The following is a 106,020-nucleotide window of genomic DNA, read 5'->3' on the forward strand; positions in this document are numbered from 1 at the left end:
GACCGGGAACTCTGCCTGGCCAGCGATGAAATTGACGAGTTTCGACGAGCGTATATCAAGGCTTTAAAGCCAGTCTTCGAACAAACTTTGAGCGAGTTGGTTGAGCTTGAAGGTTTGACCCTTAGTTACTACCGCGGGTGGGATAAAGAAAAAGAGCTGAGCGCAGTGCTCGCTTCTTCTCTTTATCGCGACCAGCAGATGGGCCACACGCAGGCGGGCCCTCAACGAGCTGATCTACGACTCAGGCTTGGCGGTCATAACGCTGCAGATATCCTTTCACGCGGGCAACAGAAGCTAGTCGTCTGCGCACTGCGTATCGCCCAAGGGCATCTCGTCAGTCAGGCTCGGCGGGGACAGTGTATCTACCTCGTCGACGATCTTCCGTCGGAGCTGGACGCAGATCATCGCAATGCGCTGTGCCGCTTATTGGAAGACCTAAACTGCCAGGTTTTTATCACCTGTGTAGATCAAGAATTTTTGAGGGATGGCTGGCAAGCGGAAACGCCGGTCGCTTTGTTCCACGTGGAACAAGGCTGTATCACCCAGACCCACGATCATCGGGAGTGAATGCATGAGCGAAAATCAAACGTACGACTCCTCCAGCATCAAAGTGCTGAAAGGGCTAGACGCCGTACGAAAACGTCCCGGTATGTACATCGGCGATACCGATGATGGCAGCGGTCTACACCACATGGTGTTCGAGGTGGTCGACAACTCGATTGACGAAGCACTGGCAGGCCACTGCGACGACATCAGCATTATCATCCATCCAGACGAATCCATTACCGTGCGCGACAACGGCCGCGGCATTCCGGTTGACGTACACAAAGAAGAAGGCGTTTCGGCAGCAGAGGTCATCATGACCGTGCTGCACGCCGGCGGTAAGTTCGACGACAACTCCTACAAAGTATCTGGCGGCCTGCATGGTGTCGGTGTTTCTGTTGTGAATGCCTTGTCCGAACTGCTGCTGCTGACTGTGCGCCGTAGCGGCAAAATCTGGGAACAGACATACGTCCATGGCGTTCCCCAGGAGCCCATGCGCATTGTTGGCGAAAGCGATTCCACCGGCACAGAGATTCATTTCAAGCCTTCCGCCGATACCTTCAAGAACATCCACTTCAGCTGGGACATCCTGGCCAAGCGTATTCGTGAACTCTCGTTCCTCAACTCCGGCGTGGGCATCGTCCTGCGTGATGAGCGCAGCGGTAAGGAAGAGTTGTTCAAATACGAAGGCGGCCTGCGTGCGTTCGTTGAATACCTGAACACGAACAAAACGCCTGTCAATGAAGTCTTCCACTTCAATGTACAGCGTGACGACGGTATCGGCGTCGAGATTGCTTTGCAGTGGAACGACAGCTTTAACGAAAACCTGTTGTGCTTCACCAACAACATTCCACAGCGCGACGGCGGCACCCACCTGGTGGGCTTCCGTTCCGCGTTGACGCGCAACCTCAATAACTACATTGAGCAGGAAGGCCTGGCCAAGAAGCACAAGGTCGCTACCACTGGCGACGATGCGCGGGAAGGTTTGACAGCGATCATCTCTGTGAAAGTGCCTGATCCTAAATTCAGCTCGCAGACCAAGGACAAGCTGGTTTCTTCTGAAGTGAAGACCGCGGTCGAACAGGAAATGGGCAAATACTTCTCGGACTTCCTGCTGGAAAACCCGAATGAAGCCAAGGCCGTTGTCGGCAAAATGATTGATGCTGCCCGCGCCCGTGAAGCCGCGCGCAAAGCCCGGGAAATGACGCGTCGCAAAGGTGCGTTAGATATTGCTGGTTTGCCGGGCAAGCTTGCCGACTGCCAAGAGAAAGACCCTGCCCTTTCCGAACTGTACCTAGTGGAAGGTGACTCTGCTGGCGGATCCGCCAAGCAGGGGCGTAACCGTAAGACCCAGGCGATTCTGCCGCTCAAAGGCAAAATCCTGAACGTTGAAAAAGCGCGTTTCGACAAGATGATCTCTTCCCAGGAAGTAGGCACCTTGATCACCGCGTTGGGCTGCGGTATCGGCCGTGATGAGTACAACATTGAAAAGTTGCGCTACCACAACATCATCATCATGACGGACGCCGACGTTGACGGTTCACACATCCGTACGTTGCTGCTGACCTTCTTCTTCCGGCAGCTGCCAGAACTGGTTGAACGCGGTTACATCTACATCGCCCAGCCGCCTCTTTACAAAGTGAAGAAAGGTAAGCAAGAGCAATACATCAAAGACGATGACGCCATGGAAGAGTACATGACGCAATCGGCTCTGGAAGACGCCAGCTTGCACCTGAACGAATCGGCACCTGGTATCTCGGGCGCAGCGCTTGAGAAGCTGGTTAACGATTTCCGGATGGTCATGAAGACGCTGAAGCGACTGTCGCGTCTTTATCCACAGGAATTGACCGAGCACTTCGTTTACCTGCCGCCTGTGACGCTGGAAGACTTGGCGGATCACGCAGGTATGCAAGCGTGGCTGGCCAAGTTCGACGAACGCCTGCGTGTCGGAGAGAAATCAGGCCTGGTGTACAAAGCCAGCCTGCGCGAAGACCGTGAGCGTGGCGTGTGGTTGCCAGAGGTGGAACTGATCTCCCATGGTCTCTCGAACTACGTCACGTTCAACCGTGACTTCTTCGGCAGCAACGACTACAAGACCGTGACTGCCCTTGGACTGCAAATCAGCACGCTGTTGGAAGAAGGTGCTTACGTCCAGCGTGGTGAGCGTAAGAAGCAAGTCACCGAGTTCAAGGAAGCCTTGGCGTGGTTGATGGCCGAAAGCACCAAGCGCCATACCATCCAACGCTACAAAGGTCTGGGCGAAATGAACCCTGATCAGTTGTGGGAAACCACGATGGATCCAGCAGTACGCCGGATGTTGAAAGTGACGATCGAAGACGCCATCGGCGCAGATCAGATCTTCAACACCCTGATGGGCGATGCGGTAGAACCACGCCGCGAGTTCATTGAAAGCAACGCTTTGGCGGTGTCGAACCTGGATTTCTAAGGTTCATTTCTGCTAACTAAAAACCCCGGGCGATCTTGAATCGTCCGGGGTTTTTTTGTGAACATCGAAACCCGGTCACTCGCAAAACCCCTCCCCTTCGTTATGACGCCGCCCTACACTGCGGAACGTCCTCATGACCGTGCCTGTAGCAGGAGCTATCGCTGGGGCGAAGATTGATTGGCGGGTTTCTCTGACCGATTACAGCACTGGTGCTTGGGACTTGGGATGTGGAACGAGCACGATGCGATTTTGAAGAGCGCCTCTTCGGTCTGAACAATGCCGAGGGCAATCACGGCGAGGACGTGAAGGAGCTGTACCTTCATGTGGACGGCGTTCCCGGCCACGCCTCTTGGGTTGATTCCGCTGTTCGCCGTGCGGGTACTCGAACAGCGAGAACATGAAGGCCTCAACGGACTTGGCGAGCGATTACTGGCGTATTTGCACCACCGGCCGACCTTGCTGCTGGTGTCTCGCTGGACCGAACCTGGCAAAGGCAACCGTTTGCTCTTGGCCTTGTTACGTGCTCAGCGGACCAAAGGTTTATTGAGGCGAATGCTCGATGAAAACTAATTTTTGTCGGACTATGGAGTTCGCTCCCTGTCCAAGTCCTACGCGGCCCAAACCTTCAGCATGCGCATTGATGGCAATACCCTTTGCGCCGATTACGAGCCGGCAGAGTCCGATTACTGACTCTTTGGCGGTAACTCCAATTGGCGTGGGTTCACATGGATGCCGCTCAATTACATGCTGATCGAATCGCTGCTGCAGCCAAAGTAATAAACGGCCGCTAGGGTCAGGAGCATTTTTCACTACAAGGAGTAGCGCCAGGATGTCGCTGTACAAGTACCGCAAAGTGCTGGAACTGCCGAGAGTATTACCAGCAATTCTGTTCATGTTCGTCGCGGGGTTGCCGCTGACGATCATGAGCCTGACGCTGACGTTGCATGTGTTGACGGACCTTGGACGTGGTTATTTCGAGGCCGGCGTGGTCGGCACTGCCACCGCCCTGGGGTTCGCCGTAGGCTCGCCCGTGTCAGGCCGCATGATCGATAAACATGGGCTGCGTCTGGTGGTGATGGTCAGCGGAGTGCTGTCGACGATTGCGTGGGGACTTCTGCCCTTTGTCCCCTTCTACGCCTTCATCGGCCTGGCTTTTGTCGCTGCGCTGTTTACGGTGCCTACCGGATCGCTGGCCAGACAGTTCGTGGCCAGCCTGGTGCATGAAGACCATCGACGCCCCGCTTACTCGCTCAACATGATGCTGATGGAGCTGTCGTTCGTGATCGGTCCGACAGTGGGGATTCTGTTGATCACCTGGTATTCGCCCATGGCGACCTTGGCAGGTATCGGGATCTGGCGGGGTCTTTCCTACGTGGTGCTTTACCGCTTGAACTGGCCCACGCGTACGCCCGAAGAACTCGCGGTCAAAGTCAGACCTGTCCGACCGCCTTTAAGGAGCTGGATGTCAGGTCGCTTGCTGTCCGCGTTATTCGTCAGCGCTGCCGCCTTGTTCGTGCTCTCGGGGACTGAACTGGCATTGATTGCAGTGCTGCGTGAAAACGGCCAACTGGGCTTCGCCGGATTCGTCATCGCCGCCATGTCCGTCGCATCGATTGCGGGCGGATTCGTACACGGGATTGTGCATCGGTCATTGTCCCAGGCATCACTGGCTCTGGGGATGAGCCTGCTGTTATTGCCCGTGGCCCTGTTCGACCAGACATGGTGGATTCTTATGATCGCGCTGCTACCCACCAATTTGCTGTGCACACCGACATTGGCGGCGGGGTCCGAAACGATGGCAGAACTTGCCCCGTCAGCCGTACGAGGTGAAGCAATGGGACTACAGGATTCCGCTTACAGAATCGGCCAGACCATGGCCACTCCCCTTGTAGGGCTGGCAATCGATGGCGTATCCCCGGGGTCCGGTTTCGTGGCAGCTGCAACGGGAGGATTGGTATTGGTCGGGATGGCGGCGCTTTGCAATCTGTGGATATCAAACACTGCCAATGCTTCAGACAAACGCACTCAGGTTTGAAACAGCAAGGCTCAAGCACAGTGTTTTACGACGGATATCAGGCCGAAAACGGCATGAGTATTAAAACTTATGCACGTTTTCGGTCTGCTAATCGTGTTGGGAAATAAGTAGGAAAATTAGCGTATTACAGCGGTTAATTTAAAAACCGACAAAAACAGTGCACAGGATATCCACAGAACTACACCGGAGTTTTCTCGGGGACAGCAACAGGCAATACGGGTGACCCCAGTGCCTTCTGTGTCGCTTCATTCCAGGCGGCCACGCGGTCATTCAATGCGGCGATGGCGCGCGGTCCCGTGCCCTCCGCGTACATGGGTTCGCCAATCACGACCTGGATCGTTCCCGGGATCTTGCCCCAGCCTTCCTTGGGCCAGAAACGTCCGGCGTTGTGGGCGACCGGCAGGACAGGTAACTCGGCGTTGACCGCCAACGCCGATCCGCTACGTGAGAACTTTCCGATCTGACCGTAGGGAACGCGGGTGCCTTCAGGAAAGATAAGTACCCAGACGCCATCCTTCAGAAGCTCGTGACCCTTCTTCGCCACTTCTTTGAGTGCAGCTTTGGGATTGTCGCGATTGATCGCAATCGGGCGCAGCATCGCCATCGCCCAGCCAAAGAACGGAACGTAAAGCAGCTCACGCTTGAGCACCTGGCTCAGCGGCTGAAAATGCGCAGACAGAAAGAACGTCTCCCATGTGCTCTGGTGATTGGACACAATCACGCAAGGGGTGCTCGGCACGTTTTCCTGACCGATGACTTCAACCTTGATATTGAGCATGACGCGCGTCAGCCACAGCGCACACCGGCACCAATAGACATTGATGAACCGATACCGAACGCGAAAGGACATGAACGGCGCGACGAAAAAACTCAGCGAGCACCACAGCAAGGCGGTACTGCCCAGCAGCAGGTAAAAGAAAAAGAGCCTGATTGCCCGCATCATCGACATAGCAGCGTTTACCGTACGGGCGTTGCCCGAGTGTTGCGCACCGTTGAGCGACCGGCTAGCCGTTCAGCGGTGCGTGAGTGTGGATAAGTTCTGCAGCAACCGCCGCCAGATCATCAAATATCAACGTGCCCGCAGGCACTGAAGCGCTCCGCGTCTTGTGGCCTTTGCCCGTCATTACCAACACGGGCTGACAGTCGACGGCCAGCGCTGCGTCCAGGTCACCCTTGCTGTCTCCCACAAACCACACGCCGGGTAATGCCACGGCGTAATGCCTGGCGATGGTGTGCAGCATGCCGGGCCTGGGTTTGCGACAGTCGCAGCCTTCGTCAGGGCCGTGAGGGCAGTAAACGATCAACCCGACGTCGCCGCCCTGCTTCGCCACCAAGGTGCGCAGCCGTGCATGCATTGCGTCCAGGGTCGCTTGATCGTAGTAACCGCGAGCAATGCCGGACTGGTTAGTGGCAACCGCCACGGTCCAGCCGGCTTTACTCAACTGCGCAATCGCCTCGATCGAACCGGGAATCGGAATCCATTCCGCGACCGACTTGATGTAGGCATCGGAGTCCTGGTTGATCACCCCGTCCCGATCGAGAATCAGCAGTTTCACTTGTCGCGGTCCCCCATCAGCTCAACAAGGAAATGTCAGCAACGCCCAGGAACAGCCCTCGCAAACGCGCCAGCAACGCATAACGGTTGGCGCGCACGCTCGCGTCTTCGGCATTGACCATCACCGCTTCAAAGAAGGCATCGACAGGTTCACGCAGCGCCGCCAGACGTGCCAGCGATTCGCTGTACTGACGTTGCGCGGCCATCGGCTGTACCGCTTGATCGGCTTGCTGGATAGCTGAGTACAGTGAGAACTCGTTGGCGTTGTCGAAGTACTTGGGCTCTACCGTGCTGGCGATGCTGCCTTCGGCTTTGCCCAACAGGTTCGATACCCGTTTGTTCACCGCTGCCAGCGCCGCCGCTTCCGGCAATTTCCGGAAGGCCTGAACCGCCTGCACCCGCTGATCGAAATCCAGTGCGGAAGCCGGTTGCAGCGCACGCACCGAGAGGTACACCGACACGTCCACACCTTCGTCTTCGTAACGCGCCCGCAAGCGGTCGAACACGAACTCAAGCACCTGCTCCGGCAAACCTGCGGGTTTGATTTTGGTGCCGAACTGAGCAACCGCGAATTGCACCGTCTTGATCAGGTCGAGGTCCAGTTTCTTCTCGATCAGGATGCGCAGGATACCCAGCGCAGCACGGCGCAGGGCGTACGGGTCTTTGCTGCCGGTGGGCAACATGCCGATGCCGAAGATGCCGACCAAAGTGTCCAGCTTGTCGGCGATCGCCACCGCAGCACCAGTCAGCGTGGTTGGCAGTTCAGCGCCGGCACCGCGTGGCATGTACTGCTCGTTGAGTGCCAGGGCGACATCTTCGGGCTCGCCGTCGGCCAAAGCGTAGTAGTAACCGGCAACACCCTGCATTTCTGGAAATTCGCCGACCATCTCGGTGGCCAGGTCGCACTTTGACAACAGACCTGCACGTGCGGCGCGTTGGGCGTCGCCGCCAATACGTGGGGCGATGAATGCGGCCAGCTTGGAAACGCGCTCGGCCTTGTCGAACACAGTGCCCAGTTGCGCCTGGAACACTACGTTCTGCAGACGCTGGTTGAATGTCTCCAGCTTCTGCTTCTTGTCCTGCTTATAGAAGAACTCGGCATCGGTCAGGCGCGGGCGAACGACTTTCTCGTTGCCCAGCACGATCTGCGATGGGTCCTTGCTCTCGATGTTGGCCACGGTGATAAAACGCGGGAGCAACTTGCCTTCGGCATCCAGCAGGCAGAAATACTTCTGGTTGTCCTGCATCGTGATGATCAGTGCTTCCTGCGGCACGTCGAGGAAACGCTCTTCGAACGAGCAGACCAACGGAACCGGCCACTCAACCAGCGCGGTCACCTCGTCCAGCAGCGCGGGCGGCACGATGGCAGTCCCTTCGTACTCAGTGGCGAGTTCTTCGATACGCTTGCCGATCAGCTGACGACGCTCGTTGAAATCTGCCAGCACATACGCCGCACGCAGGTCAGTGAGGTAGCTGGCGGGTGATGTGATGCGCACTGTTTCCGGATGATGGAAACGGTGGCCGCGCGATTCCCTGCCGGCGGTTTGCGCCAGGATCGTACAGTCGACAACGTGCTCGCCGAATAGCATCACCAGCCACTGGGTTGGACGCACGAACTCTTCCTTGCGAGCACCCCAGCGCATTCGCTTGGGGATAGGCAAGTCGTTCAATGAGTCTTCAATGATGGTCGGCAACAGGCTGGTTGTGGTTTTGCCGGCAATGCTTTGGCTGTAGCGCAGTTTCGGGCCGCTTTGATCGATCTCGCTGAGGTCGACACCGCACTTCTTGGCAAAGCCCAGAGCCGCCTGGGTCGGATTGCCTTCAGCGTCGAAGGCCGCCTGACGTGGCGGGCCATCAAGGGTCACGCTGCGGTCGGGTTGCTGGGTCGCCAGCTCGGTGATCAACACCGCCAGACGCCGTGGCGCGGCGAACACCTGCTTGGCGCTGTAGGTCAGCCCTGCCGCCAGCAAGCCTTTTTCGACACCGGCCAGGAAGGCATCGCCCAGCACGCTCAGCGCTTTGGGTGGCAGTTCTTCGGTGCCCAATTCAACCAGGAAATCTTGAGCACTCATTGCGCAGCCTCCAGCTTAGCCAACACTTCGTCACGTAGATCAGGGGGTGCCATCGGGAAGCCGAGCCGTGCCCGCGCCATCAGGTACGCCTGGGCCACGGAGCGCGCCAAAGTACGCACGCGCAGGATGTACTGCTGACGCGCCGTCACGGAGATCGCACGACGGGCATCCAGCAAGTTGAAGGTGTGCGAGGCCTTGAGGACCATTTCATAGCTCGGCAGCGGCAGCGGTTGATCGAGTTCGATCAGGCGCTTGGCTTCGCTTTCATAGAAGTCGAACAGCTCAAACAGTTTGTCGACGTTCGCCTGCTCGAAGTTGTAGGTCGATTGCTCCACTTCGTTCTGGTGGAACACGTCGCCGTACGTCACGCGCCCGAAAGGGCCGTCGGCCCAGACCAGGTCGTAGACCGAGTCCACGTTTTGCAGGTACATCGCCAGGCGTTCGAGGCCGTAGGTGATCTCACCGGTAACCGGGTAGCACTCGATGCCGCCTGCCTGCTGGAAATAGGTGAACTGCGAGACTTCCATGCCGTTGAGCCAGATTTCCCAGCCCATGCCCCAGGCGCCCAGCGTCGGCGATTCCCAGTTGTCTTCGACAAAGCGCACGTCGTGGACCAGCGGGTCCAGACCGACATGCTTCAACGAGCCGAGGTACAGCTCCTGGAAGTTGTCCGGGTTGGGCTTGAGAACGACTTGGAACTGATAGTAGTGCTGCAGGCGGTTCGGGTTTTCGCCATAACGGCCATCGGTAGGACGACGGCTCGGTTGTACGTAGGCTGCGTTCCAGGTTTCCGGGCCGATGGCGCGCAGAAACGTGGCAGTGTGGAAAGTGCCGGCGCCCACTTCCATATCGTAGGGCTGAAGTACCACGCAACCTTGCTCAGCCCAGTATTGCTGGAGGGCGAGGATCAAGTCTTGGAAGGTACGCACGGCTGGCGTAGGCTGGCTCACGAAATTCACCTGTACTGGGGCTGCGATTTAAAGTGCGGGAGTATACCCGATTCGGTCGCGCCTCCACCCTTGGAGCCCTATGCCACGCTGCTTTTGGTGCAACGAAGACCCTCTTTATATGGCCTATCACGATCAGGAGTGGGGCGTGCCGTTGCGCGACGCGCAGATGCTCTTCGAGTTCCTCTTGCTCGAAGGGTTCCAGGCCGGGTTGTCATGGATCACGATTTTGAAGAAACGCGCCCGCTACCGTGAAGTCCTGTTCGGCTTCGACGTCCAGCGCGTGGCGCAAATGACCGACGCGCACATCGAAGCCTTGATGTCCGAACCCGGCATCGTGCGCAACCGCCTCAAACTCAATGCCGCGCGGCGCAACGCCCAGGCATGGTTGAAGCTGGAAGACCCGGTGTCGTTCGTGTGGTCATTTGTCGGGGGTGTACCGAAGATCAATCATTTCAGGGACCGCAGTGAAGTCCCGGCCATCACCCCTGAAGCCGAGGCGATGAGCAAGGCCCTGAAAAAGGCCGGCTTTACCTTTGTCGGTCCGACCATTTGCTACGCGTACATGCAAGCTACCGGCATGGTCATGGACCACACCGTCGATTGCGATCAGTACGCAGCCCTGGCGCTGTGATGGTTACAATGCCCGCCTCATGTGTTCAGGAGTGATCTGTGGATAAGTTCAAAGGCGCCGTGATGGTCGGCGCGTTGCGTCTGTTTGCGCTGTTGCCGTGGCGCGCCGTGCAAGCGGTCGGCACCGCCATCGGCTGGCTGATGTGGAAACTGCCCAATCGGTCTCGTGAAGTGGCGCGGATCAACCTGTCCAAATGCTTCCCCGAGCTCAACGCTCAGGAGCTTGAGGCGCTGGTCGGCCGCAGCCTTATGGACATCGGCAAGACGCTGACCGAAAGCGCCTGCGCCTGGATCTGGCCGGCGCAGAAATCCATCAATCTGGTGCGCGAAGTCGAAGGCCTTGAAGTGCTGACCGCAGCGTTGGCGTCCGGCAAGGGTGTGGTCGGCATCACCAGTCACCTGGGCAACTGGGAAGTGCTCAACCACTTCTACTGCAGCCAGTGCAAACCGATCATCTTTTATCGCCCGCCCAAGCTAAAGGCGGTGGACGATCTGCTGCGCAAACAGCGCGTGCAACTGGGCAACCGCGTGGCCGCCTCCACCAAGGAAGGTATTCTCAGCGTGATCAAGGAAGTGCGCAAAGGCGGTTCGGTCGGCATTCCTGCGGACCCGGAGCCCTCGGAGTCGGCAGGCATTTTCGTACCGTTTTGTGGGACGGTGGCGCTGACCAGCAAGTTCGTCCCCAACATGCTCGCGGGCGGCAAGGCGGTGGGGGTATTCCTGCATGCCATGCGACTCGACGACGGTTCGGGCTACAAAGTGGTGCTAGAAGCGGCGCCAGAGGCCATGTACAGCACTGACGCCGAAACCTCGGCGGCGGCCATGAGCAAAGTCGTCGAAAAATACGTGCGGGCTTACCCAAGCCAATACATGTGGACGATGAAGCGCTTCAAGAAGCGCCCGGCCGGCGAGGCGCGGTGGTATTGATTCGAGCCGCCTTTCTCATCTGGATGGGACGGCGTGTTCTGTTGGAGCCGAGCTTGCTCGCGAAGCTGCGCCATCGGTTGCCTGGCACTCCGCGTCGCTAGCTTCGCGGGCAAGCCTCGCTCCAACACTCGCCAGGACGTTAGAAAAAGCTCAACCCCACCTGAAACAGCCGTTCAACATCCCGAATGTACTTTTTATCCACAAGGAACATGACCACGTGATCGCCGGACTCGATCACCGTCGCGTCGTGGGCGATGAGTACATCTTCCCCCCGGGTAATCGCGCCGATGGTGGTGCCTGACGGCAGTTCGATGTCCCTGATGGCGCGGCCGATCACCTTGCTCGACCTGGAGTCGCCATGGGCCACGATTTCAATCGCTTCCGCCGCCCCGCGGCGCAATGAATGCACGCTGACGATATCGCCCCGCCGTACGTGGGCGAGCAACGTGCCGATGGTGGCCAGCTGCGGGCTCACGGCAATGTCGATTTCCCCGCCCTGGACAAGGTCCACGTAGGCCGGGTTATTGATGATCGTCATCACCTTCTTTGCGCCGAGCCGCTTGGCCAGCAACGACGACATGATGTTGGCTTCATCGTCGTTGGTCAGCGCGAGAAACAGGTCGGCGTTGTCGATGTTTTCTTCCATCAACAGATCGCGGTCCGACGCGCTGCCCTGCAGGATCACGGTGTTGTTCAAGGTGTCCGACAAATAGCGGCAGCGCGCTGGATTCATCTCGATGATCTTGACCTGGTAGCGGTTTTCGATCGCTTCGGCCAGTCGCTCACCGATGTGCCCGCCGCCCGCAATGATGATCCGTTTGTAGCTCACGTCCAGTCGGCGCATTTCCCCCATCACGGAGCGGATGTGCGCTTTGGCGGCGATGAAAAAGACTTCGTCATCGGCTTCGATAACGGTATCGCCCTGAGGAATGATCGGACGATCACGCCGGAAAATGGCCGCAACCCGTGTGTCGACGTTGGGCATGTGCTCGCGCAGCTGGCGCAGTTGCTGACCCACCAATGGCCCGCCGTAGTAGGCCTTGACCGCCACCAGTTGCACCTTGCCGCCCGCGAAGTCGATCACCTGCAAGGCGCTGGGGTACTCGATCAGGCGCTTGATGTAATTGGTCACCACCTGTTCCGGACTGATCAGCACATCCACTGGAATGGCCGCGTTCTCGAACATTCCGGCGCGCGTCAGATAGGCGGCTTCGCGGATGCGGGCGATCTTGGTCGGGGTGTGGAACAACGTGAACGCCACCTGGCAGGCAATCATGTTGGTTTCGTCGCTGCTGGTCACGGCCACCAACATGTCTGCATCGTCGGCGCCGGCCTGACGCAGCACGTTGGGAAACGAGCCACGGCCCTGCACCGTGCGAATGTCCAGGCGATCTCCCAGGTCGCGCAGGCGGTCGCCGTCAGTGTCGACCACCGTGATGTCATTCGCTTCGCTGGCCAGGTGCTCGGCCAGCGTTCCGCCAACCTGCCCTGCGCCGAGAATGATGATTTTCAATCAGTCTCTCTCCATGAAATTGTGTTTGGATCTGCCGGACATTTTTGTAGGAGCGCGCTTGCCCGCGATGGCGTCGGATCAGTTGGCATGTGCGCAGCGGATAAGCCCCCATCGCGGGCAAGCGCGCTCCTACAGGGCTCGTATCAGCCAGCCGCGATCTTGATCAGCTTGGCGTAATAAAAGCCATCATGCCCGCCCTGCTGAGCGAGTAACTGACGCCCATGGGGCTGTTTGAGGCCGGGCGGCGGGTTACCGTTCTGCCCGGCGATGTCCAGTTCTCGTGCGCCCGAGGTGCGAGCAAGAAACGCTGCGATGACTTCCGAGTTTTCGGCCGGCAACGTAGAGCAGGTGGCGTACAGCAAGATGCCCCCCACCTGCAGCGTCGGCCACAGCGCATCGAGCAATTCACCTTGAAGTGTAGCGAGGGCCGGGATGTCATCTGCCTGACGCGTCAGCTTGATATCCGGATGGCGTCGGATAACGCCCGTTGCCGAACACGGCGCGTCCAGCAAAATGCGGTCGAACGGCTTGCCGTCCCACCAATGATCGGTGGCTCGGGCATCGGCCGCGATCAGCTCTGCGCTCAGGCCCAGACGGTTGAGGTTCTCCTGCACCCGCACCATGCGCTTGGCTTCAAGGTCCACGGCGACGACGCCAGCCAGGTTCTTCTGCACTTCCAGCAAGTGGCAGGTTTTGCCCCCCGGCGCACAGCACGCATCCAGCACCCGTTGCCCCGGCGCCAGCTCCATCAAGTCGGCGGCCAATTGGGCCGCTTCGTCCTGAACGCTGATCCAGCCTTCGTTGAATCCCGGCAGCCCGCGCACATCACCCGGCTCGGTCAACACGATGCCGTCCTGACTGAAGGCTGTGGCGGTAGCCTGAACGCCTGCGTCCAGCAGCAGTTGCAAGTACTGCTCACGAGTCTTGTGCCGGCGATTGACCCGCAAAATCATCGGCGGGTGCGCATTGTTTGCGGCGCAAATGTCTTCCCACTGTTTGGGCCAGGCGGCTTTCAATGCTTTTTGCAGCCAGCGAGGGTGCGCCGTGCGGACCACAGGGTCGTGTTCCAGCTCCGTCAGCAGCGCTTCGCCTTCACGCTGAGCCCGGCGCAACACCGCATTGAGCAGCGCCTTGGCCCAGGGCTTTTTCAGTTTGTCCGCGCAACCAACCGTCTCGCCAATGGCGGCGTGAGCCGGAATGCGCGAATAAAACAGCTGATACAAGCCGACCAGCAGCAGTGCCTGGACATCGTTGTCGGCGGCTTTGAAAGGCTTTTGCAACAGTTTGGCAGCCAGCGCAGAAAGCCTGGGCTCCCAACGAGCCGTTCCAAATGCCAAGTCCTGAGTCAGGCCGCGATCTCGATCATCGACGTTATCCAGTTGCTTGGGCAGGGAGCTGTTGAGCGAAGCCTTGCCGCTGAGAACGGTGGCGAGCGCTTTGGCGGCGGCAAGGCGCGGGTTCATTGGGCATCTACCGATTGACCGAGCACGGTGCCGAGGGCGAATTTCTCGCGGCGGCTGTTGTACAGGTCAGCGAAATTCAGGGGTTTGCCGCCCGGCAGTTGCAGGCGCGTCAGGCGCAAAGCCTGTTGCCCACAGGCGATGACGAGGCCGTCTTTGCTGGCGTTGAGGATCGTGCCGGGTTCGCCCGCGCCTTCACTGAGGTCGGCCGCCAGCACTTTGAGTGCTTCGCCGTTCAGCGTGCTGTGACAGATGGGCCAGGGGTTGAACGCGCGGACCAGACGCTCAAGCTCTTCGGCGGGCCGGGTCCAGTCAATGCGTGCTTCGTCTTTATTGAGCTTGTGAGCGTAGGTGGCAAGGGTGTCGTCCTGCACTTCATCGACCAGTGCACCGGCCGCCAACCCGGCGATGGCTCGCACCACGGCCGGTGGACCGAGTTCAGCCAGACGATCATGCAGCGTGCCACCGGTGTCTTGCGCGGTGATCGGGGTTGTAACCTTGAGCAACATCGGGCCGGTATCAAGACCCGCCTCCATGCGCATGACGGTCACGCCGCTTTCTGCATCACCGGCTTGCACCGCGCGCTGGATCGGCGCCGCCCCGCGCCAGCGTGGCAGCAGCGAAGCATGGCTGTTGATACAACCCAGACGCGGGATGTCCAGTACTGCTTGCGGCAGGATCAGGCCGTAGGCAACCACGACCAGCAGGTCAGGCTTAAGCGCTGCAAGTTCATTCTGGGCTGCTGTGTCACGCAGGGTCGGCGGTTGCAGGACGGGGATGTTGTGTTGCAGGGCGAGTTGCTTGACCGGACTGGGCATCAGCTTTTGGCCTCGGCCCGCCGGGCGATCGGGCTGGGTGTACACCGCGATCACTTCGTAGGGACTGTCGAGCAGGGCTTTCAAGTGTTCGGCGGCAAATTCGGGGGTGCCGGCAAAGACAATGCGCAAGGGCTCGGTCATGGGCTTCTCGTAGGAATGTTTACGGTAGGAGCGCGCTTGCCCGCGATTTGGCTGGTCTGACATGGGAAGGTGACTGTCACACTGCAATCGCGGGCAAGCGCGCTCCTACATGAGGGAGGTGGCGCGTTGGATCAAGCGTTCTGCTTGTGCAGCTTTTCGAGCTTTTTCTTGATCCGGTCACGCTTGAGGTTGGACAGGTAGTCGACGAACAGCTTGCCGTTCAGGTGATCGCATTCGTGCTGGATGCACACCGCGAGCAGACCTTCGGCAATGAGCTCATAGGGCTGGCCATTGCGATCGAGCGCCTTGACTTTTACCTTCTGCGGCCGATCTACGTTCTCATAGAAGCCCGGCACGGAAAGGCAGCCTTCCTGATATTGTTCCATCTCGTCGGTCAGGGTTTCGAACTCGGGGTTGATTAAGACGCGCGGGTCGCTGCGGTCCTCGCTCAGGTCCATGACCACGATGCGTTTGTGAACATTGACCTGGGTCGCCGCCAGACCGATGCCAGGGGCTTCGTACATGGTTTCAAACATGTCGTCGACCAACTGGCGAACGCTGTCGTCGACCACAGTCACCGGCTTGGCAAGGGTACGCAGGCGCGGGTCGGGAAATTCGAGGATGTTTAAAATGGCCATATACGTGAGCGCTGCACTTGTAGGGTAAAGTCAAAATCGGCTGCTAGGCTTGGGACGTCACAAGCGGGCAGTCCTTGTAAAAAAGAAGTCTCGCAAGACTCCATGATTCACGCGAAGCCAACATGATAAAGGGATTCACCGCATGAGGAAATCACTACTCGCCCTGCTGCTGTTGGCCGCGACTGGCCTTGTTCAGGCGCAAGTACAATTGAAGGAAGGCCATCCCGAGCGTTATACCGTTGTCGCTGGCGACACGCTCTGGGGCATTTCGGGCAAATTTCTCAGTCAGCCATGGAAGTGGCCGGAGATCTGGCGGGCCAATCCGCAGGTCCACGACCCGGACCTGATTTACCCCGGTGACGTACTGACCCTCACGTACGTTGACGGCCAGCCGCGCATTACCCTGAACCGGGGCGAGTCCCGGGGGACCATCAAGCTGTCGCCACGCGTGCGCAGCAGCCCGGTGGCCGACGCGATTCCCAGCATCCCGTTGGGCGCGATCAATGCGTTCCTGCTGAAAAACCGGATCATCGACACGCCGCAGCAGTTCGACCGGGCGCCTTACATCGTTGCGGGTAACGCCGAGCGCGTACTCAGCGGCATGGGTGATCGGATCTACGCCCGAGGCGTCTTCGATCAGGAGCACACCGGCTACGGTATTTTCCGCCAGGGCAAAACCTACATCGACCCGGACACCCGTGAGGTTCTCGGGATCAACGCAGACGACATCGGCGGCGGTGAAATCGTCTCCAGTGAAGGCGATATCGCCACCTTGCAATTGCAGCGTTCGACCCAGGAAGTGCGCCTTGGCGACAGATTGTTTGTCAGCGAAGAGCACGCCATCAATTCGACCTTCATGCCCAGCGCCCCGTCCATGCCGATTGAAGGCCTGATCCTTGACGTGCCACGCGGGGTCACGCAGATCGGTGAATATGACGTTGTGACGATTGACCGGGGCAAGCGTGACGGTCTGATGGACGGCAACGTGCTGGCGATCTACAAGACCGGAGAGCATGTCCGGGATCGCGTCAGCGGCGACGAAGTCAAAATCCCTGACGAACGTGCGGGCGAGCTGATGATATTCCGCACGTACGAAAAGTTGAGTTATGGGCTGGTGTTGCACGCGACCAGATCTTTGGCGGTACTGGACAAGGTGCGCAATCCGTAACGCTATGTATCAGGTTCGGCAGGCTTTTTTCCACCGCAGTGCTTCACTTGTTTAATTGTTGTCAACAGAGTTATCCACAGGTTGCTCCTCCCTTTCGGAGGGCCGAAGATCAAGGAAGATCTTATGCCGTTGTTTGAAAACGCTGCCCCCTCGCCTGCCGAACTGGAAGCCCGCCTGCGCCTGCACAGGCTTCCGGAAATCGGTCCGAAACGCTTTCATAAACTGATCGATGCCTTCGGTGGTGCGTCCGCCGCCCTCAGTGCGCCTGCCTCGGCATGGCGTGCGTTGGGGGTACCGACGGCCTCCGCAGAGGCCCGTCGCAATCCGGATGTAAGGGACGGCGCCAGCGCCGCAATGGCCTGGTTAGAGCGTCCGGACCAGCATTTGTTGATGTGGGACGACCCGTCCTATCCCGCGCTGCTCGCCGAAATACCCGATCCGCCACCCCTTCTGTTCATCGCTGGCAACCCTGGTCTGCTGGACCGCCCACAGCTGGGCATGGTCGGCAGCCGCCGTGCGTCCAAACCTGGAATGGACACCGCAGCGGCGTTTGCGCGCAGTCTGGCAGGGGCCGGATTTGTCATCACCAGTGGCTTGGCGCTGGGCATTGACGGCGCGGCGCACCAAGGCGCATTGGACGTGGGCGGCGCCACGATCGGGGTCTTGGGAACAGGCATCGAAAAACTTTATCCACAGCGCCACACAGCTCTGGCGGCGGCGATGGTTGCCCAAGGTAGCGCCGTCGTTTCAGAGCTGCCGCTGGACGCTGGCCCCCATGCCAGCAACTTTCCTCGGCGCAATCGAATCATCAGCGGCTTGTCCTTGGGTGTACTGGTGGTTGAGGCCAGCGTCGCCAGCGGATCGTTGATCACCGCGCGTCTGGCCGCCGAGCAGGGGCGGGAGGTGTACGCCATTCCAGGATCGATTCATCACCCCGGCGCACGCGGCTGTCACCAATTGATTCGCGACGGAGCCACGCTGGTGGAGACGGTCGACCACATCATGGAAGGCCTGCGGGGATGGCAGGTGCTGCCGCCGTCCAACGACAGCGCTGCGCCGGCACCCAAGCCGGCCGCCCATCCGTTGCTCGCCTTGCTGCACGCGGCGCCCCACACCAGTGAAGCGTTGGCCCTGTCCAGCGGCTGGCCGTTGCCCAAAGTGCTGGCGGCACTGACCGAGCTTGAGCTGGACGGAAGCATTGCCTGCGAGGCGGGACGATGGTTTGGCCGGGCGCCGTGAGGTTAAACTGGCCGCCAGCTTTGTATGGAGAGAGCACGATGGTCAGCAGTTGGCGTGTGCAGCAAGCCGCACGAGAAATCCGGGCCGGTGCCGTGATTGCCTATCCAACCGAAGCGGTGTGGGGATTGGGCTGTGATCCATGGGACCCGGAGGCGGTGTATCGGCTGCTGGCCATCAAGGCCCGGCCGGTGGAGAAAGGGCTGATTCTGATCGCAGACAACATCCGCCAGTTTGATTTCCTGTTCGATGATTTCCCCGAGCTTTGGCTTGATCGCATGGCCAGTACCTGGCCTGGCCCGAACACGTGGCTGGTCCCGCATCAGAATTTGTTGCCCGACTGGATCACGGGCGGGCATGAAACCGTGGCGCTGCGGGTCAGCGATCACCCACAGGTGCGTGAGTTATGTGCGTTGACCGGGCCGCTGGTGTCCACCTCGGCGAACCCCACCGGACGGCCCGCTGCCCGCAGTCGGCTGCGAGTGGAGCAGTATTTCCACGAGCAACTGGACATGGTGCTGGGCGGGAGCCTGGGCGGGCGACGTAACCCCAGCGTTATCCGGGACCTGGTGACGGCGAATGTAGTGCGGCAGGGCTGACACGGGCTTGCCTCTGTAGGAGCGAACTTGTTCGCGAAGCGTCATCGCTGAGACTCTGCGTACGCCGCTTCGCCAAGTTGGCTCCTACAGAATATCTGCGTTACGGAATCAAAATCATCGACCCCGTCGTGCGCCGCGCTGACAACTCGGTCTGCGCCTTGCCGGCATCCTTGAGCGCGTACTGCTGGATATCGTCGACCTTCACCTTGCCGCTCGATACCATGCCGAACACCTCGTCCGCCATGGCCTGCAGCGTTTCCTGGCTGTTGGCGTACGAGCCCAGTGTCGGACGTGTCACGTAGAGCGACCCCTTCTGCGCGAGAATCTGCAGGTTCACGCCTGAGACCGGCCCGGACGCATTGCCGAAGCTGACTAACAAGCCGCGCAATTCCAGGCAATTAAGCGACGTTTCCCACGTGTCCTTGCCGACGCCGTCGTACACCACCGACACTTTTTTCCCGTCAGTCAGTTCAAGCACGCGCTTGGCTACGTCTTCCTTGCTGTAGTCGATGATCTCCCATGCACCCAACGCTTTGGCATGGGCAGCCTTTTCGGCCGAGCTGACCGTGCCGATGAGTTTGACCCCCAACGCGCTGGCCCACTGGCAGGCAATGGAACCCACACCACCGGCGGCCGCGTGGAACAGAATGATTTCTTCGGGGCGGATTTCGTAGGTCTGGCGAAACAGGTACTGCACGGTCAGGCCCTTGAGCATCACGGCAGCGGCTTGCTCGAAACTGATGTCGTCCGGCAGTTTCGCCAGATTGGCTTCGGGTATCAGATGGACCTCGCCGTAGCTGCCCAGCGGGCCGGTGCCATAGGCCACCCGGTCGCCGACTTTCACGTGGGTCACTTCCCCGCCAACCGCCTCGACCACCCCTGCCCCTTCGTTGCCCAGGCCTGAAGGCATCGACGGCGGTGGATAAAGTCCGGTGCGGAAATAGGTTTCGATGAAGTTGACGCCAATCGCTTTGTTGCGCACGAGCACCTGATTGGGCCCGGGTGCCGCCGGCTCGAAGTCGACGTACTCAAGGACTTCAGGGCCGCCGTGGGTGCGGAACTGGATACGCTTTGCCATGTGCTTTCTCCGTCGTGGTCCGAACAAGTGCGAAAGGGTTCTATCGGACTCCTTCGTTTGATCTGCGTCAACAGCGGCGGCCGGCGGGCGGGTGTTATGCTACGCGCCAATTTTGCCGCTGCGCTTGGTTTACTAGGGCTGCGGGCTGGAAGGCTGCGTTGGTTCAGGCGGCCCATTTTCCAACGCGCTGCCCGGCCATTCAGTTTCAGGCGCTCGATACGAAGGTACTGCCATGTCCACACGCACCCACGCCGTCAAAGCCTACCTGCTCGACCTGCAAGACCGGATCTGCGCTGCCCTGGAGCAGGAAGACGGTCGCGCGCTGTTCGTCGAAGATGCCTGGACACGGCCGGCGGGCGGCGGCGGACGCACCCGTGTGCTGGAGAACGGCCAACTGATCGAAAAAGGCGGGGTCAATTTCTCCCACGTCTTCGGCGCCGGTCTCCCACCATCGGCCAGCGCACATCGGCCTGAACTGGCCGGGCGTGGCTTCGAAGCGCTGGGCGTCTCGCTGGTCATGCATCCTCACAACCCTCATGTTCCGACCGCTCATGCCAACGTGCGTTTCTTCATCGCCGAAAAAGAAGGTGAAGAACCGGTCTGGTGGTTTGGTGGCGGCTTCGACCTGACGCCTTACTACGGCGTTGAGGAGGACTGCGTTCACTGGCACCGCGTGGCCGAACAGGCTTGCGCGCCGTTCGGTGCCGATGTTTACCCGCGTTACAAGGCGTGGTGCGACACCTACTTCCACATCAAACACCGCGATGAGCCCCGGGGCGTGGGCGGACTGTTTTTCGATGACCTGAACGAGTGGGACTTCGACACCAGCTTCGCGTTTCTGCGGGCCATCGGCGATGCATTCATCGACGCGTACCTGCCCATCGTCCAGCGTCGCAAGGCGGCGACATATACGGCTCAACAACGGGAGTTTCAGGAATTCCGTCGGGGGCGCTACGTCGAGTTCAACCTGGTGTACGACCGCGGCACGCTGTTTGGCCTGCAATCGGGCGGGCGTACCGAATCGATCCTGATGTCGCTGCCCCCGCAAGTGCGTTGGGGTTATGACTGGAAAGCCGCGCCGGGCAGCGAAGAAGCTCGTCTGACCGACTACTTTTTGCAGGATCGGGACTGGCTGGGTGAGGCGCAAGGCAAATGACTGACCAGTACGTCGTCTTCGGTAACCCCATCGGGCACAGCAAGTCGCCGCTGATTCATCGCCTGTTCGCCGAGCAAACCGGCCAGGTCCTTGAATACACTACCTCTCTGGCGCCGCTGGATGATTTCACTGCGTTCGCCACCGCCTTTTTCCAGCACGGCCTTGGCGCCAACGTAACGGTGCCGTTCAAGGAGCAGGCATTTCGACTGGCCGACAGCCTGACTGAACGCGCTCAGCGCGCCGGCGCGGTCAATACCCTGATCAAACTGCCCGACGGCAGCCTCCGTGGTGACAACACCGATGGCGCAGGGCTGGTGCGCGATCTGACGGTCAATCACGGCGTCACCCTGAAGGGCAAACGCGTCCTGGTGCTGGGTGCAGGCGGTGCGGTGCGTGGCGCGCTGGAGCCTCTGCTGGCCGAGCAGCCAGAGGTGATCGTCATCGCCAACCGCACGGTGGAGAAAGCAGAACAGCTGGCGAAAGAATTTTCCGATCTTGGACCGGTGTTCCCGAGTGGTTTCGATTGGCTGGAAGAACCGGTAGACATCATCATCAACGCCACATCGGCCAGCCTCTCAGGCGAGTTGCCGGCCATTGCGTCAGGTCTCATTCATCCCGGCGAAACTTTCTGCTACGACATGATGTACGGCAACGAGCCGACAGCGTTCTGCCGCTGGGCAGCCGAGCACAATGCCGGTCAAGCCGTGGATGGTCTGGGCATGCTGGTGGAGCAGGCGGCCGAAGCCTTTCTGCAGTGGCGTGGTGTACGCCCGAAGTCGGCGCCTGTATTGGCTGAGTTGCGACGGTTATTGGCAGCTGCGTAAGGCACCCTGTAGGAGCGCGCTTGCCCGCGAATGCGATCTGTCGGCGACGTTTTTGTCGACTGACGAAACGCTATCGCGGGCAAGCGCGCTCCTACAGGCCTCTTGTTACAACTTGGCTTTCACCGCCGCCAACGCATCCTTGTCGTCCAGCGTCTTCACGCCATCCAGCCACTTCTCCAAGGTCGCCGGGTTGGCCTTGATCCAGGTTTTGGCGGCTTCGGTGTTGCTGACTTTGGTGTCCACCACGGTTTTCATGATGGAGTTTTCCATGTCCTGGGTGAACGTCAGGTTGGACAGCAGCTTGCCCACATTCGGGCAGGCGTCGGCATAGCCTTTGCGGGTCACGGTGTAGACGCTGCCGGTGTCGCCGAAGTATTTCTCGCCGCCCTTCAAGTAGTGCATGCCTTTGATCTGCACGTTCATCGGGTGCGGTGTCCAGCCGAGGAAGACCACGAATTCCTTCTTCTTCACGTTGCGCTGCACTTCAGCCAGCATCGCCTGTTCACTGGACTCCACCAGCTTCCATTCACCCAGGCTGAACTCGTTTTTCTTGATGATTTCCTGCAACGACAGGTTGGCCGGAGCGCCCGAGCCGATGCCGTAGATCTTCTTGTGGAATTTGTCGGCGAACTTGTTCAGGTCGGCAAAATCATGCACGCCTGCGTCATAGACGTAATCCGGAACGGCCAGGGTGAACTCGGTGCCTTCCAGGTTCTTCTGGTATTGCGTCACATCGCCGGTCGCGATGAATTTGTCGTAAAAGCCCTGCTGCGCCGGCATCCAGTTGCCCAGAAACACGTCCATTTGCCCGTCCTTGAGGCCACCATAGGCAATCGGGACCGCCAGGGTATCGACCTTCGCCTTGTAACCCATGCCGCTGAGTAAAAACCCGGTGATGGCGTTGGTTGCAGCGATGTCGCTCCAGCCCGGATCCGCCATTTTTACTGTGCTGCAGCTGGCCGAGTCAGCGGCATGTGCGACAACGCTGCTCAGACTCATGACCCCAACTGCCAGCGCGGTGGATAACTTTTTCATGGTGTGCCCCTTTTTGGTTTTCTAGGTGTTGGCAGGGTTCAAGGTTGTGGATAACGGGCCTTGCGCTCCAGATCGTCTAGATCGATATGGTTGCGCATGTATTGCTGACTGGCGTCTACCAGCGGCTGGTGATCCCAACTCTTCAGCTTGCCGAGTGCCAGCGATTGGGCGACAAAACGCCTGCGCCGCTGGCTGGCGAGCACCTGTTGGTGTATCGCCGGAATGTCCCATTTGGCCCGTGCTTCGGCCAGAAATGCAGCGAACAGGTCGCGATGAGCCTCGGACTGGCTCAGCTCTTCCTGTTCTTTCGGATCGTTAGCCACGTCGTACAACAGACACGGGTCCTGTTCCGAATAGATGAATTTGTAATCGCCGCGACGAATCATCATCAGCGGGCCGATCGTGCCTTCAGCCATGTACTCGCCAAAGACTTCGTCGTGCCCGTCCTGGCCCTGCAAATGCGGCAGGAGCGAGCGGCCGTCCAGTGGCAGCGATGGGTCCAGTGTGCCTTGCGCCATTTCGACGAAGGTCGGCAGCAAATCGGCAGTGGACACAGCCGCTGTGACGCGGCCCGCCTGGAATTGCCCCGGAGCGTACACCAGCAACGGCACCCGCGCCGACATCTCGAACCAGTGCATTTTGTACCAGAGCCCGCGCTCGCCGAGCATGTCGCCGTGATCGCCGGAGAACACGATGATGGTGTCGTCGGCCAGGCCCGTTTCTTCAAGGGTCTTGAGCAGTTTGCCGACGTTGTCATCGATGTAGCTGCAAGCGCCGAAGTAGGCGCGACGCGCGTCACGGATCTTGTGTTCCGGCAAAGGTTTGTCCCACAGGTCGTAAACCTTCAACAGGCGCTGCGAGTGCGGGTCCAGATCTTCCTGCGCTGGCGCCTGAGCCGGCATCGGGATGTCATCGTCGCTGTACAGGTCCCAGTAGTGTTTCGGGATCGTGTACGGGTCGTGGGGGTGAGTCATCGACACGGTCAGGCAGAACGGCTGGTCGCCATCCTGACGAACGTGATCGAACAGATACTGTTGAGCCCTGAACACCACTTCCTCGTCGAAATCCAGCTGGTTGGTGCGCACCGAAGGCCCGGCTTGCAGCACCGAGGCCATGTTGTGAAACCAGGTTGGGCGCACGTCGGGCTCGTCCCAGTTCACCGACCAGCCGTAGTCGGCAGGATAGATGTCGCTGGTCAGGCGCTGCTCGTAGCCGTGCAACTGATCCGGGCCGCAGAAGTGCATCTTGCCCGACAGGGCGGTGTGATAACCGAGGCGACGCAGATAGTGGGCATACGTCGGGACGTCCGCCGGAAAGTCGGCCGCGTTGTCGTAGGCGCCGATTTTGCTCGGGAGCTGACCGCTGACCAGGGTAAAGCGGGAGGGCGCGCACAGCGGGCTGTTGCAGTACGCGGCGTCGAAGACCACGCCCTCAGCAGCCAGGCGGCTCAGAGTCGGCATTTTGACGGGAGATGAGGCGTAAAACGGCAACATCGGCGCGGCCATCTGATCGGCCATAATAAAAAGTATATTTTTGCGCTTCATGTATTCGCTGCATCCATAGTGAATATTTATGCGAAATTGCTCTGATTCAGAATGGGACCCTATAGCCCCACTGTAAAACCCATAGACGGCAATGCCTAGGATAAGCCCAGCTTATGTTTAATGCGCTTGGTGACATGTCGCTTGATCTGTTACGTGGATTCGAAGCCGCAGCGCGCCTGCGCAGCTTTACAGCGGCTGCCGTGGAACTGGGCACCACACAGCCGGCGATTAGCCAGCAAATCAAAAGATTAGAAGAACAACTGGCAACGCGTCTGTTTGATCGCATTTATCGGGGCATCGAACTGACCGAAGCCGGTGAGGTGCTGTTCAGCCACGTGCAGACCGGCTTGCAATCCATGGACACGGGCCTGATCGCCATCACCGAACAGCATCAGCACGAGGTGCTGCAGGTTGCCACCGATTTTGCCTTCGCCGCGTATTGGTTGATGCCCCGGCTGCATCGCTTCCATAAAAGCAATCCGGACGTCGACGTGAGCCTGGTTACCAGCGAGCGCACCCACAACATGCTGCGTGCCGATATCGACGTTGCCGTGCTGTTTGGCGATGGCCGCTTCAAGCAGGGCGAGAGCCATTGGTTGTTCAACGAGGAAGTGTTTCCGGTGTGCAGCCCGCAGCTGATCGCGGGCCGGGCCCTGCCGTTGTCGGTTGATGCGCTCAAAGCGTTTCCCTTGCTGCACCTGCGCGGTGAAGGCAGTAACAACTGGTTCGACTGGGGTGGCGTGTTCCGGGCGCTGAACATCCCCCAGGCGCCCGCCCCCGGACAGCTGCGGTTCGACAATTACACGCTGCTGATTCAGGCCGCGATTGGCGGACAAGGCATCGCCATCGGGTGGCGGCATCTGGTGGATGCGCTGCTGGATCAGGGCCTGTTATGCCGACCGATTGAAGCCACGGCGATTTCGGCCCAAGGCTATTACGTCGTGCTGCCACAGCGCAAAAGACGGGTACAGATCGTTCAGCAGTTTGTCGACTGGTTGAAAAGTGAACAGGCGCTGAGCGGAGATTCACTGGTGGGTCGGCCGTTGCCATCGATTGCGGTGTGAAGGGCATCGAGTGCGTTCAGATCACGAAATTTACGTACTGATGGACATGCAGATTCAACGTCATTTCATCCGCGATACCGGCCGCCACCCGGCCTAGTACCTCCAACGGGGCTTCAAGCCCCGGTTCGACCGTCCCGCCGTTCTGGCTGAAATGCTCAATGCCAAGGCCCGCCACGCCCTGCGGCGCTTTGACCAATGTCCAGGCCAGCTCGCTTTTGCGCAGCGAATCCACAATCAGCGCTGAGGCCTGGAATTGATCGAGATGGGCGTCCTGGTAGTCAGCAAGAGATGCCTCATGGCGCAGTTCAACGTCGCACACCAGCATCAGCCGCTTCACGCCCATATGCGCCATGCAGGCGAGCAGGTTCTGGGTCACGATCAGTTGATTGACCGGGGTCAGGTCTTGAGGGGGGTGAGGTTCATCAGTGCCGACGGGCAGGACTTTCGCGTCCAGCAAAGCAATCACCACCGAGCTGCCGGCGATGCTTTCGCCAATGCGTTCACGATTGAACAGGTTGCCCTGCTTGGTGCGCAGCCCTGGTCGAGGCGCGAGCGCATTAAGGTCATCGAGCACGGCAATCACCTCATGCTGGCGTCGCAACAGCTCGGCCATCAGGGCACTGCCAAAGCTGCTGATCGCGCCGAACAGCGCGACTTTCAACACAGGGGTTTCGGCGTTTTTCATGGTGATCAACCCGCGGCGGTGGATAACTTGCCTTGTGTTGAGGGTAGCAGCGCGAGTGGGTATTGATGGGTCTCTGTAGGAGCGAACTTGTTCGCGAAGCGGCATGGACACCAAACCGAGCCGGCCGCTTCGCCAACAGGTTGGCTCCTACAGGGTTTCGTCAAAGCGCTTAGTTCAAAACGCCTTCCAGGATTTCATACACGATGCCGCTGCCGACGGCGATCAGCACCACGTCTGTGCCCAGGCGGCGCCATTCGTAGCCGTCGTAACGTGGCAGGTATTGCAGCGAGCGGCTGTCCAGGCGCTTGCCGTAGCCGCGTGGCAACGGGTGCCCACGTTCTACGCGAATATTGGAGGGCAGCGGCTGGCCACGGCCAATCGTCTCGCGATGCTCATAGACCTGACGACGCACGTCGTCGAAGTTCGCCGGAGGTCGACCACCGCCGCCGTTGCCGTTGCCGTTGTTGTTGGCTCTGCCTGGCTGGTTGTTGCCCGATGGCCCGTGGCCCTGTTGATTGTTGCCAGGCTGATTGCCACCCTGATTGTTGCCGTGGCCTTGATTCTGATCCTGGTGATTATCCGGTCCACGATTATCCGGCCCGCCTCGCTCATCTGGCCCGGCCGCATGTACCAGCGTGGTGGCACTGATCACCAAAATGCCTACCCCAGCAATCAAACGGTTTGACACTTTCATCGACGAGCTCCTGAACCAATACGGATCAGCAAAAAGGGGTTCAGGACCTGATCCTGAACCCCTTTGCTGTACTCCATTAGTCTCGATACCGAGGCTCTAATTCCTCTGTATCAGAAACTTTACCTTCAGTTCATTCGAGCGTTGCGCACGCCCTCGGACAATGCCGAGCACAGCGTCAGTACGCGGGTGACGGCTTCGTCGGAAGACTTCGCGTTGGCGATGTGATCGATCAACGCAGAGCCGACGACAACGCCATCCGCCAGGCGGGCAATCGCTGCAGCCTGCTCCGGTGTACGAATACCGAAACCGACGCTGATCGGCAGATCAGTGTGGCGACGCAACCGCTCGATGGCCTCTTTGACGTGCTCGGTGGTCGCGGCGCCTGCGCCGGTGACGCCGGCAACGGAGACGTAATAGACAAAGCCCGAGCTGCCGTTGAGGACAGTGGGTAACCGCGCATCGTCGGTGGTCGGCGTGGTCAGGCGGATGAAGTCCAGGCCCGCAGCCTGAGCCGGGTCACACAGCTCTTCGTTATGCTCGGCCGGCAGGTCGACCACGATCAGGCCATCGACGCCTGCTTCACTGGCATCCGCGATGAAGCGATCAATCCCATAGGCGTGAATCGGGTTGTAGTAACCCATCAGCACCAGCGGTGTGGTTCTGTCTTCGGCACGGAATTCGCTGACCATCTGCAGGGTTTTGGCAAGGTTCTGCTTGGCACCCAGTGCCCGGATGTTGGCCAGCTGGATGGCCGGACCGTCCGCCATCGGATCGGTGAACGGCATGCCGAGCTCGATCACGTCAGCGCCGTGCTTGGGCAACCCCTTGAGAATCGCCAGGGAGGTGGCGTAGTCAGGGTCGCCGCCGGTGATGAAGGTCACCAGCGCGGCACGATTCTGTTCCTTGAGTTCGGCAAAACGCGTTTGCAGGCGGCTCATCAGTGTTTCTCCTGCTTGGACAGATCCAGGTGGTGCATCACGGTTTGCATGTCTTTGTCGCCACGGCCCGAGAGGTTGATCACCATCAAGTGGTCTTTAGGCAGCTTCGGCGCGCGCTTGAAGACTTCAGCCAAAGCGTGGGCTGTTTCCAGCGCGGGAATGATGCCTTCCAGCAGGCAGCACTGATGGAAGGCAGCCAAGGCCTCGTTATCGGTGACCGAGGTGTATTGAACGCGACCGATATCATGCAACCAGGCGTGTTCAGGGCCGATGCCCGGGTAATCCAGACCAGCAGAAATCGAGTGCGCGTCATTGATCTGACCGTCGTCGTTCTGCAGCAGGAAGGTGCGGTTACCGTGCAGTACGCCGGGAACGCCCCCGTTCAGGCTGGCAGCGTGCATGCCGCTCTCGATGCCGTGACCGGCCGCTTCGACGCCAATGATGTCGACGGAGGTATCATCCAGGAACGGGTGGAACAGGCCCATGGCGTTGGAGCCGCCACCGATGCAGGCCACCAGAGAATCGGGCAGACGGCCTTCCTGGGCGAGCATCTGGTCGCGGGTTTCCTTGCCGATCACCGACTGGAAGTCACGCACCATCGCCGGGTAAGGGTGTGGGCCGGCCACGGTGCCGATCAGGTAGAACGTGCTGTCAACGTTAGTCACCCAGTCACGCAGCGCCTCGTTCATCGCATCCTTCAGGGTGCCGGTGCCCGACACCACAGGGATGATTTCGGCGCCCAGCAGCTTCATGCGGAACACGTTCGCCTGCTGACGCTCGATGTCAGTGGTGCCCATGTAGATCACGCATTGCAGGCCAAAACGCGCAGCCACGGTGGCCGTTGCCACGCCGTGCATGCCTGCGCCGGTTTCGGCGATGATGCGTTTTTTGCCCATGCGCCGCGCCAGCAGGATCTGGCCGATGCAGTTGTTGATCTTGTGCGCGCCGGTGTGATTAAGCTCTTCGCGCTTGAGGTAAATCTTGGCGCCGCCGCAGTGCTCGGTCAGACGCTCGGCGTAATACAACGGGCTTGGACGACCGACATAATCGCGCTGAAAGTAGGCCAGGTCCTTTTGAAACGAAGGATCGATCTTCGCCGCTTCGTACTCACGGTTCAGGTCCAGGATCAGCGGCATCAGCGTTTCAGCGACGTAGCGACCGCCAAACGAACCGAACATGCCCTTGGCGTCAGGGCCGTTACGAAATTGGGATTGGGTCTGGCTCATGGAACCTCCGGGGTAACGAATGAGTGTTGCCGTCAGGCAGTGATCACACTTTAACCAGCGCCACGGCCAATGAAAACCGATAAGATTGCCGCAACCTGTCAGGAAAACTCACAGATACCATGAGCCGCGACCTTCCACCGCTTAACGCCTTGCGTGCCTTCGAAGCCACTGCCCGCCTGAACAGCGTCAGTCAGGCTGCGGAACAACTGCACGTCACACACGGGGCTGTCAGTCGTCAGCTGAAAATACTCGAAGAACACCTTGGCCTGAGCCTCTTCAGCAAGGACGGGCGCGGCTTGAAACTCACAGATGCAGGCGTTCGACTGCGTGATGCCAGTGGCGAGGCGTTCGACCGATTGCGCAGTGTGTGCGCCGAGTTGAGCAAAGGCAGCGCCGATGCGCCGTTTGTCCTGGGCTGTTCCGGGAGCCTGCTGGCGCGGTGGTTTATTCCGCGACTGGGGCGGCTGAATGCCGATTTGCCTGACTTGCGTCTGCACCTTTCCGCCGGAGAAGGTGATCTCGATCCCCGTCGCCCTGGCCTTGATGCGTTGCTGATCTTCGCCGAGCCACCCTGGCCTGCCGATATGCAGGTGTTTGAACTGGCCAGCGAGCGTATAGGCCCTGTGATCAGCCCACGCTTCGAACGGTTTGAGGCCTTGAAGATCGCCCCGGCGGATTCGCTCATCGACGAGTTGCTGTTGCAGACAACGTCACGTCCTCAAGCCTGGCCCAGCTGGGCGCAGCACAATGGAATCGATCCCGAGCGCCTGAAGTACGGGCAGGACTTCGAACATTTGTACTATTTGCTGGAAGCAGCGTCGGCGGGATTGGGCATTGCCATCGCCCCTGAACCGCTGGTAGCCGATGACTTGAAGGCGGGACGCCTGGCTGCGCCATGGGGTTTTACGCAAACCCCGGCGCAACTGGCGTTGTGGGTACCCAAACGTGCCGCAGACGGGCGAGCTCAACAGTTGGCGCAGTGGCTCAAAAGCGAACTGGAACGTTCAGATCGGGTGTAATCAGTTGCCGCGCTTGCACAGCAGGTACGCTGCGAGCAGGCCAACTGCACCGACAGCCACACCGGCTGTAGTCCATGGGTGTTCTTGTGCGTAGTCACGAGTGGCGACGCTGGTTTCGCGGGTTTTAACTTTGACGTCTTCGTAGACATCGCTCAGCAGGCTGCGTGAATGGCTCAGCGCGCTTTCAGCGTTGGCTTTCAGTGTTTTCAGGGTTTTGCGCGACTCGTCCGAGGCGTCAGACTTCAAGCTCTCCAGAGACTTGAGCAGACTTTCGATCTCGGCTTCCATGCTTTGCAGTGACGCTTTACGGGATGACGTGAATGCCATGATATGACTCTCCTGCTGTGATGAGTGGCGTGTGTTGTTTGGGACTACAGGGTTTTCAGAAAGTGCAGTGCGAGTTCAAAGTACCGTTTCTTCTGAACTTTTCGCCCGGTTTTCGCCACAGACATAGGTAAGCGATTTCGCTGCCAGATTCCATCGATACCCCTTCAGGAGAACTGCCATGTCTGAACACACCTACAAGATGCTCGAACTGGTTGGCTCGTCGACCTCCACCGTCGAAGACGCCATCAACAATGCACTCGCCGAAGCCGGCAAAAGCGTTCGGTTTATGGAGTGGTTCGAAGTGCTGGAAACCCGTGGCCATATTGAGGACAACAAAGTGGCTCACTTTCAGGTCACGATCAAAGTCGGCTTTCGCATCGACAAGAGCTGATCGGCTGAACTTTTGAGCTGGCCGATTGCCACAACCTTCGCTACCGAGCTCACTGATCGTTAAATCGAGGCGTGTGCAACGTATTGGGGCCGCTTCTTCTCAGGCGGCCTTTTTCGCCTGACATAGAGCCTGACGAGGAGTGTGACCGATGAAGAAGTTACTGTTGGCGGTTGGTTTGTTGACTATTGCTGGCACCACCATGGCGGCCGGCAAGTCCTGCGACGACGTGAAAGCCGAGATCGACGCAAAGATCAAAGCAAACGGCGCCACCTCGTACACCTTGGAAGCCGTCGACAAAGGCGCGGCAGCTGACGGCAAAGTCGTCGGCACCTGCGAAGGCGGCTCCAAGGAAATCGTGTACAAGCGCGGCTGATTGCTGGCCAGGGCAATAAAAAACCGACGCATTTGCGTCGGTTTTTTTATGAGCGCGTTATTCGGTAGGCGCTGACGACCCTGAGGGAGGCTGCGAGTGCGGTGTGTCAGGCGTACCGCATCGCAGCCTCGCGTGGCTCGTCAACTCCTACACGGCCCGGTGATCAGCCCTTCGCCGCTTGCGCCAGGATCTCGTACGAACGCAGCCGGTCTTCATGCTCGTACATGTCACAGGTGAAGATCAGCTCATCGGCATCGGTCTGTTCCAGCAATACGTCGAGTTTGGCGCGAATTTTCTCCGGGCCGCCGACCATCGCCAGACCCAGGAAGTCCATCACCGCTTCACGCTCATGGGGCAGCCACAGCCCGTTCATGGACTCGACCGGTGGGCGCTGCATCAGCGTCTGGCCGCGCATCAACGCCAGAATTCGCTGGTACACCGAGGTCACCAGGTAATTGGCGCGATCGTCAGTGTCGGCGGCAGACAACGGCACACCGAGCATGACGTAAGGCTTGTCCAGCGTGGCGGACGGCTTGAAATGGCTGCGGTAGACGCGAATCGCCTCATGCATGAACCGTGGCGCAAAGTGCGACGCGAAGGCGTACGGCAAGCCCCGCTCGCCTGCCAATTGCGCACTGAACAGGCTTGAACCCAGCAGCCACACCGGCACATTGGTATTGGTGCCCGGCACCGCCACCACGCGCTGATGCGGTTGGCGCGGGCCGAGGTAAGCCATCAGCTCGGCCACGTCATCAGGAAAGTCGTCAGCACTGCCGGACCGTTCACGACGCAGTGCGCGGGCCGTCATTTGATCCGAGCCCGGCGCACGGCCCAGACCCAGGTCGATACGGCCGGGAAACAGACTGGCCAGCGTGCCGAACTGCTCGGCAATCACCAGCGGCGCGTGATTGGGCAGCATCACGCCGCCGGAGCCGACGCGGATGGTCGACGTGCCGCCCGCCAGGTACGCCAGCAATACCGACGTCGCCGAGCTGGCGATGCCGTCCATGTTGTGGTGTTCAGCAACCCAGAACCGGTTGTAGCCCCATTTTTCAACGTGCTGTGCCAAATCCAGGGATTTATGCAGCGAGTCCGCTGGCCCCTTGTCCTCGCGAACCGGCACCAGGTCGAGGGTGGAAATCTTCACATCGGCTAATCGTTTCATGGGTCGCTTGTATCCTCTTGGGCGGCTGGGCTCTGAATACGGGCAGGAGCGCAGACAACGCCGGCCTTAAGCCTAAATATTTGCGTTAAGGTAATAGAATAAGGGCAAGTGGCGAGGATTCAATGGGGAAATTGAAATTTCCTACTATTTTTGTCGGAATTGTTCGGCTGTAAAAAACGATTGTGCGTGTCCGTTGAACTTTGCCGGACGGTCTATCCTCAGATTCCTTGTTCCTGTGCGATCCATCGCACGCCCCTCATCAGGAGACATTATGAGCATCGTCAAGAAAGCATCCGCCCACTGGGAAGGTGACCTGAAAACCGGTATCGGCAGCATCTCTACTGAAACCGGCGTCCTGCGCGAAGCACCGTATGGCTTCAAGGCTCGCTTCGAAGGCGGCAAGGGAACCAACCCTGAAGAACTGATCGGCGCGGCCCATGCAGGCTGTTTCTCCATGGCATTGTCCATGATCCTCGGCGGCGAAAACCTCACCGCAGAGAGCATCGACACTACCGCCGACGTGACACTTGATCAGGTTGAAGGCGGCTTCGCCATCACCGCTGTGCACCTGACCCTGAAAGCCAAGGTCCCTGGCGCGACTCAAGAGCAGTTCGACAAGCTGACCGCCATGGCCAAAGAAGGCTGCCCGGTGTCCAAAGTGCTGAACGCAAAAATCACTCTGGACGCAACGTTGGTCAGCTAATCACTGATCGCGCTGCAGCAGCGACCCGCCCGGCCTCCACGCCGGGCGGGTCGTTGTCGTTTCAGGGCACCGAGAACTGGCCCGGACGCGGGTTGTCGTATGTTTGCCGCCGATCGCGCGGCGTCGAAGGAGTCGAGCATGAACCGCATTGCGCTAGCCGTTATCGCTACAGCCCTGTCCAGCAGTGCATTCGCTGCGCCCAAGCCCTGTGAAGAACTGAAGACTGAAATCGAAGCCAAGATTCAGGCACAGAACGTCAGCTCTTACACCCTGGAGATCGTACGAAATGACGAGGTGCAGGATCAGAACATGGTCGTCGGTACGTGCGAAAACGGCACAAAGAAGATCATTTATCAAAATAATGATCGCTGATTGAGCAAAACGCCCCCCTGTAGGAGCGAACTTGTTCGAGAGACATCTTCACTGACACACCGCGTTAGCCACTTCGCCAACTAGTTGGCTCCTACAGTTTCCCTGTGGGTTCAGGGCAAACAAAACACGTTACTTTCCTCTGCCAGCACTGTGCGCTGTTCATCCTTGAGCTGCGCGTCGATGCTGTTGGCGATGTCCCGCACTTCCAGACGATAGCGATGGCCGGCTTCGAATGTGTCGTAGCTGACGGTGACGTAGCAGGTGATCTCGTTGTACAGATCCATGGAGAGACCCAGCCCGCCTGCCGCGTATTCGTAGTCGTAACGCACTTCGAGCTCATGTTTGCCCGGCGTGACCTGATAATAGCGGCCGTCCTCCGTGCGTTTGCCATCGAGCTTGTCGGCCATGACCAGCTTGCCGGTGAAGGTGTGCATGTCGACCCACGCCATTTGCGGATCAACGGCAGGCAACGGGCCGGCGCAACCGGCAAGCACACTCAGGGCAGCAAGAAGCAGGGGCAGGCGCATGACAGGCTCCGGGGGAATGAAGACGCGCAGATGATAGTTGCGTTGAGGTCCGACCGTGCGGCATAACACTGCGCCTTGAGACCCTGACGCTTTCGACTTTAAGGCCGCTGCATGACTTTCTTCAATCTTTCCCTCCGGCGATGCTGCTTGTCGGTGGTGTTGTTGCTGCTCGGCGGTTGTTCCAGCGTTTCGTATTACCGCCAGTTAGCGACCGGCCAGCTGCAATTGCTCAAAGCGCGTGAACCTGTGGCCGATGTCATTGCCGACCCGAGTCGCGATCCGGAACTGCGCGAGCGGCTGGCGCATGCACAGCAAGCACGGGCGTTTGCCAGCGAACACCTGCATTTGCCTGACAACCATAGCTATCGGTTGTACGCCGACATCGGCCGGCCATATGTGGTCTGGAACGTGTTCGCCACCGCAGAGTTTTCCCTGGACCCGGTCACCCATTGTTTCCCCATCGCCGGGTGCGTGGCCTATCGCGGCTACTACGATCAGGGCGCGGCCCGGGGCGAAGCCGCGCTGCAGAAGCTCGATGGCCACGACGTCTACGTCAGCGGCGTCGAGGCGTATTCGACGCTGGGCTGGTTCGACGACCCGATCATGAGTTCGATGATGAAGTGGGGCACTGAGCGGCTGACGACGCTGATTTTTCACGAACTGGCCCATCAGCGGTTCTACGTGAAAGACGACAGCGAATTCAACGAGTCCTACGCCAGCTTCGTCGAGCAGGAAGGCACCCGCCAGTGGCGGGCGGCGAGAGGCTTGCCGCCGGAGGTGTCATCCGAAACCGGGCGCCGCGATCAATTCACGCAGCTGGTGCTCGATACGCGAGAGCGCTTGAGGCAGCTGTACGCACAACCGCTGTCGGACGACGCCATGCGCGAACGCAAAGCGGCAGAGTTCGAGCGCTTGCGGCTGGATTACCGGCAGATGCGTGACACCCAGTGGGCCGGCGACAAGCGTTATGACGCCTGGATCAACGCGCCGATGAACAACGCACGCTTGCTCCCCTTTGGTTTGTACGATCAATGGGTCCCGGCGTTTGCTGCGCTGTTCAAACGGGTGAATGGGGATTGGGTGGCCTTTTATCAGGCGGTCGAAAAGCTGGGTGGCCTGCCGAAGGATGAGCGCAAGGCGGCGTTGCAAGGGTTGATGAAAGAGGCATGAGGATTAACAGGGTGTGGCCGGCGAATGGCAACGGTAGATAACCTGTAGGAGCGAATTCATTCGCGAGAGGCCAGTACAACCAACATACCTGCGCTGCCTGGCTATTGCTTCGCGAATGAATTCGCTCCTACAGAGGAGAAGGGGCTTTTTTCATCTGGGCTGATCAAAGCCTTCGGCCAGATACTGATCCTTAAGCTTCACGTAATTGCCGGCGCTGTAGGGGAAAAAGGCGATTTCTTTCTCGGTCAGCGGCCGCACCTGTTTGACCGGACGTCCGACGTACAGAAACCCGCTTTCCAGGCGTTTACCCGGTGGCACCAGGCTGCCGGCGCCGATGATGACTTCGTCTTCGACCACTGCGCCGTCCATGATCGTGCTGCCCATGCCGATCAGGATGCGATTGCCAACGGTGCAGCCATGCAGCATCACTTTATGACCGATGGTCACTTCATCTCCGATCAGGCAGGGAAAGCCATCAGGGTTGAACGGGCCGGCGTGGGTGATGTGCAGCACGCTGCCATCCTGAACGCTGGTGCGCGCGCCGATACGGATGCGGTGCATGTCGCCGCGTATCACGGTCAGCGGCCAGACAGAGCTGTCAGCGCCGATCTCGACGTCACCGATGACGATTGCCGAAGGGTCGACGAACGCCTTCTCGCCCAGCGCCGGCGTGTGATTCTGGAACGTGCGGATGGCCACTTATAGATTCCTTCTGTGAGGCTGATAGTGCAGACATCGTAGCGAGATAGCTGCGGTCAGCGCCGATTGTAATTAAGATGCGTGGGTGTTTCTTTCTGCCAAGGTGCCAAACCGTGAGCGCGAACAACCCTCTTTTGCAATCCTACGACCTGCCACCTTTCTCTGCGATCCGCGCCGAGCACGTAAAACCCGCCATTGACCAGATCCTTGCCGACAACCGCGCAGCCATTGCCGAGATGCTCGTCAAGCAAGGCACGCAGCCTACCTGGGCCGGCCTGGTGCTGGCGATGGACGAACTCAACGACCGCCTCGGCGCCGCCTGGAGCCCGGTAAGCCATCTCAACGCCGTGTGCAACAGCGCCGAGCTGCGTGAAGCGTATGAATCGTGCCTGCCCGCATTGAGCGCCTATTCCACCGAGATGGGTCAGAACCGAGAGCTGTTCCAGGCCTTCGAAGCGCTGGCCAACAGCCCGGAAGCCGCGAACTTTGACGTCGCGCAGAAAACCATTCTTGAACACTCCCTGCGCGATTTCCGTTTGTCCGGCATCGACCTGCCACCTGAGCAGCAGAAGCGTTACGCCGAAGTGCAGAGCAAACTGTCGGAGCTGGGCAGCCAGTTCTCCAACCAACTGCTCGACGCGACCCAAGCCTGGACCAAGCACGTCACGGATGAAGCCGCCCTCGCCGGCCTGACTGATTCGGCCAAGGCGCAAATGGCGGCAGCGGCCAAGGCCCGAGACCTGGACGGTTACTTGATCACCCTGGAATTCCCGAGCTATTACGCAGTGATGACCTACGCCGAAGACCGGGCACTGCGCGAAGAAATCTACGCGGCCTACGCCACCCGGGCGTCGGACCAAGGCCCGAACGCAGGCAAAAATGACAACACCCCGGTGATGGAACAGATCCTCGACCTGCGTCAGGAACTCGCTCAGCTGTTGGGCTTTGCCAGTTTCTCCGAGCTGAGCCTGGCGACCAAAATGGCGGAATCCAGCGATCAGGTGCTCACGTTCCTGCGCGACCTGGCCCAGCGCAGCAAACCGTTTGCGGTTCAGGATCTGGAGCAACTAAAGGCGTACGCCGCCGAACAAGGCTGCCCGGACCTGCAAAGCTGGGACAGCGGGTTCTACGGCGAGAAGCTGCGCGAGCAACGCTACAGCGTCTCTCAGGAAACCCTGCGCGCCTACTTCCCCATCGACAAGGTTCTTGGCGGGCTGTTTGCCATTGTGCAAAAACTGTACGGCATCGAGATCGCCGAGCAGAAAGGCTTCGACACTTGGCATCCGGACGTTCGTCTGTTCGAAATCAAGGAAAACGGCCAGCACGTCGGTCGCTTCTTCTTTGACCTTTACGCCCGGGCAAACAAGCGCGGCGGCGCATGGATGGACGGCGCGCGTGATCGCCGTCGCACCCTGGGTGGCACGCTGCAAAGCCCGGTGGCGAACCTGGTGTGTAACTTCACACCAGCCGACAGCGGCAAACCGGCGCTGCTGACTCACGACGAAGTCACCACCCTGTTCCACGAGTTCGGTCACGGCCTGCACCACCTGTTGACCCGCGTCGAACACGCGGGTGCTTCAGGCATCAACGGCGTGGCGTGGGATGCCGTCGAGCTGCCAAGCCAGTTCATGGAAAACTGGTGCTGGGAGCCTGAAGGCCTGGCGCTGATTTCGGGTCACTACGAGAGCGGCGAGCCGCTGCCTCAGGATCTGCTGGAGAAAATGCTGGCGGCGAAGAACTTCCAGTCCGGCCTGATGATGATTCGTCAGATCGAATTTTCGCTGTTCGACTTCGAGCTGCACGCCACCCATGGCGACGGGCGCACCACGCTGGAAGTGCTTGAAGGCGTGCGCGACGAGGTGTCCGTCATGCGTCCGCCGGCGTACAACCGCTTCCCGAACAGCTTCGCGCACATCTTTGCCGGCGGATACGCGGCGGGTTACTACAGCTACAAGTGGGCTGAAGTGCTGTCGGCCGATGCGTTCTCGAAGTTCGAAGAAGACGGCGTGCTCAACGAGCAGACCGGTCGAGCGTTCCGCGAGGCGATCCTGGCCCGTGGCGGTTCGCAAGCGCCGATGGTGCTGTTTGTCGACTTCCGCGGACGTGAGCCATCGATTGACGCGCTGCTGCGTCACTCGGGTTTGAGCGAGGACGCCGCAGCATGACCGAGACGCCCCCGGTAATCACCAAACGGCGCTTCATCGCCGGGGCGGTCTGCCCGGCGTGCAGCGAGCCTGACAAGCTGATGATGTGGAACGAGAATGACGTCCCCCATCGCGAGTGTGTCCATTGCGGTTACTCGGACACGCTCAATGACCAAGGCCAGTCAGTGCCGAAAGAGTTGGGTACGCGGGTCAACAAAGTGACCGTCAAACCGGCTGATCCGAAGGTACAGGGTGTGCAGTTTTTCCCGAACCCGAAGCTGAAAAAGCCGGTTGATCCCAGCTGATCTGATGTGACCGTTGCACAAAAAGGGATACCGGCGGGTATCCCTTTTTTGGTCCGGCGTTTGGTTATTTGGCGCCGTTGATGTAGCCAAACGAAATCTTGCCGTTAACGCCCTTGGTGTAATTGGTGACACTTACATCAGCGTTGGAATAGCTGCTGTTAAAGCTCGGAATGATGATCGGCGAAGTAATGTCCCGCAGGATTTTCACGTTGGTCCGTCCTTCCTTGAAGTCCCCGCCTGGATGGCCTGTCAGGGTGAAAGAAGTGCCGGCTTTGGCCTTCACGATTTTCGCCGACTGGATTTCGTCGTTCGCGCAGCCGTAATTGTTATTTTGCATCTTGAGGGTATAGCCGCTGGAGAACGGGACGACACATTCCAGATTCTGACTGGCCTGGGTGCCCTCATAAAAGGCGATGGAGGCATCGGAAAAGTCGGTTGGCGTCTTGCCGAGGGTGATTCGCGACAGTTTGCCGTTCAGCCCGTTATTACGCAGATAGACCGCTTTAAAGTCGTTGTTGTTGTAATTGGCCTGGAAGTTCGGCAGCAGCACTCGCTCCCTGATGCCAATGTCGCGCTTCACGTCGATGATCAGATGGTCGTCCTGCGTGCTGCCGCTGGCGCTGTCGAACAACGTGATCCGCGTACCTTTCGATACGCCCGATAGGGTCAGTGATTTGGCTTCGTCGTTTTCACAGCCGTTGGCCTTAAGATTGACGTTGCCTTGTTTTGTCGGGATCACGCAGACGGCGTCCTGCGCCTTATTGGCATTCAGGTCTTCATAGAAATAAATCCCGCCGTTATTCAGGGCGTTGGTGTAGCGATCAACTTCGCCGCTGGCGTAGTTGTTAACACCGACGAAGTTGGGCGTAACCCCGCAGTTGCCAACGCGTCGGGTCAGGTACGTCAGGTTGTTGTCGTAAGCGGCGGAATCAAAGGTCGTCGAAGTGGCCGGATGGAACTGATTCATCAGAAAAAGCGGCGTCCACTGTTTACCGGTGCTGGAGGCAATCTTTGGCGAATTCAAAGGCCGGTTGCCCCAGCGCGTCGGGCATGACCAGCCATGTGCACGTTCAATATTGCTAGCGAAGTTGCCAAGCGTGTCCCAATGGTTTTGCACAATCCAATCCTGGTCAAACAGCACAGTGATAGCCTTACCGTTAACCCAGTAGTCACCCGCAATCTGACGTTTGTCCGTCATCATGATCAAGCGGTTATTCTTGGCCGCCATTTGACGCAATGTCGGCCATTGCGCACCGGTAAAGTTCGCCGGGTTGAACGAGACATCGGCCAGCTCGGGCAGCGTATTAAAGATCTCCTGCAGATGCTCGCGCTCTACGTAGGTTTCCAGGAACAGCGTTACAACTTCTGCTGGATTGGCTTTCAAGAAAGGTAAAAACTCATTTTTCAGTTGGGCGGAAAACGGACCGTAACAAGCAATCTGCTTGTGACAGACCCGGACCCGCTGCTCGGGACGCACGTCATCTTTATTGAGATAAAGGTCAAGCATGAAGCCTCGGACGCCTTCTCTCAGTTGTGCCGGCATCTCTTTTAGATTCTGGTTGATCTTCTCGTAAGAATTGTGGGTCGTGACCCATGAATATTCGTTGAAGGGCTTGTCTCGGGAGTCTATCGGGACGGCTGTAGCGGGTAGTGCAAGAAGCGCCAGCACGGAGGCTAGCGCAGCGGTAGTTGTGGCGCGGTTAATCATTTTCGAAATCCTTTTCGAAGCGTGTCCTGATCACTCATGTGATCAATGGTTTAAAGGCGGCTACTCATTAGCAACCTCGCAACCAGTAATAAACCGTGCCTTTATAACTGCAAGTTATCGCGCGGTTTTGTGTGTTGCAAATTGCGTGTGTCGATGATGGATGAGGGCTCAAATACCCACCGTCGATCAGCGCAAGGACCGTTTTACGTTGATCCAATAGAACAACCGCGCCTGCCCGTGTACTGTATGGATACACAGTTATCGGGACGCCCTCATGTCTGCCCCACTCCCCCCTCGCGGCCGAGGCACGGCCACCAACCCGCACAATCGCTTCGCCCCGAACCGCTCGGTGGCCGAGGATGATGGCTGGTATCAGGAAGTCCCCGTGACGCAAGGCACGCAGGTCACGCTTGAAACCGCGAAAAGCATCATCTCGCGCAACTCGTCCCCGGACATTCCGTTTGATCGGTCGATCAACCCTTATCGCGGTTGCGAGCATGGCTGCATTTATTGCTATGCACGCCCCAGTCATGCCTATTGGGACATGTCCCCCGGGCTGGATTTCGAGACCAAGCTGATCGCCAAGACCAACGCAGCAGCGCTGCTCGAACAGCAGTTGTCCAAGCCTGGGTACAGCGTCGCGCCGATCACGCTGGGCGCCAATACCGATCCGTACCAACCCATCGAGCGTGAATACAAGATCACCCGCGCGACGCTGGAAGTGTTGCTGCGCTATCGCCACCCGGTGACCATCATCACCAAGGGGTCGTTGATTCTGCGCGATCTGGATCTGCTGGCCGAACTGGCCAGGCATCGTCTGGTGTCGGTGTTCATCAGCCTGACGTCGATGGACGACGAGCTCAAACGCATTCTTGAGCCTCGTGCTGCCGCGCCGAAAGCCAGGTTGCGGGCGATCAGGGTCATGCGCGACGCGGGGATTCCAGTGGGCGTGCTGCTGGCGCCGATGATTCCGATGATCAACGACATGGAGCTGGAAACCCTGATGGCCGAGGCCAAGGCCGCCGGCGCCTTGGCTGCCAGCTACGTGATGCTGCGCCTACCGTTGGAGGTCGCGCCGCTTTTCGAGGAGTGGCTGCAGGCGCATTATCCGCAGAGGGCTGAGCATGTGATGAGCCTGGTACGACAGTCCCGTGGCGGCGAGGTGTATGACAGCCGTTTCGGGAGCCGCATGCGTGGCGAGGGCGTCTTCGCGGACCTGCTGGCGCAGCGCTTCAGCATCGCGGTGCGAAAGCTGGGCCTCAACGGACGGGAAAGCTTTGCGCTGGACTGCGAAGCGTTCTGCCCGCCCGGTGGTCAGATGTCGTTGTTGTAGGCGGATGGCTTGCTGCTTGTGTAGGAGCTGACGAGCTGCCGAAGGCTGCGATTGCGTTGTGTCAGGCATATTGCATCGCAGCCTTCGGCGGCTCGTCAGCTCCTACACAACGTGCAGGATATAGACGGCGGCGTAGGCCTGGGACGTTAGGTTTTCTTAACCAGGACCCCCGAGCTAGAGCGATGCATTCAGTTTCAATTAAGTTTGGGCCGTTAAGGTAACCCCGAGTAACCAATCGGCCGCGCTCGCAGTGATGCGTGCGCTGCGCCCTACAACATGGGTCATCCTTGCGTCATTACGGACCTTCTTCTTCAATCCGTCAGAGAGGACGAGACATGACAGACATGAATAACCAGCCGTCAGTTGCGCCGGCAGACGCCTTGCCCGCAGCGGAATCCGCCGACGTCGCGCTGCGCCAGATCGTTGAGGGCTTCAAGCATTTCCGCCATGAAGTCTTCCCTCAGCAGGAAGAACTCTTCAAAAAACTGGCGACGGCCCAGCAGCCACGGGCGATGTTCATCACCTGCGCCGACTCCCGGATCTCACCGGAACTCATTACCCAAAGCTCACCCGGCGACCTGTTCGTCACCCGCAACGTCGGCAACGTGGTGCCACCTTACGGTCCCATGAACGGCGGCGTTTCCACCGCCATCGAGTACGCAGTGCTCGCCCTGGGCGTGCATCACATCATCATCTGCGGGCACTCGGACTGCGGCGCCATGCGTGCCGTACTCAATCCCAAAAGTCTCGAAAAAATGCCGACGGTCACCGCCTGGCTGCGTCATGCCGAGGTTGCCCGCACCGTCGTTGAAGACAACTGCAACTGCACCGGTGAAAAAGAAACGATGCACGTGCTGACCGAAGAAAACGTCATCGCTCAGCTGCAGCACTTGCGCACACACCCTTCGGTGGCTTCGAAGATGGCCAGCGGACAGCTGTTCATCCATGGCTGGGTCTACGACATCGAGTCCAGCGAAATCAGGGCCTACGATGCCGAGCAGGACTGCTTCCTGTCCCTCGACGGCGATCACACACCGATGGCCACCCCGAGACGTCGCTACTGACACTCACCGCACCTCGTGTTGATCTGATTCGCCACTGACGGTTCGATCCTCATTCAGCCCTTTGCGGCCGCGTTTCTGACGCGCCGCAGGGCGTTGTCACGTCTGAAGAATTTACCGGAGAGCCGCCATGGCTACTGCAAATCTGAAATCGCTGTTATCCAAGGGAATACCCCGGGAGCTGATGGCTTCGGTCGTGGTTTTCCTCGTTGCGCTGCCATTGTGCATGGGGATCGCCATTGCATCCGGGCTGCCGCCGGCCAAAGGGCTGATCACCGGCATCATTGGCGGTCTGGTCGTCGGTTGGCTGGCGGGTTCGCCGCTGCAGGTGAGTGGACCGGCCGCCGGATTGGCGGTGCTGGTATTCGAAGTGGTGCGCGAGCACGGGATGGCAATGCTGGGGCCGATCCTGCTGCTGGCCGGCCTGCTGCAGATACTGGCCGGGCGCTTCAAGCTGGGCTGCTGGTTCCGCGTCACTGCGCCTGCGGTGGTGTACGGGATGCTGGCCGGGATTGGTGTGCTGATCGTGCTGTCGCAGGTCCATGTGATGTTCGACAGCGGGCCCAAACCCTCCGGGCTCGACAACCTGATCGGCTTCCCTGAAACCTTGTTCAACGCCGTGGGACCTGGCACCAGCATGCAGGCCGGTTTGCTGGGTGTGGGTACGATCGCAATCATGTGGCTGTGGGAAAAACGCCGCCCCCATGCGTTGCGTTTTATCCCCGGCGCGTTGCTGGGTGTCGGGATCGCGACCCTGGTGAGCCTGTTCATGGCGCTGCAGGTCAAGCGCGTCGAAGTACCGGCCAACCTGGCGGAAGCCATCGACTGGCTGCGCCCTGCTGACCTGATGAACCTGGCGGATCCGGCCATCCTGATCGCCGCCATTGCGGTGGCATTCATCGCCAGTGCCGAAACCTTGCTCTCGGCCGCCGCAGTGGACCGCATGCACGACGGACAGCGTTCGGACTTCGACAAGGAATTGAGCGCACAAGGCGTCGGCAACATGCTCTGCGGGTTGTTGGGCGCTCTGCCGATGACCGGCGTCATTGTGCGCAGCTCGGCCAACGTGCAGGCCGGCGCCAAGACCCGACTGTCGGCGATCTTTCACGGGTTGTGGTTGCTGGCGTTTGTGCTGCTGCTGTCGAGCGTGCTGCAAAGCATTCCGGTGGCGAGCCTGGCGGGCGTGCTGGTTTACACCGGTGTGAAGCTGGTAGACCTCAAGGCCTTGCGCGGGTTGGGTCGTTACGGTCGGATGCCGATGTTCATCTATGCCGCAACGGCAGGTGCCATCGTCTTCACAGACCTGCTGACCGGCGTGCTGGTGGGTTTTGCCCTGACACTGGTGAAGCTGGCGCTCAATGCATCGAGGCTCAAGATCAATCTGGTGGATTTGCCGGCTGAAGGTGAGATGGAGTTGCGTCTGAATGGCTCGGCGACTTTCCTCAAGGTGCCGGCGCTGACGCAAGCGTTGACCGCTGTTCCGCCGGGCACCACGTTGCATGTGCCACTGAGCAACGTGAGCTACATCGACCACTCCTGCCTGGAGCTGCTGGAAGAATGGGGCCGCGCCAATGCGACCCAGGGTTCGCGATTGATCGTCGAGCAGCGGCTGTTGAAGCGGCGGGTGGAAGGCCGCATCCGTACCACGGTCGGCGGCCCGGCGTTGCATTGAGTTTCCAGGGAAGAATTCGTCTGTAGGAGCGAACTTGTTCGCGAACGTGGTGGGTCTGACGCCGCTTCGCCAACACGTTGGCTCCTACAGGTGTTGCAGCCGTACTCAATCTTTCAGGCCTTCCATCTCAAGCCCCACGCCCAGTTCACCGGACAGGCTCGGCCAGCGCTTCCAGGCGGCTTCCGTGTCCGGGCTGCTCAGGCGCTCGCGGTATTGCTCCACCGACTCTAGCGAGAAACTGTCTTCATCGAGCAACTCGTCTACCGCGTGATGGACCGCTTCATCCAGTTGATTGGCAAACGCCTCACCGATCAGCTGATGGGCAATCACGCTGGCAACGGTGGTGTTGGCGGGGATCAGCGGTTGGCCGAAATGCATGATGTACAGATCATTCACTTCCTCGACCAGACGGTGAGCCAGATAGGCCTCATCCAACAGGCTGTCCAGCCCGACATGGCCGTCCATGATCGCGGGCGGCTGGATGAAAAAGTGCTCGGCGATCTTGAGCACGGGCTTGATCTGCGCCTCGATGCCGGCTTCCTGCGCCACCCCGTGAGCGGCGTCGAGCAAATCGGGCACCTGATCGATATAGGCCGTCACGAAACGGGTCAATACGCCGCGCGCATCCACCTCAGGCAAATGAATGGCGGGGTGCAGGTGCGGAAGCTGTAACTCAAGCTGGTGTAACAACTGCCCGGTGGCAGCCTCATGTTCGTGCGCTCGTTTGATTTGCTCGCGCAAAGCGGAGGTGTTCATTAAGGCTCCTGACGGCAATAAACCAAGCGTTAATGATAGGGGAAGTCATACGTTAGTTTGCTTATTAATCTCCCTAAGACGTAATTGTCATAACCGCTTAACGGTTATGTGCATTGGCTATTAAAACGCCGTTTTAGAGCCACCGCCGGCGTTTTTCTGCCTGAACCTCCCGTGCGTATAGCTCGCTTTGCCAGTTTCTCCACTGCGTTGCGCAGCGTTGGGCCGTGTCTATACTCGTTTCTGTAAGATTTTTTTGCCTGATGTATCGGATTCCTGGTGCAGGCATGGCCCCGGTCCTCAAGTAAGTGTCTTGACCACCGCTCCCTGGCCCGCAAGCGACTGCTGGCAATAAGAAGAACAAAAGGGGAACTCGCAATGATGCGGCATCCACACGTCTGGATGGGGCTGCTGTTGTGGTCGATAGTCGGTCAGGCGCACGCGGTCTGGACGACGAATATGGCCCCGGGTGCGACCGAGGTGAGTCGCGACGTCTTCGACCTGCACATGATCATTTTCTGGATCTGTGTGGTGATCGGGATTGTCGTGTTCGGCGCAATGTTCTGGTCGATGATCGTTCATCGGCGCTCCACCGGGCAGGTCGCCGCCAGGTTCCACGAGAGCACCAAAGTCGAGATCATGTGGACCGTGGTGCCGCTGTTGATACTCATCGTCATGGCCGTTCCTGCCACCCGCACCCTGATCAGAATGTACGACAACACGGAATCCGGGCTGGATATCCAGATCACGGGTTATCAGTGGAAGTGGCATTACAAATACCTGGGCCAGGACGTCGAATTCTTCAGCAACCTGGCGACACCCTCCGATCAGATCCACAACAAGGAAGCCAAGGGCGAACACTATTTGCTCGAGGTCGATCAGCCACTGGTGCTGCCGGTGGGGGTCAAGATCCGCTTTCTGGTGACTGCCGCTGACGTCATTCACTCCTGGTGGGTGCCCGCCTTTGCCGTCAAGCGCGACGCCATCCCCGGCTTCGTCAACGAGGCCTGGACCCGCATCGAGAAGCCCGGCATTTACCGTGGCCAGTGCACCGAACTGTGCGGCAAGGACCACGGCTTCATGCCGATCGTGGTCGAGGCCAAGTCGCCGGCCGACTACGACGCCTGGCTGGGCGAGCGCAAGGCAGAAGCGGCCAAACTCAAGGAGCTGACCAGCAAGGAATGGACGCTGGAGGAGTTGGCGGCGCGCGGTGACAAGATTTATCACACCACCTGCGTGGCCTGTCACCAGGCGGAGGGCCAGGGCCTGCCGCCCATGTTCCCGGCGCTCAAGGGCTCGAAGGTGGCCACCGGCCCGAAAGAAGAACACCTCAATGTTGTCTTCCACGGGCGTCCAGGCACTGCGATGGCGGCGTTCGGCAAGCAGCTGTCGGAAGTCGACATCGCCGCCGTCATCACCTACGAGCGCAATGCGTGGGGCAATAACAAGGGCGACATGGTCACGCCCCAGGACGTGCTGACCCTGAAGCAGGCGGATGCGAAATGAATGGGCTCAAATCACCGCAAATTGTAGGAGCGCGCTTGCCCGCGATGGCGGTGTGTCAAGCAGCGCTGCCTTGTCTGACTCGACGCCATCGCGGGCAAGCGCGCTCCTACAGATATGGGCCGCGGGAACAGGAAACCGCAGGAGACAGAACATGAGTGCAGTGATCGATGACCATGGCCACGCAGGCGCCGAGCAGGTGCACGGACCGGCCAAGGGTTTGACGCGTTGGCTGCTGACCACCAACCACAAGGACATCGGCACACTGTACCTGTGGTTCAGCTTCACCATGTTCCTGCTGGGCGGCTCGTTTGCCATGGTGATCCGCGCCGAGCTGTTTCAGCCGGGGCTGCAGATTGTCGAGCCGGCGTTCTTCAACCAGATGACCACCATGCACGGGCTGGTGATGGTGTTTGGCGCCGTGATGCCCGCGTTCGTGGGCCTGGCGAACTGGATGATCCCGCTGATGATCGGCGCCCCTGACATGGCGTTGCCGCGCATGAACAACTTCAGTTTCTGGCTGTTACCGGCCGCGTTTCTGTTGCTGGTGTCGACGCTGTTCTCACCGGGCGGCGGGCCGAACTTCGGCTGGACGTTCTACGCCCCGCTGTCCACGACCTACGCCCCGGAAAGCGTGACCTTCTTCATCTTCGCCATTCACCTGATGGGCATCAGCTCGATCATGGGTGCGATCAACGTCATCGCCACCATCCTCAACCTGCGCGCCCCCGGCATGACCCTGATGAAAATGCCGCTGTTCGTCTGGACCTGGCTGATCACCGCTTTTCTGCTGATCGCCGTAATGCCGGTGCTGGCCGGTTGCGTGACCATGATGCTCATGGACATCCATTTCGGCACCAGCTTTTTCAACGCAGCCGGCGGCGGAGACCCGGTGCTGTTCCAGCATGTGTTCTGGTTCTTCGGACACCCCGAGGTCTACATCATGATCCTGCCGGCGTTCGGGGCGGTCAGTTCGATCATCCCGGCGTTCTCGCGCAAGCCGTTGTTTGGCTACACCTCGATGGTCTACGCCACCGCCGCCATTGCGTTACTGTCGTTCATCGTGTGGGCCCACCACATGTTCGTGGTGGGCATCCCGCTGGTGGGCGAGCTGTTCTTCATGTACGCCACGATGCTGATCGCCGTGCCGACCGGGGTAAAGGTCTTCAACTGGGTCAGTACCATGTGGCAGGGCGAGCTGACGTTCGAGACGCCGATGCTGTTTGCCGTGGCGTTCGTGATTCTGTTCAGCATCGGGGGGTTCTCCGGGCTGATGCTGGCGATTGCACCGGCGGATTTCCAGTACCAGGACACCTATTTTGTGGTCGCTCATTTCCACTACGTGCTGGTGCCCGGCGCGATCTTCGGCATCTTTGCGTCGGCCTATTACTGGCTGCCGAAATGGACCGGCCACATGTACGACGAAACCCTGGGCAAGCTGCACTTCTGGTTGTCTTTCATCGGCATGAACATGGCGTTCTTTCCGATGCACTTCGTCGGGCTGGCCGGCATGCCGCGCCGGGTGCCGGACTACAACCTGCAGTTCGCCGATTTCAACATGGTCTCTTCGATTGGCGCGTTCACGTTCGGCGCGACGCAGATTTTCTTTCTGTTCATCGTGATCAAGACCATTCGCGGCGGTGCCCCTGCTCCCGCCAAACCCTGGGATGGCGCCGACGGGCTGGAGTGGACCGTGCCTTCGCCTGCGCCGTACCACACCTTCGTCACGCCACCGGAGGTGAAATGAACGCCGCACAACCGAACCGGCCGCTCATCTTTCGCCTGCTGATCCTGGTGGTGGCGATGTTTGCGTTTGGCTTCGCCCTGGTGCCGCTGTACGACGTGATGTGCAAGGCGCTGGGCATCAATGGCAAAACCGGCGATCAGTACCGCCAAAGCCAGGTTGTCGACCAGGGTCGTCAGGTGCGCGTGCAGTTTCTGTCCACCAATTCGGCGGACATGCCGTGGGGCTTTTATCCAAAGGCCGAGGAATTGAACGTCCACCCCGGCGCGGTCAACGAAATGCTCTTCGTCGCGCAGAACCCCACCGATAAACCCATGACCGCCCAGGCCGTGCCGAGCATTGCCCCCAGTACGGCGGCCGTGTACTTCCACAAGACCGAATGCTTTTGCTTCACGCAGCAAAGGCTGCAGCCGGGCGAGCGCATTGAAATGCCGGTGCGCTTCATCGTCGACCGCGATCTGCCCCAGGACGTGAAGCACCTGACCCTCGCCTACACGCTGTTCGACGTCACCGCGCGCATGCAGCCGGTTGTGCGTGTCGCATCCACCAACCCCGTTATCAAAACCGGTGGTTAGGCCGGCGCGCCTGAGAAGGAGAGCAAGACATGGCAACGCCGCATGAGCACTACTACGTTCCGGCGCAGAGCAAATGGCCGATCATCGCCACCTCCGGCATGTTGGTGACGATGTACGGGCTGGCCACCTGGTTCAACGACATGAAGGCCACGCGGCCGGACTCTCACGGTCCGTGGATTCTGTTGGTGGGCGGGTTGATGGTCGCGTACATGATGTTCGGCTGGTTCAGCACGGTGGTCAAAGAAGGCCGCGCCGGTCTCTACAGCGCGCAGATGGACCGCTCGTTCCGCTGGGGCATGGGCTGGTTCATCTTCTCGGAAGTGATGTTTTTCGTGGCGTTCTTCGGAACGCTGTTTTACGTGCGCATGTGGACTGGCCCTTGGCTCGGGGGTGAAGGATCAAAGGGCATCACGCACATGCTGTGGCCGAACTTTCAATACACCTGGCCGTTGCTGCACACACCGGACCCGAAGATGTTTCCGGCACCCAAGGACGTCATCGACCCCTGGCACCTGCCGCTGATCAACACGGTGTTGCTGGTCAGCTCCAGCGGGACCGTGACCATGGCTCACCATGCGCTGAAGAAGGGTCATCGCAGCGCATTGAAATTGTGGCTGGCGCTGACGATTTTGCTGGGCCTGAGCTTCCTGACCCTGCAAGTCGAGGAATATCACCACGCCTACACCGAGCTGGGCCTGACGCTGGGTTCAGGCATTTACGGCGCAACGTTCTTCATGCTCACCGGCTTTCACGGCGCCCACGTCACCATCGGCACGATCATTTTGTTCGTGATGCTGATGAGGGTGTTGCGCGGGCACTTCGATGCCGAGCACCAGTTCGGGTTCGAGGCGGCCAGTTGGTATTGGCACTTTGTGGACGTGGTGTGGGTGGGATTGTTTGTTTTTGTGTATGTGTTTTAAGCAAACGTGTAGGAGCGCGCTTGCCCACGATTGCGGTGTGTCAAACAACTCTGCACCGTCTGACTCGACGCCATCGCGGGCAAGCGCGCTCCTACAATTGTCCGTGTTCGGTCACCACGGCACATGCGTCACCAGTTTGCCGCTGTAGAACCCGTAGGTGATCAGCGCCAGGGTGATGGCGGCGCAGCACACGCGTACGGTCAGGGCCTTGAGCAGGCGGCTCGACGAGGCCTCGTCCTTGACCAGGAAGAACAGGCCGCTGAACAGACTGATCACCGTGGCGCCGAGCATGAAAACAATCGCCGCTTTGAGCATGGGGCAACTCCAGGAGCAAACGCTATGCAACGGAGTATAGGTGTGGCTCATCCGCTGAACCGGAGCGCCTGATGAAGCGCTTCCGGCCCGGTGTTGCGCCAACCCTGGTGATGTTGGTGATGCTGCCGTTGTTCGTGTCGCTGGGCTTCTGGCAGTTGGGCCGTGGGGAAGAAAAGCGCCTCATGCTCGTCACGTATGCAGAGCGCCGCGTTGCGCCCGCAGTGCCCGCTCAAGCGCTACCCACGATGGCCGACGCTGCTTTTCGCCGTGTGCAGCTGCGCGGGACGTTCGATGCCGATCACAGTCTGTTGCTCGACAACAGCACCCGCGACGGCAAAGTCGGCGTCGAGCTGATCCAGCCCTTCCACGATCAGGTCAGTGGCCTGTGGTTGATGGTCAACCGTGGCTGGCTGCCCTGGCCCGACCGTCGTACGCCGCCCTCTTTCGACACGCCGGTCGAACCCCTGAGCCTCGACACCTGGGTCTACATTTCCCCCGGCGCCACGTTCCAGCTGCACCCGGATGCTGCGGGTGGCGCGTGGCCCCGGCTGGTCACAGTGATTGATCCGGCCAGGGTCTGGAGCGAGACCGGACGCGAGGGTTTCGCCCACGAGTTGCGTCTTGAGTCGGGCCCGGCGGCCTATCGACTGGATTGGCCGGTGGTGTCGATGGGGCCGGAAAAGCATCTGGGCTACGCCGTGCAGTGGTTTGCCATGGCCACCGCACTGGTCGGGCTCTATCTGTACCTGGGTTGGACTCAGACAAAACGCCGCAAGAACAATAAAAACAAGGAGAACCCCCATGGGAACGGCTATGAGTCCAGCCAGCACGTCTGAAAACCGCGCGCCGAACAGTCGCCGCAAGGGGCGATTGCAGCTGATTCTTGTGCTGCTCGTGGCGATTGGGCCGATGATCCTTGCCACCAGCATGTACAAGCTCAAATTCTGGGTACCTGACAACCGCAGCTTTCATGGCGAACTGATCGGCACCGGCGAAACGCGGGCCGAGCTTGGCGTGCAGTCCGACGAGAAGCGCTGGCAACTGTTGGTGACCGCACCTGGGGAGTGCGCGGCCGACTGCCAGCAACTGGTGTACCTCGCGCGGCAGATCCAGATTGGCCTGGGCCGCGACGCCTCTCGCGCCAGCCATGCCATCACCACCAGCCAGCCCCTCAGTCCCGAATACGAAGCCCGGCTGACCCGTGAGTATCCGCAGTTGCAGCGCTACCCGCTGGACTTGAAGCGCTATAAGCGCACGGCCCCGGGCGTTGAGTTGCCGCAACTGTGGATCGTCGATCCCCACGGCAATCTGGTGCTGCGCTATGGCGCTGAAGTGAACGGCAAGGACGTGCTCAACGACCTGCGTCAGCTGCTCAAACTGTCGAATATCGGATAAAGGTATTTCGCCATGCCCAAACCCGGATTTCGTCTTGCGCTGTTGGCCACGGGATTGGCGCTGGTGGTCATTCTGCTCGGTGCCTACACGCGTCTCACCCACGCCGGCCTTGGCTGCCCGGACTGGCCCGGCTGCTACGGCTTCATCAGCGTGCCCAAAACCGACGTGCAACTGGTGTACGCCCAGGTGCGCTTTCCCCATGCGCCGGTTGAAGCGCACAAGGGGCGGAATGAGATGATTCATCGCTACTTCGCCGGCGGGCTGGCGTTGATGATCATGATGTTGGGCGTGCACGCCTGGCATCGGCGGCACATCGCGGGTCAGCCGGTGCGTCTGCCTCTGATGCTGCTGGGCGTGGTGTTCGGCCAGGCCGCGTTCGGCATGTGGACGGTGACGCTCAAGTTGTGGCCGCAGGTGGTGACCGCTCATTTGCTGGGCGGCGTCATGACCCTGAGTCTGCTGTTTTTGCTGACGCTGCGCCTGAGTGGCCGGTGTGACGCGCTGCCGCAGATCCCGAACCGATTACGCCGTCTGGCGGCGGTGGGGCTGGCGCTGGTGGTGCTGCAAATTGTGCTGGGCGGCTGGGTCAGCGCCAATTACGCGGCCTTGGCCTGCGTTGATCTGCCAACCTGTCACGGCCAATGGTGGCCTGACACCGATTTTGCCAACGGCTTTCATCTCACCCAACACATCGGCCCCAATTACCTGGGCGGGCAACTGGACAGCAACGCGCGAACCGCAATCCACCTGACCCATCGGATCGGCGCGGTAGGGGTGACGCTGTCGTTGCTTGTGCTGGCCTGGCAGCTCTATCGCGAGGGCCTCAACAACATGGCGCGGCTGTTGCTGCTGGCGCTCGGCGTGCAGATCGCGCTGGGCGTGAGCAATGTGGTGTTTCACCTGCCGCTGGGGGTTGCGGTTGCTCACAACGCAGGCGGCGCGGCGTTGATGCTGACAATGACGTTGATCAACTACCGGGTTCGCGCGGTCCAGGTGGCCGCACCCGCCCGCGTGGCCAGCCTCTGGCATTACGCCCATGTGATGCTGCATCTCGGCCAGCGTCGGTGATGCTCCGCCTTTCTGTATTGGGCCGGCGTGTTGTACCGTGGCGCTCGGCCGCATGCGGCGATCAACAGGTTCAAGTTCTCGATTGACGCCTTGTTCCTGCTGTTCATCGCGCTGCTCGTGGATCACTACTTAGTGTTGAATTTATGACCCGAACCCAGAAAACCGTCTTCATCCTTGTGGCCATCGTTGCGTTGATTCTTGGCCTGACCGTTAACCGCGTGCTGTCCGGCAAAGGCCAGGGCGATCAGACCGCGTTGATCGATGCCGGAGTGATTCTGCTGCCGCAAAGCCGCAACCTGCCTGACCTGAAAATGATCGACCAGGACGGCCAGCCCGTGGTCATGGACCAGTTGAAAGACGGCTGGACGCTGCTGTTTTTCGGCTACACCTTCTGCCCGGACATTTGCCCGACCACCCTCGCCCAACTGCGCCAGATCAAGAGCGAACTGCCCAGGGCGGCGGCGGACAAACTGAGGATTGTGCTGGTGAGCGTTGACCCGAACCGGGACACGCGGCAGCAGTTGAAGACCTACCTGGGGTATTTCGACAAGTCGTTCATCGGGCTGACTGCTTCATCGGTGGGCGATCTGCAGAAAATCGCCAGCGCGGTCAGCATTCCGTACATCCCGGCCGACACCAGCAAGCCCAACTACACGGTCGACCACAGCGGCAACCTCGCCCTCCTAGGCCCCGACGGCACGCAACGCGGGTTTATCCGCGCGCCGTTGAATGGCCAGAAGCTGGTGGCGCAGTTGCCGGGGTTGGTTGAGAGGCAGTAAGGATCTTGCTGAAAACACTGTAGGAGCGCGCTTGCCCGCGATGAATGGATCAGGCGCCGAGAATGTGTTGAATGTACCCAAGCCTTCGCGGGCAAGCGCGCTCCTACAATGGGCGTGCTTGCCGCGAGGTCCTGATCAAAACGCCGGAACCACCGCGCCTTTGTATTTCTCCAGAATGAACGCTTTGGTTTCCGGGCTGTGCAGCGCGGCGACCAGCTTCTGGATGGCGGGTGCGTCCTTGTTGTCCTGACGGGTCACCAGGATGTTGGCATACGGCGATTCAGCCCCCTCGATGATTAGCGCATCCTTGGTCGGGTCCAGCTTGGCGGTCAGCGCGTAGTTGGTGTTGATCAGCGCCAGATCCACCTGGGTCAGCACCCGCGGCAGGGTCGCCGCTTCGAGCTCACGGAATTTCAGGTTTTTCGGGTTCTGGTCCACATCGCGCGGCGTCGACAGGATATTGCTCGGGTCTTTCAACGTGATCAGCCCGGCCTTGGCCAGCAGCAGGAAGGCGCGGCCTTCGTTGGTCGCGTCGTTGGGCATCGCAACGGTGGCGCCGTCCGGCAGTTCGGCGAGGCTCTTGAGTTTGTCGGAGTACGCGCCGAAGGGCTCAACGTGAACCTTGCCCACGCTCACCAGCGTCGTGCCTTTGCCCTTGTTGAACTCATCCAGATACGGCTGGTGCTGGAAGAAGTTGGCGTCCATGCGCTTCTGATCGACCTGCACGTTGGGTTGCACGTAGTCGTTGAAGACCTTGACCTCCAGCGTGACGCCTTCTTTGGCAAGCATCGGTTTGACGAACTCGAGGATCTCGGCGTGGGGCACGGCGCTGGCCGCAACGGTCAGGGTTTCATCGGCGTGCGCCGACAGGGCAACAACAGCGGCAAAGGCCGCCAATAACTTTTTCATGCGTTACTCCTTGAATGCACGCTGCAGAAATACAGCGTGCATCTGCCGATCAGCAATCGGCTAATTCTCTTAACGGTGTGAGAAGTGGGCGACCAGTTTGTCGCCGACGGTTTGCAGGATCTGCACCAGCACCAGCAGCAATACGACCGTCACAAACATCACATCGTTCTGGAAGCGCTGATATCCGTAACGAATCGCCAGGTCACCCAGGCCGCCCGCACCTACGGCACCGGCCATCGCGGTGAACGACACCAGGGCGATGGCCGTGACCGTAATCGCGGCGAGAATGCCCGGCCGTGCTTCGGGCAGCAGCGCCTTGACGATGATCTGCCGCGTCGTGGCGCCCATGGCCTGGATGGCCTCGATGATCCCGCGATCCACTTCACGCAGCGCGGTTTCCACCAGCCGGGCGAAGAACGGCGTGGCACCGGCAATCAGCGGCGGCAAGGTGCCGAGGATGCCCAGCGAGGTGCCGGTGATGACTTCGGTCAGCGGCATCATCACGATCAGCAGGATGATGAAGGGCAGCGCACGGAGCATGTTGACGATCAAACCCACCGTGGCGTACAGCGGTTTGTTCTCCAGCAATTGGCGCGGTGAGGTCAGGAACATCAGCACGCCCAGGGGCAGGCCGAGCACAATGGTGAAGCCCAGGGACACGCCCAGCATGATCAGCGTGTCACCGGTGGCAACCCAGATTTCATACCAGTCGACGTTCGAGAACAGATTGATGAAAGCGTCCATCAGCGCAGCACCTCCATGTGTACGTCGGCCGCGGTGAAGCGCGCAAACGCCGCGTCCATGTCGCCACCGGTGATGGCCAGCGTCAGTTGCCCGTAGGGGGTGTCCTTGATGCGATCGATACGACCGGCGAGGATGCTGTAGTCCACGCCTGTTTCGCGGGCCACGGTGCCCAGCAGCGGCGCGTAGGTCGCCTGGCCCTGAAACGTCAGGCGCACGATGCGGCCTTCGACGTGAGCGAAGTCATTGCGTTGTTCATTCTCGTCAATCTGCTCGTCTTCCTGCACGAAGCGCTTGGTCGTCGGGTGCTTCGGATGCAGGAACACCTCTGCCACCGCGCCCTGCTCGACGATCACGCCGGCGTCCATCACGGCCACGTGATCGCAGACCCTGCGGATCACGTCCATCTCGTGAGTGATCAGCACGATGGTCAGATTCAGCTCGCGATTGATTTCGGCCAGCAGTTGCAGGACCGAGGCCGTGGTCTGCGGATCAAGGGCGCTCGTGGCCTCGTCGCACAACAGTATTTTCGGTTTGGTGGCCAGTGCGCGGGCGATGCCGACGCGCTGCTTCTGGCCGCCCGAGAGTTGCGAGGGGTATTTTTTCGCGTGATCCGACAGGCCGACCCGCGCCAGCAACTCGGTCACTCGCTGATTGATCTGATCGGTGGACATGTCCCCGGCCAGGGTCAGCGGCATGGCGACGTTGTCAGCGACAGTCTTGGAGGACAGCAGATTGAAGTGCTGGAAGATCATCCCGACCTGCCGGCGAAACCGACGCAGGCCCGTGGCATCAAGCGCAGTGACGTCTTCGTCGTCGACCAGAATCTTGCCGCCGCTGGGCGCTTCAAGGCGGTTGATCAAGCGCAGCAGGGTGCTTTTGCCGGCGCCGGAATGGCCGATCAGGCCGAACACCTGGCCGTTTTCAACGCGCAGGCTGGTCGGGTGCAAGGCGGGAATTTCCCTGCCGGCAACCCGATAGGTTTTATGGACGTTATGAAACTCGATCACGTGGCGAACCTTGTGGGGGCGCGGTAGAAAATCAGCCGACGGACAGGACGCGCGTCAACTGCTGGGGCGATGCATGCCTGGAGCTATCGCCTCGGCTGGATAAACCGGGCGCGCATTTTAGCCTGTACCGCCGGGGTTGAGCCCAGCGTTGTTAGCATTTATTTCGCAGATGACCTGCTCAAAGGTAATAACGCCCCCTTGTCTAGGCCCGCACGAAAGGTAGACCAAAGGTTGGAAAATAAAGGGAACGCCAAGTTTGGGTACCAGTCATTACCTAAGCACCGAAAACTTCCCTGCGCTGTACCGGGGAGTTTTGCCTATTGAGCCCACTCTCGTTTCCTACACGTGGGCCGTTCCGAACCGAGGAGTTTTTGTCTGATGGCTACCAATAAACCAAGCAGTACGCCCGATGGCACGACCAGCGAGTTGGCAGGCACCGACACGCTGGACAAGGGTAATACCAACACCAAACTCGACAGCCTGGATCAGTTCCGCTCCGACGCAACCGGTCAGGCACTGCGCACTAACCAGGGCGTGAAGGTCTCCGACAACCAGAACACACTCAAAGTCGGCGCGCGCGGCCCGTCGCTCCTTGAAGATTTCATCATGCGTGAAAAGATCACGCACTTTGACCATGAGCGCATTCCAGAGCGCATCGTTCACGCCCGCGGCGTGGGCGCGCATGGCTACTTTCAGACGTACGAAAACCACAGCGCCCTGAGCAAGGCTGAGTTCTTGCGCGATCCGGGCAAGAAAACCCCGGTGTTTGTGCGTTTCTCCACCGTGCAGGGCCCACGCGGTTCCGGCGATACCGTGCGTGACGTACGTGGCTTCGCGGTCAAGTTTTATACCGACGAAGGTATCTACGACCTGGTCGGCAACAACATGCCGGTGTTCTTCATTCAGGACGCCATCAAGTTTCCGGACTTCGTACACGCCGTGAAACCTGAGCCGCACAACGAAATCCCCACCGGTGGTTCGGCCCACGACACGTTCTGGGATTTCGTATCGCTGGTGCCTGAGTCCGCGCACATGGTGCTGTGGACCATGTCCGACCGGGCGATTCCGAAAAGCCTGCGCAGCATGCAGGGTTTCGGCATCCACACCTTCCGCCTGATTAACGCCGAAGGTAAGTCCACGTTCGCCAAGTTCCACTGGAAGCCAAAATACGGCACCTGCTCGCTGGTGTGGGACGAGGCGCAGAAGCTGGCCGGTAAAGACACTGACTTCCACCGCCGCGACCTGTCTGAATCCATCGAGATGGGCGACTACCCGGAATGGGAATTGGGCGTTCAGCTGGTCTCGGAAGAAGACGAGCACAATTTCGACTTCGACCTGCTTGACCCGACCAAGATCATCCCGGAAGAACTGGTTCCCGTGACGCCGCTGGGCAAGATGGTGCTCAACCGCAACGTGGACAACTACTTCGCCGAGACTGAGCAGGTTGCATTCTGCCCAGGCCACGTCGTGCCGGGTATCGACTTCTCCAACGACCCACTGTTGCAGGGCCGTCTGTTCTCATACACCGATACGCAGATCAGCCGTCTGGGTGGTCCGAACTTCCACGAGATCCCGATCAACCGTCCGGTGTCGCCGAACCACAACGGCCAGCGTGACGCTCAACACCGCATGACCATCGACAAGGGTCGCGCCTCGTACGAGCCGAACTCCATTGATGGCGGCTGGCCGAAAGAAACCCCCGCAGCGCCGATTGACGGTGGGTTTGAAACCTATCATGAGCGCGTCTCAGCCGAGAAGGTGCGTGAGCGCAGTGAGTCGTTTGGCGACCATTTCTCCCAGGCCACGTTGTTCTTCAACAGCATGAGCCACCACGAGAAAGAGCACATCATCGCGGCGTACAGCTTCGAGTTGGGCAAGGTCGAGCGCGAGTACATCCGCGCACGTCAGGTCAATGAGATCCTGGCCAACATCGATCTGGAACTGGCCAGCCGGGTCGCGGCGAACCTGGGTCTGCAGGCGCCTACTGCTGGCACCGTACCTGCCCGGACCGCCACCAAGAAGACGGTCGACAAGTCGCCGCTTCTCAGCCAGGCCAATTTGCTGCCTGCCGACATCTCGTCGCGCAAAGTCGCGATCCTGGTGGCTGACGGCGTGGACGACAAAGCGGTGGCAGCGATGAAGGCGGCTGTCGAAGCCCAAGGCGCTCACGCCAAGGTGCTCGGCCCTACCTCTGCACCTGTGACCACCGCTGGCGGACAAACGCTGGCAGTGGACGCCTCGCAGGAAGGCCTGCCATCGGTTGCGTTCGATGCGGTGTTCATTCCGGGCGGTGCGGCGTCGGTTAAAGCCCTGAGCGGCGATGGCGTAGCGTTGCATTACGTGCTGGAAGCGTACAAGCACCTCAAAGCCATCTCGTTCAGCGGTGAGGCCAAAGAGCTGATCACGCTGCTGCGCCTTGAGGAAGATGCCGGTCTGTTGGCGGTTTCGGACAGCAAGTCGTTCGATGCCTTCTTCGACGCCATGAAGCAACACCGCGTCTGGGCGCGTGAGCCGAAGGCCAAGGCTGTTCCGGCGTAAGGCGCTTGCTGTTTCTGTAGGAGCCAACTTGTTGGCGAGGCGGTTTTGCGGTGTGTCATGCAGGCCGCCTCGCGAATGAATTCGCTCCTACAGGACAACGATGAGGCAAAAAAAAGGCGCTGCCCGTGAGGGCAGCGCCTTTTTTGGTCTGGCGTCAGATCAAAGCTTGGCCGGCTTCAAAATCACCTGAGCCGGTTCGCCCTTCTCTACCTGGCGACGTAACTGAAGCTCGAAGTCCGGATTGATCTTCACTACGCGTTTGTGGAGCAAGGTCGCCAGCCACGGGTAATCGTCGATCCTGGGCACCTGCAGCACAACCTCGCAGTTGAACGCGATGACGTCTGCCGCGATGTCGCTCAGTTGACGACGCAGCTGCTTCATATCGCCGATCTTCAGTTCGAGGGTCGTGCTCTCGACCGAAGGATCGATCACCTTGGCAATGCGCTTGGCTTCAGCGGCCTTGAGTTCGGCTTCTGCCTTCTCCAGTTCGGCCTTGCGCGCATTGGCGATCGCGCCATTGACGCCGCTGGTCAGCGCCGGGGCTTTGGGCATCAAGGCACGGGCACGGCTCAGTGCGGTAGCGGCTGCATTGACATCGCCCTTCTGCAATACGATCTGGCTACGGCTCAAATAGGCCTCAGCCAGCTCACGCTGAACCTGCTCAAGACGCGGATCGTCCGGTGCCTTGGCTTGCAGCGCGGCCAATTGGTCTTCCGCCGTGGCCAGTTCGCTGCTGGCGATGTTTTTCTCCAGCTGTTGATATGCGTCGGGCGGCGCAACCGGTACGGGCGCCTCGACGGGCTGATTCTGGCAGGCTGCCAACAGAAGGGTAAATGCAGCAAGCAGCAGATGACGGGATGCGTACGGCTTCATTCCTGCGATTCTCTATTTGCGCAAAAAACGAGCAAGTCTACACATAAGTACCTTGCACCGAAAATAACTGATCTCTCTGTCGCGGCGTGACACTGTCATTGCATATTGCCGCCATCCATTATCGCCGAGTATGACTGTTCTTCCAGTACAAGGTTCTACCGCTTGGGTAAAACGAAACTCAGCAGGAACAATGCGGCAGCAGAAACCACAATAGACGGGCCTGCGGGCGTGTCTTTGAACCAGGACAATGCCAGTCCGCCGCAGACGGCCACGATGCCGATGATACTGGCGCCCACCGCCATTTGCTCAGGCGACCGGGCGTGACGCTGTGCCGCAGCGGCCGGGATGATCAGCAACGAGGTAATCAGCAGCACGCCGACGATTTTCATCGCCACGGCGATCACCACCGCAATCAGCAGCATGAGCGTCATGCGCAGTGCGGCGACGGGCAACCCTTCCACCATTGCCAGTTCTTCGTGCACGGTGATGGCCAGCAGCGGTCGCCACAGTGCAGCAATCAAGATCAGCACCGCAGCGCTGCCGCCTAATATCCAGGCCAGATCAGTCGGGCTGATCGCCAGCAGGTCGCCAAACAGGTAGCCCATCAGGTCGATTCGCACGTCGTGCATGAAGCTCAGCACCACCAGCCCGAGGGACAGTGTGCTCGGCGCGAGAATCCCCAGCAGCGTGTCCGACGCCAGCGGCTGGCGCTGTTGCAGGGTAACCAGCAGGATCGCCAGCAGCAGACAGCCTACCGTCACTGCAATCGCCGGGCTGACATCCAGCAGAAAACCCATCGCCACACCCAACAGCGCTGCGTGTGAAAGCGTGTCACCGAAATACGCCATGCGGCGCCACACCACGAAAGATCCCAGGGGACCGGCAACGACGGCCAGGGAGAGGCCTGCGAGCAAGGCATACAAAAGAAAGTCAGCCATGCTTGCAGCCATCTCCGTGACGGTGTTCGTGGGTGTGGTCCGGCGTTGTGCCAGGAGGCGAGGCGCACACGGCGCCATGCAGGTCGTGGGCGTGGTCGTGATGATGGTGGTAGATCGCAAGGCTGGGCGCGTGCTGGCCGAACAGCTCGATGAACGCCGGGTCACTGCTCACCTGCTCAGGATGGCCCGAGCAACACACGTGGCGATTGAGGCAGACGACTTGATCGGTGGTGCTCATGACCAGGTGCAGATCGTGAGACACCATCAGCACGCCGCATTGGTGTCGGTCGCGCAATTGGGTGATCAGCGCGTAAAGCTCCGCCTGCCCGGCGACGTCCACGCCCTGCACGGGCTCATCGAGCACCAGCAGCTCTGGTTGGCGCAACAGGGCGCGGGCCAGCAGCACGCGTTGCATCTCCCCACCAGAAATCCCCTGCAACGGGCTGTCGATGACCTTCTCCGCGCCCACTTCCGCCAGGGCCGACTGCGCGGTGGCACGGCTGACACCCGGCACCAGGCGCAGGAACCGCAGAACCGACAACGGCAGCGTGGCGTCGATGTGCAATTTTTGCGGCATGTAGCCGATGCGCAATCTGGGTTTGCGCCAGACGCTGCCTGAGTCCGGTTTGAGCAAGCCCAGCACCGCACGCACCAGCGTGGTCTTGCCGGCGCCGTTGGGGCCGATCAGGGTCACGATCTCCCCCGGACTGACGCTCAGCTGAATGTTTTCCAGCACGCTTTGCCCGGCGCGGGTGACCACGACATCGTTCAGACGAATCAGCGCATCGGTCATCAGGCAGCCTTGCAGCCGGTGCAAATGCCCACCACTTCGACGGTCTGGGTTTCGACGGCAAAGCCCACTTCCCTGGCGGCGCTGATGATCGCGTCACTGATTGCCGGATGCTGCAACTCAATGGCGGCGTGGCATTCGCGGCAAATCAGGAATTGGCCCTGGTGCGCGTGGGTCGGGTGATTGCAGCCCGCGAAGGCGTTCAGCGACGCAATGCGGTGAACCAGACCGTTTTCCAGCAGGAAATCCAGCGCGCGATACACGGTAGGCGGCGCCGCGCGGCGTCCGTCCTCTTCGCTGAGTACTGCCAGGATGTCGTAGGCGCCCAGTGGTTTATGGCTCTGCCAGACCAGCTCCAGCACCCGACGCCGTAGCGCGGTCAGGCGCAGCCCTTTACCGGCGCACAGCGTGTCGGCTTCGGCCAGAGCTGAATGCACGCAGTGAGAGTGATCATGGGGACGGCTGGCCAGCGGTGTTTTGGGCATGGGCGGAGACGACTTTTGTGAGAGACGTTATTATGTTACCTGTTCCTGTCCCCGTGAGTGGTCTCCGTGTCCCGACTTTTTTTGCTGTTCGTCGCCTCCTTCCTCGGATTGCTGACTATTTCTCCTGCCCAGGCCGAGGTCCGCGTGCTTACCAGCATCAAGCCGCTGCAGTTGATTGCAGCGGCTGTGCAGGATGGCGTCGCCGTTCCGGAGGTGCTGTTGCCGCCCGGTGCATCGCCCCATAACTACGCCCTGCGCCCTTCCGACGTACGGCGCGTAAATGAGGTCGACCTGCTGTACTGGATCGGCCCCGACATGGAAACCTTCCTGCCGCGCGTGCTGGCGAGTCGAACCCTGCCTTCAATTCCCGTGCAGTCATTGCCGGGCATGCACTTGCGGCATTTCACCGCAGGTGCCGCCCATGACGATGGCGATGAGGACGAACATGACCACGATCATCGCCCCGGAAGCCTGGATGCTCACTTGTGGCTGTCATCGGTCAATGCGCGGGTGATTGCGGCGAAGATGGCGGCGGACCTCAGCGTGGCGGATCCGGACAACGCCGCGCGTTACCAGAGTAATGCCAAGGCTTTCAGCGAGCGTCTGGATGCCACGGACGCGAAGATCAAGGCGCGGGTAGCGGGGATCACCGACAAGAAATACTTCGTTTTTCATGAGGCGTTCGATTATTTCGAGGAGACGTACGGGCTCTCCCATGCCGGCGTGTTCACCGTCAGCGGTGAAGTGCAGCCCGGCGCGCAGCACGTGGCCGAGATGCGCAAGCGACTGGCCGCCTTTGGCAAGACCTGTGTGTTCAGCGAACCGCCGCTGCGGCCGCGACTGGCGCAAACCCTGAGCGCGGGTTTGCCGGTGAAACTGGCGGAACTGGATGGCCTGGGCGGCTACACCCCCGCCACGGCTCAAGGATACGAGCAGTTGCTGCAAAAGCTGGGGGATGATCTGGCGAGGTGTCTGGAAAGTTTGTAACGCTCCAGCCTTCCGGTAGGAGCGCGCTTGCCCGCGATTGCGGTGGGTCAGAAAGGCGGATGTCCATTGACCCAATGCTTTCGCGGGCAAGCGCGCTCCTACAGCGGCTCGTCGTTACAACGCAAACGGCAACGGAATGTGCGTCTCCTGACGCTGTTCCAGCCGCTTTTGAAACTCCATCGGGTCGTGAATCAGCACGTCCTGCCCGGCAAACGATTCCGCTGCAATCAGGCGTGACAGCCAGAACCGCACGCAGGCCACGCGCAGCATCGTTGGCCATAGCTCGGCTTCGGCGGCAGTGAAAGGCCGCAGCCCGGCGTAGGCACCGAGCACCGCCCGGGCGCGAGGGGCGTCGACGGTGCCGTCCTGATGGGAAGCCCAGTCGTTCACCGCAATTGCCACGTCGTACAGCATCGGCCCGGAGCAGGCGTTGTAGAAGTCGATCACGCCGGTCAGGTGCGTGCCTTCAAACAGCGTGTTGTCGCGGAACAGGTCGGCGTGCAGGTTGGCGCGGGGCAAGGCCATGATCTGCGCGTGATGACGCTCGATCTCTTCAATGGCCGTTTTCAGCAACGCTCCTTGAGCATCGTCCAGGTGCGAGATGAAATTGCGGCCTTCTTCCAGCATCCAGTCGAGCCCGCGATCGGTTTTGCGTTCCAGTACATGCTCGCGGGTTGCCAGGTGCATGCGGCCCATCAGCTCGCCGATCTGCACACAGTGCTGGGTATTGGGGGTGGTGGGATGTTTACCGGGCAGACGCGGTTGCAGCAGCGCCGGTTTACCTTTGAGCTCACGCAGCGCCTGGCCGTCGGTGGTGCGCAGCGCGTAGGGAACCGGCAGGTTCACATCGTGCAGCACGTCCAGCAGTTCAATGAAGAACGGCATTTCCTGGACCGGACCGCGTTCGACCAGGGTCAGGACAAACTCGCCCTGCTCCAGGCTGATGAAGAAATTGGTGTTTTCACTTCCGGCGGCAATGCCCTGAAAGTCACGCAGATGGCCAAGCCCGTAGGGGGCCAGAAAAGCTTCCAGCTCGGGGCGAGCCAGGGGAGTAAAAACCGACATATAAGACTGCCAAATAGAGTGAATGTAGGGCGTTACCAGCTGAAAATTTCCCACTGGGGAATCAGCATGTCCGGCTGATCGGACCGGATGAACTGCGCGCTGGTACCGTCGGCGCGCACCAGAAAATACGGTTTGCCGTGCTTGGGCGTAATCTTGACCGCATACACAAAACCGTTCACGCGATATTCCTGAATCAAGGTATCGCCATCATGGCTGATCGTCACGTCAGGCTCAGCCGTCGGCGCTTGATCATCGGCAGCCAGTGCTATCAACGGACAAACAGACAAGACGCTTGCCAGCAACAGGCGATTTACCCCGCGCATGATAACCTTGCTCCTTTGTCGTCAACGGTCCACGCATTCTAGCGCCGGACCCGCCGAAAAGGTTGATTCTGCCCATGAGCCAAGCCCCCCTCGTCCTGGTGGACGGTTCTTCTTATCTGTACCGCGCCTTTCACGCGCTGCCGCCGCTGGCCACGTCCAAGGGCCTGCCCACCGGGGCGGTCAAGGGCGTGCTGAATATGCTCAAAAGCCTGCGTCGTCAGTACCCGCAAAGCCCGTTTGCCGTGGTGTTCGATGCCAAGGGCGGGACGTTTCGCGACGAAATGTTCGCCGAATACAAAGCCAATCGCCCAAGCATGCCCGATGACATGCGCGTGCAGGTCGACCTGCTCCACGCCTGCGTCAAGGGCCTGGGTTACCCGCTGCTGTGTGTGGAAGGCGTTGAAGCCGACGACGTGATCGGCACGTTGGCGCGCAGCAGTGCGGCGGCGGATCGGCCGGTGGTGATTTCCACCGGCGACAAGGACATGGCGCAGTTGGTCGACGGGCACATTACGTTGGTCAACACCATGACCGGCAGCGTGCTGGATGTGGCGGGCGTGAAGGAGAAGTTCGGTGTCGGTCCCGAGCACATCATCGATTATCTGGCGCTGATGGGCGACAAAGTCGACAACATCCCCGGCGTGCCTGGCGTCGGTGAAAAGACCGCAGCCGGTTTGCTCACCGGCATCAACGGCGGCTTGAAAGAGCTGTACGAGAATCTGGACAAGGTCGCGACGCTGACCCTGCGCGGGGCCAAATCGCTGGCGGCCAAGCTGGAAGAGCATCGCGATATGGCGTTCCTGTCCTACCAACTCGCGACGATCAAAATCGATGTCCCGCTGGACATCGAGCTGGACGCCCTGCATTGCGGCGAACCGGATCACGATGCACTGATGGCGCTCTACACCGAGCTTGAATTCAAGAGCTGGATCGAAGACCTGCAGCGCGATGCCAGACAGGCCGGGAAGGAAATCGTCGTTGAAGAGCAGGCGCCGATCATAGAAGCCAAGTACGAACTGATCCTTGAGCAGACGCAATTCGACGACTGGCTCAAGAAGCTTCAGGACGCCAAGCTGTTCGCCTTCGTGGTGCATAGCAACGGCACCGACGCGCAACGGGCGCAGATCGTCGGCATTTCCTTTGCCATCCAGACCCACGAAGCCGCTTACATTCCGCTGACCCACTCTTACATGGGCGTGCCGCAGCAATTGGACCGCGACGCGGTGCTCAAGGCAGTCAAGCCGATGCTGGAGGACCCGACCAAGATCAAGGTCGGCCAGCACGCCAAGTTCGCGATCAATCTGCTGGCCAATTGCGCCATCGATGGCGATCAGGCGCAGGGCATCAGCGTGCAGGGCGTCAAGTTCGACACCATGCTCGAATCCTATGTGCTCGACTCCACCGCCACCCGTCATGACCGCGACAGCCTCGTGGCCAAGTACCTGAATCACACGCCGGTGAATTTCCAGGAGATCGCGGGCAAAGGCGCCAAGCAGTTAAGCTTCGATCAGATCGCGCTGGAGCAGGCCGGGATCTACGCCGCCGAAGAAGTCGACCTGACCCTGCGCCTGCACGAAACCTTGCAAGCGCGGCTGGCCGCCATCCCGACACTGGCGCCGGTGCTCAACGATATCGAGATGCCGCTGATGCCGGTGCTGGCGCGTATCGAGCGACAGGGTGCGTACGTCGACGCCAAGCTGCTGGGCATCCAGAGCGTTGAGCTGGGCAACAAGATGACCGAGCTTGAGCGTGAGGCCTTCGCCATCGCGGGTGAGGAATTCAACCTCGGCTCACCCAAGCAACTGGGCGTGATCTTGTATGAAAAGCTCGGCATGCCGATCATCAGCAAGACTGCTACCGGCCAGGCGTCGACCGCCGAAGCGGTGTTGCAGGAGCTGGCCGAGCAGGATTTCCCGCTGCCCAAGGTGCTGATGCAGTACCGCTCGATGAGCAAGCTGAAAAGTACATACACCGATCGTTTGCCGGAGCAGATCAACCCGCGCACCGGGCGTATTCACACCTCTTACCATCAGGCGGTCGCGGTTACCGGGCGTTTGTCGTCCAGTGATCCGAACCTGCAGAACATCCCGATTCGCACCGCAGAAGGTCGTCGCATCCGTCAGGCGTTCGTGGCGCCGCAGGGCTACAAGCTGTTAGCGGCGGACTACTCGCAAATCGAACTGCGGATCATGGCGCATCTGGCCAAAGACGAAGGGCTGCTGCACGCTTTCCGCAACGACCTGGACGTGCACCGGGCCACGGCGTCGGAAGTGTTCGGCGTCGAGCTTGAGGGCGTCACCAATGACATGCGCCGCAGCGCCAAGGCCATCAACTTCGGCCTGATCTACGGCATGAGTGCGTTCGGGCTGGCCAAGCAAATCGGTGTCGATCGCAAGCAGTCGCAAGCCTACGTGGATCGTTATTTCGCCCGTTACCCCGGCGTGCTGGAGTACATGGAGCGCACCCGCACCCAGGCGGCAGAGCAAGGGTTTGTTGAAACGATTTTCGGCCGCCGGCTGTATCTGCCGGACATCAACGCGAAAAACCAGGCCCTGCGCAAAGGCGCCGAACGCATGGCGATCAACGCGCCAATGCAAGGCACGGCTGCGGACATCATCAAGCGCGCGATGGTGGCGGTGAACGGCTGGCTGGACACCTCCGGGCTGGACGCCCGCGTGATTCTGCAGGTCCACGATGAACTGGTGCTGGAAGTGCGCGAAGACCTGGTCGATCAGATCAACAAGGAGATTCGCGTACACATGAGCGGCGCCGCTGAGCTGGACGTGCCGTTGCTGGTGGAAGTGGGCGTGGGGAATAACTGGGACGAGGCGCATTGATCAACTCTGATCAGATAACGCCATCGAACATGACGTCATTGTAGGAGCGCGCTTGCCCGCGATTGCATTTCTTCAGGCCCTGAAGGGGTCGCTGAAACACCACAATCGCGGGCAAGCGCGCTCCTACGGGCTGCGCCCAGAATCAAAGACAGTTCCTGTTACCGAGTATGAAACTTCTAACAAATTTTGAACTTCACCGGCCAAAACCCGTCAGAACTAGCGGATGGCTGACGTAGTCATCCAGCTCCTATGTTGTGTTAAGTGTTGGCAGAAACTGGACCTTTCCCTAGTGGTCCGGAACTTGAACCCCGAACTTCCCCTCCCCACATGAAGTCCGGGGTTTTTTTTGCCTGCGATTACTCCGCAGGTGCCTTGTCTTCCAGCGCCATCCAGCCCGCCAGCACGGTGTAGGCCTCTTCCAGACCCAGACGCTTGGGCGCCGAGAACAGCTGGATGGTCACCGCATCGCCCCAACCCTTGCGGATGTCGGCCTGGACCTTGAGCAGCACGTTCTTGGCCGCGCCGAAGGTCAGCTTGTCGGCCTTGGTCAGCAGAATGTGCATCGGCATCTGGCTGGCAATCGCCCAGTCGAGCATCAGCAGGTCGAAATCCGTCATCGGGTGGCGGATGTCCATCATCAGGATCAAACCCTTCAGGCTTTCACGGCTGCCCAGATAGGCTTCCAGGTGACGCTGCCAGTGCAGCTTGAGCGGGATCGGGACTTTCGCATAACCGTAACCGGGCAGGTCGACCAGACGTCGATCGTCGTCCAGACTGAAGAAGTTAAGCAACTGGGTGCGCCCTGGGGTTTTCGAGGTGCGGGCCAGGCTGGCGTGGGTCAGTGTGTTGAGCGCGCTGGATTTGCCCGCGTTCGAGCGGCCGGCGAACGCGACCTCGAAACCTTCGTCGTCGGGGCACTGATCGACTTTGGCTGCGCTGAGCATGAACTTGGACTGTTGGCACAGGCCGAGGATGGGATTCTTCAGTTGCATGGGATTTCCGGTGGGGACGTTGCCTGCTGGAGGGCGGCAAGGTGGTTCATATCCGTTTCAGTGGGGCGAGTATACACTTCGGCGGGGTGACAACCCGCCCCGGCCGCCTAGACTTACGCACAGCAATGCTTCACTTGATGCCGCCGCGTGGATTGTGCAGGGACCGCAGTAGCGAGGACTACCGAACCATCATCCACCGGATGAGAGAGTGGGCCCGCTATTCACTTTTCACTTTCGCCGTTTTGGATTAGCCGATGAACACACTATTCGCGAGTCTGCTGTTGACGCTGGGGCTGGCGGGCGCTGCCGGGGCTGCTGATGGGGTGGTAGGCGATCCCGCAGCAGGCCGGGCGAAAACAGCGGTGTGTGGCGCCTGCCACGGACCGGACGGCAATAGTATGGCGCCCAACTTTCCAAAACTTGCGGGCCAGGGCCAGCGCTACCTGCTCAAGCAGTTGCATGAGATCAAGGACGGCAAGCGCGTCGTGCTGGAAATGACCGGGCTGCTGAACAATTCAAACGATCAGGATCTGGCGGACATGGCTGCGTACTTCGCCGGCCAGAAAGGCAGCGTCGGCGCGGCCGATCCCAATCTTGTGGCCCGGGGTGAAGCGTTGTTCCGTGGCGGCAAGCTGGATCAAGGCCTGCCCGCCTGCACCGGTTGCCATTCACCCAACGGCACTGGCAACTCCGCCGCAGGCTTTCCGCATCTGGGCGGCCAGCACGCCGATTACATCAAGAAACAGCTCACGGCCTTCCGCGAGGGCGAGCGAACCAACGACGGCGACACCATGGTCATGCGCAGCATCGCGGCGAAGCTGAGCAACAAGGATATCGACGCATTATCGGCGTACATCCAAGGCCTGCATTAAGGGCGGATTAAGGCTTGCAGCGTATTTGCGTGCTTTGACATATGGGTTCATGAATCCTGCGTCGGCGGGCCAAAAAGGGTAGCGAACGGCTGCCCTTTTTTGCGGCCGCAGGCGTTACACTGGCGAACTCATGCCTCCACGTCCGGTCCTACTGCGGTCGCGTCGAGGCGACTTTCATGCCCAGGAGTTAAGCATGCGTAATCTGATCCTCAGCGCCGCTCTGGTTGTTACCAGTTTGTTTGGTTTGTCCGCCCAAGCCGCAGAACCCATCGAAGCCGGTAAACAATACGTAGAGCTGAGCAGCGCCGTTCCTGTTTCCGAGCCAGGCAAAATCGAAGTCGTCGAAATGTTCTGGTACGGCTGTCCACACTGCTACGCCTTTGAACCCACCATCAACCCATGGGTTGAGAAACTCCCCGCCGACGTACACTTCGTCCGTGTGCCCGCCATGTTCGGTGGCCCTTGGGACGCCCACGGCCAGCTGTTCATTACTCTGGACACCATGGGTGTAGAGCACAAAATTCACGCCGCTGTGTTTGACGCGATCCAGAAAGGCGGCAAGCGTCTGACCGACCCGAACGACATGGCTGAATTCGTGGCCACCCAGGGCGTCGACAAGACCAAGTTCCTGGAAACCTACAATTCGTTTGCTGTGAAAGGCAAAGTGGCGCAGTACAAGGAATTGGCCAAGAAGTACGAAATCACGGGTGTACCGACCATGATCGTCAACGGCAAATACCGCTTCGACCTGGGCACCGCCGGTGGTCCGGAGCAAACCCTGCAGGTCGCCGATCAGCTCATCGCCAAAGAGCGTGCGGCGATGACTGCCAAGTAAGCCGGGCTCGCCATGGCGCGCTGGGGTACTACGCAACGCATCGTTGGCCGTCCATCAGCGAAGGTCAACGAGCGCCACTTGCAAGAGACGGGGCTGCCGGCTGACGGCCGGCTCCGTCTGCTCAGTTTCAACATCCAGGTCGGGATCAGCACTGAGCGCTACCGTCATTACCTGACCCGCGGCTGGCAGCACCTGCTGCCGCATAACGGGCGGGCAGGCAATCTGCAAAAGATTGGCGACCTGCTGGGCGACTACGACTTTGTTGCCCTTCAGGAAGCCGACGGCGGCAGTCTTCGATCCGGCTACATCAATCAGGTTGAACACCTGGCCCAGCTCGGTTCTTTCCCGTACTGGCATCAACAGCTCAACCGCAACCTCGGGCGCTTCGGCCAACACAGCAACGGCGTGCTCAGCCGTTTGAAACCGTGGGAAATAGAAGACCATCCACTGCCCGGCCCTTCCGGACGGGGTGCCATTCTGGTTCGCTTCGGCGAAGGCCCCGACGCATTGATCATCGTGGTCATGCACCTGGCCCTCGGTGCCCGTACGCGCACGCGGCAACTGGCCTACATCCGCGAACTCATCGGCGGTTATCGGCATCAGGTGCTGATGGGCGACATGAACACCCACGCGTCCGACCTGCTGGAGCTGTCGCCACTGCGCGACCTCGGCCTGCTGGCGCCGCAGATTGAAGCCACCTTCCCCAGCTGGCGACCACAGCGCTGTCTGGACCACATCCTCCTGAGCCCGACCCTGACGCTTGAAAAAGTACAGGTCCTGGCTCATCCCATCTCCGATCATCTGCCGGTCGCGGTGGAGATTCGCTTACCGGCCTCATTAATTGGGGATTCCCTGCCGATAACCTGCTGATCTCCTCTCGGACCTGTGGAATGACCGACGAAGCACAGCGCTGGAAAGAAAAGTACCTCAAGAGCATTGAACAGCAAGACAAGTTGGAGCGGCGGTGGAACGCGCGCCTCGACTTGTTGCGCCGTGGCCTGGTACGCAGCAGCCTGGCGGCCGAGGGCGCAGACAAGGCGGTCGACCAGTGCATGAAGGAAATGCGCGAGATTGTCCGCAAAGACGATATGGATGCGGGGCTGGCCGCGCTGATACCCCGTCTTGAAACAGCCGTGCTGGAATCCGAGCAGCGGCGCGAAAAGCGCGTCGAGCAAATGGGCAGCGCGCTGACTTCGCTGGTCACGCAACTTCAGGCGCTGCCGCTGCCCAAGGCGGTGAGCAAGCCGCTCAAGCAATTGGCCAAGGGGCTTGAGGAACGGGTCAATCAGGCGCGCGAGTTGCCGCTGCTGCTGGGTGAGCTGAGCGGTTTGCAGGGTCAGGCGCTGGCGCTGCTGGAACACCCGGAACTGAATGCCCGCCCGGGTTTCCTGCAACGGCTGTTCGGCGGTCGAGACGCCTCCGAACCTGTTCCCGAGGAAGAGAACAACGCACCGCAAAAGGCGAACTGGACCAACGAGGCACCTGCGCCTTCCGGCCCTCCTGACGTGCCGACGATTGTGGCGACTGACGGTTTGCCCGCCGTGGCCGCGCCCGAGCCCCCTGCTGTCGCGCTCCCCCCGCCGATTTCCCAGGCATCTGCCCCAGTGCCCGTGGAACCCGTCGTCATCGACACCGTTTTGCCTGAGCGTGAGGCGGCTCATCCGGATGAACCCGTGATCGAGCCAGACGTGCCTGCCCGCGAGGTCGAAACCACAGGGCAGACTGCGGAGCCAACCTCCGAAGATGAACCTGAACCTGAAGCTGAAACCGAACCGGACGCAGCCGCTGACGTGGCGGAAACGACCATCCCGGACCAGCCGCCTGAGTCCATCGAGGACGCTATCGAGGACGCGCACCACGACGTAGTGGAAGAAGTCGATGTCGAACCCGCAGCAAGTGAAGTCGAGGACGATACCCCCTTCGCATTGCCCTCCTCGCCCGAGCCCACCTACAGCTCTGTCGCCGCGCACATTGAACAGACACTCCTGGGACTGTTGAACGACCTGACGCTGCCCGAACATCATCGGCCCCAAGCCGAAGCGATGCGGGCCAGGCTGGAAAACGGCCTGAACTGGTACGAATTACTACCGATACTCGACGATCTTGCGGTCTTGATGCTGGCGATCAACGACAGCGGTCAGCATGAGTTCGAGGTCTATCTCAAGCACCTGAACGACCGGCTGGAGTCCTTCCAGAGCAGTCTCCTGGCGGCCACTACTGACCACGCCGACACTCAGTCCGTGTCCCGTCAACAGAGTGATCAGTTACGCGAGCATGTCGGCGGCATGCAGAGCAGCGTGCAGGACGCCGCGGACTTCGACAGCCTGAAACACACCTTGGAAAGCCGCTTCGAGGGGCTGATCGCCGCTATGGATCAACACCAGAAAGAACGCGACGAGCGCGAACAGGATGTCGCCAGTCAGTTGGTTTCGTTGGTGGGGCGGGTGGCAACCATGGAGCAGGAAGCGCAAGGCTTCCGGTTGAACCTGGAAGAACAGCGCCAGAAAGCCCTGATCGACACCCTCACCGGCTTACCGAATCGGGCGGCCTGGAGCGAGCGTCTGGATCACGAGATCCAGCAGTTGCAGATCACCCGCCAGAACCTGCTGATGGGGATACTGGATCTGGATCACTTCAAGCGGATCAATGACGGATACGGGCACCTGGCGGGCGACAAAGTCCTGAAAATCGTCGCCGGGCAGCTGAAAAAACGTCTGCGGCCCAACGACTTCATTGCGCGCTTTGGGGGTGAGGAGTTTGTTTTTCTGCTGCCTGACACCCTGGCGACTGACGGCATGGTGCTGCTGGAACACGTGAGGGTCGGTATTGAGCAGTGCCCGTTCCACTTCAAGGGTGAGCCGGTGACGATCACCGTGTCGATGGGCATCACCCCGTTCAAAGCTGGCGAGCGCAGCGATGTGGTGCTCAAACGGGCTGACGAAGCGCTGTACCGGGCTAAAGCCGAGGGCCGTAACCGCATCGAGCAGGGATAGGGGACGCACAAAAGTAAGTGGATGTTTCATTTGGGCCTTGGCATGGGCGCGCTGCAGACCATACGTTATGCTGTTGCGTTACTCGTCTACGTGTTCTGTCTCCATATGAAATTGCTTTGTTCCGTTGTCCTGCTCCTTCTGCTCGCCGCGTGTTCCAGCGGGCCAAAGATCGACACCAGCCACCCCTCCGTCAATTTCGACGAGCGCGCGCAGTTCGTGGTGCTTCACTACACCTCTGCATCGCTGGAGCGTTCGCTGGCGCTGCTGACTCACGGCGAAGTCAGCAGTCACTACCTCATCGGCGACGGTCCGGCGACCGTCTATAAACTGGTCGATGAAAGCAAGCGGGCCTGGCACGCCGGCGAAAGCGAGTGGGAAGGCCGGACGTGGCTGAACTCAAGCTCCATCGGCATCGAAATCGTCAACCCCGGCTACAAGGACACGCCCACCGGCAAGCTGTGGTACCCCTACAGCGAGGCGCAGGTCCAGGCGTTGATCGTGCTGCTCAAGGACATCGTGCAGCGCAACCATATCGAGCCCCGGCACATCATTGGCCACAGCGACATCGCCCCGCTGCGCAAGCTCGATCCAGGGCCGTTGTTCCCTTGGAAACGTCTGGCCCAGGCCGGCCTGGGTGTCTGGCCTGACGAACAACGCGTGGCGCAACGGCAATCGCAGATGATGGGCAATGTGCCGAGCATCTCCTGGTTCCAGCAGCAGTTGGCCCTGCTCGGCTACGCCACGCCCCAGACCGGGGAGCTGGATGTCGCCACGCGCCACGTCGTGGCCGCGTTCCAGATGCATTACCGCCCGACAAAGTTCGATGGCGAGCCTGACCTGCAAAGTGCGGCTATTCTCCAGGTGCTCAACCTCAAGAATTAAATGCTCGGGCGCGTCATATTTGACGCGCTATTTCCGTGCTTGTTGCTATACCTCATGGGTAGATTCGACCGGATATCACCCAATGTTCCTGGCAACAACCCAACTACGCTCAATCTTCTATCGCCCTTCGCTGCTGGCTTTGCTGGCGGCGTTGCTGAGTGCCGTTGTGCTGTTATCGGGCAGTTTCGGGCTGGCCATGCATCAGGCGCGGCAGCAGGAAAGCGCGCAGATGAATGCCCAGGGCGAGCGCTTTCTGGTTCGACTCGAGCAGTTATTCGGGCAGCTGCGCACCGGTCTCGATCAGTTGGAAGCGCAGCCGCTTCGCGAATGCAGCCCGCGGATGATCGACCAGTTGCGCGAAGTCAACGCACGGTATCGCTTCATCTATGAGGCGGCGTTCATCAACGACACACACTTCTGCTCCAGCTGGACCCGGCAAAGCCTGATCGGCAAGCTCCGCGCCCCGGATATTCGGGGCCCTACCTACGATTACTGGCTCAACACCTCCACCCAGCCGGATGACAACCTGGCGTCACTGATGCTCGGGCGTGGCGATTTCCGTGTGTCCACGTCCCGTGGCCATCTGACCGATGTCGTGGATTTGCCCCCAGGCGGCAGTTTGATTGTGGTCCTGAACAACGGCACCAAGGCGGTCCCTGTCCTGGGGCCAACCCAGGCGTGGCCGCCCACTGCCGACTGGTCACCGACCTCGATCGAGACGCTGATGACCACCCAGGATCAGCTCATCTATCGCATGCCCACCCAAAGCCCTGAATATCAGCTGGTGCTGGTGACGCCTCGCAGCGGCCTGCAACAGAAGATCACGGGGGCCTGGTGGTTGCTGGTCCCGGCCAGTGTGCTGGTGTCGTTGTTCATCGGTGCGCTGGTTTTGCAGTTGGTACGCCAGCGGCTGTCTCTGGGTGGCGAGCTGCACGGCGCCTTGCGCCGCGGCGAATTGAAAGTGCTTTACCAGCCGATCTTCGATCTCAATACCCGGATCTGCGTGGGGGCCGAAGCGCTGGTGCGCTGGCGCAGGCCAGACGGCACGCTGACCAGCCCTGACCTGTTTATTCCACTGGCCGAGAACACCGGCCAGATCCGCCAGATCACCGATTTTGTGCTTCAGCAATTGCTTGACCAGTTAGGGCCGCTGCTGCGGGCCAATCCGCACCTGTACATTTCAGTCAACCTGGCGGCCTGTGATGTCATGGCGCCGAGGATCGGGCGTGTGACGGCCAGGCTGCTCGCGCTGCACCGGGTGGCCCCCCGACAGATTGCCTTCGAGGTGACCGAGCGCGGCCTGATTGATGTGGTGGTGGCGCGCAATCATCTTCAGGCGTTGCGCGATCGCGGTCATCAGGTGTTGATCGATGACTTCGGCACGGGGTATTGCAGTCTTGCGTACCTGCAGACGCTGCCGGTGGATTGCCTGAAGATCGACAAGGCGTTTATCGACGCGCTGGGCCACGACGCCGCCAGCAGTGGTGTGGCGCCGCACATCATTCGCATGGCGCATGCGCTGCAACTGCGAGTGATTGCCGAGGGCATCGAGTTTGAATCCCAGGCCTTGCTGCTCAAGAGCGAAGGTGTGATTTATGGCCAGGGCTGGTTGTTCGCCAGGCCGTTGACCGCGAAAAAATTCATCGAGCTGGTGACCGGCGGGCGGCGCAATACTGTTGGTCGCCGCGCAAACGACGTGGCCTGAACCCGGCTAGAGCGGCAGCGCCATATAGAATTGAGTGCCTTGGGCCGGGCGCGAATAAACGCCCATTCGGCCGCCGTGCAGCTGCACGATCTCCTTGCACAGGGCCAATCCCAACCCCGCGCCGCCTTTTTTGCGGCCCACCTGCACGAACGGTTCGAAGATCCGTGCCTGCTGGCCGTAGGCAATACCTTCGCCGTTGTCTTCGACACTGACGATCAGCCGCTCGCCGTGGCGCCGCGCTTGCAGGCGGATCAGCCCGCCATGGGGCGTGTGGCGCAGCGCGTTATCCAGCAGGTTGTCGAGCACCCGTTCCAATTGAGCCCGGTCCGCATTCAGACGCGGTAGAGGCTCCTGGATTTCCACCAGCAGGATGATGTCCTGTTCCTGCGCCTGGTCCGCGAACCGCTGGCGCGACTCTTCCAGCAGGTCACTGACGTCAAAGGGTGCCAGGGCGAGTTTTTGCAGGCCATTCTGGTAGCGGGAGAAATTCAGCAGGTCGTTGATCAGCTGCATCAGCCGCTGCATTTCTTCGTTGACGGTCTTGAGCAGGTCCGCCTCGCGCGACTCCGCCGGAAAGCTCACACGCTCCTGCAGCAGCCCGAAGGCCATGTGCATGCCGGTGACAGGGGTGCGCAGTTCGTGCGATGCCCGGAGGACGAACTCACTGCGCACGCGTTCAAACGCGCGCTGCTCGGTGACGTCATGCAGCACCATCACCGCGCCCAGAATATGGCCTTTGGTGTGGCTCACCGGCGTCAGGCTGTAGGTCAGTAGCCGCGCTTCACCATCGATTTCAATGGACAGGTCTTCAGGGGCGCGCTCCAGAGTGCCGCCGCGCAGCACCAGATAAAGCTGCTCATCGAGTTCGGGGCGATTGAGCGCTTCCCCCAGCCCGAGACCCACGCGGTTTTCATCCCACCCCAGTTGCCGCTGGGCCACCGGGTTCAAGTGCTCCAGCCGGCCTTGACGATCGATCATCAGCAGCCCGTCGTCGATGCTGTCGAGGACCGCTTGCAGACGTTGCTGGCCCGCCAGAAGCTCATCGACATTGGTGACCTGATGCTGGCGCAGGGCTTCAGCCATGACGCCAAACCGTCGGGTCAGCAGATTCATCTCGGCCGCTGACGAAATGGGCAGGGTCACCTCGAAATTGCCCTGGCCAATGTTGTCCGCAGCCTTGGCCAGCGCTTCGATGGGTGCACCGAAGCGCCGCGCGATGCCGTGGGCCGTAACGAAACCGACGCCCAATACCGCCAGGCCCACCAGCCCGAGCAGCGCCGATACCCACAGCGCGTGAGTGCGTGCGCTGCTTTCCGATTGATTGATGTTTTCCAGTGCTTGCCGGTGGGCGTCCAGCAATCCATTGCGCAGCTCATTGAATTTGGCACTGAGATCAGCGTCGTCGCTGATGGGCACCGCAGCGTCCCGGATGCGCTCGTAGGCCTGGAGGAATTCTCGATAATCGGCTTGTGCCTTTTCAAAGCCGGTATCGGTTTTGGTCTGGATATCGTGATTGATGCCTTCGGTCAGCAGCGCCTGAAACTGCTGCTGTGTCTGCGCGAGGGCCGGTTGGACCGGTTTGTCGCGCAGCATCATGACCAGTTGATCACCCAGGTTTTGCCGCAGTTTGAGGCCCAGGTCGAGGGTGACGAAGTTATGCTGAATCAGGGTTTCCTGTGATTTCGCCATTTGCATGACGGACACAAGCCCTAGCAGCAGCCCCAGCAAGGCGACCGTGATCAGGGCCGAAATGCTGAGAAAGAGGCGGGTGCGTAACTTCATCGCGAACTTCATGGACGACCAGTCATAGGTTGTACTGCTTGCGCTTGCGGTACAGCGTCGAGGCGTCGATGCCCAGGGTTCGGGCGGCTTGATCCAGGGTGTCGCTGGTGGCCAGGACAGCACCGATGTGGGCTTTTTCCAGTTCGTCCAGACTCAACGCGGCACCCACCCGTGGGGCATTGTTGACGGGCTGTTCAGCCATGCCCAGGTGGGTGACTTCGACTTTTTCCTGCGGGCAGATGATGCTTGCCCGCTCGATCACGTTGCGCAGTTCGCGGATGTTGCCCGGCCAGCGATAGTTGAGCAGCGCCCCCCGGGCCTCGTCGCTGAACCCCCGCGCCGGCCGACCGTATTCTTTGACGAAGCGTGCCAGAAAGCGGTCTGCCAGGGTCAGGATGTCTTCGCTGCGTTCGCGCAAGGGCGGCAGGTTCAACGTGATGACGTTCAGGCGGTACAGCAGGTCCTCACGGAAACGGCCTTCGCGGACCATGTCTTCGAGGTTGAGGTTGGTGGCCGCCAGAATCCGCACGTCTGCACGCCGGGTGACCGGGTCGCCGACGCGTTCGTATTCCTTGTCCTGAATAAAGCGCAGCAGTTTAGGCTGCAGCGTCAGCGGGAAATCGCCGATTTCATCCAGGAACAACGTACCGCCATCGGCCTGGTTCACCCGGCCCAGCGTGCTTTCGCTGGCGCCGGTAAAGGCACCGCGACTGTGACCGAACAGCTCGCTCTCCATCAGCTCCGCCGTCAGTGACGGGCAGTTGATGGTGACGCACGACTTCTTTGCTCGCTTGCTCCAGCCGTGAATAGCCCGCGCCAGCTCGCCCTTACCCGTACCGGACTCACCCAGAATCAGGATGTTGGCGTCGGTGTTGGCCACCTGACGGGCTGTCTCCAGAATCGCCATCATCGATGGGCTGTGGGAGTCCAGGCCGTCCTTGGGTTTGCGAACCTCGCCCTCCAGCGCTTCAAGCCTGGCGGACAGTTGACGCACTTCCAACTGCTTGGCCGTGGCCAGACGCAGTTGATCGGGGCTGCACGGCTTGACCAGATAATCGGCAGCACCGGCCTGAATCGCATCCACGGCGGTGTCCACCGCTGAGTGGGCCGTCACGATGACGACCCGCATCCACGGTGCCTGAACGCGCATTTGCGCCAACACATCCAGCCCGTTGTCTTCCCCCAGACGCAAATCCAGGAAGCACACATCGAATACCTGACGTTGCAACAGCGCCTCGGCCTGAGCGGCACTGTTGGCGGTGGCAACGCTGTAGCCTTCATCTTCCAGGCAATAGCGGAAGGTGCGAAGGATGGCGGATTCATCATCCACAAGCAGAATACGGCCCTGATTCTCAGTGGCTGCTTCCATTTTTCCTACGCTCCTGTACGAATGATCTTTGGTTAGTCCCGGAAACATCGGGCAAGTTGCATGGTGGATTCTGATTGATTAATCGCCCGACATGGAAGTTATCTGCGCATATTCCCCTTACGCAGCCTATTTACTGGCGCCCGCGCCAGATGAAGACGCAAGGTTCCGGGGCGCGATGAGGCAGTGATGGCACTCTGCACAGAACGACTTGGCCTATGGAAAGTCTTTTAGGTAGTCCTTTTGCAACCGTTGGAGATTCGCCATGCACCCGCTGAAGAAGATTGCCCTGGCCACCGCGACCGCCACAGTGCTGGGGTTTGCCTCGCTCTCTGTTCAGGGGGCCGAAGCGCCGAAGGGTGATCTGCAAACGCAGCTGGCTGAAGCGCGACAGGAAGGGTCGATCTGGACTGCTTTTGCCCTGAACCGCCACCTGAGCCCGTTCAACCTATCGGTTGAAGTCGAGCAAGGCACGGCGACTCTCAAAGGCAAAGTGGAAAACGAGGTCGACAAAGCCCTGGCCGAGCAGATTGCCGGCGGTACCCAGGGCATCAATCATGTGGACAACCAGCTGGAGATCGATGGGGCTGTCGCGTCCGAGCCGGGGACCAAGGCCAATATGGCTCAGCGCTTCGAAGACGCGACGCTGACCGCCACGATCAAATCCAAACTGTTATGGAACAGCGTGACCGAAGCGTTGAATATCGATGTGGAAAGCCAGCAAGGCGTCGTCACCCTTAAAGGACAGTCGCAGAATCCTGATGCGAAACTGTTGGCCGGAAGCCTGGCCAGTAATACCGATGGCGTAACGGAGGTGAATAACCTGATCAGCGTCAGCGCCCGTGACACACAGGCCATCAAGGACGAAAGTGCCGCCGAGGCCAACAGCGTGCGTGAAGAGTTCAGCGACGCGTGGATCATCAGCAAGGTCAAATCCAGCCTTATTTATAGCCGCACGCTGGATGGCCTGAACATCAAGGTCGACTCCAAGGCTGGCGTCGTCAAACTCGACGGCGTCGTGGCCAACTACGCCGAGAAAGAACTCGCCGTGGAAATCGCCCGCAATATCCGCGGCGTCAAAGGGGTTAACGCCGACACCCTGCGTGTCACGACGCGAACGGCGGGCTAAATAATCTGTAGGAGCGCGCTTGCGATTGCGTTCTGTCAGGCGCCCTTTGTTTTGAATCGACCGACGCCTCGCGGGCAAGCGCGCTCCTACACATCACCGCCTCGCCGCCATTCCCGTTCTGTTCGTGCATTCCGCACGATGCCAAATGTTCAATCGTGCAGCTTGCGTGTAGGACTCATCGCATTGCCCTATTCAACTCATTGATTTATATAGGTTTTATCGAATTTAAAAAGCTGGCACACAGCCTGCAATACTTCTCTCAAGAAAGGCTCGAAGCGTCGGCCAACAAAGATTGATAGCCACTTCGGTGGGAAGGGAGCATCGGAATGAATATTCAGCGTCTCGCTCAAATGCGCATCTCGCCTCTGCACTTGCAACAGGGCTTGTTTGCCAGCCTGGCACTGATGATCACGCTGATTGCTGCTCAACAGTTTAACCACTGGAATCAATCGGACGCTGCGATACAGATTCAGCCTTTGTACCGCCATGCCGCACCGGCTGCGACCGCTACGGCGCTGAAGGCTCAGGATGTTGCGCTGAGCTTCCAGTCTGTTGACGAAACTGCAGCCGTTGAAGCATCGCCGCGGGCGCAAAGCTGGGTGTTCTGAATGTTGGATCTTCTGCCCTGTTGAGGTCAGAGGCGTACCTGCATCGAATAGTCGATTTCGATTCGATGTTTAGAATTCAAAAACAGTAAGGAGAATCACCATGTTGAGTTGGGCAATCACGTTTCTGATCATCGCTATCGTCGCAGCAGTCCTGGGCTTCGGTGGTATCGCAGGCACCGCAACGGGTATCGCCAAGATCCTGTTTGTCGTCTTCCTGGTGATGTTCGTTGTTTCGTTCTTCTTCGGTCGTCGCGGTCGAGGCTGACATGGCCGTTAGACACTTCAATGCACTGGCGCTGACACTCCTCATGAGTACCAGCGCCATGGTATTGGCGGCCAACGACGGGCAGTCCAGGGTGAACGAGCTGATTGGCTCCAGCCCCGAGTTCCGCCAGGCGTGGTCGAGTGTTGTGAAAAAGGAAGAGCGATTACCCGATTGGGTGATCAATCTGTCCGGATCGTCCGAACAAATGAGCGCTGTCACTGAAAACGGTGACGGCTACCTCGTCGGGCCTCTGTGCGAGACCGCAGACACTTGCATCACCAAGCGTCTGATCGTTGCGTACAGCCTGGATAAGAAGGACGTTTACGCGATGTTGGTTGAAGTACCGGCAGGCTTGCCTGCCGATAAATCGCCTACTCGCCACGCGGACTATCGCTTCCTGGGTAAGCCTGATGAAGGTATGCAGGGTCTTCTGAAAGAGCAATTGAAGAAAGACCTGCACTGGTATTGATTCTCCGCAGACGGGTCGGCCAGTCCGACCCAGCTGTTTGCATACGGCAACTACCCGCCCCTGTTTCACCCTTCCTATCCCAATTGTTTAACGTCCTGCAAGCGCGACGGAAACGTCCTACGACCGTATATCGACAAAAAAACGCCTGTAAATCCGGTCGCTGCCGAGATTAAGCGTGTTTGCTTTGTCCCCTTCCTAGACCCCTCTTCATCCCCGCAGGCTGTGCCTATGCGACGTCTTGCCTTCTAAGCCTTGGCCGCGCTGACATCCGCTGAACTCCAGAATCGCTAAGTCATTGATTTATCTCATGCCGATTCGGCATGAGGTAGTCGTTTACGGCATTAGACGGTCGGAGCGGACGTGGGAATAGTTGCGCCCTTTTTCGCCTGCCAGAGCTCGGATGCTCGTTTGCAGTGACTTGCTGGATTATTTCAAGGGCGCCAGCGCGTCGAATTGCCTCCATAGGGCGGCTTCGTGTGCTGGTTGGGGAATGTCCACGCCATCTGGAACAAGGGTAATGACATGAAGAAGGCAAAACTGAGCCTCGCCTGGCAAATCCTCATCGGGCTGGTATTGGGGATCGCGCTTGGCGCTGCGCTCAATCACTTCAGCGCAGAAAAAGCCTGGTGGATCAGCAATATTCTGCAACCAGCGGGCGACATCTTCATTCGTCTGATCAAGATGATCGTCATCCCCATCGTCATCTCGTCACTGATCGTGGGCATTGCCGGCATGGGTGATGCCAAGAAGCTGGGGCGCATCGGCTTCAAGACCATCGTCTATTTTGAAGTGGTCACCACCATCGCGATTGTTGTGGGTTTGCTGCTTGCCAATGTGTTCCATCCGGGCACGGGCATCGACATGAGCACCCTGGGGACGGTGGACATTTCGCAATACGAGAAGACCACCTCCGAAGTGCAACATGACCACGCGTTCATCGCGACGATCCTTAACCTGATCCCGTCCAACATCTTTGCGGCCATCAGCCGTGGCGACATGCTGCCGATCATCTTTTTCTCGGTGTTCTTCGGGCTGGGACTGTCGAGCCTGCAAGCCGACGTCCGTGAGCCGCTGGTGAAGGTCTTCCAGGGCATCTCGGAAACGATGTTCAAAGTGACGCACATGATCATGAACTACGCGCCCATCGGCGTATTCGCCCTGATTGCGGTGACGGTGGCCAACTTCGGTTTTGCATCGCTGTTGCCGCTGGCCAAGCTGGTGATTCTGGTTTACGTCGCCATCGCTTTCTTCGCCTTTGTGGTGCTGGGACTGATCGCTCGTCTGTTCGGCTTCTCCGTGATCAAGCTGATGCGCATCTTTAAGGACGAGTTGATCCTGGCCTACTCCACCGCCAGCTCCGAAACCGTGCTGCCTCGAGTGATCGAGAAGATGGAAGCCTACGGCGCGCCGAAGGCGATCAGCAGTTTCGTGGTGCCCACCGGTTACTCCTTCAATCTGGACGGCTCGACCCTGTACCAGAGCATCGCGGCGCTGTTCATTGCGCAGCTCTACGGCATTGATCTGTCGATCGGGCAGCAACTGATGTTGGTATTGACCCTGATGGTCACTTCCAAAGGCATCGCCGGTGTACCGGGGGTGTCCTTCGTGGTGCTGCTGGCGACCCTAGGCAGCGTGGGCATTCCGTTGGAAGGCCTGGCGTTTATTGCCGGCGTCGACCGCATCATGGACATGGCGCGTACCGCGCTTAACGTGATCGGCAATGCGCTGGCGGTGTTGGTTATCTCCCGCTGGGAAGGGCTGTACGACGACGTCAAGGGCGAGCGTTACTGGCAGTCGCTGGTTCATGAGCGTAAGACCGGATCGTTGCCGGTGGGTCAGGCGACTGTCGACTGACACCCCGCGCCATCACCAAGCCCCGGATTTTCCGGGGTTTGTTGTTTGCGAGGCCGGCGCAAATCCCTTGTAGGAGCGCGCTTGCCCGCGATTGTGGTATGTCGGAGATATTTGCGCCAAAAGACCAACCGCAATCGCGGGCAAGCGCGCTCCTACAGACTTCGACCCAGCGCCAGGCGCCGTTAGGGGTTTGTTGTTCAAGCCCGCGCCGCTATCATCGCCGCATCTTTTGAGGGACTTACCGATGCTCAACGGCCTGTGGCTTGGCTTTTTTCTAGTAGCGGCGGTCTCGGCGCTTTCCCAGTGGTTGATTGGCGGCAACGCCGGCATTTTTGCGACGATGGTCGAAAGCATCTTCGCCATGGCCAAGCTGTCGGTCGATGTGATGATTCTGCTGTTCGGCACCCTCACCCTGTGGCTGGGTTTCCTCAAAATTGCCGAGAAGGCCGGCATCGTCGACTGGCTGGCGAAAGTGCTGGGTCCGTTGTTCGCCCGGCTGATGCCAGAAGTCCCGCCCGGTCACCCCGCCCTTGGCCTGATCACGTTGAATTTTGCAGCCAACGCGCTGGGCCTGGACAACGCCGCCACGCCCATCGGGCTCAAGGCCATGCGCGCGCTGCAGGAACTCAATCCCAGCCAGACCATCGCCAGCAACGCACAGATTCTGTTCCTGGTGCTCAACGCCTCATCACTGACCCTGTTGCCGGTGACCATCTTCATGTACCGCACGCAGCAGGGTGCGCCCGATCCGACCATGGTGTTTTTGCCCATTCTGCTGGCCACCAGTGCATCGACGCTGGTGGGCCTGTTGTCGGTCGCGGTCATGCAGCGTCTGCGCTTGTGGGATCCGGTGGTCCTGGCCTATCTGATTCCCGGCGCCTTGCTGCTGGGCGGCTTCATGGCGCTTTTGGCCACGTTGTCGGCCACGGCCCTGGCCAACTTGTCCTCGGTGCTGGGCAACGTAACCCTGTTCGGCTTGATCATCCTGTTTCTAGTGGTTGGCGCGCTGCGCAAGGTCAAGGTCTATGAAGCGTTCGTCGAAGGCGCCAAAGAGGGTTTCGACGTCGCGAAAAACCTGCTGCCGTATCTGGTGGCGATGTTGTGCGCCGTCGGCGTGCTGCGCGCGTCCGGTGCGCTGGACCTGATTCTTGAGGGCATTCGACACGCCACCCAGTGGTTTGGCCTGGACACTCGCTTTGTCGACGCGTTGCCGACGGCGCTGGTCAAACCGTTCTCTGGCAGCGCCGCGCGGGCCATGCTGATTGAGACCATGCAAAGCCAGGGCGTCGACAGCTTCCCGGCGCTGGTCGCAGCCACGATTCAGGGCAGCACCGAAACCACCTTCTATGTGCTGGCGGTGTACTTCGGTGCGGTGGGGATTCAGCGCGCCCGTCACGCCGTGGGTTGTGCGCTGCTGGCCGAACTGGCTGGCGTCATCGCCGCCATCTTCGTCTGCTACTGGTTCTTCGGCGCCGTCGCGTAGCCCTTCTGACCCTGCTCCACGGTCCATTGCAGCAATTGGGCAGTCAGCGTATCGCTGGCCTGCCCGAAGCCTGCCACCACCGCTGCCACACGCTTGTCCTTGACCGGCTGATGCACTTCGAATCGACGGCTGGCGATGATCCGCTGCCGGTCGTTGACGATCCGCGCGTCCAGACGGATAACCACTTCAATGGCCTGGCCTGTGTATTCACTCTGAAACGCCTGCAATTCGCCGCCCAGCTCAAAGTCCGCCTGCAGGTTGCTGTCATCGGTGCTGATCGATTGCACCCGGCCGTCCCGGTAGAACGCATCGGTCAGGCGGTTGCGCAAAAGGACCGGCGCCGGATCGCTCCAGCGCGCGCCCTTGTAGCGGCTGATGACATCGCCCTGCGGAATGACCGCGATGCCCGGGCTGTCCAGCGCCTGGCTGGCTTTGGGCCGGGCAATTCGCAGCGACCAGGGCACAGGCATCTGGGGTTTCGCGCTGACGGACGCGGTGGGCAGGCGATAGACGTCCGAAGGTTCGGTCTTGGGCAGAATCGAGCAACCGCTGGACAGCACAAGGGCCGCAACTACCAGCGAGCGCTTGATGGATGGACGGGCAAGCCTCATGGCTCGAACTCCTTGTTCTTGTCGCTGCCAAGCAGATAGCCGCTGGGGTCGGCGTCCAGACGGCGGGAAATGGTTTTCAGCGAAGACAGGGTTTCACGCAGTTCGCGGATGGCCGGGCCGAGCTCGCCCAGCCCTTGCATGCCGCCGTTGAGCGAATCCTGATTACGCGTCAGCAACGCATTGATCTTCGCACTGCTCTGTTCCAGGGATTTCATGGCGTTTTCGGCGCTGCCGATCACCTGCTTGCCGTCACGGGTCAGCAAGCCATTGGCGTTGCGCATCAGCAACGAGGTTTGTTCAAGGGTGCCACCTGCCTGCTTGCTGAGCACGGTCAACTGCTTGAGGGCCTGACGGATATCGGCGCGTTGATCTGCGACCACTGCGGTGGTCTGCTCCAGGTGTTCAAGCGTCCGGGTCAGGGTCTGGACGTTTTTCGAGGAAAACATTTCGTTGGCGTTGTGCAGCAGCACGTTGATGTTGGTCAGCAGGTCGTTGCTGTTGTTGAGCAGCCGCGCGATGGGTGATGGCGCCGCAATGATGACCGGCAGTTTGCCCTCTTCCCCCTCCAGCTCCGGGCTTTGCGGTGTGCCGCCGCTGAGCTGGATGATCGACGTGCCAGTGATGCCGTTCAGGGCCAGCTTGGCTTGGGTGTCGTTTTTGATCGGCGTGTCGCCCGTGACCCGGATCTGCGCCAGTACACGACGCGGGTCCTGCGGGTCCAGCCTGAGCCCGATAACGTCGCCCACCTTGATCCCGCTGTACTGCACGGCGCTGCCACGGGACAGACCGGTCACCGCCTCGTTGAACACAACCTGATAATCCTTGAACGCAGTGTCGACGCTGGACTTGGCCAGCCACAGGCCGAACAGCAACGCAGCGGCCACCACAATCACTGTGAACAGGCCGATCAGCACGTGATGGGCACGGGTTTCCATCCTCAGACCTCTTTTTGATGATTGGCGGCGGCGTAGGCCATGCGGCCGCGAGGGCCATGAAAGTATTCGTGAATCCAGGCGTCGTTGGTGGCGGCGACCTTGTCGATGCTGTCGGCCACCAGCACGCGTTTTTGCGCCAGCACCGCCACGCGGTCAGTGATGGTGTACAGCGTGTCGAGGTCGTGGGTCACCAGCAAAACGCTCAGCCCCAAGGCGTCACGCAAGGTCAGGATCAACTGGTCGAACGCGGCGGCGCCAATTGGATCAAGGCCCGCAGTGGGTTCATCGAGAAACAGAATGTCTGGGTCCAGCGCTAACGCACGGGCCAGCGCTGCGCGTTTGATCATCCCGCCCGACAGTGACGCCGGGTATTTATGCGCGGCTGACAACGGCAGCCCCGACAACGCCAGTTTTATCCCGGCCAGATGCTCGGCTTCCTCGCGGCTCAGCCCGGCGTGCTCAACCAGGGGCAAAGCAACGTTCTCGGCAATGGTCAGCGAAGAAAACAAGGCGCCCTTCTGGAACAGCACACCGAAACGTCGCTCAACCTGAGAGCGACCTTGCTCCGACAGATTCTGAAGATCCTGACCCAACACCCGGATGTTGCCGGCATCGGGACGGCGCAATCCGACGATGCTGCGCAACAACACCGACTTGCCACTGCCGGAACCGCCGACGACGGCAAGGATTTCGCCGCGATACAGGTCCAGATCAAGGTTTTCGTGCACGCTCTGGGCGCCGAAGCGATTGCACAGCCCGCGCACTTCGATCACTGTTTCACTGGGTTGTACGCAACGTTTGGTCACCAGCCAAGCTCCATGAAAAACATCGCCGCCAGGGCATCTAGGACGATCACGACGAAGATCGACTGCACCACGCTTGAGGTCGTGTGCGCGCCCACCGACTCGGCACTGCCGGTGACCTTGAAGCCCTCAAGACACCCAATCGAGGCAATGAAGAACGCGAAGATCGGCGCTTTGACCATGCCCACCAGAAAGTGCTGCACGCCGATGTCTGCCTCCATCAGCGATAGAAACATCGCCGGCGAGATGTCCAGCGACCACGCACACACCACACCGCCGCCGACGATGCCGCAGACCATGGCCAGAAAGGTCAGCATGGGCAGTGAGATCAACAGCGCAATGACGCGGGGCACCACCAACAGTTCTGTAGGACTCAATCCCAACGTTCTAATGGCGTCGATCTCTTCGTTTGCCTGCATCGAGCCGATCTGTGCCGTGAAGGCGCTGGCCGTCCGGCCAGCAATCAGGATAGCGGTGAGCAGCACCGCGAATTCCCTGAGGAACGAGAACGCGATCAGGTCCACGGTAAAAATCGTCGCGCCGAAGGCTCGCAGTACGGTGGCACCGAGAAAGGCCACCACCGCGCCCACCAGAAACGTCAGCAACGCCACGATGGGCGCGGCGTCCAGCCCGATCTGTTCGACATGGGCGACAATCGATGTGGTGCGCCAGCGCTTGGGACGAAACAGGTTTAACGCAATGGTCTGCATGATCAGGCCAACGAAGCCGAGCAACTGCAAGGTGTCTTTCCAGACCACATCGACGGCCCGGCCGATGCGTGCTAGCAGTTGCATGCCGACGGCGGTTTCCGGGTCCTTGACAGGCGCGCAGTAATCCGACAACGCCGACTGAATCGTCTGCATCAACGCGCGGCTGGATTCCGGCAGGTTGGGCGCTTGAACCGACAGCAGCCTCAAGCGTTCTGCGCCGAGCAATTCCACCAACAGTGAAGCACCTGCTGTGTCCAGCGCGCCCAGTTGGCTCAGGTCAACCCGGGTGCTGGGGCTGAAGCCGTCGCGCAGAACTTCGGTTTGATGGCGCAGGCTACGGTAATGAGCGAGCGTCCAGTCTCCGCTGATCGTCAACTGGCCGGGGCTGTCCGTGGTGTCCAGCACAGCGCTGCCCGAAAACGGGGGCGTGCTGACGGCCAAAGGGGTGGATGATGTCATTGCGACGCGCTTATTGGGTGTTGGCTGGAGTGGCGGGGGCCGGATCAGGTGCCTTTTTCTCAGGCGTCTTCTTGCCCGAATCGTCTGCATCATAGCTGTCCGCGCCCGGTTTCAAGCCAGCGGGCGAGAATCTTTTGCGGGTAACGGCTGGCTGATCACGGTCAGTCACTTCAAAACGAAGGACGCCGATCATTTGCCCATCATCCGTCAGCACCCTCACCTGCCATTTGCCGAGGACGTCTGCCTGGAAGTTCTGCTTGTGGGTCCACGCGCGATAACCCTCTTCGCGGCCGCCGTGAATGTCCAGCGCAATGCGGTCGACTTCTTTCCCGTTGTGGCGCCACACATGGTAAATGCGCTCATCCAGGCCCCGCGGCGCGTTGATCGAGGTGTAGGCATACAACCCGGAGCTGCGCAGCTGATTGACCCCGATTTCGGTGATGCTGTCCCCCGGCGAACGGGTCTGGTTATCGAAGGTGGTGCTCACGGCGACTTCGGTGAGCCAGAGCGTGGCAGGCGGGACCCACGACCTGAGCAGCCAGCCTGCGGCGCCGATGGCCAGCGTCATGAACACCAGGCCCACGCCACGACGCCAGTTGTTGATGGGGAAGCTCGACGCCAGACTCGGGAACGCCAGCAGCATCGCGGTGACCAGCGACAACTTGTAACTTTCGGCGGTGGTCAGGTGCAGGATGATCGGGAGCGCAGTCAGCAAGGCGGCGAACAGTGTCAGGGTGTGCAGCGCCATGAACAGCCAGCGCTTGGGTGCCAGCCATTTGTAGTACAGCGGGTCAACGATGGAGATTAGGCCAGCGGCCCCCAGCAAACCCGTGAACACCAGCTGCCCGCTGTTCCACGTCGTGGTGATGAAAAAGAACGGCAAAACGAAGAACAGGCTTTCCTGGTGAATCATCTGCGTGCCGTAACGCAGCAGCGGCTTGGGGATCTCCTTTTTGAAAATTTTCGCGAACAGCTTCAAGGCGCTGTTCTCGAACATCAGCCAAACCCAGCTCAACAGCAGGATGACGGCGATCCACGTCGCCAGCTTGGCTTGACGGTCCACCAGCATAAAGCTGCCGATGCCGGAGCAAAAACCGAACAGCGCGATGACACCCGGATAGCGCTTCATCAGGCCGATGGCACGCTGTACGACTGAATGGTTAACGATGGCGTTCCAATCCGGCATTTCCGTCATTCACTTTGCTGTAGGAAAAAACCTTTGCAGGATAACAATTTCATCACGCCAACTTGTAGGAGCGCGCTTACTCGCGATAGCGTCGGGACAGTCAGCTGATCAGTGCCTGAACCGGCCGCTTCGCGGGCAAGCGCGCTCCTACAGTTAGAGACGCTGACTCACAAAGGCCGCGTCCGATACACCCACACCCGCCAGACAATCAACAACACCAACAACGCGATCAGCACCACAACCAGTCCATACAGCTCGTCGTAACCGAGCAGCGGCTTTTCAACGCGCAGGTAGCCTGGCTGGGCGAGCAGCTTGCGCATGGCCTGGTTGGCCAGGTCCAGACTCACCCCACGCGTTCGCTTGGCAGGATCGTCGAAGCGGCCGTTGTCGTAATCGTTGATCGCGCCCCAGTAGTAATCGGCCAGGGCGCTGTTGCCTTGCACCGCCCACGCCTGCTTGGCGATTGACGCCTGCTGCAGCCGGGCGAAGGTTGCCGGATCCAGGCCCTCTTTACGCAGGCGCGCCAGCATCGAGCGCGTGGCAGCAACGGCCGCGTCGAGATCTTCGCGGTCCACATCGGCGTTCAGGCTGAGAAACCCGGTGTCGCCGAACACTTCGCGATCCGTCCAGGGCCCGTAGGAAAATCCCTTGTCCAGACGCAGTTCGCTGTACAGCGCCCAGTCCAGATAGGTTTTCACCAGATCCCACGTCTCATCGTGCTGTTCGCCCAGGTCAGGCTCGGGAAACAGCAGATGCAGCTTGGCGTTGTCGCCCAGCGTGCCGCGGGTCAGTACGCGTTCGGGATCGGCCTTTTCGGTGATCTGCGGCAACGGTGGGTGTTCGGTGGGGTCCACGGCATTGATCTGGCCATATGTGCGCTCCAGATACGCCGGCAACAACCGGTCCAGATCGCCGACGATAATCAGCGTCATGTTGTTGGCCGCGTACCAACCGTTATGGATATCTTCGATCTGGTCAACAGTCAGGTGATCGACGTCCGGACGTTCGGGGCATTTGAGCCCTAGCTCCATGGCCAACTGATTGCTGGCGCTGTGCCCTTGATCGCGCAGATCAAGCAGGCGCTGCAGATGGGAATGATGGCCGCCGTCTTCGTGCTCGACGATGCGTTTGGCGTTATCCAGATTCGCCTGGTTGACCTGCGTATGGGTCAGCACATTGAGCAGCAGGTCCAGCACCTTGCGCTGATTTTGCGCCGGTGCTTCGATCACGAAGGTTGTATCGGCGTTGCTGGTGAACGCATTCCAGTCACCGCCCAGCGCCTGCATCTGTTCTTCCAGACCCCCTTCCCCGCTGTCATCCACGCCGCTGAACAACAAATGTTCGAGCACATGGGGCAGTTCTTTGTCGGCACAGCTGAAGTCGTCGAAACCAATGCCCACCACCAGCCGTATCGACACGTGGCCCTTATCACCGGGCTTGAGCAACAACTGCAGCCCGTTGGGCAGCACGTAGCCCTCGACCTGAAAGCGGTCGAGTGCAGAGGACGGAAGGGATATCACCAATAAAAAAACGAGAAGCAGGCAACGCATAAAAACGGGCTTCCTTGCGGGCCGGTATGTGTAACAGACTTCAAACCGGTCGCTGCGTTCACCTTCATCAGTCCGGCGAGGTTTCGTTGAGCAGCGCGCCTGTGTCGGTGGTTTCAAGCACGGCATAGGCGCTGCTGCAAAACATGGAGTTGAGCCGCTTCATGTCTGCGATCAGTTCCAGGTGCAGCGAGCTGGTCTCGATACTCTGCACGATCTTGCGTTGCAACCTACTGACATGAGCGTGAGCCAGGCGACGTTCCTGCGCACGGAAGCGACGTTTCTCACGCAGTAACTGGCGCGCGCTTTCGGGGTCGCCACTGAGAAACACCGACAGCCCCAGTCGCAGGTTCGACATCAACTGGGCATGCAACACCGACAGCTCTTCCAGGCCGACCTCGGAAAACGACCGCTGCTGTGTCGTTTTTTGCCGCTGGACCTTGCGCAACATCCGTTCGATCAGGCCGCTGGCGAGCTCAAGGTTGATGGCCAGCTCAATGATTTCGGCCCAGCGTCGATTGTCCTGATCACTCAGGTCTTCGCGCGGCATCTGCGCCAGATAGAGCTTGATCGCGTTGTACAGCACTTCAACGTCGTCGTTCAGGCGGCGGACTTCCTGAGTCACGGCCGTCTGGTTGCCACGCAGCACTTCCTGCATGGCATTGAGCATGCTGTCGATCAAGTCGCCCATGCGCAGGGTTTCACGCACCGCATTGGCCAGCGCCAGGCTGGGGGTCGAGAGCGCCGTCAGGTCCAGGTGGCGGGGTTTGGCCTGGGGATTGGTTTCAGCCTGCTCAGGCAATATCAAGGCGCACAACCGACCCATCGGGCCGACGCTGGGCAACAGGATCAGGCAACGCAGCGAGTTGTAAATGACGTGGAAACTGATCACCAGGCTGGCAGGGCTCAGCGACAGCGTACCCATCCAGTCCACCAGCGGCGTCAGCACCGGGATGATCAGCAGCAGACCGATCAATTTGTAGAGCAGGCTGCCCAGCGCGACCTGGCGCCCCGCCACGTTCTGCATGCTGGTGCTCATGAACGCCAGCAAGCCGCTGCCGATGTTGGCGCCGATCACCAGACCGATCGCAACGGGCAGGCTGATGATCTCTGCGCCTGCCAGCGTTGCGGTGAGCAGCACGGCGGCAAGGCTGGAATAGGAAATCAGCGCGAACATGGCGCCGACCAGAGCATCAAGCAGAATGTCCCCGGTGAGCGAGGCGAACAGCACTTTCACCCCGGCCGCCTGGGTGATGGGCGCCGCCGCGCTGACGATCAGTTGCAGCGCCAGGATGATGAGGCCCAGGCCAATCCCGACACGGCCGAGCTGGCCCACGCGCGTTTGCTTGCGGGAGAGGAAGAAAATCACACCGAGAAATATCAGCAGCGGAGACAGCCACGACAGATCGAAGGTGAGGATGCGGGACATCAATGCTGTGCCGACGTCCGCTCCAAGCATGATGGCCAGCGCTGGCGTCAGCGTCATCAGGCGTTGGCCAACGAACGAGGTCACCAGCATGGCGGTGGCATTGCTGCTTTGCACCAGTGCCGTTACCAGAATCCCGGCGACGAAGGCCAACGGGCGTTTGGACATGTTCTGGCTGATGATGCGGCGCAATTGTGTGCCATAGACACGCAAAATGCCTGTCCGAACGATGTGTGTACCCCAGATCAGCAGCGCGACGGCGGATAGCAAATCGAGCAGGGTCAGCATAAGGAAAGCCCCCTGTAGGTTGCCCGTGCGGGCAATGGATTGAAGGTGAGGCGTGTTTCGAGCCAAGCGTTTTTTCAGCCGCTCAGCCTGGCTTGTAGTCGGCCTGAGGCCTAATAGCCAGCATCGCATACGGTATGACGCTTTTGAAACAAATCTGTCACAAATCAGATGTTTGATGGCGGTGACTGAACGCCATTTCTACTTGTTGGAGCGAGGCTTGCCCGCGAAGAGGGATGTCTGCACACCACAAAACTCATGCTCTGCAGAAGGCTTCGCGGGCAAGCCTCGCTCCAACATTCAAAACGAAAACGGGGCAACCAATGCCCCGTTTTTCGCAGCGCCAGACTATCAGGCAATCACTGCCCCGGAACATCCTTGCGCAGTTTCACCGGATCACTCATGGCTTTCTTCTTCGCCATCGCGGTGCGCATTTTGATGTTGATCGCCTCAACCGCCAGCGAGAACGCCATGGCGAAGTACACGTAACCTTTAGGCACATGCACGTCGAAGGCGTCGGCGATCAGCACGGTGCCCACCACGATCAGGAACGACAGCGCGAGCATCTTCAGCGAAGGGTGCTGGTCGATGAAGCGGCTGATAAAGCCCGAGCACAGCATCATCACCAGCACGGCAACGATGATGGCCGCGACCATGACCGGTACGTGAGACACCATGCCTACCGCAGTGATCACCGAATCCAGCGAGAACACGATGTCGATGATCGCGATCTGGACGATCGTGTAGATGAAGCTGCCACCCTTGCCTTTCGGCTCGTCCAGGTTCTCTTCTTCACCTTCCATGCCGTGGTAGATCTCTTGCGAGCTCTTCCACAACAGGAACAGACCACCGAAGAACAGGATCAGGTCGCGACCGGAGATGCCCTGGCCGAATACTTCAAACAGATCGGCCGTCAGTTGCATGACCCAGGTGATCGACAGCAACAGCAGAATCCGCGTGACCATGGCCAGCGCCAGGCCGAAAATCCGCGTGCGCGGCTGCATCGCCTTGGGCATGCGGCTGACCAGAATCGAAATCATGATGATGTTGTCGATGCCCAGGACAATCTCCAGGGCGGTCAGCGTAAAGAAAGCAACCCAGATCTCTGGGTTGGTCAGCCATTCCATTAGGTAATCCTTTGATCGGGTCTAATTCCCGCCGTCGGTATTCACGACGGCGAGGGAGTCATTCGCCTTACAGACTGCTGAATAGCGGGAAAATCCCCATCAGCAGCGCGGCGACCATTATGCACAGGCAGACCAGCACCGCCCACTTGAGGGTGAAGCGTTGGTGATCGCCAAACTCAATACCGGCCAGTGCCACCAGCAGGTAGGTGGACGGCACCAGCGGACTGAGCAGGTGAACCGGCTGGCCTACGATCGAGGCGCGGGCCATTTCCACCGGGCTGATCCCATAATGGGCAGCCGCTTCTGCCAGCACCGGCAGGACGCCATAATAAAATGCGTCGTTGGACATGAAGAACGTGAATGGCATGCTGACCAGCGCGGTGATGACCGCCAGATACGGTCCCAACGCATCGGGAATCACCGCCAACAGGCTTTTGGACATCGCATCGACCATGCCGGTGCCCGACAGGATACCGGTGAAAATACCGGCCGCGAAGATCAAACCGACGACTGCCAGAACGCTGCCTGCGTGAGCGGCTATGCGGTCCTTCTGCATGTCCAGGTTCGGGTAGTTGACGATCATGGCGATGCTGAACGCCACCATGAACAACACCGGCAGCGGCAACAGGCCCATGATCAGGGCGACCATCAGCGCCAGGGTCAACAGGCCGTTGAACCACAGCAGCTTGGGGCGGCGGGCCTCAGGGAATTGAGAAACGCTGAGTTCGCTGTGGTCGACTTCATCGCCTGGCAAGTGCAGTTCGCCCAGGCGGGCGCGCTCACGTTTGCCGTAGGCATAAGCGATGGCGAGGATCGCGATGACCCCTGCAAGCATGGCAGGAATCATGGGTACGAAGATGTCGGACGGGTCCACATGCAAGGCACTGGCTGCCCGTGCGGTCGGGCCGCCCCAAGGGGTCATGTTCATTACGCCGCCTGCCAGGATAATCAGGCCCGCCATGATGCGCGGGCTCATGCCCAACCGGCTGTAGAGTGGCAACATCGCCGCGACGCAGATCATGTATGTGGTCGCGCCATCGCCATCCAGCGACACCACCAACGCCAGGACGGCAGTACCCACCGAGACTTTTACCGGGTCGCCTTTGACCAGCTTGAGAATCTTGCGCACCGCGGGGTCGAACAGCCCCGAGTCGATCATCAGGGCAAAGTAGAGAATGGCGAACATCAGCATGACGCCGGTCGGCGCCAGCTTGGTGATGCCAGCGAGCATCATCGGGCCGATGTCAGACGCGAAACCGCCGAACAGGGCAAATACGATCGGCACCAGGATCAAGGCAATCAGCGCCGACAGGCGCTTGCTCATGATCAGGTACATGAACGCGACGACCATCGCGAAGCCGAGGAAAGTCAGCATAGGGAAACTCCAGGCGTAACGTGATTTGAGAAAGATGAAAAGAACGAATCAGCTCAAATGAACGGTGCGGGGAGTTCGGGTAAAGGCGGGGTTTTGCGCGAGGTATAAGCAAGCATCAGGATCACCACATTTGTTGTTGTTGACTGGGCCGGTAAACGCCAAAGGACGTGTACCTGGCTGGCCGGTCTTTTGCCGGCGGTGAGGGGATCGTAAAGTGCAAAGCTTTCAGCCAGCTTTCGAGGGCATTCCCGCTGATCGTTAATCACAATGAAGCGATTGCAGCCGCAAGCGGTCAGACCTTTACGACTTCGGAGAACAGACCATGAGCGATTTGCACACAGGCGGATGTCATTGCGGCAATCTGCGGTACGAATTCGATGCGCCACTGGCTGACATCGCGCACTGCCACTGCTCTATCTGTCGGCGCACATCAGGCGGGATTGTGATGACGTGGATTTCGGTGCCCATCACGTCGTTCAGCTGGTTGGCCGGTAGCCCTACGGCGTATGACTCCGCTCCGACGTGTGTGCGTTATTTCTGCAACAACTGCGGGGCTCAGGTAGCGCTGCTGAGTCGTAACAGCCCGGAGGAAATGGACGTCACCATCGCAACCCTCGATCACCCCGAAGATGCACCGGCCTCTCGCCACATCTGGACAGACAATCGCCTGCCGTGGCTGCATCTGGATGAGCAATTGCCGGGTGAGCCTGGGGAGACAACTCACCCTGCATGACCTGTAGGAGCGCGCTTGCCCGCGAACAAAAGTGTGTCAGACGAAAAGATGTTGCCTGACAAATATCTATCGCGGGCAAGCGCGCTCCTACAAAGGGATTAAGGCAACTCCAACCCACCCGCCGCTTTGTGCAGCGCCCGCAAATGCTCGCCCACCTGCTTGAGGTTAGTTTCGGTGGCGGCAATTTCCTTGGCTCGGTCTGGTTCCAGCAGCGCCCTCACCTCTTTGTCCAGATCGCCGGTCAGACGCTGCAGCTGCTTCTGACGTTGGCTGCTTTCGGCCTCCAGTCGCTGCCATTCGCCTTCTTGCGGCAAGCCGTAGCCGCCACTGCCCAGCAGTTCTGCGGGCCGACTGAGGAAGCCGCTATTAGCCAGAATGTCCTGCAGCGTGCCGGTAGCGTGCGCCACGCTGTTGTCCTTTTGCTCCCGCGCGCTGAGGTAACGCTGCTTCACCTCGTCCTGAGCCAGCAGCAGCTGTCGACGCAGACTCGCCTGTTCAAGCAGCAACATGGCCGCACTGGTGCGCAGGTCAGCCTGAGCGAACCACTGTGTGCGGTCTTCGGCGGGCAAGCCAAGCCAGTCTTCGACTGTGGCCTGCTTGATCGGCAGGTTTTTGCGCAGCACATCAAACATGGCCTGATAGCGGTCTCGGTACGAATCAAACCGATAACCCAGGCGCAGGGCTTCTTTCGGATTGTCCAGCACGCTGGTGTCCGCCAGGCCTCGGCCCTTCAGCACTTCAAGCAAGCCGTTGGGCAGGATGCTGTCCAGGCCCTGCAGCTTTGGATCGTTGGTGCCGCTGCGCAACAGCTTGAGGTTTTCCACTGCGCAGTTGTTCGACAAGAACCAGTAATCGCCGTCGTATGCCCAGTGCATTTCGGCGGCGTGCTGCACCAGCCCGTCGATTTCCTCACGCGACAACTTCATCGGCACCGATGCGAGGCTGCGGAACTCGGTCTTGGTGTATTCGTCGATCACCTGGCCCAACGGCAATACGAACAGGCGCGAGGGATAAGCGCCGGTCAATCCACTCCAGCTCGACAGCTGCAGGTCGTTGACGAACGCCCGGTAGGACAAAACCAGGTGTTGATCCAGATCCAGCCGGCAGTCCGGGCCGCGCGGGCGTCCGGGTTTGCAAATCACCAGGCGCAGCATCGAATGGCCCCAACGGCTTGCCAGGTTCTGGTTGGCTTCGGCCAACAGATAATCGACTTCGTACACGCGCTCGGGATCGAGTTTGCCGAGCGGTTCGCGCGCGAAGTCGTTGCCGGCGTTGAGGAATGGATAGGCCTTGGGGCATTCGTCCTTGGCTGCGGGCGCCCAGCCGAAATGCTGCTTGTAGTAATCGTAAAGCGCAGGACGTCGGCAGGCGTACGCCGGGTCGAGCAGGAAGTACTCCATGTTCACCGCGACGAATTCCAGCGGGCTGCTGATTTCATAGATGTCCGGACTGCGCGCCACTTGCCCGTTTTTCTCTTCGCGCTCCCCTCGCCGCCCGACGTACTGCGGCCAGCCGGCCAGGTCCAGCAATCTCGGATCATCGCTTAAGGTGAAGCGCCGTTCAGTCTGGCCACGGCATTTATCGGGCAGGCCAACTTTGCCCAGACTGTTCGCCCGGCGCCCGCACATGACGATCAACGAACGCTGCGCCTCCGGCCACAGGCGGGCGCGGTCATAAATATGGGTCAGCTCGTGCAGCACGGTGGCGAGCATTTCCTCGCGCACGGTGCCATGGGGGCGATTGGTCTTGGTGGTAGCGGCTGTGCCGTCGGTCAGGGTCGCCAGCAGGTTGCGATTCAAGTCCAGTTGCTGGGACGCATCGGCCTGGCCATAGGCATTGGCGGGCATGTGATCGGACCAACTGACACGGATCGTGCGATCAAGTTTGCTGACGAACAGCGGTGGCAACCTGGCCAGCGCTTCATCCAGCAGTGCCTGGCTGGCGGACTGCTCTGCTCTGCTCAAGCCTTCGGTATCCAGCGACAGACGCAGGTCGGCGAAGGCGCTGGTGCAGAACCACGAGAGCGCCGACGCCATCAGCCAGACGGCGAGTCGCCTCACAGTGCGAGAATGGCTTCGGCAAGCACCTGATCACTGGCATTGCGCGCTTCCGGCAGTCGTTCACGCAGAGTCGCGAACGCTGCGTCGAGCTGGGCACCGTGGATGTCGCCGCGTGTGGCGACGTAGCTGGCGGCATCATCTTTAGCGGCGAGGACGATTTTCGAATCGCGAATAGAGGTAGTGGTGTCGGAGGTGAAGTCGATCGTGCGGCCAAAAGCGCGGACGATGATGTTACTGGTGGCTTTCAGGGTTTGAGCCTGAGCCATGTCGGCCAGCAAGAGCAGGCCCAGGGCTGCGGCGATCAGCGGGGTACGCATGGAACGTCTCCAAAAATACAGAAGATAAGAAAAAGTGATTATTGGACGAGGATCGCCTGCGCCAGTTCAAGGTCGCTGGCACGAAGTTTTGGTTGGCTCTGACGCAGGTACGCCAATGCCGACTCCAGCTGTGCTCCCCGCCATTGGCCGTCACTGGCAAGAAACGCTGCAGCATCATCCTTGGCGGCAAGTATCAGTTTGTTATCGAAAGGTCCGGTCGTCACTTGGGTGGTGGCGAAACCGGTTTTGACCAGGCTTTGTGTGGAGACATCGAAGGCGTATGCCTGAGGTATCCAGAGCAGGCTGACGATGGTCGCAATCTGCAAGCGAGGGAATAAGGGCATAGGATTCGGGTACTGGTAAAACGAGCTGCAAGGCTAGCGCAATGCCCTGTCCAGAGCTAGTCCGAGAACAGGGCGGGTGCGGCACAAACCTGTCGGATCGCTGAATCAGATCGCCAGAATGGCCTGAGCCAATTGCGTGTCGGTGGCATTCATGTGGGGAGCGATCTCACGGATGTGCTGGAAGGCGCCTTCAAGTTGAGCGCCGCGGATATCGCCATTGGTGGCGACGAAGCTGGCCGCGTCTTCGCGGGCTGCGAGGACGATTTTGTCGTCCTTGAGTGAGGAGGAGATTTTGGAAGTGGCATTGGACGAGGCGTCCAAAGCGCGGACTACAGCGTCCGTGGTAACAACAAAGCTAGAAGCGCTGGCACTTGTAGCGGCGATCAACAATGCAGCAGCGCTCAACAGACGAAGGCGGGACATAGTAAAACTCCAGGGTAAGACAGGAAGAGCGGAACACGCGAACCTGGCGAAAGTGCCATCGCTGCGACAGATTGGGTAATCGTCGCAAGATTAGCGTAGCGAAGGGTGTAAGCACTACTCCCGTTAGCGGCCAGCCGTCTGTGTGGGCACTGAGAAGACCCTAAACAATGTCCGAAAGTCTCGGTTTTAGGGGGCTGTACTGCAATTTTATCAATAGGCCTGAACTGTACCGGTACTCGTTCTTAAGATGTTTTTGAAGGCTAAAACGACAAAACCCGTCGCAGTTTCCGGCGACGGGTTTTGTGTTAGCAATTCGGGGTGCTGGTGAGAGGCTATTCGCCTTGGACCAGCGGACGCTTATTCAGCGCCAGAACGGCTTGCTCAGCTCTTCGTAACGTTGCGATTCGCTGATACCAGCATCGGCCAGAAGACGCGAATCCAGGCGGGCCAGTTGATGGCGGCTGGAAAGGCGACGCTGCCAGAGCATCAGGTTAGCGAAAGCGCGCAGAGGCAACGAGGCTTGGGCGGTTTTTGCGGTTTCTTCGTAGAACAGATCGGAACTGACTGTACGTTCCATGATGTTTCTTCCTTCCGCTTGTGGCGGGTTTAGATAGTGACTTGATTGGTAACAATCTTCCTCTCGTTGGCTCGCGCGCTCCAGACACAGTTCACTTGTATTGTGAGGGTTCAGTTAACTGCTGTAAGGCACTGTTTTGTCCATTTTTGGGGCAACTGTACGGGTTGGCACGATAACAGTGCATTCTGTGCTCCAAATGGATGAAAAAGTGGTTCGAGGTGGTCTTGAGGACAGGTACAGCAGTACAGTTTTTGCCAGAACTGCTCTGCAGATTTCAAAATTCGACACTGTTGTTGTTTGCTGAATCAAAATTGTGTTTGCTTCGTCCGCCAGAATGCAAAAACCCTCCAGCCGATGTGCGCGCTGAAGGGTCATTTTTTTGATTTAGCGGACCCTCTATTCGACAGCCTTGACCATGTCTTCGATGACCTTTTTAGCGTCACCGAACACCATCATGGTTTTGTCGAGATAGAACAGCTCGTTATCCAGGCCAGCATAGCCGCTGGCCATCGAACGTTTATTGACGATGATGGTTTTAGCCTTGAAGGCTTCAAGGATCGGCATACCGGCAATCGGTGATTTGGGATCATTCTTCGCTGCGGGGTTAACTACGTCGTTGGCGCCCAGCACCAGCACGACGTCGGCCTGACCGAATTCGGAGTTGATGTCGTCCATCTCGAATACCTGGTCGTAAGGCACTTCGGCTTCGGCCAGCAGAACGTTCATGTGCCCTGGCATCCGTCCCGCAACCGGGTGGATCGCATACTTCACCGTCACGCCACGATGGATCAGCTTCTCCGTCAGCTCTTTGAGCGCATGTTGCGCCCGCGCCACAGCCAGTCCGTAGCCCGGCACGATGATCACGGTGTCTGCGTTGGTCAGCAGGAACGTCGCGTCATCGGCAGAGCCCGATTTGACCGGACGTGCTTCCTTGGCACCGGTTGCAGCCCCTGCGTCCGTCGCACCACCAAAGCCGCCGCCAATCACATTGAAGAACGATCGATTCATCGCCTTGCACATGATGTAGGACAGGATTGCGCCTGATGAGCCTACCAGCGAGCCCGCGATGATCAACATCGAGTTATTCAGCGAAAAGCCGATGCCGGCGGCTGCCCAGCCTGAGTAGCTGTTGAGCATCGACACGACGACCGGCATATCGGCGCCCCCGATAGGGATGATGAGCAGCACGCCGATGACGAATGCCAAGGCCAGCATCACGCTGAACGCGAACAGGCTGCCGGTGAACATGAACGTCAGGCCGAAGAACAACGTCGCCAGACCGAGGATCAGGTTCAGTTTGTGCTGACCCGGGAACTGTACCGGTGCGCCTTGGAAAAGGCGGAACTTGTACTTACCCGAGAGCTTGCCGAACGCAATGACCGATCCCGAGAACGTGATGGCACCGATGGCGGCCCCGAGGAACAGCTCCAGACGGTTACCGGCCGGGATTGGATCGCCAAGGTGGTGGACGATGCCCAGGGACTGTGGCTCTACGACGGCCGCGATGGCAATGAAGACTGCAGCGAGCCCGATCATGCTGTGCATGAAGGCCACCAGCTCCGGCATCTTGGTCATCTCGACGCGCTTGGCCATGATCGAGCCGGCAGTGCCGCCCACCAGCAGCCCGATGAGGATGTAGCCGATGCCAGCGGTGGCGCCGTCGGTGGACAGCGCCGCCAGCTTGTATACCAGGCCAATGGTGGTGACCACGGCGAGGCCCATGCCGAGCATGCCGAACAGGTTGCCGCGGCGCGAGGTGGTGGGGTGGGACAAGCCTTTAAGAGCCTGGATGAAGCAGATCGCCGACACGAGGTACAGCAGGGTGACGAGGTTCATGCTCATTACTTCGCCACCTCATTTTTTGCTTTTGGTGCTTTCTTCTTGAACATTTCCAGCATTCGCCGTGTGACCAGAAACCCGCCGAATACGTTAACTGCCGCCAGTGCCACAGCAAGCGTACCCATGGTTTTGCCCAGCGGCGTGACCGTCAGCGCAGCGGCAAGCATGGCCCCGACAATTACGATCGCGGAAATAGCGTTGGTCACGGCCATCAAAGGCGTGTGCAGCGCAGGCGTCACGTTCCAGACCACGTGGTAACCGACGTAAATCGCCAGCACGAAGATGATCAGGTTGTAGATGCCGGGTGAGATGAACTCTTCCATTGTTTTTATCCTCAGCCGTTCTTGCGGATGACTTGGCCGTCGCGGCACATCAGGCACGCGGCGACGATATCGTCTTCGAGGTTGATCTCGAACTGACCTTCAGCGGTGAAGACCAGTTTGAGGAAGTCCAGCAGGTTGCGTGCGTACAGCGCGGACGAGTCGGCCGCCACCATGGCTGGGAGGTTGGTATGGCCGACGATGGTCACGCCGTGCTCGATTACCACTTGATCGGCGACGGTCAGCGGGCAGTTGCCGCCTTGTGCTGCAGCCAGATCGATCACAACCGAGCCGGGCTTCATCTGTGACACCGTCTCCGCGCTGAGTAGCACCGGCGCCTTGCGACCGGGAATCAGTGCGGTGGTGATCACGATGTCCGCCAGTTTCGCGCGTTCATGCACCGCGACTGCCTGACGCTGCATCCAACTGGCAGGCATCGGGCGCGCGTAACCACCGACGCCGACCGCCGCCTCGCGCTCTTCGTCGGTCTCGTACGGGACATCGACAAATTTCGCACCGAGGGATTCGATTTGCTCCTTTACCGCAGGGCGTACATCGGACGCCTCGATCACCGCGCCGAGCCGCTTGGCTGTCGCAATGGCCTGCAGGCCGGCGACGCCAGCGCCCAGAATCAGTACGCGCGCGGCTTTGACAGTGCCGGCGGCGGTCATCAGCATCGGCATGAAGCGCGGATAGTGATAAGCGGCCAGCAACACCGATTTGTACCCGGCGATGTTCGCCTGCGAAGACAACACGTCGAGGCTCTGAGCGCGGGAGGTGCGCGGCGCTGCCTCAAGGGCGAATGCGGTAACGCCGCATTCGGCCATCTTGGCGATGATTTCATTATTGAAGGGGTTGAGCATGCCGACGACGATAGTGCCGTGCTTGATCAGGGTCAGTTCGCTGTCGCTCGGGGCGACGACCTTCAGAATCAGTTCAGCACCGAATGCATCGGCGGCGCTGCCTATATGGGCGCCAGCGGTTTCATAGGCACTGTCCGGGACACTAGCAGTAACGCCTGCGCCTGTTTGAACGGTCACCTTATGGCCTTGGCCGATGAGTTTCTTGATGGTTTCCGGGGTCGCTGCAACCCGCGTTTCACCGGTCTGGGTCTCGAGAGGAACACCAATGTGCACGTCAAATCTCCTGCGTGATCTTTTTATGTTCGAAAACTGGCCAGTGCGCTGCGGATGGCGCCTCTGGGGCGGCGATCACCACTCCCCGCCGGAGTCGCCGGGGCGCGGCATTTTGCAGGCGAAGCCAAGGCCCATCAAGGAATTCTGTAACTGGTCATGATATTAACTACAAGTCACCCTGTGACCGTTTGCCGCAACAAATCGCTGCAAGCCTTGAAGTTAAAGGGTCTTGGCGGTACGTGTCGTGTTTTTATAAATATTTGACTTAGCGGAGATCAACACGACAAATCCGGCTACAGGGCACGTCATGTAACGCTTATAGAGTGTTTTCGATAACGAACATGCGTGTTGTTTAAATGCGTCATATACATATATCTGTAGGGCTTTTAAGGGCTGGACTACAAGATCAATATCCAGTTTTTTCCAGTTGATTCAAGGCAGTGCGTAGTTCGCTGCCTGGATGACCAGCCAGTCGCGAAACGCTTTCAACGACGCCGACTCTACTTTGCGTTCGGGGATCATCAGGTAATAGGCCTTGATGCTCGATAGCGCGTGCTTGTTGGCTATCACCAGACGCTTTTCCGCCAGTTCGCGCTGAATCAGAAAAGGCGGAATAAGCGCCACGCCCATGTCGTGCATTGCCGCTTGCGCAAGCATGGAGAATAGCTCGTAGCGCGGCCCTGTCATGTCGCGGGGGATATTCATATCCATTGCGCTAAACCACTGACGCCACGCATAGGGGCGAGTGGTTTGCTGGAGCAAAGGCATCTCGGCCAAGTCGGCAGCAGTGAGATGACTGTGCCCTTTCAAAAGCGCGGGACTGCTGACCGGCATTGGGTTCTCGCCCATCAGCCGATGAGACTCGGTGCCGGACCAGTCAGCATCGCCAAAATAAATGGCCGCATCGAAGTCAGTATCTGCAAACAGGAATGGCCGGGTCCGATTGGTGAGGTTGATGGTGACGTCGGGGTGAGACCGCTGGAAGTCTTTGAGCCGGGGCAGCAGCCACTGGGTGCCGAAGGTCGGGACCACTGCAAGCTCTATCACGTTTGTGCCTTGGTGGCCCATCACCGAAAGCGTGTCGCGTTCGACGGCGTCCAGTTGTGTGGCGACCCGTCGGCTGTAGGACAGCCCTGCCTCTGTCAGCTTCACCCCGCGTCTTGAGCGTCGGAACAGTTCCACGTTCAGGAACGCCTCGAGGCTGCCTATCTGTCGGCAAATAGCGCTTTGGGTCAGTGAAAGCTCCATTGCGGCTTTGGTAAAGCTTTCGTGCCGGGCTGCAGCTTCGAAACTGACCAGTGCGGCGGTGCTGGGTATTTTGCGGCGCATGTACGGCGACCTCACAAGTGGGCTAGCAGATTCGCCTGTTTTATTGTTACGGAGTGAGAAATTAGCACATAGAGGTGAGTATTCGTCGTTTGCCGGGTAGGTGATCCACGCCTAGGATCAGTCCACGACATTCGCCCGCTTCAGCGAATGCACCACTCACGAGGACATTATTCATGGGCGCCAAGGCGAGCTTTAGCTGGATCGATCCGCTACTGCTGGATCAGCAACTCACCGAGGAAGAGCGCATGGTGCGTGATAGTGCCGCGCAGTTTGCACAAGGCAAGTTGGCACCTCGCGTTCTCGAAGCGTTCCGTCACGAGAAGACCGACCCCCACATTTTTCGTGAGATGGGCGAAATAGGCCTGCTGGGCGCAACCATTCCTGAGGTATACGGCGGGAGCGGCCTGAATTACGTGTGTTACGGCTTGATTGCTCGCGAGGTCGAGCGCGTTGACTCCGGCTACCGCTCGATGATGAGTGTGCAATCGTCGCTGGTCATGGTGCCCATTAACGAGTTCGGTACCGAGGCGCAGAAGCAAAAATATCTTCCCAAGCTGGCGTCAGGGGAATGGATTGGATGCTTCGGTCTGACCGAGCCGAACCATGGTTCCGATCCTGGTGCGATGATCACCCGCGCCAAAAAGGTCGAAGGTGGCTATCGCCTGTCAGGTAGCAAGATGTGGATTACCAACAGCCCTATCGCCGATGTGTTCGTTGTGTGGGGTAAAGATGACGAGGGGGACATCCGAGGTTTTGTACTGGAGAAAGGCTGGCAGGGCTTGAGCGCACCAGTCATTCACGGCAAGGTCGGTTTGCGTGCTTCGATTACTGGCGAGATCGTGATGGATAACGTGTTTGTGCCAGAAGAGAATATTTTTCCGGACGTGCGCGGCTTGAAAGGTCCCTTTACCTGCCTGAACTCTGCTCGCTACGGTATTTCCTGGGGTGCGCTGGGCGCGGCTGAGTTCTGTTGGCACATGGCGCGGCAATACACGCTTGATCGTCAACAGTTCGGACGGCCGCTGGCAGCCAACCAGTTGATCCAGAAGAAGCTCGCCGACATGCAGACCGAAATCACGCTGGCGCTGCAAGGCTGTCTGCGGTTGGGGCGCATGAAGGATGAGGGGACGGCGGCAGTCGAAATCACGTCCATCATGAAGCGCAACTCCTGCGGCAAATCCCTGGATATCGCGCGCATGGCTCGTGACATGCTCGGTGGTAACGGGATCTCAGACGAATTCGGCATCGCACGGCATCTTGTAAATCTTGAAGTCGTGAACACCTATGAGGGTACTCATGATGTTCATGCCCTGATTCTGGGTCGCGCGCAGACAGGCATTCAGGCCTTCTATTAAGGAGCTCTCATGGGCGCGCTTTCACATCTGCGTGTGCTGGATTTGTCCCGAGTCCTGGCAGGGCCCTGGGCCGGGCAAATTCTTGCGGACCTCGGGGCCGACGTGATTAAGGTCGAGCGACCAGGCAACGGCGACGATACACGTGCGTGGGGGCCGCCCTTCCTGAAGGATGCTGCTGGGGAAAATACCAGTGAGGCAGCCTATTACCTGTCTGCGAATCGGAATAAGCGGTCAGTGACCATCGACTTCACCCGGCCGGAGGGTCAGAAGCTGGTGCGCGAGCTGGTGGCGAAGTCCGACATCGTTATTGAGAACTTCAAGGTAGGCGGGCTGAAGGCGTACGGTCTCGATTACGAGTCGCTGCAGTTGGAGAATCCGAGGCTTATTTACTGTTCGATTACCGGGTTCGGCCAGACGGGTCCCTATGCCAGGCGTGCCGGCTATGACTTCATGATTCAGGGGCTGGGCGGCTTGATGAGCCTTACCGGTCGCCCTGAAGGTGAAGAGGGTGCAGGCCCTGTCAAGGTCGGGGTGGCGCTGACCGATATCCTGACGGGGCTTTATTCGACATCCGCGATTCTGGCTGCCTTGGCTCATCGTGACCAGGGGGGTGTAGGACAATACATTGATATGGCGCTGCTCGATGTGCAGGTGGCATGCCTGGCCAACCAGGCTATGAATTACCTGACCACGGGCATTGCGCCACGGCGCTTGGGTAATGCTCACCCGAACATTGTTCCTTATCAGGATTTTCCTACCGCCGACGGCGACTTCATCCTGACGGTGGGTAATGACAGTCAATTCAGAAAATTTGCCGAGGTCGCGGATCGGCCCGAGTGGGCAGACGATCCGCGATTCTCTTCTAATAGGCAGCGAGTGGCGCACCGCGCCGAGCTGATCCCTTTGATTCGCCAGGCAACGGTTTTCAAGACGACGACCGAATGGGTGAATGTGCTGGAAGCTGCCGGGGTGCCGTGCGGTCCCATCAACGATGTTGCGCAGGTGTTCGCTGATCCTCAGGTGCAGGCTCGAGGGTTGGCGATATCGCTACCCCATGCATTGGGGGGAGCGGTCCCGCAGGTGGCAAGTCCCATTCGACTGTCTGGTACGCCTGTCGAGTACAACCGCGCTCCCCCGTTGCTGGGGGAGCACACGTTGGAGGTGCTCGTCGGAGTATTGGGGCTTAAGGATGAAGACGTGACGCTTTTGCGGAATGCAGGTGTTCTGTAGCTATATATAGAAGCGTGGGGAGTGTGCATTGGACCTAAGTGTTCATTTTTTGAGCATCTCAAGATGATTAATAGTGTTTTTAATGAATACGTTAATTAAGGGTTGACGGCCCTCAGTATCTGTCTATAATTCGCCCCACTTCCGGCGCAGACGAAACGGAAAACTT

101 protein-coding genes (1 of these 101 cut by a window edge) are annotated in these 106,020 nt (G+C 59.6%); 49 read left to right on the top strand and 52 right to left on the bottom strand.

Features of this window, described 5'->3' with window-relative positions; translation table 11 throughout:
• From recF to ABQX22_RS17155, 4 genes are all read left to right on the top strand, one after another.
• Positions 1-567, top strand: partial view of a DNA replication/repair protein RecF gene (gene recF, locus ABQX22_RS17140; protein ID WP_349801055.1) — the 3' portion only. The gene continues 537 nt to the left of window position 1, outside the view; only the last 567 of its 1,104 coding nucleotides appear in the window; its start codon lies beyond the left edge, outside the window; it ends in the stop codon at positions 565-567.
• Positions 568-571: 4 nt separating this feature from the next.
• Positions 572-2,989, top strand: coding sequence for a DNA topoisomerase (ATP-hydrolyzing) subunit B (gyrB, locus tag ABQX22_RS17145; RefSeq protein WP_349801056.1), 2,418 nt, complete (start codon positions 572-574; stop codon positions 2,987-2,989).
• A 321-nt stretch (positions 2,990-3,310) separates the two neighbouring features.
• A complete protein-coding gene (locus ABQX22_RS17150) occupies positions 3,311-3,559 on the top strand; it encodes a hypothetical protein (RefSeq protein ID WP_349801057.1) in 249 nt (82 codons plus the stop codon).
• Between the two features lie 259 nt (positions 3,560-3,818).
• Positions 3,819-5,024, top strand: coding sequence for an MFS transporter (locus tag ABQX22_RS17155; protein WP_349801058.1), 1,206 nt, complete (start codon positions 3,819-3,821; stop codon positions 5,022-5,024).
• Positions 5,025-5,202: 178 nt separating this feature from the next.
• Here ABQX22_RS17155 and ABQX22_RS17160 read toward each other — a convergent pair whose 3' ends face one another.
• The 4 genes from ABQX22_RS17160 to glyQ all read right to left on the bottom strand — a co-directional run bounded on the left by ABQX22_RS17160 (position 5,203) and on the right by glyQ (position 9,601).
• Positions 5,203-5,802 (bottom strand): lysophospholipid acyltransferase family protein, encoded by a 600-nt coding sequence (locus ABQX22_RS17160; protein WP_349801059.1) that lies wholly within the window; start codon positions 5,800-5,802, stop codon positions 5,203-5,205.
• Positions 5,803-6,028: 226 nt separating this feature from the next.
• On the bottom strand, positions 6,029-6,580 hold the full coding sequence (gene gmhB, locus ABQX22_RS17165) for a D-glycero-beta-D-manno-heptose 1,7-bisphosphate 7-phosphatase (protein WP_349801060.1): 552 nt from the start codon (positions 6,578-6,580) through the stop codon (positions 6,029-6,031).
• 16 nt (positions 6,581-6,596) lie between these two features.
• A complete protein-coding gene (gene glyS / locus ABQX22_RS17170; RefSeq protein ID WP_349801061.1) occupies positions 6,597-8,651 on the bottom strand; it encodes a glycine--tRNA ligase subunit beta in 2,055 nt (684 codons plus the stop codon).
• Positions 8,648-9,601: a glycine--tRNA ligase subunit alpha gene (glyQ, locus tag ABQX22_RS17175; RefSeq protein WP_349801062.1), complete on the bottom strand. Its 954-nt coding sequence runs from the start codon at positions 9,599-9,601 to the stop codon at positions 8,648-8,650. The genes glyS and glyQ overlap by 4 nt, the downstream gene beginning before the upstream one ends.
• 79 nt (positions 9,602-9,680) lie before the next feature.
• On the opposite strand from glyQ, the gene ABQX22_RS17180 reads away from it, so the two are divergent.
• The gene (locus ABQX22_RS17180) at positions 9,681-10,232 is read left to right on the top strand and encodes a DNA-3-methyladenine glycosylase I (protein ID WP_349801063.1); all 552 of its coding nucleotides are present in this window, start codon (positions 9,681-9,683) and stop codon (positions 10,230-10,232) included.
• A gap of 38 nt (positions 10,233-10,270) precedes the next feature.
• Complete coding sequence (locus ABQX22_RS17185) at positions 10,271-11,158, top strand: lysophospholipid acyltransferase (RefSeq protein ID WP_349801064.1); 888 nt, start codon at positions 10,271-10,273, stop codon at positions 11,156-11,158.
• Between the two features lie 139 nt (positions 11,159-11,297).
• On the opposite strand, the gene trkA is transcribed toward ABQX22_RS17185, so the two are convergent.
• From trkA to def, 4 genes are all read right to left on the bottom strand, one after another.
• Positions 11,298-12,671 carry a Trk system potassium transporter TrkA gene (trkA, locus tag ABQX22_RS17190; protein WP_349801065.1) on the bottom strand — a complete coding sequence of 458 codons (1,374 nt, stop codon included), beginning with the start codon at positions 12,669-12,671 and terminating at the stop codon, positions 11,298-11,300.
• A 143-nt stretch (positions 12,672-12,814) separates the two neighbouring features.
• A complete protein-coding gene (gene rsmB / locus ABQX22_RS17195) occupies positions 12,815-14,134 on the bottom strand; it encodes a 16S rRNA (cytosine(967)-C(5))-methyltransferase RsmB (protein WP_349801066.1) in 1,320 nt (439 codons plus the stop codon).
• The gene (fmt, locus tag ABQX22_RS17200; protein WP_349801152.1) at positions 14,131-15,078 is read right to left on the bottom strand and encodes a methionyl-tRNA formyltransferase; all 948 of its coding nucleotides are present in this window, start codon (positions 15,076-15,078) and stop codon (positions 14,131-14,133) included. Before fmt ends, rsmB begins: the two co-directional genes overlap by 4 nt.
• 143 nt (positions 15,079-15,221) lie before the next feature.
• Entirely contained in the window at positions 15,222-15,728 is a 507-nt protein-coding gene (gene def, locus ABQX22_RS17205) for a peptide deformylase (protein ID WP_349801067.1), read from the bottom strand.
• A gap of 142 nt (positions 15,729-15,870) precedes the next feature.
• Between def and ABQX22_RS17210 the strand changes: the two genes are divergently transcribed.
• From ABQX22_RS17210 to ABQX22_RS17220, 3 genes are all read left to right on the top strand, one after another.
• Complete coding sequence (locus tag ABQX22_RS17210; protein ID WP_349801068.1) at positions 15,871-16,896, top strand: LysM peptidoglycan-binding domain-containing protein; 1,026 nt, start codon at positions 15,871-15,873, stop codon at positions 16,894-16,896.
• 123 nt (positions 16,897-17,019) lie between these two features.
• A complete protein-coding gene (dprA, locus tag ABQX22_RS17215) occupies positions 17,020-18,135 on the top strand; it encodes a DNA-processing protein DprA (protein WP_349801069.1) in 1,116 nt (371 codons plus the stop codon).
• A 38-nt stretch (positions 18,136-18,173) separates the two neighbouring features.
• Positions 18,174-18,731 (top strand): L-threonylcarbamoyladenylate synthase, encoded by a 558-nt coding sequence (locus tag ABQX22_RS17220; RefSeq protein ID WP_349801070.1) that lies wholly within the window; start codon positions 18,174-18,176, stop codon positions 18,729-18,731.
• A gap of 100 nt (positions 18,732-18,831) precedes the next feature.
• On the opposite strand, the gene ABQX22_RS17225 is transcribed toward ABQX22_RS17220, so the two are convergent.
• Positions 18,832-19,809, bottom strand: coding sequence for an NADPH:quinone reductase (locus tag ABQX22_RS17225; protein ID WP_349801071.1), 978 nt, complete (start codon positions 19,807-19,809; stop codon positions 18,832-18,834).
• Between the two features lie 232 nt (positions 19,810-20,041).
• On the opposite strand from ABQX22_RS17225, the gene hemF reads away from it, so the two are divergent.
• Both hemF and aroE read left to right on the top strand, forming a co-directional pair.
• Complete coding sequence (gene hemF / locus ABQX22_RS17230) at positions 20,042-20,965, top strand: oxygen-dependent coproporphyrinogen oxidase (protein ID WP_349801072.1); 924 nt, start codon at positions 20,042-20,044, stop codon at positions 20,963-20,965.
• Positions 20,962-21,789, top strand: a complete 828-nt coding sequence (gene aroE, locus ABQX22_RS17235; RefSeq protein WP_349801073.1) for a shikimate dehydrogenase — start codon at positions 20,962-20,964, stop codon at positions 21,787-21,789. The genes hemF and aroE overlap by 4 nt, the downstream gene beginning before the upstream one ends.
• Positions 21,790-21,894: 105 nt before the next feature.
• On the opposite strand, the gene choX is transcribed toward aroE, so the two are convergent.
• Positions 21,895-22,824: a choline ABC transporter substrate-binding protein gene (gene choX, locus ABQX22_RS17240; RefSeq protein ID WP_349801074.1), complete on the bottom strand. Its 930-nt coding sequence runs from the start codon at positions 22,822-22,824 to the stop codon at positions 21,895-21,897.
• 38 nt (positions 22,825-22,862) lie between these two features.
• Complete coding sequence (gene betC / locus ABQX22_RS17245) at positions 22,863-24,368, bottom strand: choline-sulfatase (RefSeq protein WP_349801075.1); 1,506 nt, start codon at positions 24,366-24,368, stop codon at positions 22,863-22,865.
• Positions 24,369-24,502: 134 nt separating this feature from the next.
• Here betC and ABQX22_RS17250 point away from each other — a divergent pair, with 134 nt between their 5' ends.
• Complete coding sequence (locus ABQX22_RS17250) at positions 24,503-25,432, top strand: choline sulfate utilization transcriptional regulator (protein ID WP_349801076.1); 930 nt, start codon at positions 24,503-24,505, stop codon at positions 25,430-25,432.
• A gap of 16 nt (positions 25,433-25,448) precedes the next feature.
• Here ABQX22_RS17250 and ABQX22_RS17255 read toward each other — a convergent pair whose 3' ends face one another.
• The 4 genes from ABQX22_RS17255 to trpB form a co-directional block, all read right to left on the bottom strand.
• On the bottom strand, positions 25,449-26,117 hold the full coding sequence (locus tag ABQX22_RS17255; protein ID WP_349801077.1) for an NAD(P)-dependent oxidoreductase: 669 nt from the start codon (positions 26,115-26,117) through the stop codon (positions 25,449-25,451).
• Positions 26,118-26,286: 169 nt separating this feature from the next.
• The gene (locus tag ABQX22_RS17260) at positions 26,287-26,811 is read right to left on the bottom strand and encodes an anti-virulence regulator CigR family protein (protein ID WP_349801078.1); all 525 of its coding nucleotides are present in this window, start codon (positions 26,809-26,811) and stop codon (positions 26,287-26,289) included.
• Positions 26,812-26,936: 125 nt separating this feature from the next.
• The gene (gene trpA, locus ABQX22_RS17265) at positions 26,937-27,749 is read right to left on the bottom strand and encodes a tryptophan synthase subunit alpha (protein WP_349801079.1); all 813 of its coding nucleotides are present in this window, start codon (positions 27,747-27,749) and stop codon (positions 26,937-26,939) included.
• Positions 27,749-28,975 (bottom strand): tryptophan synthase subunit beta, encoded by a 1,227-nt coding sequence (trpB, locus tag ABQX22_RS17270; protein ID WP_349801080.1) that lies wholly within the window; start codon positions 28,973-28,975, stop codon positions 27,749-27,751. The genes trpA and trpB overlap by 1 nt, the downstream gene beginning before the upstream one ends.
• A 119-nt stretch (positions 28,976-29,094) precedes the next feature.
• Here trpB and ABQX22_RS17275 point away from each other — a divergent pair, with 119 nt between their 5' ends.
• Positions 29,095-29,994, top strand: coding sequence for a LysR family transcriptional regulator (locus tag ABQX22_RS17275; RefSeq protein ID WP_349801081.1), 900 nt, complete (start codon positions 29,095-29,097; stop codon positions 29,992-29,994).
• Here the strand turns inward: ABQX22_RS17275 and ABQX22_RS17280 are convergent, their stop codons facing one another.
• Entirely contained in the window at positions 29,995-30,321 is a 327-nt protein-coding gene (locus ABQX22_RS17280; protein WP_349801082.1) for a DUF883 family protein, read from the bottom strand.
• A gap of 178 nt (positions 30,322-30,499) precedes the next feature.
• Here ABQX22_RS17280 and ABQX22_RS17285 point away from each other — a divergent pair, with 178 nt between their 5' ends.
• Complete coding sequence (locus ABQX22_RS17285) at positions 30,500-30,712, top strand: dodecin (RefSeq protein ID WP_349801083.1); 213 nt, start codon at positions 30,500-30,502, stop codon at positions 30,710-30,712.
• 148 nt (positions 30,713-30,860) lie between these two features.
• Positions 30,861-31,085 (top strand): DUF1161 domain-containing protein, encoded by a 225-nt coding sequence (locus ABQX22_RS17290; protein ID WP_349801084.1) that lies wholly within the window; start codon positions 30,861-30,863, stop codon positions 31,083-31,085.
• Positions 31,086-31,248: 163 nt separating this feature from the next.
• Here ABQX22_RS17290 and ABQX22_RS17295 read toward each other — a convergent pair whose 3' ends face one another.
• Positions 31,249-32,250: an LLM class flavin-dependent oxidoreductase gene (locus tag ABQX22_RS17295; RefSeq protein ID WP_349801085.1), complete on the bottom strand. Its 1,002-nt coding sequence runs from the start codon at positions 32,248-32,250 to the stop codon at positions 31,249-31,251.
• A 271-nt stretch (positions 32,251-32,521) separates the two neighbouring features.
• Here ABQX22_RS17295 and ABQX22_RS17300 point away from each other — a divergent pair, with 271 nt between their 5' ends.
• On the top strand, positions 32,522-32,953 hold the full coding sequence (locus tag ABQX22_RS17300; RefSeq protein WP_020291994.1) for an OsmC family protein: 432 nt from the start codon (positions 32,522-32,524) through the stop codon (positions 32,951-32,953).
• 138 nt (positions 32,954-33,091) lie between these two features.
• Positions 33,092-33,325, top strand: a complete 234-nt coding sequence (locus tag ABQX22_RS17305) for a DUF1161 domain-containing protein (protein ID WP_349801086.1) — start codon at positions 33,092-33,094, stop codon at positions 33,323-33,325.
• 110 nt (positions 33,326-33,435) lie between these two features.
• Here the strand turns inward: ABQX22_RS17305 and ABQX22_RS17310 are convergent, their stop codons facing one another.
• Entirely contained in the window at positions 33,436-33,852 is a 417-nt protein-coding gene (locus tag ABQX22_RS17310; RefSeq protein WP_349801087.1) for a PA0061/PA0062 family lipoprotein, read from the bottom strand.
• A 111-nt stretch (positions 33,853-33,963) separates the two neighbouring features.
• Here ABQX22_RS17310 and ABQX22_RS17315 point away from each other — a divergent pair, with 111 nt between their 5' ends.
• Positions 33,964-35,022, top strand: coding sequence for an aminopeptidase (locus ABQX22_RS17315; protein WP_349801088.1), 1,059 nt, complete (start codon positions 33,964-33,966; stop codon positions 35,020-35,022).
• A gap of 150 nt (positions 35,023-35,172) precedes the next feature.
• Here ABQX22_RS17315 and ABQX22_RS17320 read toward each other — a convergent pair whose 3' ends face one another.
• Positions 35,173-35,721, bottom strand: coding sequence for a gamma carbonic anhydrase family protein (locus ABQX22_RS17320; protein WP_349801089.1), 549 nt, complete (start codon positions 35,719-35,721; stop codon positions 35,173-35,175).
• A 113-nt stretch (positions 35,722-35,834) separates the two neighbouring features.
• On the opposite strand from ABQX22_RS17320, the gene prlC reads away from it, so the two are divergent.
• Positions 35,835-37,886 (top strand): oligopeptidase A, encoded by a 2,052-nt coding sequence (gene prlC / locus ABQX22_RS17325; RefSeq protein WP_349801090.1) that lies wholly within the window; start codon positions 35,835-35,837, stop codon positions 37,884-37,886.
• On the top strand, positions 37,883-38,170 hold the full coding sequence (locus ABQX22_RS17330) for a YheV family putative zinc ribbon protein (RefSeq protein ID WP_349801091.1): 288 nt from the start codon (positions 37,883-37,885) through the stop codon (positions 38,168-38,170). Before prlC ends, ABQX22_RS17330 begins: the two co-directional genes overlap by 4 nt.
• A gap of 64 nt (positions 38,171-38,234) precedes the next feature.
• Here the strand turns inward: ABQX22_RS17330 and ABQX22_RS17335 are convergent, their stop codons facing one another.
• The gene (locus ABQX22_RS17335; RefSeq protein WP_349801092.1) at positions 38,235-39,878 is read right to left on the bottom strand and encodes a hypothetical protein; all 1,644 of its coding nucleotides are present in this window, start codon (positions 39,876-39,878) and stop codon (positions 38,235-38,237) included.
• 274 nt (positions 39,879-40,152) lie between these two features.
• Here ABQX22_RS17335 and ABQX22_RS17340 point away from each other — a divergent pair, with 274 nt between their 5' ends.
• The 3 genes from ABQX22_RS17340 to ABQX22_RS17350 all read left to right on the top strand — a co-directional run bounded on the left by ABQX22_RS17340 (position 40,153) and on the right by ABQX22_RS17350 (position 43,944).
• The gene (locus ABQX22_RS17340; protein WP_349801093.1) at positions 40,153-41,211 is read left to right on the top strand and encodes a PA0069 family radical SAM protein; all 1,059 of its coding nucleotides are present in this window, start codon (positions 40,153-40,155) and stop codon (positions 41,209-41,211) included.
• A 410-nt stretch (positions 41,212-41,621) separates the two neighbouring features.
• On the top strand, positions 41,622-42,275 hold the full coding sequence (locus ABQX22_RS17345; protein ID WP_349801153.1) for a carbonic anhydrase: 654 nt from the start codon (positions 41,622-41,624) through the stop codon (positions 42,273-42,275).
• Positions 42,276-42,402: 127 nt separating this feature from the next.
• A complete protein-coding gene (locus tag ABQX22_RS17350; protein ID WP_349801094.1) occupies positions 42,403-43,944 on the top strand; it encodes a SulP family inorganic anion transporter in 1,542 nt (513 codons plus the stop codon).
• A gap of 105 nt (positions 43,945-44,049) precedes the next feature.
• Here ABQX22_RS17350 and ABQX22_RS17355 read toward each other — a convergent pair whose 3' ends face one another.
• A complete protein-coding gene (locus tag ABQX22_RS17355; protein ID WP_349801095.1) occupies positions 44,050-44,700 on the bottom strand; it encodes a hypothetical protein in 651 nt (216 codons plus the stop codon).
• Positions 44,701-45,075: 375 nt separating this feature from the next.
• Between ABQX22_RS17355 and coxB the strand changes: the two genes are divergently transcribed.
• From coxB to ABQX22_RS17375, 4 genes are all read left to right on the top strand, one after another.
• Positions 45,076-46,203, top strand: a complete 1,128-nt coding sequence (gene coxB, locus ABQX22_RS17360) for a cytochrome c oxidase subunit II (protein ID WP_349801096.1) — start codon at positions 45,076-45,078, stop codon at positions 46,201-46,203.
• 151 nt (positions 46,204-46,354) lie between these two features.
• Positions 46,355-47,947, top strand: a complete 1,593-nt coding sequence (gene ctaD / locus ABQX22_RS17365; protein ID WP_349801097.1) for a cytochrome c oxidase subunit I — start codon at positions 46,355-46,357, stop codon at positions 47,945-47,947.
• The gene (locus ABQX22_RS17370; RefSeq protein ID WP_349801098.1) at positions 47,944-48,519 is read left to right on the top strand and encodes a cytochrome c oxidase assembly protein; all 576 of its coding nucleotides are present in this window, start codon (positions 47,944-47,946) and stop codon (positions 48,517-48,519) included. The genes ctaD and ABQX22_RS17370 overlap by 4 nt, the downstream gene beginning before the upstream one ends.
• Positions 48,520-48,548: 29 nt before the next feature.
• Complete coding sequence (locus ABQX22_RS17375; protein WP_349801099.1) at positions 48,549-49,439, top strand: cytochrome c oxidase subunit 3; 891 nt, start codon at positions 48,549-48,551, stop codon at positions 49,437-49,439.
• Between the two features lie 111 nt (positions 49,440-49,550).
• On the opposite strand, the gene ABQX22_RS17380 is transcribed toward ABQX22_RS17375, so the two are convergent.
• Positions 49,551-49,754, bottom strand: coding sequence for a twin transmembrane helix small protein (locus ABQX22_RS17380; protein WP_349801100.1), 204 nt, complete (start codon positions 49,752-49,754; stop codon positions 49,551-49,553).
• Positions 49,755-49,825: 71 nt separating this feature from the next.
• Between ABQX22_RS17380 and ABQX22_RS17385 the strand changes: the two genes are divergently transcribed.
• From ABQX22_RS17385 to ABQX22_RS17400, 4 genes are all read left to right on the top strand, one after another.
• Positions 49,826-50,590 carry an SURF1 family protein gene (locus ABQX22_RS17385; protein WP_349801101.1) on the top strand — a complete coding sequence of 255 codons (765 nt, stop codon included), beginning with the start codon at positions 49,826-49,828 and terminating at the stop codon, positions 50,588-50,590.
• On the top strand, positions 50,568-51,149 hold the full coding sequence (locus ABQX22_RS17390) for a hypothetical protein (RefSeq protein WP_349801102.1): 582 nt from the start codon (positions 50,568-50,570) through the stop codon (positions 51,147-51,149). The genes ABQX22_RS17385 and ABQX22_RS17390 overlap by 23 nt, the downstream gene beginning before the upstream one ends.
• A gap of 12 nt (positions 51,150-51,161) precedes the next feature.
• Positions 51,162-52,217: a COX15/CtaA family protein gene (locus tag ABQX22_RS17395; RefSeq protein WP_349801103.1), complete on the top strand. Its 1,056-nt coding sequence runs from the start codon at positions 51,162-51,164 to the stop codon at positions 52,215-52,217.
• A gap of 143 nt (positions 52,218-52,360) precedes the next feature.
• Positions 52,361-52,996, top strand: coding sequence for an SCO family protein (locus ABQX22_RS17400; protein WP_349801104.1), 636 nt, complete (start codon positions 52,361-52,363; stop codon positions 52,994-52,996).
• A gap of 135 nt (positions 52,997-53,131) precedes the next feature.
• Here the strand turns inward: ABQX22_RS17400 and ABQX22_RS17405 are convergent, their stop codons facing one another.
• From ABQX22_RS17405 to ABQX22_RS17415, 3 genes are all read right to left on the bottom strand, one after another.
• Positions 53,132-53,905, bottom strand: coding sequence for a MetQ/NlpA family ABC transporter substrate-binding protein (locus tag ABQX22_RS17405; RefSeq protein ID WP_349801105.1), 774 nt, complete (start codon positions 53,903-53,905; stop codon positions 53,132-53,134).
• Positions 53,906-53,974: 69 nt separating this feature from the next.
• The gene (locus tag ABQX22_RS17410; protein WP_349801106.1) at positions 53,975-54,649 is read right to left on the bottom strand and encodes a methionine ABC transporter permease; all 675 of its coding nucleotides are present in this window, start codon (positions 54,647-54,649) and stop codon (positions 53,975-53,977) included.
• Complete coding sequence (locus ABQX22_RS17415; protein ID WP_349801107.1) at positions 54,649-55,656, bottom strand: methionine ABC transporter ATP-binding protein; 1,008 nt, start codon at positions 55,654-55,656, stop codon at positions 54,649-54,651. The genes ABQX22_RS17410 and ABQX22_RS17415 overlap by 1 nt, the downstream gene beginning before the upstream one ends.
• A gap of 378 nt (positions 55,657-56,034) precedes the next feature.
• Between ABQX22_RS17415 and katE the strand changes: the two genes are divergently transcribed.
• A complete protein-coding gene (gene katE / locus ABQX22_RS17420; protein WP_349801108.1) occupies positions 56,035-58,194 on the top strand; it encodes a catalase HPII in 2,160 nt (719 codons plus the stop codon).
• A 159-nt stretch (positions 58,195-58,353) separates the two neighbouring features.
• Here the strand turns inward: katE and ABQX22_RS17425 are convergent, their stop codons facing one another.
• The 4 genes from ABQX22_RS17425 to ABQX22_RS17440 all read right to left on the bottom strand — a co-directional run bounded on the left by ABQX22_RS17425 (position 58,354) and on the right by ABQX22_RS17440 (position 61,280).
• Positions 58,354-59,067 (bottom strand): PA5502 family lipoprotein, encoded by a 714-nt coding sequence (locus tag ABQX22_RS17425; protein ID WP_349801109.1) that lies wholly within the window; start codon positions 59,065-59,067, stop codon positions 58,354-58,356.
• 155 nt (positions 59,068-59,222) lie between these two features.
• Positions 59,223-60,005, bottom strand: a complete 783-nt coding sequence (gene znuB / locus ABQX22_RS17430) for a zinc ABC transporter permease subunit ZnuB (protein WP_349801110.1) — start codon at positions 60,003-60,005, stop codon at positions 59,223-59,225.
• Positions 59,998-60,798 (bottom strand): zinc ABC transporter ATP-binding protein ZnuC, encoded by an 801-nt coding sequence (znuC, locus tag ABQX22_RS17435; RefSeq protein ID WP_349801111.1) that lies wholly within the window; start codon positions 60,796-60,798, stop codon positions 59,998-60,000. The genes znuB and znuC overlap by 8 nt, the downstream gene beginning before the upstream one ends.
• On the bottom strand, positions 60,798-61,280 hold the full coding sequence (locus ABQX22_RS17440; protein WP_349801112.1) for a Fur family transcriptional regulator: 483 nt from the start codon (positions 61,278-61,280) through the stop codon (positions 60,798-60,800). The genes znuC and ABQX22_RS17440 overlap by 1 nt, the downstream gene beginning before the upstream one ends.
• Positions 61,281-61,346: 66 nt before the next feature.
• Here ABQX22_RS17440 and ABQX22_RS17445 point away from each other — a divergent pair, with 66 nt between their 5' ends.
• The gene (locus ABQX22_RS17445; RefSeq protein ID WP_349801113.1) at positions 61,347-62,267 is read left to right on the top strand and encodes a zinc ABC transporter substrate-binding protein; all 921 of its coding nucleotides are present in this window, start codon (positions 61,347-61,349) and stop codon (positions 62,265-62,267) included.
• 114 nt (positions 62,268-62,381) lie between these two features.
• On the opposite strand, the gene ABQX22_RS17450 is transcribed toward ABQX22_RS17445, so the two are convergent.
• Together ABQX22_RS17450 and ABQX22_RS17455 are read right to left on the bottom strand one after the other, a co-directional pair.
• Entirely contained in the window at positions 62,382-63,332 is a 951-nt protein-coding gene (locus ABQX22_RS17450) for a homoserine kinase (protein ID WP_349801114.1), read from the bottom strand.
• A gap of 32 nt (positions 63,333-63,364) precedes the next feature.
• Entirely contained in the window at positions 63,365-63,655 is a 291-nt protein-coding gene (locus ABQX22_RS17455) for a DUF2782 domain-containing protein (RefSeq protein WP_349801115.1), read from the bottom strand.
• 74 nt (positions 63,656-63,729) lie between these two features.
• Between ABQX22_RS17455 and polA the strand changes: the two genes are divergently transcribed.
• Positions 63,730-66,492: a DNA polymerase I gene (gene polA, locus ABQX22_RS17460; RefSeq protein ID WP_349801116.1), complete on the top strand. Its 2,763-nt coding sequence runs from the start codon at positions 63,730-63,732 to the stop codon at positions 66,490-66,492.
• A 356-nt stretch (positions 66,493-66,848) separates the two neighbouring features.
• On the opposite strand, the gene yihA is transcribed toward polA, so the two are convergent.
• A complete protein-coding gene (gene yihA / locus ABQX22_RS17465) occupies positions 66,849-67,484 on the bottom strand; it encodes a ribosome biogenesis GTP-binding protein YihA/YsxC (RefSeq protein WP_441005303.1) in 636 nt (211 codons plus the stop codon).
• 254 nt (positions 67,485-67,738) lie between these two features.
• On the opposite strand from yihA, the gene ABQX22_RS17470 reads away from it, so the two are divergent.
• The 6 genes from ABQX22_RS17470 to ABQX22_RS17495 all read left to right on the top strand — a co-directional run bounded on the left by ABQX22_RS17470 (position 67,739) and on the right by ABQX22_RS17495 (position 74,771).
• Positions 67,739-68,356: a c-type cytochrome gene (locus ABQX22_RS17470; RefSeq protein ID WP_349801117.1), complete on the top strand. Its 618-nt coding sequence runs from the start codon at positions 67,739-67,741 to the stop codon at positions 68,354-68,356.
• A gap of 193 nt (positions 68,357-68,549) precedes the next feature.
• Positions 68,550-69,191, top strand: coding sequence for a thiol:disulfide interchange protein DsbA/DsbL (locus tag ABQX22_RS17475; protein WP_349801118.1), 642 nt, complete (start codon positions 68,550-68,552; stop codon positions 69,189-69,191).
• 78 nt (positions 69,192-69,269) lie between these two features.
• Entirely contained in the window at positions 69,270-70,061 is a 792-nt protein-coding gene (locus tag ABQX22_RS17480) for an endonuclease/exonuclease/phosphatase family protein (RefSeq protein ID WP_349801119.1), read from the top strand.
• A gap of 20 nt (positions 70,062-70,081) precedes the next feature.
• Positions 70,082-72,184 carry a GGDEF domain-containing protein gene (locus ABQX22_RS17485; protein WP_349801120.1) on the top strand — a complete coding sequence of 701 codons (2,103 nt, stop codon included), beginning with the start codon at positions 70,082-70,084 and terminating at the stop codon, positions 72,182-72,184.
• Positions 72,185-72,289: 105 nt separating this feature from the next.
• Complete coding sequence (locus ABQX22_RS17490; RefSeq protein WP_349801121.1) at positions 72,290-73,066, top strand: N-acetylmuramoyl-L-alanine amidase; 777 nt, start codon at positions 72,290-72,292, stop codon at positions 73,064-73,066.
• Between the two features lie 82 nt (positions 73,067-73,148).
• Positions 73,149-74,771 (top strand): EAL domain-containing protein, encoded by a 1,623-nt coding sequence (locus ABQX22_RS17495; protein ID WP_349801122.1) that lies wholly within the window; start codon positions 73,149-73,151, stop codon positions 74,769-74,771.
• A gap of 6 nt (positions 74,772-74,777) precedes the next feature.
• On the opposite strand, the gene ABQX22_RS17500 is transcribed toward ABQX22_RS17495, so the two are convergent.
• Positions 74,778-76,553, bottom strand: coding sequence for a KinB sensor domain-containing domain (locus ABQX22_RS17500; protein ID WP_349801123.1), 1,776 nt, complete (start codon positions 76,551-76,553; stop codon positions 74,778-74,780).
• A 22-nt stretch (positions 76,554-76,575) separates the two neighbouring features.
• Positions 76,576-77,922: a sigma-54-dependent response regulator transcription factor AlgB gene (algB, locus tag ABQX22_RS17505; RefSeq protein ID WP_349801124.1), complete on the bottom strand. Its 1,347-nt coding sequence runs from the start codon at positions 77,920-77,922 to the stop codon at positions 76,576-76,578.
• A gap of 262 nt (positions 77,923-78,184) precedes the next feature.
• Between algB and ABQX22_RS17510 the strand changes: the two genes are divergently transcribed.
• The 6 genes from ABQX22_RS17510 to ABQX22_RS17535 all read left to right on the top strand — a co-directional run bounded on the left by ABQX22_RS17510 (position 78,185) and on the right by ABQX22_RS17535 (position 83,727).
• Positions 78,185-79,048, top strand: a complete 864-nt coding sequence (locus tag ABQX22_RS17510) for a BON domain-containing protein (RefSeq protein ID WP_349801125.1) — start codon at positions 78,185-78,187, stop codon at positions 79,046-79,048.
• A gap of 326 nt (positions 79,049-79,374) precedes the next feature.
• Positions 79,375-79,656, top strand: a complete 282-nt coding sequence (locus ABQX22_RS17515; RefSeq protein WP_349801126.1) for a hypothetical protein — start codon at positions 79,375-79,377, stop codon at positions 79,654-79,656.
• 100 nt (positions 79,657-79,756) lie between these two features.
• Positions 79,757-79,921, top strand: a complete 165-nt coding sequence (locus ABQX22_RS17520) for a DUF1328 domain-containing protein (RefSeq protein WP_002555679.1) — start codon at positions 79,757-79,759, stop codon at positions 79,919-79,921.
• A 1-nt stretch (position 79,922) separates the two neighbouring features.
• Positions 79,923-80,390 carry an inhibitor of vertebrate lysozyme family protein gene (locus ABQX22_RS17525; RefSeq protein WP_349801127.1) on the top strand — a complete coding sequence of 156 codons (468 nt, stop codon included), beginning with the start codon at positions 79,923-79,925 and terminating at the stop codon, positions 80,388-80,390.
• A 522-nt stretch (positions 80,391-80,912) separates the two neighbouring features.
• Entirely contained in the window at positions 80,913-82,244 is a 1,332-nt protein-coding gene (gene gltP, locus ABQX22_RS17530) for a glutamate/aspartate:proton symporter GltP (RefSeq protein ID WP_349801128.1), read from the top strand.
• Positions 82,245-82,488: 244 nt separating this feature from the next.
• Positions 82,489-83,727, top strand: coding sequence for a nucleoside recognition domain-containing protein (locus ABQX22_RS17535; protein ID WP_349801129.1), 1,239 nt, complete (start codon positions 82,489-82,491; stop codon positions 83,725-83,727).
• Here the strand turns inward: ABQX22_RS17535 and ABQX22_RS17540 are convergent.
• From ABQX22_RS17540 to ABQX22_RS17580, 9 genes are all read right to left on the bottom strand, one after another.
• On the bottom strand, positions 83,700-84,338 hold the full coding sequence (locus ABQX22_RS17540) for an ABC-type transport auxiliary lipoprotein family protein (protein WP_349801130.1): 639 nt from the start codon (positions 84,336-84,338) through the stop codon (positions 83,700-83,702). The two genes, ABQX22_RS17535 and ABQX22_RS17540, sit on opposite strands and share 28 nt — an antisense overlap.
• A complete protein-coding gene (locus ABQX22_RS17545) occupies positions 84,335-85,273 on the bottom strand; it encodes an MlaD family protein (protein WP_349801131.1) in 939 nt (312 codons plus the stop codon). Before ABQX22_RS17545 ends, ABQX22_RS17540 begins: the two co-directional genes overlap by 4 nt.
• A gap of 2 nt (positions 85,274-85,275) precedes the next feature.
• A complete protein-coding gene (locus tag ABQX22_RS17550; protein WP_441005306.1) occupies positions 85,276-86,082 on the bottom strand; it encodes an ABC transporter ATP-binding protein in 807 nt (268 codons plus the stop codon).
• On the bottom strand, positions 86,076-87,245 hold the full coding sequence (locus ABQX22_RS17555) for an ABC transporter permease (RefSeq protein WP_349801133.1): 1,170 nt from the start codon (positions 87,243-87,245) through the stop codon (positions 86,076-86,078). The genes ABQX22_RS17550 and ABQX22_RS17555 overlap by 7 nt, the downstream gene beginning before the upstream one ends.
• A gap of 10 nt (positions 87,246-87,255) precedes the next feature.
• Positions 87,256-88,431, bottom strand: coding sequence for a DUF5924 family protein (locus ABQX22_RS17560; protein ID WP_349801134.1), 1,176 nt, complete (start codon positions 88,429-88,431; stop codon positions 87,256-87,258).
• 167 nt (positions 88,432-88,598) lie between these two features.
• Positions 88,599-89,981 (bottom strand): M16 family metallopeptidase, encoded by a 1,383-nt coding sequence (locus ABQX22_RS17565; RefSeq protein ID WP_349801135.1) that lies wholly within the window; start codon positions 89,979-89,981, stop codon positions 88,599-88,601.
• Positions 89,982-90,048: 67 nt separating this feature from the next.
• Positions 90,049-91,692, bottom strand: a complete 1,644-nt coding sequence (locus ABQX22_RS17570; RefSeq protein ID WP_349801136.1) for a Na/Pi cotransporter family protein — start codon at positions 91,690-91,692, stop codon at positions 90,049-90,051.
• Between the two features lie 356 nt (positions 91,693-92,048).
• Positions 92,049-92,816, bottom strand: a complete 768-nt coding sequence (locus ABQX22_RS17575; RefSeq protein WP_349801137.1) for a TerC family protein — start codon at positions 92,814-92,816, stop codon at positions 92,049-92,051.
• A 67-nt stretch (positions 92,817-92,883) separates the two neighbouring features.
• A complete protein-coding gene (locus tag ABQX22_RS17580; protein WP_349801138.1) occupies positions 92,884-94,191 on the bottom strand; it encodes a CitMHS family transporter in 1,308 nt (435 codons plus the stop codon).
• Positions 94,192-94,513: 322 nt separating this feature from the next.
• On the opposite strand from ABQX22_RS17580, the gene ABQX22_RS17585 reads away from it, so the two are divergent.
• Positions 94,514-94,924, top strand: coding sequence for a GFA family protein (locus ABQX22_RS17585; RefSeq protein ID WP_349801139.1), 411 nt, complete (start codon positions 94,514-94,516; stop codon positions 94,922-94,924).
• 98 nt (positions 94,925-95,022) lie between these two features.
• Here the strand turns inward: ABQX22_RS17585 and ABQX22_RS17590 are convergent, their stop codons facing one another.
• The 9 genes from ABQX22_RS17590 to ABQX22_RS17630 form a co-directional block, all read right to left on the bottom strand.
• Positions 95,023-96,984 carry a DUF7844 domain-containing protein gene (locus ABQX22_RS17590; protein WP_349801140.1) on the bottom strand — a complete coding sequence of 654 codons (1,962 nt, stop codon included), beginning with the start codon at positions 96,982-96,984 and terminating at the stop codon, positions 95,023-95,025.
• Entirely contained in the window at positions 96,981-97,301 is a 321-nt protein-coding gene (locus ABQX22_RS17595) for a DUF2388 domain-containing protein (RefSeq protein ID WP_349801141.1), read from the bottom strand. Before ABQX22_RS17595 ends, ABQX22_RS17590 begins: the two co-directional genes overlap by 4 nt.
• Before the next feature lie 38 nt (positions 97,302-97,339).
• Positions 97,340-97,645 (bottom strand): DUF2388 domain-containing protein, encoded by a 306-nt coding sequence (locus ABQX22_RS17600; protein ID WP_349801142.1) that lies wholly within the window; start codon positions 97,643-97,645, stop codon positions 97,340-97,342.
• Between the two features lie 105 nt (positions 97,646-97,750).
• Complete coding sequence (locus ABQX22_RS17605) at positions 97,751-98,068, bottom strand: DUF2388 domain-containing protein (RefSeq protein WP_349801143.1); 318 nt, start codon at positions 98,066-98,068, stop codon at positions 97,751-97,753.
• 361 nt (positions 98,069-98,429) lie between these two features.
• Positions 98,430-98,645 carry a DUF1127 domain-containing protein gene (locus ABQX22_RS17610; RefSeq protein WP_268798615.1) on the bottom strand — a complete coding sequence of 72 codons (216 nt, stop codon included), beginning with the start codon at positions 98,643-98,645 and terminating at the stop codon, positions 98,430-98,432.
• A gap of 396 nt (positions 98,646-99,041) precedes the next feature.
• Complete coding sequence (locus ABQX22_RS17615; RefSeq protein WP_349801144.1) at positions 99,042-100,487, bottom strand: NAD(P)(+) transhydrogenase (Re/Si-specific) subunit beta; 1,446 nt, start codon at positions 100,485-100,487, stop codon at positions 99,042-99,044.
• The gene (locus ABQX22_RS17620; protein WP_349801145.1) at positions 100,487-100,807 is read right to left on the bottom strand and encodes an NAD(P) transhydrogenase subunit alpha; all 321 of its coding nucleotides are present in this window, start codon (positions 100,805-100,807) and stop codon (positions 100,487-100,489) included. Before ABQX22_RS17620 ends, ABQX22_RS17615 begins: the two co-directional genes overlap by 1 nt.
• An 11-nt stretch (positions 100,808-100,818) precedes the next feature.
• On the bottom strand, positions 100,819-101,940 hold the full coding sequence (locus ABQX22_RS17625) for a Re/Si-specific NAD(P)(+) transhydrogenase subunit alpha (RefSeq protein WP_349801146.1): 1,122 nt from the start codon (positions 101,938-101,940) through the stop codon (positions 100,819-100,821).
• Between the two features lie 432 nt (positions 101,941-102,372).
• Positions 102,373-103,269: a LysR family transcriptional regulator gene (locus ABQX22_RS17630; RefSeq protein WP_349801147.1), complete on the bottom strand. Its 897-nt coding sequence runs from the start codon at positions 103,267-103,269 to the stop codon at positions 102,373-102,375.
• A 173-nt stretch (positions 103,270-103,442) separates the two neighbouring features.
• Between ABQX22_RS17630 and ABQX22_RS17635 the strand changes: the two genes are divergently transcribed.
• Positions 103,443-104,624, top strand: a complete 1,182-nt coding sequence (locus ABQX22_RS17635; protein WP_349801148.1) for an acyl-CoA dehydrogenase — start codon at positions 103,443-103,445, stop codon at positions 104,622-104,624.
• 9 nt (positions 104,625-104,633) lie between these two features.
• A complete protein-coding gene (locus tag ABQX22_RS17640) occupies positions 104,634-105,854 on the top strand; it encodes a CaiB/BaiF CoA transferase family protein (RefSeq protein ID WP_349801149.1) in 1,221 nt (406 codons plus the stop codon).
• Positions 105,855-106,020 lie beyond the last annotated feature (166 nt).

The organism is Xanthomonas sp. WHRI 1810A (assembly GCF_040202885.1).
Classification (GTDB): domain Bacteria; phylum Pseudomonadota; class Gammaproteobacteria; order Pseudomonadales; family Pseudomonadaceae; genus Aquipseudomonas.

What these genes read in the sequence shown, in the direction of transcription:
- trpA (WP_349801079.1), bottom strand. Translation starts at nt 27,749, where the DNA reads ATGAGCCGCCTGCAAACGCGTTTTGCCGAACTCAAGGAACAGAATCGT.
- ABQX22_RS17500 (WP_349801123.1), bottom strand. Translation starts at nt 76,553, where the DNA reads ATGAAGTTACGCACCCGCCTCTTTCTCAGCATTTCGGCCCTGATCACG.
- ABQX22_RS17485 (WP_349801120.1), top strand. Translation starts at nt 70,082, where the DNA reads ATGACCGACGAAGCACAGCGCTGGAAAGAAAAGTACCTCAAGAGCATT.
- ABQX22_RS17220 (WP_349801070.1), top strand. Translation starts at nt 18,174, where the DNA reads ATGGTCAGCAGTTGGCGTGTGCAGCAAGCCGCACGAGAAATCCGGGCC.
- ABQX22_RS17440 (WP_349801112.1), bottom strand. Translation starts at nt 61,280, where the DNA reads ATGCCCAAAACACCGCTGGCCAGCCGTCCCCATGATCACTCTCACTGC.
- ABQX22_RS17255 (WP_349801077.1), bottom strand. Translation starts at nt 26,117, where the DNA reads ATGAAAAACGCCGAAACCCCTGTGTTGAAAGTCGCGCTGTTCGGCGCG.
- ABQX22_RS17400 (WP_349801104.1), top strand. Translation starts at nt 52,361, where the DNA reads ATGACCCGAACCCAGAAAACCGTCTTCATCCTTGTGGCCATCGTTGCG.
- ABQX22_RS17555 (WP_349801133.1), bottom strand. Translation starts at nt 87,245, where the DNA reads ATGACATCATCCACCCCTTTGGCCGTCAGCACGCCCCCGTTTTCGGGC.
- dprA (WP_349801069.1), top strand. Translation starts at nt 17,020, where the DNA reads ATGCCGTTGTTTGAAAACGCTGCCCCCTCGCCTGCCGAACTGGAAGCC.
- ABQX22_RS17620 (WP_349801145.1), bottom strand. Translation starts at nt 100,807, where the DNA reads ATGGAAGAGTTCATCTCACCCGGCATCTACAACCTGATCATCTTCGTG.
- ABQX22_RS17525 (WP_349801127.1), top strand. Translation starts at nt 79,923, where the DNA reads ATGGCCGTTAGACACTTCAATGCACTGGCGCTGACACTCCTCATGAGT.
- ABQX22_RS17155 (WP_349801058.1), top strand. Translation starts at nt 3,819, where the DNA reads ATGTCGCTGTACAAGTACCGCAAAGTGCTGGAACTGCCGAGAGTATTA.
- ABQX22_RS17385 (WP_349801101.1), top strand. Translation starts at nt 49,826, where the DNA reads ATGAAGCGCTTCCGGCCCGGTGTTGCGCCAACCCTGGTGATGTTGGTG.
- ABQX22_RS17630 (WP_349801147.1), bottom strand. Translation starts at nt 103,269, where the DNA reads ATGCGCCGCAAAATACCCAGCACCGCCGCACTGGTCAGTTTCGAAGCT.
- ABQX22_RS17495 (WP_349801122.1), top strand. Translation starts at nt 73,149, where the DNA reads ATGTTCCTGGCAACAACCCAACTACGCTCAATCTTCTATCGCCCTTCG.
- ABQX22_RS17180 (WP_349801063.1), top strand. Translation starts at nt 9,681, where the DNA reads ATGCCACGCTGCTTTTGGTGCAACGAAGACCCTCTTTATATGGCCTAT.
- katE (WP_349801108.1), top strand. Translation starts at nt 56,035, where the DNA reads ATGGCTACCAATAAACCAAGCAGTACGCCCGATGGCACGACCAGCGAG.
- ABQX22_RS17225 (WP_349801071.1), bottom strand. Translation starts at nt 19,809, where the DNA reads ATGGCAAAGCGTATCCAGTTCCGCACCCACGGCGGCCCTGAAGTCCTT.
- znuC (WP_349801111.1), bottom strand. Translation starts at nt 60,798, where the DNA reads ATGACCGATGCGCTGATTCGTCTGAACGATGTCGTGGTCACCCGCGCC.
- ABQX22_RS17490 (WP_349801121.1), top strand. Translation starts at nt 72,290, where the DNA reads ATGAAATTGCTTTGTTCCGTTGTCCTGCTCCTTCTGCTCGCCGCGTGT.
- ABQX22_RS17575 (WP_349801137.1), bottom strand. Translation starts at nt 92,816, where the DNA reads ATGGAATGGCTGACCAACCCAGAGATCTGGGTTGCTTTCTTTACGCTG.
- ABQX22_RS17565 (WP_349801135.1), bottom strand. Translation starts at nt 89,981, where the DNA reads ATGCGTTGCCTGCTTCTCGTTTTTTTATTGGTGATATCCCTTCCGTCC.
- ABQX22_RS17300 (WP_020291994.1), top strand. Translation starts at nt 32,522, where the DNA reads ATGAGCATCGTCAAGAAAGCATCCGCCCACTGGGAAGGTGACCTGAAA.
- ABQX22_RS17350 (WP_349801094.1), top strand. Translation starts at nt 42,403, where the DNA reads ATGGCTACTGCAAATCTGAAATCGCTGTTATCCAAGGGAATACCCCGG.
- coxB (WP_349801096.1), top strand. Translation starts at nt 45,076, where the DNA reads ATGATGCGGCATCCACACGTCTGGATGGGGCTGCTGTTGTGGTCGATA.
- ABQX22_RS17160 (WP_349801059.1), bottom strand. Translation starts at nt 5,802, where the DNA reads ATGCTCAATATCAAGGTTGAAGTCATCGGTCAGGAAAACGTGCCGAGC.
- ABQX22_RS17515 (WP_349801126.1), top strand. Translation starts at nt 79,375, where the DNA reads ATGAATATTCAGCGTCTCGCTCAAATGCGCATCTCGCCTCTGCACTTG.
- ABQX22_RS17380 (WP_349801100.1), bottom strand. Translation starts at nt 49,754, where the DNA reads ATGCTCAAAGCGGCGATTGTTTTCATGCTCGGCGCCACGGTGATCAGT.
- ABQX22_RS17640 (WP_349801149.1), top strand. Translation starts at nt 104,634, where the DNA reads ATGGGCGCGCTTTCACATCTGCGTGTGCTGGATTTGTCCCGAGTCCTG.
- ABQX22_RS17280 (WP_349801082.1), bottom strand. Translation starts at nt 30,321, where the DNA reads ATGGCATTCACGTCATCCCGTAAAGCGTCACTGCAAAGCATGGAAGCC.
- ABQX22_RS17545 (WP_349801131.1), bottom strand. Translation starts at nt 85,273, where the DNA reads ATGGAAACCCGTGCCCATCACGTGCTGATCGGCCTGTTCACAGTGATT.
- ABQX22_RS17150 (WP_349801057.1), top strand. Translation starts at nt 3,311, where the DNA reads ATGTGGACGGCGTTCCCGGCCACGCCTCTTGGGTTGATTCCGCTGTTC.
- gyrB (WP_349801056.1), top strand. Translation starts at nt 572, where the DNA reads ATGAGCGAAAATCAAACGTACGACTCCTCCAGCATCAAAGTGCTGAAA.
- ABQX22_RS17605 (WP_349801143.1), bottom strand. Translation starts at nt 98,068, where the DNA reads ATGTCCCGCCTTCGTCTGTTGAGCGCTGCTGCATTGTTGATCGCCGCT.
- ABQX22_RS17520 (WP_002555679.1), top strand. Translation starts at nt 79,757, where the DNA reads ATGTTGAGTTGGGCAATCACGTTTCTGATCATCGCTATCGTCGCAGCA.
- rsmB (WP_349801066.1), bottom strand. Translation starts at nt 14,134, where the DNA reads ATGAACCCGCGCCTTGCCGCCGCCAAAGCGCTCGCCACCGTTCTCAGC.
- ABQX22_RS17275 (WP_349801081.1), top strand. Translation starts at nt 29,095, where the DNA reads ATGAGCCGCGACCTTCCACCGCTTAACGCCTTGCGTGCCTTCGAAGCC.
- trpB (WP_349801080.1), bottom strand. Translation starts at nt 28,975, where the DNA reads ATGAGCCAGACCCAATCCCAATTTCGTAACGGCCCTGACGCCAAGGGC.
- choX (WP_349801074.1), bottom strand. Translation starts at nt 22,824, where the DNA reads ATGAAAAAGTTATCCACCGCGCTGGCAGTTGGGGTCATGAGTCTGAGC.
- ABQX22_RS17455 (WP_349801115.1), bottom strand. Translation starts at nt 63,655, where the DNA reads ATGCGCGGGGTAAATCGCCTGTTGCTGGCAAGCGTCTTGTCTGTTTGT.
- ABQX22_RS17340 (WP_349801093.1), top strand. Translation starts at nt 40,153, where the DNA reads ATGTCTGCCCCACTCCCCCCTCGCGGCCGAGGCACGGCCACCAACCCG.
- ABQX22_RS17425 (WP_349801109.1), bottom strand. Translation starts at nt 59,067, where the DNA reads ATGAAGCCGTACGCATCCCGTCATCTGCTGCTTGCTGCATTTACCCTT.
- ABQX22_RS17260 (WP_349801078.1), bottom strand. Translation starts at nt 26,811, where the DNA reads ATGAAAGTGTCAAACCGTTTGATTGCTGGGGTAGGCATTTTGGTGATC.
- ABQX22_RS17310 (WP_349801087.1), bottom strand. Translation starts at nt 33,852, where the DNA reads ATGCGCCTGCCCCTGCTTCTTGCTGCCCTGAGTGTGCTTGCCGGTTGC.
- ABQX22_RS17475 (WP_349801118.1), top strand. Translation starts at nt 68,550, where the DNA reads ATGCGTAATCTGATCCTCAGCGCCGCTCTGGTTGTTACCAGTTTGTTT.
- yihA (WP_441005303.1), bottom strand. Translation starts at nt 67,484, where the DNA reads ATGCAACTGAAGAATCCCATCCTCGGCCTGTGCCAACAGTCCAAGTTC.
- ABQX22_RS17295 (WP_349801085.1), bottom strand. Translation starts at nt 32,250, where the DNA reads ATGAAACGATTAGCCGATGTGAAGATTTCCACCCTCGACCTGGTGCCG.
- ABQX22_RS17335 (WP_349801092.1), bottom strand. Translation starts at nt 39,878, where the DNA reads ATGATTAACCGCGCCACAACTACCGCTGCGCTAGCCTCCGTGCTGGCG.
- ABQX22_RS17330 (WP_349801091.1), top strand. Translation starts at nt 37,883, where the DNA reads ATGACCGAGACGCCCCCGGTAATCACCAAACGGCGCTTCATCGCCGGG.
- ABQX22_RS17610 (WP_268798615.1), bottom strand. Translation starts at nt 98,645, where the DNA reads ATGGAACGTACAGTCAGTTCCGATCTGTTCTACGAAGAAACCGCAAAA.
- ABQX22_RS17615 (WP_349801144.1), bottom strand. Translation starts at nt 100,487, where the DNA reads ATGAGCATGAACCTCGTCACCCTGCTGTACCTCGTGTCGGCGATCTGC.
- ABQX22_RS17410 (WP_349801106.1), bottom strand. Translation starts at nt 54,649, where the DNA reads ATGGACGCTTTCATCAATCTGTTCTCGAACGTCGACTGGTATGAAATC.
- ABQX22_RS17285 (WP_349801083.1), top strand. Translation starts at nt 30,500, where the DNA reads ATGTCTGAACACACCTACAAGATGCTCGAACTGGTTGGCTCGTCGACC.
- ABQX22_RS17595 (WP_349801141.1), bottom strand. Translation starts at nt 97,301, where the DNA reads ATGCGTACCCCGCTGATCGCCGCAGCCCTGGGCCTGCTCTTGCTGGCC.
- ABQX22_RS17290 (WP_349801084.1), top strand. Translation starts at nt 30,861, where the DNA reads ATGAAGAAGTTACTGTTGGCGGTTGGTTTGTTGACTATTGCTGGCACC.
- ABQX22_RS17390 (WP_349801102.1), top strand. Translation starts at nt 50,568, where the DNA reads ATGAGTCCAGCCAGCACGTCTGAAAACCGCGCGCCGAACAGTCGCCGC.
- ctaD (WP_349801097.1), top strand. Translation starts at nt 46,355, where the DNA reads ATGAGTGCAGTGATCGATGACCATGGCCACGCAGGCGCCGAGCAGGTG.
- ABQX22_RS17305 (WP_349801086.1), top strand. Translation starts at nt 33,092, where the DNA reads ATGAACCGCATTGCGCTAGCCGTTATCGCTACAGCCCTGTCCAGCAGT.
- ABQX22_RS17250 (WP_349801076.1), top strand. Translation starts at nt 24,503, where the DNA reads ATGTCGCTTGATCTGTTACGTGGATTCGAAGCCGCAGCGCGCCTGCGC.
- aroE (WP_349801073.1), top strand. Translation starts at nt 20,962, where the DNA reads ATGACTGACCAGTACGTCGTCTTCGGTAACCCCATCGGGCACAGCAAG.
- ABQX22_RS17450 (WP_349801114.1), bottom strand. Translation starts at nt 63,332, where the DNA reads ATGTCGGTTTTTACTCCCCTGGCTCGCCCCGAGCTGGAAGCTTTTCTG.
- znuB (WP_349801110.1), bottom strand. Translation starts at nt 60,005, where the DNA reads ATGGCTGACTTTCTTTTGTATGCCTTGCTCGCAGGCCTCTCCCTGGCC.
- ABQX22_RS17470 (WP_349801117.1), top strand. Translation starts at nt 67,739, where the DNA reads ATGAACACACTATTCGCGAGTCTGCTGTTGACGCTGGGGCTGGCGGGC.
- polA (WP_349801116.1), top strand. Translation starts at nt 63,730, where the DNA reads ATGAGCCAAGCCCCCCTCGTCCTGGTGGACGGTTCTTCTTATCTGTAC.
- gltP (WP_349801128.1), top strand. Translation starts at nt 80,913, where the DNA reads ATGAAGAAGGCAAAACTGAGCCTCGCCTGGCAAATCCTCATCGGGCTG.
- ABQX22_RS17535 (WP_349801129.1), top strand. Translation starts at nt 82,489, where the DNA reads ATGCTCAACGGCCTGTGGCTTGGCTTTTTTCTAGTAGCGGCGGTCTCG.
- ABQX22_RS17395 (WP_349801103.1), top strand. Translation starts at nt 51,162, where the DNA reads ATGCCCAAACCCGGATTTCGTCTTGCGCTGTTGGCCACGGGATTGGCG.
- ABQX22_RS17210 (WP_349801068.1), top strand. Translation starts at nt 15,871, where the DNA reads ATGAGGAAATCACTACTCGCCCTGCTGCTGTTGGCCGCGACTGGCCTT.
- ABQX22_RS17370 (WP_349801098.1), top strand. Translation starts at nt 47,944, where the DNA reads ATGAACGCCGCACAACCGAACCGGCCGCTCATCTTTCGCCTGCTGATC.
- glyS (WP_349801061.1), bottom strand. Translation starts at nt 8,651, where the DNA reads ATGAGTGCTCAAGATTTCCTGGTTGAATTGGGCACCGAAGAACTGCCA.
- ABQX22_RS17355 (WP_349801095.1), bottom strand. Translation starts at nt 44,700, where the DNA reads ATGAACACCTCCGCTTTGCGCGAGCAAATCAAACGAGCGCACGAACAT.
- ABQX22_RS17570 (WP_349801136.1), bottom strand. Translation starts at nt 91,692, where the DNA reads ATGCTGACCCTGCTCGATTTGCTATCCGCCGTCGCGCTGCTGATCTGG.
- ABQX22_RS17315 (WP_349801088.1), top strand. Translation starts at nt 33,964, where the DNA reads ATGACTTTCTTCAATCTTTCCCTCCGGCGATGCTGCTTGTCGGTGGTG.
- ABQX22_RS17585 (WP_349801139.1), top strand. Translation starts at nt 94,514, where the DNA reads ATGAGCGATTTGCACACAGGCGGATGTCATTGCGGCAATCTGCGGTAC.
- ABQX22_RS17405 (WP_349801105.1), bottom strand. Translation starts at nt 53,905, where the DNA reads ATGAAAAAGTTATTGGCGGCCTTTGCCGCTGTTGTTGCCCTGTCGGCG.
- def (WP_349801067.1), bottom strand. Translation starts at nt 15,728, where the DNA reads ATGGCCATTTTAAACATCCTCGAATTTCCCGACCCGCGCCTGCGTACC.
- ABQX22_RS17560 (WP_349801134.1), bottom strand. Translation starts at nt 88,431, where the DNA reads ATGCCGGATTGGAACGCCATCGTTAACCATTCAGTCGTACAGCGTGCC.
- ABQX22_RS17580 (WP_349801138.1), bottom strand. Translation starts at nt 94,191, where the DNA reads ATGCTGACTTTCCTCGGCTTCGCGATGGTCGTCGCGTTCATGTACCTG.
- algB (WP_349801124.1), bottom strand. Translation starts at nt 77,922, where the DNA reads ATGGAAGCAGCCACTGAGAATCAGGGCCGTATTCTGCTTGTGGATGAT.
- hemF (WP_349801072.1), top strand. Translation starts at nt 20,042, where the DNA reads ATGTCCACACGCACCCACGCCGTCAAAGCCTACCTGCTCGACCTGCAA.
- ABQX22_RS17635 (WP_349801148.1), top strand. Translation starts at nt 103,443, where the DNA reads ATGGGCGCCAAGGCGAGCTTTAGCTGGATCGATCCGCTACTGCTGGAT.
- ABQX22_RS17510 (WP_349801125.1), top strand. Translation starts at nt 78,185, where the DNA reads ATGCACCCGCTGAAGAAGATTGCCCTGGCCACCGCGACCGCCACAGTG.
- ABQX22_RS17375 (WP_349801099.1), top strand. Translation starts at nt 48,549, where the DNA reads ATGGCAACGCCGCATGAGCACTACTACGTTCCGGCGCAGAGCAAATGG.
- ABQX22_RS17600 (WP_349801142.1), bottom strand. Translation starts at nt 97,645, where the DNA reads ATGCCCTTATTCCCTCGCTTGCAGATTGCGACCATCGTCAGCCTGCTC.
- betC (WP_349801075.1), bottom strand. Translation starts at nt 24,368, where the DNA reads ATGAAGCGCAAAAATATACTTTTTATTATGGCCGATCAGATGGCCGCG.
- ABQX22_RS17540 (WP_349801130.1), bottom strand. Translation starts at nt 84,338, where the DNA reads ATGAGGCTTGCCCGTCCATCCATCAAGCGCTCGCTGGTAGTTGCGGCC.